Below are 100,591 nucleotides of genomic sequence, written 5' to 3'. Positions count from 1 at the left end.
TGCGCGAGACCGGTGCGCCGCTCGCGGGCGAGATGAGCGGCCACGTGTTCTTCAAGGATCGCTGGTACGGCTTCGACGACGGGCTGTACACGGGTGCGCGGCTGCTTGAGATTCTGGCGAAGACGGCCGATCCGAGCGCGGTGCTCAATGCGCTGCCGGACGCGATGAGCACGCCGGAACTGCAACTCAAGCTGGAAGAAGGCGAGAACTTCCGTCTGATCGAGAAGCTGCAGAGCGAGGCGAAGTTCGACGGCGCGGACGAGGTCGTGACGATCGACGGGCTGCGCGTCGAGTATCCGGACGGCTTCGGCCTCGCGCGCTCGTCGAACACGACGCCGGTGGTCGTGCTGCGCTTCGAGGCGGAGACGCAGGAAGGGCTCGAGCGCATTCAGGCGGATTTCCGCCGCGTGCTGACGGCTGCGAAGCCGGACGTCGGCCTGCCGTTCTGACGAGCACGAGCGTGCTCGCCGGCGGCGCTTCGGACAGGCGCGAACGGCGCCGCGCCGCGAGCGGCACGATCGTTCATCGAGCACACGACGAACCGCTCGCGGCGCGCGCGGTTCGGATTTTCATCGCATCGGAACACTTTGGAGAAAAAGGATGTCGGGTTACCTGGAACTGAAGGCGCAAGCCGATGAACTGATGCTGCGTGCCGAGGAGGCGCGGCAGGCCGAGCTCGAGACCGTTCTGCAGGAGGTGCGCGCCCGTGTCGCCGAATACGGGCTGACGGCCCGGCAGATCTTCGGGCGCACGGGCCGTGTCGCCAGGGCATCGACGCGCACGCCGACCGGCGCGCCGAAGTATCGTGACCCGAGCACCGGGCGCACGTGGACGGGGCGCGGGCGCGAACCCGCGTGGATCAAGGGCAAGCGCCGCGAGCGTTTCCTGATCGAGCGGCAGGAAGGCTGATTGTTGCGGGCCGCGGGCCGCTGGACGGTCGCGGCCGCACGTTCCGTCCGGCAAGCCGGCTCGGGCGCGCATCGCGGCGCGAGGGACGCCGGCGAATGGTTGCCAACGCCGGCCAACGCGGACCAGCTCGTTTGCCCGGCTAATGCGGCCAACGCGGACCGACTCGTCGTCTACCCGGCTAATGCGACCGACGCGGCTAGCGTGGCCGACGCGGCTAACTAGGCTCACCGGCCAGTTCCGCCCACCGACCGACGGTGCCAATGCCGGCCAACGCGGACCGACTCGGCTACCCGGCCAATGCGACCAGCGCGGCCGACGCGGCCAACTCGCCCAACTCGGCTCACCGGCCAACCAAGCTCACCGGCCAACTCCGCCCACCGACCGCCGCGGCCAACGCCAGCCAACGCCGCCCCACCAACGATCGCGGCCCGATCCCCGCGCCGTTCCCCGGCGCATCGAGCCCCGCACATGCCGCCCCCATCCGACCAAGGCACCCGCCCACCCGATGGAAAACTGTATGAATGTACAGTATAGTATCCGCCGGACGCGCGCCGCCCAGGCATGACCCCTGCGACGCGTGCGCCGTGCCTGCGGAGATCCGCCGCAGCGCCGCGGCACCGTGATTCCGGCTAACTCCTTCAGACGGGCAGGCAAATTGTCATCCAGCAATCTGATCCGCATTCGCGGAGCACGTCAGCACAACCTCAAGAATCTCGACCTCGACCTGCGCACCGGCGAAATGACGGTCGTCACCGGCCCGTCGGGCTCAGGCAAGTCGAGCCTCGTGTTCGACACGCTGTACGCGGAAGGCCAGCGGCGCTACGTCGAGACGTTCAGCGCGTATGCCCGGCAGTTCCTCGACCGGATGGACCGCCCGCAGGTCGAGCGCGTCGACGGCGTGCCGCCCGCCATCGCGATCGACCAGACCAACCCGGTGCGCAGCTCGCGCTCGACGGTCGGCACGATGACCGAGCTGAACGACCACCTGAAGCTGCTGTACGCGCGCGCGGCCGAGCTGTTCGACCGCAAGACCGCGCGCCAGGTGCGCCACGATACGCCGGAGACGATCTACGCGCAGCTGCTCGAGCGCACGCGCGCCGACGATCCGCGCGTCGTCGTCACGTTCCCGGTCGAGCTGCCGGACAGCGCGTCAGACGAAGAGGTCACGCAGTGGCTGTCGGCGAGCGGCTACACGCGCGTGCAGGCGCAGCGTGAAGTCGCGTCGCCGACCGGCCCGCGCAAACTGCTCGACGTGGTGGCCGACCGCTTCCGCGTGCAGCAGGCCGACAAGGTGCGCGTGGTCGAGGCGATCGAGGCGTCGCTCAAGCGCGGCGGCGGCCGCGTGAACGTCTACGTGCTGCCGGCGGATGCGCAGGACGCCTCGGCCGAGCCGCAGCTGTGGCGCTTCTCCACCGGGCTGCACGACCCCGACAGCGATCTGCGCTACGCGGAGCCGCAGGCCGCGCTGTTCTCGTTCAACTCCGCATACGGCGCATGCGAAACCTGCCGCGGCTTCGGCCGCGTGATCGGCGTCGATCTCGGCCTCGTGATTCCCGACGCGCGCAAGACGCTGCGCGGCGGCGCGATCAAGCCGATGCAGACGCCCGCATGGAAGGAATGCCAGGACGACCTGATGCGCTACGCGGCGAAAGCGGACATCCGCCGCGACACGCCGTGGTCGGATCTGACGGAGGCCGAGCGCGACTGGGTGATCAACGGCTCGCCCGACTGGAACGGCAAGTGGCAGAGCCAGTGGTACGGCGTGAAACGCTTCTTCGGCTATCTGGAATCGAAGGCGTACAAGATGCACATCCGCGTGCTGCTGTCGAAGTACCGCAGCTACACGCCCTGCGAAGTCTGCGGCGGCGCGCGCCTGAAAACCGAATCGCTGCTGTGGCGGCTCGGCTCGAAGCCGAATGCCGACGCGGTGCTCGCGCCGGCCGATCGTTTCATGCCGCGCGGCGTCGAATGGACGCGCGCGCAACTCGACGCGCTGCCCGGTCTGACGGTGCACGACCTGATGCTGCTGCCGATCGAGCGGATTCGCCGCTTCTTCGACGACATCGAGCTGCCGAGCGCGCTGCTCGACGATGCGCTGAAGCTGCTGCTCGCGGAAGTGCGTACGCGCGTCAAGTATCTGTGCGACGTGGGGCTCGGCTACCTGACGCTCGACCGGCAGAGCCGGACGCTGTCGGGCGGCGAAGTGCAGCGAATCAACCTCACCACGGCGCTCGGCACGTCGCTGACCAAAACGCTGTTCGTGCTCGACGAGCCGAGCATCGGGCTGCATCCGCGCGACCTCACGCGCATCGTCGACGCGATGCAGCGGCTGCGCGACGCCGGCAATACGCTGGTCGTCGTCGAGCACGATCCGTCGGTGATGCTTGCGGCCGACCGGCTGATCGACATGGGCCCCGGCCCCGGCGAGCGCGGCGGCACGATCGTGTTCGACGGCACGCCGGGCGACATCCGCTCGGCGCACACGCTGACGGGCGAGTATCTCGGTGGCCGCAAGCACGTCGCGCATGCGTCGGACTGGGCGCGCCGCCCGGTCGACGCCGACACGCCGCGCATCGTGCTCGAAGGCGCGACCGAACACAATCTGCGCGACGTGACGGTCGAGATCCCGCTGCAACGGCTCGTCTGCGTGACGGGCGTGTCGGGCTCCGGCAAGTCGACGCTGCTGCAGGACGTGCTGTATCCGGCGCTGGCGCGCCATCACGGCAAGGCGACGGAGTCGCCCGGCGCGTTCCGCAGTCTGGCGGGCGCCGATCAGGTCGGCGACGTCGTGTTCGTCGATCAGTCGCCGATCGGCAAGACCACGCGCTCGAACCCGGCGAGCTACGTCGGCGCGTTCGACGAGATCCGCAAGCTGTTCGCGAAAGCGCCGCTCGCGCTGCAACGCGGCTACGGCGCCGGCACGTTCAGCTTCAACTCCGGCGACGGCCGCTGCCCGACCTGCGGCGGCTCCGGGTTCGAACACATCGAGATGCAGTTCCTGAGCGACGTGTATCTGCGTTGCCCCGATTGCGACGGCAGCCGCTACCGCGCGGAAATCCTCGAAGTGCGGATCGAGCGCGACGGTCGCGCGCTGAACATCGCCGACGTGCTCGACCTGACGGTCAGCGAAGCGGTCGGCTTCTTCGCGACGGACGCCGAGGTGCTGCGCGTGCTGCAGCCGATCGTCGACGTCGGGCTCGAATACGTGAAGCTCGGCCAGCCGGTGCCGACGTTGTCCGGCGGCGAAGCGCAGCGGCTGAAGCTGGCCGGCTTCCTCGCCGAGTCGGCGGCGGCGGCCGGCGGGCGCCGCGTCGCGAGCGAGGAGGCGCGCATCGCGCGCGCGAAGCTGTTCATGTTCGACGAGCCGACCACCGGCCTGCACTTCGACGACATCGCGAAGCTGATGCGCGCGTTCGGCAAGCTGCTCGCGGCCGGCCATTCGCTGATCGTGATCGAGCACAACCTCGACGTGATCCGCGCGGCCGACTGGCTGATCGATCTCGGCCCGGAAGGCGGCGACGGCGGCGGCCTGGTGCTGTGCGCGGGCACGCCCGACGACGTGAAGGCGTGCGCGCAATCGCATACGGGCGTCGCGCTGCTGCAGTACGAGCAGGCGATGGACGGCAACGCCGCAAGCGCCGACGAAGGCGTGCCGCTGCAGGTCGCGCTGAACGCGGCGCGCGCGCGGCGCGCGATCGAAGGCGAGGACGTCGTGCGGATCGTCAATGCGCGCGAACACAACCTGAAGGCGCTCGACGTCGACATTCCGCACGGCAGGTTCAACGTGATCACCGGCGTGTCGGGTTCCGGCAAGTCGACGCTCGCGTTCGACATCCTGTTCCACGAGGGCCAGCGCCGCTACCTCGAATCGCTGAACGCCTATGCGCGCTCGATCGTGCAGCCGGCCGGGCGGCCCGAGGTCGACGCGGTGTACGGCATTCCGCCGACCGTCGCGATCGAGCAGCGGCTGTCGCGCGGCGGCCGCAAGAGCACGGTCGCGACCACCTCCGAGGTCTGGCATTTCCTGCGTCTGCTGTACGTGAAGCTCGGCCTCCAGCATTGCATCCACGACGGCACGCCGGTCACGTCGCAAACCGTCGAGTCGATCGCCGCGCAGCTGCTGCGCGACCATCGCGGCGAGCACGTCGGGCTGCTCGCGCCGCTCGTCGTCAACCGCAAGGGCGTGTACACCGATCTCGCGAAGTGGGCGAAGGCGCGCGGCAGTACGCATCTGCGCGTCGACGGCGAATTCGTGCCGGTCGATCCGTGGCCGAAGCTCGACCGTTTCCGCGAGCACACGATCGAGCTGCCGGTGGCCGATCTCGTCGTGTCGCCCGACGACGAAGCCGCGTTGCGGCGCGCGCTCGACGACACGCTCGAGCTCGGCAAGGGCGTGATGCATCTGCTCGCGCCGCTCGACGGGCTGCAGCAGGCGCTGCAGAACGATCGCTCGACCGCGGGCGTCGGGGCGGTCAAGGTGCTGTCGGTGAAGCGCGCGTGCCCGGTGTGCGGCACCAGCTACCCCGAGCTCGATCCGCGCATGTTCTCGTACAACAGCAAGCACGGCTGGTGCACGACGTGCGTCGGCACCGGCGTCACGCTCACGCGCGAGCAGCGCGCCGCTTACGACGACACGGTGTTCGCCGGCGACGAACGCGGCCGCGAGCAGACCTTGCCGTCGGACGAGCAGGAGCCGGAAGGCGTCGGCAACGAGCCGTGCCCCGATTGCGGCGGCACGCGCCTGAATCCGTCCGCGCGCGCGGTGACGTTCGATGCGCACTCGATCGTCGACGTCGCGCAATGGACGGTGTCCGACACGCGCCGCTGGATCGATGCGCTCGAATTGACCGGCCGCGACGCGCAGATCGCGCGCGACATCGTCAGCGAGATCGGCAGCCGTCTCGCGTTCCTCGAGGAAGTCGGGCTCGGCTATCTGAGCCTCGATCGCGCCGCGCCGAGCCTGTCGGGCGGCGAAGCGCAGCGCATCCGGCTCGCCGCGCAGCTCGGCAGCAATCTGCAGGGCGTGTGCTACGTGCTCGACGAGCCGACCATCGGCCTGCATCCGCGCGACAACCGGATCCTGCTGGACGCGCTGCGCAAGCTCGGCGACAAGGGCAATACGCTGGTCGTCGTCGAGCATGACGAGGACACGATCCGCCGCGCCGATCACATCATCGATATCGGGCCGGGCGCCGGCAAGCGCGGCGGTACGCTGGTCGCCGAAGGCGCGGTCGCCGATCTCGCCGCGCAACCCGATTCGGTGACGGGCCGCCTGCTCGCGCATCCGATGACGCATCCGTTGCAGCCGCGCCGCCCGGTGAACCCGCGCGGCCAGCACGGCGCCGACGCGGTGCCCGACGGCTGGCTCACCGTGCATCGCGCGACGCTGCACAACCTGCGCGACGTTACCGTCGACATTCCGCTGGCGCGGCTCGTCGCGGTGACCGGCGTGAGCGGCTCCGGCAAGTCGACGCTCGCGCGCGACGTGCTGATGACGAACCTGCTCGACGCGGTCGGCCGCTCGGTGCTGTCGTCGCCGGCCACGCGCCGCGCGCGCAAGGCCGCGCAGCTGGACGCGCCGGCGACGAAGCGCCGCTCCAGCGTGCTCGCGCGCAGCGCGCCGCGGCCGGCGCTGAGCGTGACGCACGCGTGGCAGGGCTGCGCGTCGCTGAGCGGCTGGGAGAGCATCGACCGCGTGCTCGAAGTCGACCAGACGCCGATCGGCAAGACGCCGCGTTCGTGCCCGGCCACCTACATCGGCGTGTGGGACACGATCCGCAAGCTGTTCGCCGACACGCTCGAAGCGCGCGCGCGCGGCTACACGGCGTCGCGCTTCTCGTTCAACACCGGCGACGGGCGCTGCCCGGCGTGCGAAGGGCAGGGCGTGCGCACCATCGGCATGAGCTTTTTGCCGGACGTGAAGGTGCCGTGCGACGTGTGCCACGGGCAGCGCTTCAACCCCGAAACACTCGCGGTCACGTGGCGCGGCCGGAACATCGGCGACGTGCTGACGATGGAGATCGACGAAGCGGTCGCGTTCTTCGCGCCGATCTCGAACATCGCGCATCCGCTGCAGCTGATGAAGGACGTCGGCCTCGGCTATCTGACGCTCGGCCAGCCGTCGCCGACGCTGTCCGGCGGCGAGGCGCAGCGGATCAAGCTCGTCACCGAGCTGACCAAGGTGCGCGACGACATCACGCGGCGCGGGCAGAAGGCGCCGCACACGCTGTACGTGCTCGACGAGCCGACGGTCGGCCTGCACATGGCCGACGTCGCGAAGCTGATCCGCGTGCTGCACCGGCTGGTCGACGGCGGGCACAGCGTCGTCGTGATCGAACACGACCTCGACGTGATCGCGGAAGCCGACTGGATCATCGATCTCGGCCCCGAAGGCGGCGTGGGCGGCGGCACGATCGTCGCGGCGGCGCCCCCGGAAAGGCTCGCGAAGGTGAACGCGAGCCATACCGGACACGCGTTGAAGCCGGTGCTCGCGCGCACGGCCTCGGACGGCGGCGACGCGGTGCGTGACGGCGTGGCCCAGGCCGGTTGATCAGCGGTGTTGCCGCTGACTGGCGCTTTCGTCCCGCGCCAACGCGGGCACTGCGTGTCGGGGCGAAACGCAGCGTTGCCGAGGCCGCCGCCGGCGTTCGGATCGGACGTCGGCGCCGGTTTTCGATTCGGGCAGTGCGATCGATCGCGCGTCGGACAAGCGGGCGGGCGCACTATGCACGCGTTCCGCCCTTATCCGCCCACGCGGTCAACGAACCGTCGCCTCGACGTGCGCGCTCGCGCCGGCTTCGCGGCGCGCGGCCGCCGCCGCATCCTCTACGCGCACGTGCGCCGTCCTGAACACGACGATCCTGCGCACCAGATACAGCGTGACGAAGCTGACGGCCACCGCGATCCATTTCGCGGCGACCGTGCCGACCCGCGCCGACGCGACGTGCACGATGCCGCCGGTCAGCAGCGAGCCGAGCGCGCAGCTCGCCGCGAACAGCAGCGCTTCGCCGAGCTGCCGGCGGCCGGTCGCGTCGGAGCGGAACACCACGCGGCGCGACAGCAGATAGTTGACGACACCGCCGCCCAGGTACGCGAGCCACGCCGAGATCCCCGCGTCGATCGGCATCGTCGCCGTCAGGACGACGAACAGCGCCCAGTCGACGCCGAGCGACACCACGCTGACGACGCAATAGCGCGACAGCATCATGTCCGCCTCCACTGAACGGTGCGGGCCGGCACGGCGCGCAGGCCCGCTGCGCCGGTTTGCGGTTCGGCGCCGCTCTCGTGATATTCGGCGTCCTCGTTGACGGCCCATACGTCGCGAAGCCGATGCCCGGCGACGATGTTCTCGACGGTCAGCATCGCCGTCATCATCGCGTGGTCCTGGTTGTTGTACTTGTGCATGCCGTTGCGGCCGACGAGATGCAGATTCGGAAAGTGTTCGGCCAGATCGGCCCGGATCTGGTCGACGATCGCGCGGTAATCGTCGTCGTACACCGGGTACGCCTTCGGCTGGCGCACGACGCGCGCGCCGCGGATCTGGTCGCGCGTCGCCAAGCCGATCTGTTCGAGCTCGCGGATCGCGAGCGCGGTGATGTCGGCGTCGCTGCTCTCCCACATCGCATCGCCGTCGAAGCAGAAGTACTCGAGCCCGAGGCAACCGCCCGTCGCGGCGTCGGGCACCATCTCGGGCGACCACGATGCGAAGTTCTGGATGCGCCCGACCTTGACCGACGGGTCGTGGATGTAGATCCAGTTGTCCGTGAACGTGGCCGGCCGGTCGAGTATCAGCGCGACCGTGATGAAGTCGCGGTACTGGAGCCGCGCGGCGGCATCGGCGGACGACGGCCGCGGCGAAATCGCGTTGATGGTTTCCCGCAGCGGCGCGGTGCACACGACGTCGCGCGCGCTGATGCGATGCGTCTGTCCGTCGGGGCCGATGGTTTCGACGAGCCAGCGCCGCGCGTGGCCGTCGTACTGCAGTGCGCCCGCTGCGTGGCCCATCATCAACCGTCCGCCTTGCTGCTCGAACTTGCGCGCGGCGGCTTCCCACAGCATGCCGGGGCCGCGTCGCGGGTAGTGGAACGATTCGATCAGCGACTTGACGTCGGTCCGGCGCGACCGGATCCCAAGCGACCGCTTCACCGCACCGGCGATCGCGGTGGACAGGCTGAGCCCCTTGATGCGCTGTGCGGCCCAGTCGGCCGAAATTTCGTCGCAGGACATGCCCCACACCTTTTCGGTGTAGGTCTTGAAGAAGATCGAGAACAGCCGTTCGCCGAACTGATTGGCGACCCATTGATGAAACGACGTCGGGTTGCGGCACGGCCGCACGCGCGCGGCGAGGTACGACAGCACGCAGCGCGCGCTTTCGACGATGCCCAGGTTCATCAACGCTTCGAGCCCGTCGAGCGGATAGCGGTAGAACTTGTTCCGGTAGAAGATGCGCGAGCTGCGCGGCCGCTCGATGAAGTCGTCCGGCAGCAGCTCGTGCCACAGCGCGACGACCTCGGCGGACTTGGAGAAGAAGCGGTGCCCGCCGATGTCGAAGCAATGGCCGTCGAACCGTTCGGTGCGACTGATGCCGCCGACATAGTGGGGATCCTTCTCGACGAGCGCGACCGACAGCGCGGTCTGTTTGGTCAGCAGGTAGGCGGCGGTGAGGCCGCCCGGCCCGGCGCCGATGATCAGTACGTCAACCGATTGATCCATGATGTCACCCCGAGTGTCGAGTCGCTGGTTTGTCGTGTGTCGTCTCTGCCGTTCCAGCCGGACGGCGAGCCGTGATGTCGAAGCGGTTGCGGGCGTCCGGCTCAAGCGCCGTCCACGCGCGCGTCGTCACGCGCGGGCGGGCCGGCCTGCGCTGCAGCGGGCATTCGCTCGTGAATTGCGTCGGTGTCGGTGCGCGGTTGCGCATGTACGGTCAGCGCGTGCGCGGCCGCGCCTGCCGTCCTGATGCGGCCGCAGTCGTACAGCCAGAAGGTGCTTGCGGCGTCGGGCGACCACGCGTCGCGCGTCGCCAATGCCGGGTAGTGCCGACGCGACACGATGAAATCGAGCACGGGATCGGCGCACACGCGCCGGATGCCGGCCGCGGTCAGCGCGACGTAGTCGTAGGTGGACACGAAGACGTTCGAGTGCTTGTCCGCAGCGGCGGCGGTGGCGCCGCCGCGCGGCGGCCGCGCGGCATACGGGTCTCGCCGGATCAGCTCGACGCGCCGCACGGCCTCGAAGGTGGTGCGGCGGTTGAAGATCAACCCGGCCGCCTGCGCCGACGAGTAATAGCTCGACGTCTTCATCAGGAACCACGGGTAGACGACTTCGTCGCCCGGGCCGTCCCAATACACGATGTCGCCGCGAGCGACCGTGCGGGCGAACGGCGCGAGCGCCGGGCGGTCGGCGCGCGCTTCGACGAGCGTCGCCGCCGCGGAGCGCTGGTCGAGATTGACGAATCCATACGCGGCGAGCGCGGCCAATGTGACGGGAAGCGCGGCGGCCGCGAGTCGCGTGCGCGACAGGTGGAGCGCGACCAGCAACGCGACCGGCACGATCGCCAGATGCGTGTGAATCAACGCTTCGAGCCACCCGATGTCGAGCGCGACCTTGCCGGTCGGATAGGCGGCGCGCGCGACCTGATACGCGCACTGGAATACGAACCAGACGATCGCGGCGATCAGCGTGGTTCCGATCCATGCGGCGCGGTGCACCGTACCGAGGTCGCGCAGCTGCGTGACCGGCACCGAAGCGGCGGGCCGGCGCGCGCCCACGTGCAGCGCGGCGGCGACGGCCAGCGCGATGACCCCGCCGCCGACGTCGAGCAGCAGCCAGCAGATCGCCAGCAGCCAGAGCAGCGTCGGCCGCACGCGTGCTTCGCGCCGCACGAGCAGGATGGCCGCCGGCCATTGCATCACCGAGAGCAGCCACAGCGTGCGCCACGGCTGCAGCTGGATCCACAGCGCGTCCTGGCCGGTCAGGTCCGCGATCGTGGTCGCCGCGACGCCCGCCACGCCGATCAACGCGAGGTTCGACCACAGCGCGCGTTGCGGCTGCGCCGGGTCCGCCGATAGCGCCGCGGGAAGCGCGATCGCCCAGCACAGCTTGCTCCATGCGGTGAGCGACCACAGGGTCGGGAACAGGAACGGCACGTTGTAGCGCGCGATCGCTCGCCATTCCGGATCGAACGGATCGAGGTGGAGCGCGTGGAAGGCCGGCATCTCGACGACGGCGAACGCGATCAGCGCGATCGGCAATAGCCGCCACCACGCGACGCGCGGCAGCCGCACGAGCGCGACGAACGCCAGCGCAGCGCCGCCGATCAGCGGATGAACGGCGGCGGCGACGACGGTCAGCGCGAGCGCCACGCGATACCGGCGTTCGAGCAGCGACGCGATCGCCCACAGGCCGAGCGCTTCGGCCGGCAGCCGCGCGGTGACGAAGCCTTCGTCGTACGAGAAGATCAGGCCGGCGCCGTAATCGGCCGGCATGCACGCGACGAACAGCAGCGCGACCCAGTGCCACGGTGCGGGCAGCAGCTGGCGGGCGAGCCGCCAGATGCCGGTCCACCACAGTGCCTGAGCGGCGATCAGGCACGCGAGATTGCTCGCGCGCAGGCCGAACGCGGACACGAGCAGCGCGAACATCCGCCCGTAGATCGTCCAGCGATCCTGCGAGCCGTACTGGAAGAACAGGTCGTGCGCAAAGCTGTCGGGATCGAGGTTGTGCAGCGCCTGCGCGGTGTACAGAATCGCGTCGTGCCGGATGCCCGTGTAGGGATGCGCGACCACGAACAGGACGGCCAGCGAAACCACCAGTGCGATGTCCGAACGGCCGGGTTTCTCACTCGGATTCATGATGGAATGGCAGGCTCTCGTCGACGGGATTGCGTGCGCTTGCCGGCTGCCGGCGGTGCAACGAGCTGTCGGGCCACCGGGCCATCGGGCCATCGGGCGCCGGCCGCCGCTGTCGGCGGCGCGCGCGGACGGCCGCGGTGCGTCCGAATGCAGCGCCGGCTGGCGCTCAGCGTGCGGGTTGCGGTGCGCGGCCGGCGGTGGGCCGGCCGAACCTGCGGACGCCGGCGCTGCGCGCGGCCGCACGCGGCGCGCGCGTGCGCACGGGCGTCGCCGGGTTCGCGTCGAGCGGGTCGGCGCGATGAAATGCGCGAGATACGGCGGCCAGCGGCCGCGAAGGGAGCGTTGCTGTGCTGCTGTCGGCGCGCGCAGCCGCGCCGATCGAGACGGTCGTGTTCGTTTTCATCGTGTCCCCCGATGCGCCGTGCACCGGAGAACTCATCGACGGGTGCGCCGGACGCGGACTTATTCGAAATATTGTGTGCGCGCCGATACGGTGGGTCCGGCGTCTCTGGCGTGAACGCATGGAGCGTGCCACGGCCGTCGATGCGCGCGGGCAGGCGGCCGGCGGCGCGCCCATGCGGGTCGGGATGCTCGCCGTCGCCGGAAATGTGTCGATCCTGAAACGGTCGCGCGCCGCGAATCGGCTCGGCCGTCGTTCGTTGCGTTGGCGAATGCCGGCCGCCATCTCGGCGCGGTCGCGCTCAACGCGAAGGCGACGGCGCCGCGCTGCGATCGCGCAACCGCGCCGCGCCGCGCACGCGCGGATATCGGGCAAGCCGCGAGGCAGCGTCGGGAGCGTATGCCGCAGTACGGACCGCGCCGACGCGCGCCTACCTGCGTCTGACGAAACCGGGCGACCGCACCGCGGTTCAGGTTGCAGATCTGAAACGTCGCAACGGGTCGTTGGCGGCGAGGACGGCCGCTCGCGCGATGCCGCGTGCGCTCAATCGAAGTACGGCTGCAGCACGCGTTCGATCCAGTCCATGAACGCGCGCACGCGCGGCGACAGATTGCGCCGATGCGCCACCACCAGCGACGCGGCGAGCGGTTCGGGCCGCAGGTCGGGCAGCACCTCCACCAGCGCGCCGCTCGCGATGTGCGGCGCGACGCCCGAATAGCCGGCCTGGATCAGGCCGATGCCGGCCAGCCCGGCCGCATGATAGGTCTGCACGTTGTTCACCTGCATCGCGCTCGGCAAGGCGAGCGTCGCGTAGCCGTCGCCCTTCGGGTATTCCCATCCGGCGTGCCGCGCGCCGAGCGTCAGCGAGTAGTGGACCATCCGGTGCCCTTGGCCGAGCAGATCGTCGAGCGTATGCGGTACGCCGTGCCGCGCCAGATAGTCGGGGCTCGCCGCATTGATCATCCGCAGGCGGCCGAGCGGCCGCGCGATCAGCGTGTCGTCGATGATCGGGCCGAGCCGCACGACGCAGTCGAACCCTTCCTGCACGAGATCGACGCGCCGGTCGGTGCTCGACAGTTCCAGCTCGAGTTCGGGATGCGCGGCCATCAGCTGCGGCAGCGCCGGCACCACGACGCTGCGCGCCAACTCGGTCGGCATGTCGACGCGCAGCCGCCCGCGCAGGCGCGTGCCGCTGCCCGAAAACATCGACTGCAATTCCTGCACTTCGGCCAGCAGATCGCGGGCGCGCGCGTAAAACGCGCGGCCGTCCTCGGTCAGCTGCACGCTGCGCGTCGTCCGGTGCAGCAGCGCCACGCCGACGTCGCGCTCCAGCTGGCGGACGACCATCGATGCGCGGCCCTTCTGGATCCCCAGGCTCTCGGCGGCGCGCGTGAAGCTCGTCATCTCGGCCACCCGGGCGAAGATCAAAAGCGCATCGAGGTTTTGCATTGTTCTCTCCGGGGGTAACAGAACGTTCAAAGGTCGCCCATTTATAACGCATTTGCGACTCAGTAAAGTGCGTTCCCATGTCGTCGCCCGACGGCAACCCGAACCAAAGGACGCTCAACCATGACGCAATCGACTTCCTCCGCGGCCGGCACGGTCGTCGTCTACCACTCCGGCTACGGCCATACCGAACGGATGGCAAAGGCCGTCGCCGATGGCGCGGGCGCCGTGCTGGTCGCGATCGACGCCGACGGAAACGTCGCCGACGATGCGTGGCGCACGCTTGCCGCGGCCGACGCGATCCTGTTCGGCTCGCCGACCTACATGGGCGGCCCCAGCTGGCAGTTCAAGAAATTCGCCGACGCCACGTCGAAGGCGTGGTTCGAAGGCGCGTGGCGCAACAAGCTGTTCGGCGGCTTCACCAACAGCGCGAGCGTCAACGGCGACAAGCTGAACACGCTCGAGTACTTCGTGTTGCTGGCGGGCCAGCACGGCGGCCTCTGGGTCAGCATGGACCTCAAGCCGGCGAACCTGAAGGCGTCGCAGCGCGACGACCTGAATCGCATGGGCTCGTATCTTGCGCCGATGGCGCAGACGCCGGCCGATGCGTCGCCCGACGAAATGTCGCCGGGCGATCTCGAGACCGCCCGCCGCTACGGCGAGCGCGTCGCGACCGTCGCCGCGCAGTGGCGCGCGGGGCGCGCGCAGATCGGCTGAATTCGCATCCGGCGCGCGACGCGTGAGCGCGCGCCGCCGCATGCGGTGTTGGCGAACCGGAAAGGAACCAGGATGAAATACAAGCAATTGGGCCGCACGGGCCTGTACGTCTCCGAGCTGTGTCTCGGCACGATGACGCTCGGCGGCAATGCGGACGCCGGCATGTGGGCGGCGATCGGCGCCGTCGGCCAGCACGACGCGAACCGGCTGATCGAACGCGCGCTGGCGGGCGGCATCAACTTCATCGATACCGCGGACGTCTACTCGTTCGGCCAGTCCGAGCGCATCGTCGGCCAGGCGCTGAAGCACGTCGGCGTGCCGCGCGCCGACGTCGTGCTGGCGACCAAGACGGCCGGCGCGATGGGTCCGAAGCCGAACGATCAGGGCGCGTCGCGCGCGCACATCATGGATTCGGCGCAGCGCAGCCTGGAACGGCTGCAGGTCGACCATATCGACCTCTACCAGATCCATGCGAACGATCCGGTCACGCCGATCGACGAGACGCTGCGGGCGCTGGACGACCTGACGCGTCAGGGGCTGGTGCGTTATGTGGGCGTCTCGAACTGGCGAGCCGGCAAGATCGGCAAGGCGCTCGGGCTCAGCGAAGCGCTCCGCGCGACGCGCTTCGAGACGCTGCAGGCCTATTACTCGATCGCCGGACGCGACGTCGAGCGCGAGCTGGTGCCGCTCGCGCGCGACGAGCAACTGTCGCTGCTGGTCTGGTCGCCCCTCGCCGGCGGCCTGCTGTCGGGGAAGTTCGGGCCGGGTGCGCCTACCGATGCCGGTGCGCGCCGTGCGCATTTCGATTTCCCGCCGGTCGATCTCGAGCGCGCGTGGCCGTGCGTGGCGGCGATGCGCACGCTCGCCGACGCGCGCGGCGTGTCGGTGGCGCGGATCGCGCTCGCGTGGCTCCTCGCGAAGCCGCATGTGACGAGCGTCATCGTCGGCGCCAAACGGATCGAGCAGCTCGAAGACAATCTCGGCGCGCTCGACGTCGTGCTGAGCGCGGACGAGCTGGCGCATCTCGACACGGTGAGTGCGCTGCCGTCCGGCTATCCGGACTGGATGATCGAGCGTCAGGCGGCGGGGCGGTATCCGCAGCCGTTCGTGCCGGCCGCCGTGGAGTAATGTCGGCGCCTCGGTCTGCACCGAGGCCGACATCGCCTTGCAGCGCGGCCGGTCAGCGGCCGGTCAGCGTTACGGCGCGACCGACGCGCCGCTGATCCCGTGCCGCCGCAGCGCATCGGCGACGAAGCCCGACGCCTTCATTTCCTCGACGAATGCGCCGAGCAGCGCGGCGGCCGCTTCGCCGCGACTCTTCGGCACGCCCATCGCCTGCCGGATCACCATGAAGCGCTCGCCGAGCAGCCGCAGGCCGGGCGTCTTCGCCGCATCGGCCTCGAGCTGCTGCTTCACGCCCGCTGCGACTTCGAGCCGCTCGTCGACGAAGGTCGGCACGACGTCCGCCGAAGTCGGCGCACGCACGATCTGCGCGGCCTTCAGCTCGCGCGTGAGAAACAGGTCGTACGCGCTGCCCTTGCCGACCGTCACGCGGTTGTGCGGCTGATCGACGTCGGCATTGCTGCGGATCGGCGAATCGTCGCGCACCAGGTAGTAGCCCTCGATCAGCACGTACGGCTCGGTGAACGCGACCGTCTCGCCGCGCAGCGGATCGATCGCGAAGAAGCCGAAGTCGGCGCGCTCGTCGGCGAGCGCCTGCACCGATTTGCCGGCCGCGTCGAACACGACCAGTTCGAGTTCGGCCGACAGGCGCTCGGCGAATGCGCGCGCGAGGTCGATCGACACGCCGAACGGCTCGCCGGTGGCCGGGTCGCGGTTCGCGAGAATCGGGTTGCCGAGATTGATCGATGCGCGCAGCTTGCCGGTCGGCGTGAAGGCGGCGAGGACGGAAGGGTCGATGGTCATTGCGAAGGCTCGTAGAGGATCGGTTGCGCGAGGTGCGCGGGATGCGGCGTTGCGCTCACGCGCGAACGGCGCGCGCGAGTGCGAGTGCGAGTGCGCGTGCGGGCGCGGGCGCGGGCGCGACGCCGCCGATGCGGGGCGGCGCGCCGCTCGCGTGTCGCGGCGCTCACTTCACCGCGACTTCCGTATGCATGACCTGCGGCGGGCTCTTGAAGAACGGGCCAGCCAGCTGCCGCCACGCCTGGAAGTCGTCCGACTGGCGGAAATGCACCATGTGGTCGTCGACGGTCTCCCATTCGACGACGAGCAGATAGCCGCCGCTGCGCTCGATCACGCGATGCAGCTGCGCGCCGCCGCAGCCGCGCGCCCGCGCGAACAGCGGCAGTGCGGCGCGAACCGCCGCTTCGAATTGGGCGGCTTGCGCCGGATCGATTTCGAGCGATGCCATTTCCAGGATCATGCGTGCTCCATAGGTTGAATGAGTGTGCAGCCGGCGCGCGCCGCGCTCGGCGCGCCCCGCCACGATACCGGAAGCCGGCGCGCGTCGCAGCCAGCTGCGCCGCCAGTCGGCTGCGCTGCATCAGCGTTTTCCCCGATACGGAATGCGCGCCGCCGGCCGTTCTCACAGAGGAGAGGTGGTGAAGACAATTGATCCGAGGCCGATTATGACGATTTCCGCGACGAACGGAACAGACGCAACCGATGGCGCGACCGGCATGACTGCCGCGCTGCCTGAAACGATCGGCGCAACGGCGGACGGCGAGCCGCGCCGCACCGCGTCGATCCTGCTGGTCGACGACGAGCCGAACGTGCTGTCCGCGCTGCGGCGCGTGCTGCGGCCCGCGAATTACGAAGTGTTGACGGCCGACAGCGGGGAGGCGGCGCTGGAAATCCTCGCGACGACCGAAGTCGACCTGATCGTGTCCGACATGCGGATGCCGACCATGAGCGGCGCGGCGTTTCTCCGCCGTGCCCGCGCGCTGTACCCGGAGACGATGCGGGTGCTGCTGACCGGCTATTCCGACATCGCGTCGATCGTCGAGGCCGTCAACGAGGGCGGCGTGTATCGCTACCTGAACAAGCCCTGGGACGATCAGGACCTGCTGATGACGCTCGAGCAGGCGCTCGAGCAGCGGCGCCTGCGCGCCGAGGCCGCGCGGCTCGCCGCGTTGACCGAAGCGCAGAACGAAACGCTGCGCCGGTTCAACGCGGAGCTGGAGACCCAGGTGCGCGCGCGCACCGAGGAGCTCGCGCAGACGGTGCTGTTCCTCGAAGCCGCGCAGCAGGACCTGAAAAGCAGTTTCACCGCGATGGTCCAGGTCTGCGCCAGCATGATCGAGCTGCGCTGCGGATCGGCGAGCGGTCATGCGATGCGCGTCGGCGAGATCGCGCGCCGGCTCGCGCTGTCGGCCGGGATGAGCAGCCTGCACGCGCAGGACGTGTATTACGCGGGGTTGCTGCACGGGATCGGCAAGCTGTCGCTGCCCGACGAGCTGCTGCACAAGCCGATCGTCAAGATGACGACCGACGAACACAGCCTGTTCCAGCAGCATCCGCTGCGGGCGCAGATGGTGCTGACGCCGATCGCGCAGCTGCACAAGGTCGCGTCGATCGTGCTGCACCAATACGAGCGCTTCAACGGACGCGGGACGCCCGACGGCCTCGTCGGCGACGCGATTCCGCAAGGCTCGCGGATCGTCGCGATCGCGCGCGACTTCGAAGGGTTGCGCAACGGCGAAATCGGCGCGCCGCATTCGGTCGAGCAGGCGATCGACGTGCTGCGCTCGCAGGCCGGCGTGCGCTACGACCCGCTGCTCGTCGCGCGCTTCATCGACCTGATGCGCGATCCCCAGAACCTCGGCATCGCGGCGTCGGTGGCGGAGATCCAGTCCGCGCAGCTGCGCGAGGGCATGCAGCTCGCCGACGATCTGCGCACCCATCGCGGCGTGCTGCTGATGACGAAGGGCAGCGTGATGACGGCGCACCAGATCGAACTCGTGCGCCGCTTCGAGGCGCGCGAAGGCACGTCGTTCGACATCCTCGTGGTGGCCGGCGCGACCGGTGCGACGGGCGCGGGCGCGGGCGCGGGCGCGGCTGCGGCGAGCCACGCGCCGTCCGCCTGAGCCGGCGCGCGGCTGCACGGCCCTCGCGCGCGAGGGCCACGCGTTCAATCCGACCGAGGCGCAATCATGCATGGCACCTACAATCTGCCGCTCGTCCTGCTGTCGCTCGTGATCGCGACGCTCGCCTCGTACACGGCGCTCGACCTCGCCGCGTTCATCTCGCTGCTCGAGAAGCGGACGCTCAGGCGCGCCTGGCTGGCAGGCGGCGCGGTCGCGATGGGCACGGGGATCTGGTCGATGCACTTCGTCGGCATGCTCGCGCTGTCGCTGCCGATTCCGCTCGGCTATGCGCTGACCGATACGGGCGCATCGCTGGCGATCGCCGTGCTCGTGTCGTACTTCGCGCTGACCGTCGTCACGCGTGCGCGCCTGGGCGGCGCGCGGCTGCTGGCCGGCGGCATGCTGATGGGCGCGGGCATCGTCGGGATGCACTACACCGGGATGGCGGCGATGCGCATGACGCCCGGCATTCGCTACGACCCCGCGCTGTTCGCGGCGTCGATCGGCGTGGCGGTGATCGCGTCGACGGCCGCGCTGTGGATGGCGCAGGCGTTGCGCGCGCAGCACGCGCGCCATGCGAGCGCGCTGCGGATCGGCGCGGCGCTCGTCATGGGCATCGCGATCACCGGCATGCACTACACGGCGATGGCGGCCGCGCATTTTGCGCCGGACGCGCGCTGCGGCGCCGCGAACGGGATCGACGCGCCGTGGCTCGCGACGACCATCGCGATGTTCACCACCGCGACCTTGACCGTCACGCTGCTGGTGTGCCGGTTCGACGCCCGCACGACGTTCCTGCGCGGCATGACCGACACGCTCGAACGGTTGGTGCGCGTGCGCACCGCGGAGCTCGAGACCGCGTTGCGCCGCTACGAGCAGACCACCGCGATGCTGCAGCGCACGCGCGAGAACATGGCGACCGAGATCGACGAGCGCCGTGCCGCGCAGGCGCGGCTCGAGCAGGAGAAGGACGAACAGCGGCGCCTGTTGCGCGCGCTCGAGGACACCCACGTGCAGCTGCTGCAATCGGAAAAGCTCGCGTCGATCGGCCAGCTCGCGGCCGGCGTCGCGCACGAGATCAACAATCCGATCGGCTTCATCAGCGCGAACCTCAACACGCTGCGCACGTGGGTGCGCAGCCTGCTCGACGTGCTCGCCGCGCACGACGCGCTGCTGCCGCAACTCGAGCCGGCCGCGCGCGACGCGCTGGCGGCGCAGCGCCGCGCGGCCGACCTCGACTACGTGCGCGACGAGATCGGCACGCTGATCGACGAGTCGATCGACGGCGCGGTGCGCGTGCGGCGAATCGTGCAGGACCTGCGCGATTTCTCGCGGCCGGGCAGCGGCGAGTGGAGCGTGGTCGATCTGCACGCGGGCCTCGACAGCACGCTGAACGTGGTCCACAACGAACTGAAGTACAAGGCCGACATCGTGCGCGAGTACGGTGACGTGCCGCCGGTCGAATGCCTGCCGTCGCAGTTGAATCAGGTGTTCATGAACCTGCTGGTCAACGCGGCGCACGCGATTCCGACGCGCGGCGTGATCACGATCCGCACGTCGAGCGACGGCGAATGCGTGTCGATCGCGATCAGCGACACCGGAACCGGCATGGCGCCGGACGTCGCGCGGCGGATCTTCGATCCGTTCTTCACGACGAAGCCGGTCGGACAGGGTACGGGGCTCGGGTTGTCGGTGTCGCACGGGATCGTCGAGCGCCATCGCGGCACGATCGACGTGACGAGCGTGCCGGGGCAGGGCACGACGTTCTGCGTGCGGCTGCCGATCCGGCGGTCGCACGCGGACGCGAGCGACGCGACAGCGATCGCGCAGCGCGCGTGAGTCGTGCATGCGCGCCGCCGCGCAAGCGCTAGCGCTTGCGCCGTCGCCTGCGGAAGAAATTCCAGAACATCGCGGTCGCATCCGGCCCGGTCGCGGAATGGAACGCCTCGCGCGGATCGCCGCCGCTCCACGCATGGGCGAGGCCGTGCACGATGCAGACGCGCACGATCACCCGGCCGCCGTGCAGATAGTCGGTGTAGCGCACGCCGTCGTGCGTGTACGTGCGCTGCTCGCCGACGCGCGGCTCGCCTGCCTCGTCGATCAGCCGATTGAGGCGCGCGAACGCGACGCCGAGCTGCACCGCGTTCTGCTCGGCGACGACCGTGTCGAGCCCGCCGTGCACGATCAGCGCGGGCATGCCGGGGTAATGATGCGTGTCGACGCAGGTGTCGACGGTGCGGATCGGATCGTCGCGCAGCCCGCGCCGCATCACGCTCATCGCGGCCATCGTCGACAACGGCGGCGCGATGGCCGGGCCGGAGTGCAGCCCGACGGCAGCGAACCGGTCGGGATAGTCGAGCGCGAGCCGCGCGGCCAGCCCGGCGCCAGCCGACATGCCGGCCAGATAGACGCGGTCGCGATCGAAGCCGCGTTCGCGCACGATCGCATCGACCAGCGACGCGATCGCCGGCGCTTCCGACAGCGATGCATCGCCATGCCAGTTCCAGCAGCGGTGCGAGTGCGCCGTCTTCGCCTGCTCGGGCAACAGCACCGCAAACCCGGCGCGCGCCGCGACGCGGCAGATGCGCGTGCCGGCCGCGAACGATTCGGCGGTCTGCTTGCAGCCGTGCAGCATCACGACGAGCGGCATGTCGCGCGTCGTCGCCGCCGCGGCGGGCAGGTACAGCGCATAGGCGAGATGGTTGACGAGGCGGCCGGCGGCCGGGCGCGCCGAATGGAACGAACGCAGCCACGCGCCCTGCGTCTCGCGCGGCGACGTGCGGGCCGCGGGCGCGGCGGGGCGGGCGGCGCGCGCCGTCTTGGCGCCGGCGCTGCGCTTGACCGACGCGGCGGGCTTCGCGGTTTTACGTTTCGGCCGCGTGCCGGTGGCGGCGGCAAGCAGGTCGAAGGGCCGGAGCCAGAGGCTGGATTTTTTCCTGGGCATGGACGAGTCACGAGTCTCGTGCCGACGGCGCGTAGCGCCGAAGCCGGCGTCGAATGGGATGCGGGTGCGCACCGAGCACGATTCGTGCCGCGCAGCGTGCGAGCGTCGCCGCCGTCCCGCGGCGGACATGCCATCCTAGCAGGCGCCGCGCCGATCGGCTGCGACGGTTCGATGACCGTTCGATGAACGTCGCGACACGGCCGCGCGTGCGGCGCATGCGATCGGTAGACCGAAGCAGCGGTATCGGCGGAAGCGGTGCAAGCCGCCGCATCGCCGTCTCATGCAACGATTGGATGCAGGCCACCGGGCCTCGCACGACGCCGACGCATCAGCGATACGTCCACGCGCGGTGCATCACGAACATCGTCGGCGGGATCAGCAGCGCGATCGCGACGATGGCCGCGCCGCGCGACACGTCGAGCAGTTCGGCGGCGCGCGCGAGCAGCATCGTTTCGATGAAGCCGGCCGTTGCGACGGTGAGGTAACGCAGCAGGTTGCGCGAATGCAGCGTCGACGAGAAGCTCCACAGCGTGTTCGCCAGATACGAGAACGCGGTCGCGCAGACGAACGCGGTGGCGTTCGCGGCGACCTGCGTCGCATCGAACCAGGCATACAGCGCGGACGCGACCAGCACGTGCAGCGCGGTCGAGCCGAGCCCGGTCACGCCGAAGCGTGCCAGCCGCGCACGTTCGGCATACAGCAGCGCGAACATCGGCGCGCCCCGCGGCTCAGCGCGCGCCGACCCGCACGCGCGCCGGCTGCACGCGCCGGCGTGCGCCGGCCCGCCGCGCATCGCGCGCGACCGGCAGCTCGATCACCTTCGCGTGCGCCTGATAGCGGCGGCGCACCAGATAGACGGGCCGTTGCTTCGTCTCGTCGTAGATGCGCCCGACGTACTCGCCGACGACGCCGATGCCGATCAGCTCGATCCCGCCGATGAACAGCATGATCGACAGCAGCGACGGATAGCCGAGCACCGGATTGCCGAACAGCAGCGTGCGGGCGATGATGAACGAGCCATACAGGAAAGCGAGCGCGGCGATGCACACGCCGATGTAGGTCCAGCTGCGCAGCGGCACGGTGCTGAAGCTCGTGATGCCTTCGAGCGCGAGGTTCCACAGCTTCCATCCGGAGAACTTCGAGTGCCCGGCGCTGCGCGCGTCGCGCTGATACTCGACGATCACGGTGCGGTAGCCGACCCACGCGAACAGCCCCTTCATGAAGCGATGCCGTTCGGGCAGGCTGCGCAGCGCGTTGACGACCTTGCGGTCCATCAGCCGGAAATCGCCGACGTTCTCCGGCAGCTTCACGTCCGACAGCAGGTTGTGCACGCGGTAGTAGATCGCGGCGGTGGTGCGCTTCGCGAACGAATCGCAGGCGCGGCTGCTGCGCTGCGCGGCGACCACTTCCGCGCCGTCGCGCCAGTGTTCGATCATGACGGGGATCAGGCTAGGCGGATCCTGCAGGTCCGCGTCGAGCGGGATCACCGCGTCGCCGGCCGCTTCGTCGAGGCCGGCCGTGAGCGCCGCTTCCTTGCCGAAGTTGCGGGTGAGGTCGATGATCCGCACGCGCCGATCGCTCATGCTGGCGCGGATCAGGCGGTCGAGCGTGTCGTCTCGGCTGCCGTCGTTCACGCAGACGATCTCGAAGCGGATCGCCTCGATGCCCGCCATCAGCGGAATCACGACGTCGAAGAAGCGTTCGACGGCTTCGCCTTCGTTGTAGAACGGCACGACGAGCGACACGAGCGGTGTGTAGAGCGATTCGCGCATGACGGGTTCCCCTGTAATGACATATCAGCGATCGGCGCCGAACAGCGGGCGGCCGATGCGGCGCAATCCGTGCCTCGAGCGGTGATGCGACCGGGCCGGATGCGTGAAGCCGGTGTCGGTCGAGTGATCGTGCGCGTCGGGCATCGACGGCACGTCGCGTCGTTCCTGTGCGATCCGGGCGGCGAGCATCGCGAGCGACGCGAGCGTGACGAGCGGCATGAACTGGAACGACAGATGCGGCACCAGCACGAGGCCGGCGAGCGGCATGACCCACATCAGCAGCAGCCACTCGCGATCGAAGCGCCGCCAGCCGTGCGTCCACGCATAGCGTGCGTACCACGCGATCACGAGGCCGTACCACGTGAGGTCGTAGTCGAACAGATACGGGCTGACCAGCAGGCAGGCACAGGCGAGCGTCGCCGCGCGCAGCGCATACGAACACGCGCCGCGCCACGCGTACCCCACGACGAGCGCGGCGGCCGCGCCGGACAGCAGCTGCAGCGTGCGCGCCAGCGCGGCCGGCCAGCCGGCGTACGCGACCAGCGCGAACACCGTCGGCATGCGCGCGAGCTGCGCATGGCCCGCGTCGACGTTGCGGTATGCGTCGGCGATCCCGTGTCCGAACGCGATCCACGTCTCGAAGCCGAACGCGAGCGTCGACAGCACGACGCCCGCGGCGAGCGTCGCGGCCCATGCCGCCAGCGCGCGCCATTGCGCGGCGCACAGCAACGCGAGCGGGAACAGCACGGCGATCTGCGGCTTGACCGTCAGCAACGCGAAGCAGATGCCCGCCGCGACCGGGCGCCGGTTCAGCGCCAGCAGGCCGAGGCCCGCCAGCGCCGCGCTCGCGAGGCTCGTCTGTCCGGCGAGCAGCGCGACGAACGCGCCGGGAAACGCCAGCGCACACAGCAGCGCGGCGTCGCGCTGCACGGTCGCGCGGATCGTCGCTGCGAACAGCATCCACGTGAGCCCGAGCCAGATCGCGAGCGCGCCCGGATACGGCAGCCAGCCGAGCGGCGCGACCAGCAGCAGCATCGTCGGCGGGTAGAGCCACGGTGCGGAGCCGCCGGCGAGATTCAGCGTCGGAATCGCCAGCCGCTCGATCGCGAACAGCGACGGAAAATGCCACGCATCGAGCGCATGCCCGTGCACCGCGAGCCGCGCGGCGCTCCACAGCGGCGCGAAATCCTGCGCGAGCGGCTCGGGCACCGACGTATGCGAGCCGTGCACGCGCGCGAGATAGACGCAGACGAACAGCAGCTCGGTCAGCAGGGCCGCCGCCGCATACGTGCGCACGCGATCGCGATTGAGCCAGTGCGGATGGCGGCGCGGGCCGGCGATCGGCAGCTCCGGATGAGCATCGATCGCCGAGCCGCCATGCAGCAGGAAGCGCGGCGCCTTCATTGCCGTTCCCGCGGCGGCAGCGCGGCGCGCCGCACGGTGATCAGCAGCACGGCGAGCAGCACGACCGGGCCGATCTGCGGCCACTTCGTGATCCGGTTGAACACTTCGAACACCGGCAGCAGCCACGCGAGAACGATCACGATCTGGTCGCCGGGCAGCCAGCCTTCGTCGAGGCCGTGCGCGATCAGGCACAACACCGCGATGCCGAGCCAGGTCAGCTCGTATTGCCACAGGTACGGCGTCGCGAGCAGCGTCGCGACGGCCAGCACCGCGCCGCGCAGGCGCATGTCGGTCGTGCGGCGCCACACGGAGATGGCCGCGGCCATCGCGAGCAGCGCGACGGCGCCCTGCACCGCGAGCGACACCGCGATGGACGCGCCGGCGAGCCGCAGCGCGGCGAACGGCGTCGGCGACACGAACCAGTACGCGGGAAGCGTGAAGTGCATGCCGCGCACGATCGACAACGCGTGAGCGAGGCCCTCCAGCGAGCCTGGGCCGGTCAGTGCGAAACCGGCCGCGGTGAACAGCGTCGTCGTGACCGCCGCCGCGCCGAACGCGCGCCATGCGCGCGTCGCGATCAGCACGAACGGGAACACCGTCGCCATCTGCGGCTTGATGGCGAGCAGTCCGATCAGCACGCCGGCTACGATCGGGCGCGGGCCGAGCAGGTGCAGCGCGAGCGCCGCGATGCCGGCGGTGAGCAGCCCGTTCTGCCCGTACAGCACGCACGCGCAGACGGCCGAGTAGCCGAGCACGACGAGCACGGCGGCGCGCGGCACGGGCAGGTGCGCACGCAGGCCCGACAGTCGCAGGACGGCGTACGCATAGCATAAAAGACTGCCCGCAAAAAAGAGGATGTACGCGGGCAGGAAAGGCACGAGGGCGACCGGCGCGATGAACAGCAGCATCGTCGGCGGATAGAGCCAGGGCAGCGACTGGTGACCCATGTAGGCACCGAATTTCGCGACCTCGGCCCGTGAGAAGAACACGGGATCGTAGACGGCTGCGGCATGACCGTGCAGCACCAGATGCGATGCACTCCAGAACACGGAGAAGTCGACGCCGGGGCGGGCGGTGGTTTGCGCCGTGAACGCGTCGGTGGTGACGGCCCATGTGATCACGAAGCCCACGCACAACAGCAGCATCACGCAGCTGTACGGAACGATTCGGTCGGCCGTCAGCCATTGAGCACAGCGTGTCGCGCGATAGCGCATTCCATCATTGGCCGTGTACATGATGCCCCGTGTTTGGTGAATGCCGCGCGGTGTGCGCGCGGCTTTTCGTGTTGTCGTGTATCCGGATCGAATCGCATTCGATGGCGCTGTCCGGTGAATGCATTGTTGGAGAAAAAATCGCACGACGCAAACCGCGGCCGGAAACGCGCGATGTCGATGCGGCAGTTCTTCGGCCGAAAACGGCGTTTTTACGTCAGAGAAATCGGTCGCCGCGCAATTCATGTTTCTCGCTTGAAACATTCCGCGTTTGTCGCTGCTTCGGGACTGCATCGAATACGCGTCGGATGAATGGCGTCGCGGGTTCGGGAAAGTCCCGAGAAAATTTTTCGAACCGCCCTGGCAGCGCGCCTGCGCCCGGCCGACGCGCGCCGATGCCCGCCGCGCATATATCAAATCTGAAACATTTCGGGTGTCGCACTGCCGCCGGCCCGGCGCATGGATCGTCGGAATCCTTGCTGCGCCTCGATTGTCGGTCGGCTGGCCTGCTCTTTGCGTCTAGGGCCGCACGGCAGGCGACGATGCGAGCCGCGACCGGTTGACGCAGCAGAACATACCGGAGCGCCTTACCCGTGCAGGACGATGGACCGCAAGCGCGTCGGGGAATACGGCGCAGTGGTCCACGCAGCGGCGGGCAGCATCGTCGACCGATCGATCGAGCGAGCGTCAGCATCGTTCGCGCAATAAGAATCAGATGACAGCATTGGGGAATAAAAATGACAGACCACAGCACCACGCGGCTCGCATGCCGCGACGGGAACCTTCAGCAGTATCGACGCGCTTGCGTCGGTCATTCAATCCGCGGCCTTGTGCAGGACGGCAGCCGTGCCGTCCGGTTCGATCGTGATGTATCGCCGATCGGTCCACGCATGTGCAGCGCACACACCAGCTCACCGACGTCTCCAGGTCCGGATCGGCTCGCAGCCGGCCGCACCCGTCGCTGAGCCTCGGCTCCGAGTTTCTTTGTAGTACCGGTGGTACCCGCTCCCCGCGTCTATTCCAGACCACGGGGTTTTCGTAGCAGTGCAAAAGGAGAGTAGCCATGTCCACGTTCATCCAGAAGGTCCGCGGTTTCGTTCAAGACGAGCAAGGCGTGACGGCCATCGAATACGGCCTGATTGCCGCGCTGATCGCAGTCGGCCTCGTTGCCGCGCTGACGCTGGTCGGTAACGACCTGAAGACTGTGTTCAACACGATCGCAGACGACCTCAACGCGGCGATCTGAATGACGGGGCGACGAACGGCTGGTCCGGCCCGTTCGTCGCCATGTCGTCCGTCGAGCAGGGCCGGACATACCAAGCAACGAATGTCTGATGGACCGAATGGCGGATGGCTCGGCCGGTGCGCTCCGCGAGCCGTCTCCCGCTCGGTCGATCAACCGGATCGGAGGCCGTCATGCGCGCCAGGGTACTTGCAGTAGCGGTATCGCGATGGATCGACGACGAGCGAGGGGTGACGTCGATCGAATACGCGCTGCTCGCAGCGGTGTTCGCGACCGTCGTGCTCGGCGCCGTGGTCGCGCTGAAGGGCTCGGTTCAAGGCGCGTACGACGCGATCGCGTCGATCGTGACCGCGGCGGTGAATACCGCGCTCGGGCAGTAATCCAGATCGTTTCATTTGACCGAGGTTCGCCATGTTGCCAGTTGCGCCGCCTTATCCGGTTCCGTTGTGCGTGACGCTGCTCGTGATCGTGGCGGCCAGCACGGACCTCGCGAGCCGCCGCATCCCGAACCGGCTCGTCGTCGCAGGGCTCGCCGGTGCGCTGGTCGCGCAATGTGCGCTGCACGGCGTGCCGGCCGGCGTGCTCGCGTGGCTTGCCGGCGCGGCGACCGGCCTCGGGCTGCTGCTGCCGTTCTATCTGCTGCGCGGCATGGCCGCCGGCGACGTGAAGCTGATGCTCGCGATTGGCGCATGGGTTGGCGCGCAGATGACCTTCTACATCGTGCTGGCCACCTTCGTCGCGGGCGGCGTCGGCGCACTCGGCTTCGCGCTGCTGCGCGGCCGCATGCGCCGGATGTGGACCAACGTGTGGATGCTGGTCGCGCATCGCGCCGCCGCGCCGCTTGCAGGGGCAACCGACGGCCCCGTCGAATCCGCGTCGGTCGGCGCGTTGCCGTATGGCGTCGCAATCGCCGTCGGCACGCTGGGCATGCTGTTCGCATCGTGCGCATAGCGCGGCGTATCCGCAACGAGGATGGAACGAACATGAACACGAATCCCACCGAACCGAAACGCGACGCGCAGGTAGCGCATCTGCCGCAGCCGTCGCCGCAGCGGGAAGCGCATGCGAAGCCCGACGCGCAGCTGCCGCCGGCGCCGCGCTCGATCGCGGAAACCGGGCTGAGCCAGACCTTCGTGGCCGGGCTCGTGCTGAAGGCGACGCTGGTGCTCGGCCGCCCGTCGTACGGCGATCTGATCGAGCGCCACTGTCTGCCGCTCGCGGTGCTCGACGACGTGTTCGCGTTCCTGGTGCGCGAGCACCTGGTCGAGCTGACCCATCGCGGCACGACGGACCTCGACGTGACGTTCCGCCTGACCGACGCCGGCCGCGTCGCGGCGCTCGAAGAGCGCGCGCGCAGCAGCTACAGCGGGCCGGCGCCGGTGCCGCTCGATGCGTATCTCGCCTGCATCGACGCGCATTCGGTGCGCAAGCTGCGCGTCGCGCAGAACGACGTGTGGGCCGTGTTCGACGGCGTGATCATGGACACGTCGATCCTCGACGCGGCCGCCGCCGCGCTGAATGCCGGGCGGCCGCTGCTGATCCACGGGCCGGCCGGCAGCGGCAAGACCTACCTCGCCGAGCGGCTCGGCGCGCTGATGGCCGGTCATGTGCCGGTGCCGTACGCGATCTGCGCGGCCGGCGAAGTGATCCAGATCCACGATCCGCTCGTGCACATCGACGCGCCTTCGCAAGGCGAAGGACAGTCGGTCGATCGCCGCTGGCGACTCTGCGAGCGGCCGGTCGTGATGTCCGGCGGCGAGCTGACGCTCGACGAGCTCGACCTGCGCCGCGACGACGCGGCCGGCTTCTACCAGGCGCCGCCGCACATGAAGGCAAACATGGGCATGTACATCGTCGACGATCTCGGCCGCCAGCGCGTCGAGCCGCGCGATCTGCTCAACCGCTGGCTGCGCCCGCTCGATCGCGGCGTCGATTTCCTGACGCTCGATTCCGGCACCCGCTTCGTACTGCCGTTCGACGTGTGGCCGGTGTTCTCGAGCAACCTCGCGCCGGAGCAGTTCGCCGACGAAGCGTTCCTGCGCCGGCTCGGCTCCAAGCTGCACGTCGGCGCGATGTCGATCGAACACTACCGCGCGGTGTTCGACGCCGCGTGCGAGTCGCTCGGGCTGGTGTCGTCGCAGGACGCCTTCGACTACCTGCTGCACCGGCTGCACCTGCCGACCGGCAAGGCGTATCTCGCGTGCTACCCGACCGACCTGCTGCGCCTCGTCGCCGCCGGCGCGCGGTATCGCGGCGATCCGCCCGAAGTGACGCACGACGCGCTGCATGATGCCTGGGCCAGCTATTTCGGCGCGGCGCCGGAGCGCGACGGCGGGTATCTGCCGCCGGGCGAGCGCGGCGGTCGCACGCACGTCGCCGGTTGAGTTGTTTCTTTCACGATTCGTCGAGGAGCATTGCCATGAAAAACAGTCGAGCAATCTTGATGCTGGTGGTCGCGATGGTCGCGGGGCTTGCCGCGGTCGTGTTCGCGTCGCGCTGGCTGATGAACACGTCCAACGGTTCGGTCACGTCCGTCGCGGTCGCGACCACCGACCTGAATCTGGGCGAGCCGCTCGGGCCGAACCAGATCCACATGGTGAGCTGGCCGGCGGGCAGCGTGCCGACCGGCGCGTTCACCGACACGAAGGAACTCGAAGGGCGCGTCGTGCGCACCAGCCTCGCCCGCGGCGAGCCGGTGATCGAGTCGAAGCTCGCGCCGGTCGGCACCAAGGGCGGGCTGTCCGCGGTGATCGCCGACGGCAGCCGCGCGATCACGGTGCGCGTGAACGACGTGGTCGGCGTCGCGGGCTTCGCGCTGCCGGGCAACTACGTCGACGTGATCGTCAACACGCAGGAGCAGCAGGGCAAGACCGACGGGCAGAGCATTTCGAAGATCGTGCTCGAGCACATCCTGGTGCTGGCGGTCGCGCAGCAGGTGAGCCGCGACGACACCGCGCCGAAAGTCGTCAACGCGGTGACGCTCGAAGTCACGCCCGACCAGGCCGAACGCCTCGACCTCGCCCGCAGCGTCGGCACGCTGTCGCTGGTGCTGCGCAACCAGGTCGATCACAAGACGCTCACCACCGACGGCGCAACCAAGATGACGCTGCTCGGCAAGGCACCGGTGCCCGATGCACCGCCCGCGCCGGCACCGGCCCGCGTGCGGACCGTGCGCGTGCACGTCGCGTCGCACGCGTCGTCGGAGGCACGCCGCGATTGCATCGGCGTACTGACCGGCGTGCACGGCAGCGTCGAGTGTTTCTGAAGCCGCACGACAGGCCCACACAACAGATTAACCAGATCGGCCGCCGTCAGGGCACGGCGGCCTTGGAAGTCGACAACCGGCGCTGCGCCGGTCACTCGGGGGATCAGACGAAATGAAGATCAATCCGCAACACTCAGGTACCGGCCCGGTGCGCACACGTATCGCACGAGGCGCGATGATGGCCGCGATCCTCTGTACCGGAACGCTGACGGTATACAGCGCACTGGCGCAGGAAGCCGCCGAATCGGCGGCCTTGACGAAGGGCGGCGCGAGCGCGCCGGCCGCCGTCGCGAAGGGGCCGATGCAGATGACGATCAGCATGGCGCCGGCGATCGCCGCCGCGCCGGCCGCGGCTGCCGGGCCGCTGCGCGGGCCGAACTGCGTGGGCGCGGTGCGCGATTCGACCAGCGTCAGCGTGCCGCTCGGCAAGTCGTTGCTGGTGCCGATGCCGGAGGCGGTCCGCAATCGCACCATCGGCAATCCGGCCGTTGCGCAGGCAACCATGGTGTCGCCGCAGACGCTCTACATCCTCGGTCTGTCGGTCGGCACGACCAACATGATCGTGCAGGGCAAGAGCGGCGCGTGCCGCGTGATCGACGTGGCGGTCGGCGCCGATGCGGGCGGCCTGCAGGCGTCGCTGCTGCAACTGATGCCGGCCGAGCGCGACATTCACGTGTCGACCGCGGCCGGCACGATCGTGCTCGCCGGCACCGTGTCGAACTCGCAGGCCGCGCAGCAGGCCGTGCAGATCGCGCGCGCCTACAGCGACAGCGCCGGCGGCGGCGAAGGCGGGACGGCCAAGGGCGGCGGCGTGCTCAACATGCTGTCCGTCACGTCGCCGCAGCAGGTGATGCTCGAGGTCAAGGTGGCCGAGGTGTCGAAGACGCTGATCAACCAGATGGGCAGCGCGTTGAACATCCAGGGCGGCTTCGGCTCGTGGAGCGGCGCGCTGGTCAGCAACCTGCTCGCCGGCGTCGCGAGCGCCGCGGTGTTCAACAAGGCGAACAACAAGCCGTTCAGCATCGCGGCCGACGCGCAGAACACCGACAACCTCGTGAAGATCCTCGCCGAGCCGAACCTCGTGACGATCAGCGGCCAGGAGGCGACGTTCCTCGCCGGCGGCAAGATCTTCATCCCGGTGCCGCAAAGCAGCGGTACCGGCGTGTCGACGATCACGCTGCAGCAGGAGGAATTCGGTGTCGCGCTGAAGTTCACGCCGACGGTGCTCGCGAACGGCCGCATCAGCCTGAAGGTCGCGCCGGAAGTGTCGGAGCTGTCGCAAACCGGCGTCACGCTGAGCGCGACCAACATCGGCGGCACGTCGATCCTGCCGCTCATCACGACGCGGCGTGCCTCGACGACGGTCCAGATGAGCGACGGCGAGTCGTTCGCGATCGGCGGGCTCATCAAGGACAACGCCACCGGCGCCCTCAAGGCGATCCCAGGCGTCGGCGAAGTGCCGGTGCTCGGCGCGCTGTTCCGCAGCACGTCGTTCCAGCAGGACCGCACCGAGCTGATCTTCCTGATCACGCCGCACCTGGTGAAGCCGCTGCAGAGCGCCGACCAGCCGATGCCGACCGACAGCTTCTCGAAGCCGAACGAAGCCGACGTGTACGCAACCGGCAACATGGAAGGCCGCCACGGCGTGCGCCGGCCGGCCGCGCAACCGGCGAACGGCGCCGCGGATGCGCCGCAGGCACCGGCGCCCACGCCGGCGCAGCAATCGGCTGCGCCGGCGGCGGCCGCGCCCGCACCGCGTGCCCCGGCGCCCGCCGACGCACCGGCGCCTGCCGCGGTCCAGCCGGAGAACGCGGCGGCAGCCGCACCGGCTGCGGCCGGTGCGGTGAGCGCGGCGCCGGCCGTCGCGCAGCCGCCGGCCGATGCGGCCAACGCAGCCAACGCAGCCCGTGTCGCACGCATCGAAGCCGCCGCGGCGCGTCTCGCGGCGGCCGCGGGCAGCACGCCGCCCCAGAAGCCCCGGCTGCCAGCCGCCGCTCACGCGCAGGTCGCGCGGGCGAACGCAGGCCCCCAGTCCACCGATCGTTGAAGCCATCCAAGGGGAAGCTCATGAAATCCTCCTACCTCGTATTCGTGCGCCGCGCGGCGCTCGCCGCACCGCTCGCGTTCGCGCTGGCCGGCTGCATGTCGTCGACGCCGGTGTGGGACACGCGCTTCGGCGACTCCGTGCGCGCCGTCACGCAAGCGCAGATCATCGATCCGCACGCGGCCGAACACGCGTCGCAGCCGGTGGTCGCGGGCAGCGCCGCCGCGTCCGCGCTCGACAACTACGACAAGTCGTTCAAGCAGCCGGAGCCGAAGGGCAATGCCTTCGTGATCGGCATCGGCAAGTCGGCGCAATAACAACAGGCAAGCTCAGGGAGAACGCCATGTCCAGCGCAGCTCGTCATCCGAAACTCACGCGCCGCAGTTTGCATCGACAGCGCGGTGCCGTCGCGATCGTCGTCGGTCTCGCACTGGCGGTGATGATCGGATTCGTCGGTCTCGCGCTGGACCTCGGCAAGCTGTACGTCACGCGCAGCGAACTGCAGAACAGCGCCGATGCATGCGCGCTGTCCGCCGCGCGTGACCTGACTTCGGCGATCAGCCTGTCCGTCGCGGAGGCGGACGGCATCGCCGCCGGTCACGTCAACTTCGCGTTCTTTCAGAAGAGCGCGGTGCAGATGCTGACCGATTCGAACGTCACGTTCAGCGATTCGCTGACGAATCCGTTCCTGACGAAGACGGCGGTTTCGACGCCGGCCAACGTCAAGTACGTGAAATGCACGGCCACGTTGAGCGGCATCGCGAACTGGTTCGTCGGCGTGTTGAACACGATGCCCGGCGTACAGGTCGCGAACGCGACGCAGGTGTCGGCGAGCGCGATCGCGACCGTCGCCGCCGGGCAGACGACCTGTGCGATTCCGGTGTTCGTGTGCCGCGCCTCGTCGGCCGCGCCGTACAAGGTCGGCGACTGGATCTCGTCGCCGTCCGGGTCGTCGTCGACCTACGGGCCGGGCAACTTCGGCTGGGCCGCGCTCGATGGCTCGACCAACGAGACGACCATCGCGAGCGAGCTGTCGGGCAACACCTGCAACATCACGTCGCCGCCCGATCTCGGCTCGACCGGCTTGAAGTCCGCGTCGCTGCGCGCCTGGAACACGCGCTTCGGCATCTATACGAACGGCGCGAACGGCTCGAGCGGCCAGCCCGACTTCACCGGCTATGCGTACGTCGGGCCGAAATACGGGCCGCCCGGCACGCCGGGCATCGTCGGCGATGCGTACACACAGTTCGTGCTCGATCGCGCCAGCTTCAAGTCCTACCAGGGCGACGGCGCGCCGCCGGCCGGCAGCGGCATCGCGACCAACGGGACGGCCACCGCGAGCAACTATCAGACGTACGGCGGCGACCGCCGGCTCGCGCTGGCGCCGGAGGGCGACTGCTCGACGCTGTCGGGCAGCAGCAGCAAGCTGCACGTCACGCAGTGGGACTGCGTGCTGATGCTCGATCCGTTGCCGTTCAGCCCGGGCGCGGGCGGCGTGGTCGCGCACCTCGAATATCTCGGCTCGACCGCATCGGGCTCGACGCCTTGCGCGACGCACGGGCTGCCGGGCATCGGCAGCTCGGCGGGCGTCAAGGTGCCGATGCTCGTTCAATAGAGGAGACGCGATCATGAAAAGGCTTCCGATGCACCGTTCGCGCATGCGCGGCGTGGCCGCCGTGGAATTCGCGCTGGTGCTGATCCCGCTGATCGTGCTCGCGACCGGCGTGGCCGAGTTCGGCCGCGCGATCTACCAGTACGAGACGCTCACCAAGGCGACGCGCAACGCCGCGCGCTACCTGTCCGTCTATCTGCCGACCGACGCCGCCTATCCGCTTGCCGCGGCGCAGTGCCTCGTCGTCTACGGAAACACGACGTGCGGCGCGGCCGGCACCGAGCTGGTGCCGGGGCTCACCACGTCGATGGTGATCGTCTGCGACGCCGCGCACACGCCCGACTGCGCCGATGCGTCGGATCCGCCGCAGTTCGCGAACCTGCCGACCTACGACTCGAGCAACAACGCGCCGAGCGGCACCGCGACCGGCAGCATCAACGTCGTCGAAGTGAAGGTGAAGGGCTACACGTACCAGCCGATCCCAGCCTACCCGGGGCTGTCGTCGATCACGTTCGGCAACATCGTCACCGTGATGAGGCAAGTGTCATGAACGCACGCCATGTCCCGCTGTCGCGCCGCCGCGGCCAACGCGGCGCGACCATCGTCGAGTTCGCGTTGATCTCGTCGATTCTCGTCATGCTGCTGTTGGGCATCTTCGAATTCGGCCGGGTGCTGTTCTACTGGAACACGGCCACCGAGGCGATGCGGCTCGGTGCGCGCACGGCGATCGTGTGCGACGTGAACGCCGCCGGCATCGTCAAGCGCGTGAAGTCGATGCTGCCGATCCTGGCCGATGCGAACGTCGCGGTGACCTATACGCCGTCGGGCTGCGACGTGAGCAGTTGCTCGTTCGTGACGCTGAGCATCACGAACCTCACCGTCAAAACGATGGTCCCGTTCGTCAACGTCGCGCTCACGATGCCGCCTTTCACGACGACGCTCACGCGCGAAAGCCTGAATTCCTCGACCGGCGGATCAGCCTGTCAATAATTGCACGACGAGGCACAGTCATGATCAATATCCTCGTAGCTTCCGACGACACGGCCCGGCTCATGCGGATCGCGCGTCTCGTCAGCGACGCCGGCCGTTACCGCGTGACGCGCGCGGCCGGCCGTCCGTCGCAAATCGAGCATCGCACCGACGGGCTCGACTCGTTCGACATCCTGCTGATCGACAGCGGGCAGATCGATGCGGCTGAGTTGGCGGCGCTCGAACGCATCTGCCGGCAACATCCGGGCCTGACCGGCATCCTGGTGAGCGCCGACGCATCGCCGCAGATGCTGCTGGACGCCATGCGCGCTGGCGCGCGCGACGTGCTGCAGTGGCCGATCGACACGGCCGCGCTCGCCCGTGCGCTCGAACGCGCGGCCGCGCAGAGCACGCGGCGCGACGGCGACGATACGCGGATCATCTCTTTCACGTCGTGCAAGGGCGGCGCGGGCACGAGCTTCGTCGCGAGCAACGTCGCCTACGAGATCAGCGAGCAGTTCAAGCGGCGCGTGTTGCTGATCGACCTGAACCAGCAGTATGCCGATGCCGCGTTCCTCGTCAGCGACGAGACGCCGCCGTCGACGCTGCCGCAGCTGTGCGCGCAGATCGAACGGATCGACGGCGCCTTCCTCGATGCGAGCCTCGCGCACGTGACGCCGACCTTCCACGTGCTCGCGGGCGCGGGCGACCCGGTCAAGGCCGCGGAGATGCGCGAGGACGCGCTCGAGTGGATTCTCGGCGTGGCGGCGCCGCGCTACGACTTCGTGATCTTCGACATCGGCGTGAGCATCAGCGCGCTGTCGATGGTCGCGCTGGACCGCAGCGACCAGATCCAGCTCGTGCTGCAGCCCGCGATGCCGCATGTGCGCGCGGGGCGCCGGATGCTGGAAATCCTCGTGTCGCTCGGCTACTCGAGCGACCAGCTGCGGCTCGTGGTGAACCGGATGACGCGCGCGGGCGAGCGCACCCGCACCGCGCTCGAGGAAGTGCTCGGGCTGCACGCGAGCACCACGATTCCGGATGACGCCGACACCGTGCGCGAAGCGATCGACCAGGGCTATCCGGTGTCGCGCCTGGCGCGCACCGCCGGCGTCGCGCGCGCGGTGCATGCGTGCGCGAAGCAGATCGTCGAAGGCGACGTGCGCACCCAGCCCGACGCGGCCAGCAGCGAACCGTTGATGTCCCGGCTGTTCGGCCGCAAGGCCACGCCGAAGCTCAAGTCCATGTGAATCTTTCGGGGAAACCATCATGTCATTGCGCGAACAGATGTCGTTGTATCGGACCCAGGCGCCGGCAACGGGCGCGGAGTCGGCCGGATCGGGCCATCCGTCGGTACGCGACGCGTATCAGAAGCTGCGCCGCGAGATTCATCTGGCGGTGCTCGAGCGCGTCGAGCTGGAGCGGCTGTCGCGGCTGCCGCAGGACCAGGTCCGCCACGAGATCTCGGCGCTGATCTCGCGCATCCTCGACGAGGGGCGCATGCCGGCGAACGACATCGAGCGCCGCCAGCTCGCGATCGACGTGTACGACGAGATGTTCGGCTTCGGCCCGCTCGAGGCGCTGCTGCGCGACCCCGGCGTGTCCGACATCCTCGTGAACACGTACCGGCAGGTCTACGTCGAGCGCGGCGGCCGACTGGAGCTGACCGACGTGACGTTCTACGACGACGCGCACCTGATGAAGGTGATCGAGAAGATCGTGTCGCGGGTCGGGCGCCGCATCGACGAATCGAGCCCGATGGTCGACGCGCGGCTGCCGGACGGCTCGCGCGTGAACGCGATCATTCCGCCGTCGGCGATCGACGGGCCGCTGCTGTCGATCCGGCGCTTCGCGGTCGATCCGTTGAAGATCGACGACCTCCTGCGCTTCCAGAGCCTCACGGAGCCGATGGCCGAGCTGCTCGAGGCGCTCGCGAAGGCGAAGGTGAACGTGCTCGTGTCGGGCGGCACCGGCAGCGGCAAGACGACGCTGCTCAACATCCTGTCGGGTTTCATTCCGCGCACGGAACGGATCGTGACGATCGAGGACGCGGCCGAGCTGCAGCTGCAGCAGCCGCACGTGCTGCGGCTCGAGACGCGGCCGCCGAACATCGAGGGCAAGGGCGAGATCACGCAGCGCACGCTGGTGCGCAACGCGCTGCGGATGCGGCCGGACCGCATCATCCTCGGCGAAGTGCGCGGCGCGGAAGCGCTCGACATGCTCAACGCGATGAACACCGGCCACGAAGGCTCGCTCGCGACGATCCACGCGAACACGCCGCGCGACGCGCTCACGCGGCTCGAGAACATGATCAGCGTCGCCGGGCTGTCGCTGCCGCCGAAGACGATGCGCCAGCAGATCGCATCGGCGATCACGGTGGTCGTGCAGGCGTCGCGGCTCACCGACGGCAAGCGCAAGATCGTCAGCATCCAGGAGCTGACCGGGATGGAGGGCGACATCATCAACATGCAGGAAATCTTCACGTTCAAGCGGACCGGCATGAACGGCGACGGGTCGGTGCGCGGCTACTTCTGCGCGACCGGCGTGCGGCCCAAGTTCGCGGAGCGGCTGCAGTCGTTCGGCATCAACCTGCCGGACGCGCTGTACGACCCGACGCGCCACTACGAGACGAACTGACGACGGCCGGAGGCCTCATGGACTCGATCTTTTACGGTTTTGTGATTCTCACCTTCGTCGCGGTCGTGCTCGCGATCGAGGGCGTCTATCAATGGTGGAACGCGCGGCACGGCAATGCCGCACGCCGGATCGAATCGCGCTTGCGCGCGATGTCGGCCGGCGGCAGCGTGCAGCAGGAGCGGATGTCGATCCTGAAGAAGCGCATGCTCGACGAGTCGAAGCCGTTCGACCGGCTGCTGCTGCGCGTGCCGCGCGTACAGTCGCTCGATCTGGTGCTGCAGCAGTCCGGCCTCGACTGGACGGTCGCCAAGCTGGTCGTGCTGAGCGGCGCGTTGTGCGCGGCCACCGCGCTGGTGCTGAGCGTCACGCCGCTGCCGCTCGTCGCGGTGCTGCCGGTCGCGCTGTTCGCCGGCTGCATCCCGACGCTGTACGTGACGCGGCATCGCCGCCGCCGCATGCTCAAGCTCGAGCGGCAACTACCGGACGTGTGCGACATGATCGCGCGCGCGCTGCGCTCGGGCCACTCGTTCACGAGCGCGCTCGGGATGGTCGGCGAGGAGTTTCCGGAGCCGATGAGCGGCGAGTTTCGCATCACCTTCGACGAGATCAACTACGGCGTGTCGCTGCACGATGCGCTGGTGAATCTCGCGACGCGCGTGCCGGCGAACGACCTGCGCTACTTCGTGATCGCGGTGCTGATCCAGCGCGAGACCGGCGGCAATCTCGCCGAGCTGCTCGACAGCATCGCGGCGCTGGTGCGCGAGCGCTTCAAGCTGTTCGACAAGGTCCGCGTGCTGTCGGCGGAAGGCCGGCTGTCGGCGTGGATTCTCGGCCTGCTGCCGTTCGGCACCGCCGGGATGATGGCCGTGCTGAACCGCGAGTTTCTGTCGGTGCTCTGGCAGGACCCGGCGGGCGTCAAGATGGTCGGCGCAATGCTGACGTCGATGGCGTTCGGCCTGCTGTGGATCCGCCGGATCATCCGGATTCGCGTCTGACGCGTGTCTCAGGCTTCACGAACCGATTCGAGGCTGTCATGCAAAACCTGAGCGTAGTACATACCGTGATGCTCGCCGGCTTGTTCCTGTTCGTCGCGGGCGGCGTGCTGGCCGCGATGCTGCTGTTCGCGCCGCGCAACCTGCAGCGCCGGCTTCAGCAGGCCAGCGGCGCGAGCGTGGCGGTCGGCGCGGCCGGCGCCGGAGCGGACGACGCCGGCGCGCCCGGCCCGCGCTGGATCGCGCGGCTCGTCGAGCTGTCGCAACCGATCTCCAAGCTGTCGGTGCCGCAGGACGGCTGGGAGAACTCGCCGCTGCGGGTGCGGTTGATGAATGCCGGATGGCGCGACCCGAGCGCGGCCGGGCTCTACTTCACCGCGAAGACGGTGCTGGCGCTGGCGTTGCCGGGCGCCGCGCTGCTCGCGCTCGCCACGACGCGGCTCGCCGATCAGCGCATGCTGCTGTCGTTCATCCTCGTCGCGCTGGCCGGCATCGGCTACTACCTGCCGAACTTCGTCCTGTCGCGCCGCATCACCAAGCGTCAGCGGACGATCTTCGAGGACTTCCCCGACGCGCTCGACCTGCTGACGGTTTGCGTCGAGGCCGGGCTCGGGCTCGATGCGGCGTTGATGCGGGTCAGCGAGGAGCTGCGCTTTCGCAGCGAAGTGGTCTCGGGCGAACTCGACCTGCTGCTGCTCGAGATGCGCTCGGGCTTCACCAAGGACACGGCATTGCGCAACCTCGCGCTGCGCACCGGCGTGGAAGACATCGAGTCGTTCTGCGCGATGCTGATCCAGGCCGACCGGTTCGGCACGAGCGTCGCCGAATCGCTGCGCGTGCTGTCGGACATGCTGCGCACGCGGCGCCGCATGCGCGCCGAGGAGCGCGCCGCGCGCATCGCGCTGAAGCTGCTGTTCCCGCTGATCTTCTGCATCTTCCCCGCGCTGATGGGCGTGCTGCTCGGGCCGGCGATGATTCATGTGTACCGCGTGCTGCTGCCGAGCTTCGCGACCATCGGCCAGTAAGCGGCGCGGCGCGGCCGGCCGCGCCGTGGATCGGCGCGCCGGCTGCGCGGCATCGCGAGCCGGCACGGCAACCGTCTTCATGGGAGGCTCGTCGTCCCCCGGGCGGCGTCGCGAGACAGGCCGATCATAGCGGCGTCAATGCAACCCGGACCCATGGTCGACCCTGGACGTGGCCGTAGTCCACCGCCCGCGCGGGTGGCCCCCTACGGCCATTGGAACGCACGGCGCGCGCGCGAGCCGCGATCGCGTTGCACGGCCCGATGCCGTCCGTCACCCGTCACCCGTCACCCGTCACTGAAAGTGATGCACGTACCGCAGCACCATCCGCGTGCCCTGCGGGCGGTTGCGCGCATAGGTCTCGAAGTAGGCGTTGAACATGACGTGGTCCTGCGGCGAGAAGCTGTACATCGCGCCCGGCCCGATCGCGAACACCGCTTCCCGCGTGCCCGACACGTCCTGCCCGTTCGCCTTCATGTCGGTGGTCTGACGCAGCCAGTAGCCGTTCAGCCCGAGCCGCAATCCGGGGCGCACCTCGTACTCGGTCGCGAAGTTCGCATGCACGGCCTGACCGGCCTGCGTCGACGTCACGTCCGGCCCGAGCGAGGCGGCCGGCGCGTGATTGGTTGCATTCCACAAGTAATGCAGCCGCCACGACACGGTCCACTTCGGCGTGATCCAGAAGGTGGCGGCCCAGTACGGATCGAACGACCAGAAATGACTGCCCGGATTGATCGCGCGCGTGCGGTCGTACGCGCCGGTCGGCGCGATGAACTGGAATTCCACCCGCTGCGCGAAGCGCGGTCCGTGCGCGCCCATCACCGGGTCGAACTGCACGAACGGGCCGATCAACAGATCGCCGAAGCCCGCACGCGCGTTCAGCGCGACGTTGCCGATGCCGTCGTCGGTATGGACCGAGCCGACCCACGGCAGGATCACGTCGAGCCCCGGATGCATGCCGCCGAACGTCAGCGGCGCCTGGTAGACGAGCTGGCTCAGCCCCGCGAACAGGTCGATGTCCTGCTTCGGCAGCCCGACCTTGTTGCCCGCGTTGTCGTTGACGCGGCCGGCCGTGTAGTACTCGAGGTACTGCGTGCCGTACCAGCCGGAGCCGGCCGGCGGCAGCCCGTCGACGAAGCTCGTCATCCCCAGGTTGACCGACGGCAGGTCGGCCGCCTGGGCCGGCGCGTGGACGGCCAGGCCGGCGACCACGATGCCCGCGATCGCGAGCAGGCGAGAGCCGCAATTCTTCATCACCACCTCCTGTTGCGTTATGAGTAGAGCCGGTCAAACGGCGCGTGCGAGATCCGGGTGCGCGCAGAGCGCGCGATATTCGCCGGCATGGAAGACCAGCGGCGCCTTGCCGAACGCGTCGAACGCTTCGATCCGGCCGATGAACAACAGGTGGTCGCCGCCTTCGTAATGGCCGACGTTGCGGCACACGAAGCGCGCGCTCGATCCGTGCAGGCACGGCACGCCGCCGGCTTCGGCGTCGTCGTGCGGCACGCCGTCGAACTTGTCGGCGCGCGGCGTCGCGAAGCGGCGCGACAGCTCGAGCTGGTCGTGCGCGAGGATATTGATCGCGAAGTGCGTGGCCGCAACGAAATCCGGCCGGCTCGGCGCGACCTTGCGCAGGCTCCACAGCACCAGCGGCGGATCGAGCGACAGCGACGAGAACGAATTGGCGGTAAGCCCGACCTTGCGGCCGTCGGCGGCGCGCGTGGTGATCACGGTGACGCCGGTCGGAAAATGCCCGAACGCGGCGCGCAGTTGCAGCGGATCGACGGCGGCGAGAGGGGAGGAAGCGCTGGCGTTCATCGCGCTTGCTCCGAACGTGCCGCGTGTTCGCGGATCATCGCGGCGCATGCGGCCGGCTCGAACCACCATGGCGCGAAGCGGCGCGGGTCGTCGAAGCCGTCGACGAGCGTCGCGGCCAGCGTCGGATACTGGCCGGCCGCGCCGAGCAGTTCGAGCACGTGCGGCGGCGGCGGCGTGAGCAGCGAGTTGGTCCAGCGCACGACGTGCTGCGCGTAGGCCCAGTAGCGTTCGAACGTGTCGTGCATCCAGCCTTCGTCGAACGGCGCGGCCTCGCGCGTGAGGATCGCGTCGCCGTAAACCTTCGCGCATTTCGCCGCGTTGTTCGAGCCCTGCCCGGTGATCGGGTCGTTCACGACCACCGCGTCGGCCATGCCGAACACGGTGCGGCCCGACGGCAGCCGCAACAACGGCTTGCGCACGGTCGGCGTGAAGCGCCCGGCGAGCGTGCCGTTCGGATCGGTCAGCTCGACGTCGCGGCAGCGCTCGAATTCCCACGGCACGTAGCGTTGCAGGAACGACAGGCTGCGGTCGAGGTGCTGTTCGGGCGTTTTCACGTCGGCCCAGCAGTCGAGCGGGCCGCCCGGAATGCCCTCGAACACCATGATCTCGCACGGGCCGGTCGTGGTCAGCGCCGGAAACACGAAGTATTCGCCGATGTCGGGCAGCAGGTTGAAGCGCACGCGCGCATACGGCTGGCTCGACGTCATGCCCTTCACGTAGGTCAGCGCGAGCGCGCGTTGCGGGCGCTCGAACGCGCTGCGCGCGTCGTCGCGGCCCAGCAGGTTGACGATTTCGCCCTTGCCGGCCGCGAGCAGCACGAGATCGTGGCTGCTCGCGAGCGCTTCGAGCTCCGCTATGCCGACGTCGCAGATGCGCACGTCGGCGCCGCGGTCGCGGACTGCGTCGAGCCAGTCGGCCATCTTCACGCGCTGGTCGACCGACTGCGCGTAGCGGGTCAGGCGCGACGACCAGTCGATCGCCTTGCGGCCGCCGCCGTCGGGATGCGGCACCGCGACGCCGATCCCCTCGATGGACGGGCACGCTTCTTCCCAGTGGTTCAGGCCGGCATCGCGCTCCAGCTGCAGCGCGGTGTGGAACATGCATTGGCTCGACATCACCTTGCCGGAGCGGATCTGCTGCGCGTCGCGGTTGGTCGCGAGCGTGACGTGATAGCCGTGGTCGAGCAGCGTGAAAGCGAGTTGAAGGCCGGACTGGCCGGCACCGACGATGGCGATGCGCTTCATGATGAAATCCTTGGTATGACGAATCAATCGGGTCGTGATGCGGCGCGGCGCAACGGCTTGCCGCTATTGCGCGAGCTGCGGGATCGCAGGCACGGCCTGCTCGGGGCCCATCGCGGAATAGCCGCCGTCCACCGCGTAGTCGGCGCCGGTGACGAAGCTCGCCGCGTCGCTGCACAGGAACGTGACGACCTGCGCGACTTCCGACGGGTCGCCGACGCGCCCGAGCAGATGAAACGGCGCGGCCACGCGGTCCGTCTTCGCACGGTCGCCGTGCGTCATCTCGTCCATCACGCGCGACCAGGTCCAGCCCGGCGACACCGAGTTCACGCGGATCCGGTCCGCCGCGAGATCCATCGCCATGCTGCGGGTGAGCTGGCGCATCGCGGCCTTCGAGGTCGGGTAGAGCCAGCGGCCCGTCTGCGCGCATTGCGCCGAGATCGAGCTGAAGTTGACGATCGCGCCGCCGCCGCGCCGCACCAGGTGCGGATGCACGGCCTTGACCAGCATCGCCGCCGATACGACGTTGACGTCCATCGCCGCGAGCCAGTCGCGGCGCGTCGCGCGGATGCCGTCGTCGACGTAGCTGCATGCGAGGTTGATCAGCAGGTCGATCGCGCCGAAGCGCTCGACGACGGCCGCCACCGCGCGCTCGATCGCACGATCGTCGGCGATGTCGGTGGCGATGAAGATCGCGTGCTCGCCGAGCGTGTCGGCGACGCGCGCGCCGTTCTGCACGTCGAGGTCGACGATCGCGACGCACGCGCCGGCGCGCACCAGATCCTGCGCGACCGCCGCGCCGATCAGCGTGGCGCCGCCGGTGACGATCGCGACTTTGCCTGCCAGAGCTGTCATGGGGTGTCTCCTGGAATGATTGAGTGAAGGCGATGCGCTCGCGCTGCGGGCCGTCGCTCGGGCGCTTACGCGCTGTCGCGCCAGCGCTGCATCAGCTGGTTCGACGGCACCGTTTCGTCGAGCAGCTTGCGCGCCGTCTCGACGCCGGCGACCGGCAGCCCGGCCGCGTCCAGCAAGCCGATCTGCACGAGCACGCTGGCCTGGTCCCAGTAGATGTGCTCGTGATACAGCTTGTCGCCGCGGAACTTGACGATCGCGACGAGCGGAATCTCGACGCGTTTGCCGGTCGGCGCGACGCCGGGCAGCATCCAGTCGATCTCGGTGGTGTGGGTGAAGCAGAACAGCAGTTCGTCGACGATCTGGTTCGCGCCGATCGTGCGCGAGATCGGCGTGATCGTCGTGTCGGGCGGGTTCGCATGCACGAAGTGATGCGTGTAGAAGCGCTTGAGCTCGTCGTGACCGACGCCGCCGGTCAGCGTCGGGATATGGTTCACGTACGGTTGCGCGACCATCGTGGCCATCGTCGCGTCGACGTTGCGCGTGTCGAATTCGTGGCGCAGGTGTTCTTCCCACAGTGCGGACAGATCGTAGTGCGGGCCGAGCGCCGCACGGAACGCGGCGATCGCGCGCTGATGCGCCATCACGGCGGCCGCCTTGTCGAAGTGATCGCCGCCGCTGCGCGCGAACGCATGGTCGACGCCGGGATACACGTACACCTCGACGCCATCGCGGCCGCTCAGCGCTGCGGCGATGCGCGCCTGCGCGTCCGGCGGGCAGAAGCGGTCCTGGGCGGCGATCTGCAGCACGAGCCGGCCGCGCACGCCGGCCGCCTCGTCGAGCGCGTGCTCGATCCCGACGCCGTAATAGCTGACCGCGGCCGCCACGTCCGGCAGCCGGCACGCGGCCAGATAGGCGAGCTTGCCGCCCAGGCAGAAGCCGAGCACGCCGGCCTTGCCCGTGCACTCCGGCCGGCCGGTCAGCGCGGCCAGCGCGGCGGCGACGTCGTCGACGCCGTCGTTTTCGTCGTAGTCGCGGTACAGCGCCATCGCGCGCTCGAAGTCCGGCGCGGTGTAACCGAGCTCGATGCCCGGCGCCTGACGCCAGAACAAATCGGGCACGAGCACCGTATAGCCTTCTTCGGCGTAATAGTCGGCCACGTCGCGCATCGTCGCGTTCGCGCCGAAGATTTCGTGGCACAACACGATACCGGGCCCCTTGCCGGCCGCCGGCGTGCTCAGATACGCGCGAAACGCGCCGCCGTGCGGCGACGGAACCTCGATGTGTCGTCCTTTCATGCGTCCCTCCCTTCGGTGCGTTGCTTGGATGGACCCAGTATTGGCGGACGAAATTGGCACTTCTATCCGCTTTCTTCGGCCGGTATCCGCGGATTCCGGAAACCTGCGGCGCGCCATGCGGCGCTGCGGCCGGCGCGCGGCGCACTGCGGGTATGTGCGGATGCGGAAGACCCGCGCAGTTTTCTACGATGCGCGAACGGTCCGCTTCTTGCGTGATGGGCGTGGGGCTTGCGCGCGCGACGGCGCGGACTGTCCGGATAGTCCGGGTGCTATCCGGATCGTGCGACGCGCTTCCCAGGAATCGGGAACACGTGCACTGCGCAAGTGCGATCGGGCACGACGGGAGAACTTCGATGGGGCAATTTACGGGAACGGGCTGGCTGGGCGAGGCCGCCTGTTTCAATCGCGACACGCTGTTGCTGCAGTCGAACGACGTCGACGAGGTGCGCGCGCGCGTGGCCGACGTGTTCAAGCCGCATCGGCTCACGCCGACCGGCGCCGCGCACGCGCTGCACGGCTGCATGCATCACGCGCGCTGGGGCAACCTGTCGCTGAACCTGCTCGACTACGGCGGGCAGGTGGCGATCGAGCCGGGGCCGCTCGAACACTTCTATCTGCTGCAGATACCGTTGCGCGGGGATGCCGAGATCGAGTGCGGCGCGGCGCGCTTCGTGTCGTCGCCCGACACCGCGTCGCTGCTGTCGCCGACGCTGCCGGTCCGGATGCAGTGGGGCGACGCGTGCCCGCAGGTGATCCTGCGCGTCGAGCGCGAGGTGATGGAGCGGCATGCGCGGCGCCATTTCGGCGACGAGCGCCGCGCGCCGGTGGAGTTCGAGCCGGAGTTCAGCCTCGCGTCGCCGCAGGGCGCGTGCCTCGCCCAGATGCTGCCGATGCTGGCCGACGCGATCGCAACCGACGGGCATCCGTTGCGCCATCCGCTCGCGTTCGAGCAGTTGGAGTCGACGCTGCTGAACCTGCTGCTGTACGGCCATCCGAACAGCATACGCAACGGCGCACGTCCGGCGCCGGCGCCGCTCGCGCCGTTCTACGTGCGGCGCGTCGAGGAATACATCCGCGCGCATCTCGACGAGCCGCTGACGATCGAGCGCCTGGCCGAATTGGCGGGCGTGAGCCCGAGCACGCTGTTCGCCGGGTTTCGCAACCGCCACGGCAGCACGCCGATGGCGTATCTGCGCCAGTTGCGGCTGCAGCGCGTGCGCGACGAATTGCTCGACGACGCGACGCCGGGGCTCGCGTCGGTGACGGACATCGCGCTCAAATGGGGCTTCGCGCACCTCGGGCGGTTCGCGATCGAATACAAGCGGGCGTTCGGGGAATCGCCGTCGGCCACGCTGCGGATGCGACGCGCGCGATGCTGACGGGGCGATGACAACACACGCGCGGTTGCGAAAGTCTCGCACATGCGTGAAGTGCGAGCTTGACGCAGGTCACGAACGCGGACGATGCCACCGCGCTCCGTAGGGGCACCCGTCGTCGCGTGCGTCGGAGGTCTAGGATGAATGACGTCATCCTCGATCGACGGAGCGCACATGAAAATCAGCGAGCCCATGCAGGCGCCATCCGCGCCCGCCACGCCGCCGCTGCTGCAACTCGGGCTGCGGCCTTTCTATCTGACCGGCGCAGGGTTCGCGAGCATCGCCGTCGCGGTGTGGCTCGCGGCTTGGCACGGTGTGCCGGCCGCGGGGCGCGCGGGCGCGATGACCGGCCTCATGTGGCATGTGCACGAGATGATCTTCGGCTTCGTCGCCGCGATCGTCGTGGGCTTTCTGCTGACCGCCACGCGCGCGTGGACGTCGCGCGAGACGCTGCGCGGCCCCGCGCTCGGAGCCCTGTGGCTGCTCTGGCTCGCCGGACGCGTGCTCGTCTGGTCGGGGCCGGCCGTGCCCGCGGCGATCGTCGATGCGCTGTTCCTGCCCGTGACCGCCGCCGTGCTGCTGCGCGTGCTGCTGGCCGCGAAGAACCGGCACAACGTGTTCCTGCCGGTCGCGCTGCTGCTGTTCGGTGCGCTCAACGTGCTGTTCCATGTGGCCGTGACGACCGGCCGCGCGGATCTCGCGCTGCGCGCCGCCTACGCGGCGACGGGGCTCGTCGTGTTCTTCGTCGCGGTGATCACGGGCCGCATCGTGCCGATGTTCACGATGAACGCGATCCCCGGCTTCACGATGCGCCGCTTCCGGCTCGTCGATACGCTCGCGGGGCCGGCGGTCGCGCTCACGCTGTTCGCTGATGCGCTCGGCGCACCCGGCGCATTGCTGATCGCCGCCGCGCTCGCGACTGCGGTGCTGCATGCGTGGCGCATCGTCGGGTGGCGCTCGTGGCGCGTCGGCAAGCGGCCGATCGTGTGGATTCTGCACGTGTCGTGTCTGTGGATTCCGATCGGCTTCGTGCTGCTCGCGTTGTCGGTCGCCGGCGTGGTCGCGCACTCGCTCGCCGTGCATGCGTTGACGGTCGGGGCGATCGGCGGCGCGATCGTCGCGATGATCACGCGCACCGCGCTCGGCCACACGGGGCGCATGCTCGTCGCCGGCCCGTGGGAGCAGCTGTGTTACTGGCTGGTGATCGTCGCGGCGGTGCTCCGCGTGTTCGGGCCGCTCGTGCCTGGGGTGGGCTACGTCGTGTGGCTCGATGCGTCCGCTGCTTGCTGGATCGTGGCATTCGCCGCGTATGCCGTGCATTACGCGCCGATCCTGATGTCGTCGCGCGCGGATGGTCGCAGGGATTGACGGGCGTGCGACCGGACCGCGCGTATGTGTGAAGCGCCGCCGCATTCCCGGCGCAGCAGGCCGCGGCCGGCGCGATCGTGACGCACCCGCAGAATGCACGACGCCGGCCAAACCTCGCGGTTTGCCGGCGTCGTCATGCGGCGCGACCGGCTGCGTGGCCGGCCGGGCGGATGGGGATCAGAAATGCACGACGGTGCGGATCGACTTGCCTTCGTGCATCAGGTCGAACGCTTCATTGATTTCGGTGAGCGGCTTCGTGTGCGTGACGAACGGTGCGAGCTGGATCTTGCCGGCCATTGCGTCCTCGACCATGCCCGGCAGTTCGGAGCGGCCCTTGACGCCGCCGAACGCGGTGCCGAGCCAGCGGCGGCCGGTGACGAGCTGGAACGGACGCGTCGAGATTTCCTGGCCGGCGCCCGCGACGCCGATGATGACGGACTGGCCCCAGCCGCGGTGCGCGCATTCGAGCGCCGCGCGCATCACGTTGACGTTGCCGATGCACTCGAAGCTGTGGTCGACGCCCCAGCCGGTCATTTCGACGATCACCTGCTGAATGGGCTTGTCGTAATCGCTCGGGTTCACGCAGTCGGTCGCGCCGAACACGCGCGCGAGGTCGAACTTGCCGGGGTTCGTGTCGACCGCGATGATGCGGCCGGCCTTCGCGAGCTTGGCGCCCTGGATCACCGCGAGGCCGATGCCGCCGAGGCCGAACACGGCGACGGTGTCGCCTTCCTGCACCTTGGCGGTGTTCTTCACCGCGCCGAGGCCGGTCGTGACGCCGCAGCCGAGCAGGCAGACCTGCTCAGGGTTGGCGTCGGGGCTGATCTTGGCGAGCGACACTTCGGCGACGACCGTGTATTCGCTGAAGGTCGAGCAGCCCATGTAGTGATAGACCGGCTGACCGTTGTAGCTGAAGCGGGTGGTGCCGTCCGGCATCACGCCCTTGCCCTGCGTCGCGCGCACCGACACGCACAGGTTGGTCTTGCCGCTCTTGCAGAACAGGCACTCGCCGCATTCGGCGGTGTACAGCGGAATGACGTGGTCGCCCGGCTTGACGCTCGTCACGCCTTCGCCGACTTCGACCACGATGCCGGCGCCCTCATGGCCCAGCACGGCGGGGAACAGGCCTTCCGGATCGTCGCCGGACAACGTGAACGCATCGGTGTGGCATACGCCGGTGTGCGTGATCTTGACGAGCACCTCGCCCTTGCGGGGCGGCTCGACGTCGAGCTCGACGATCTGCAGCGGCTTGCCCGCCTCGAATGCAACTGCGGCACGTGATTTCATGGGAATCCTTTAAGTAATCATCGAATGAATCGGCACGTCGACGATCCCGTATCGGTCAGCGCAAATACGACCGGACGAGCGTCACGATATCGTCGATCGACCCGGAAGCGGGGCGCGTCGCGTCCGCGAGCTGGGTGAATTCCTCGCGCAAATGGCTTTCGAGCACGCCGGCCATCACGCCGTTGATCGCGCCGCGAATCGCAGCCAGTTGCTGGAGTATCGGGCCACAGTCCGCGCCGTCTTCCAGCGCTTGCTCGAGCGCGTTCAGTTGCCCGCGCACGCGGCGCACGCGGGTCAGGACGCGCTTCTTTTCTTCGGGGGAATGCGGCATGGGATCGTGGGCTCCGGATACTGGGGGGCAGTATAGAGGAATGTCGGGGGGAGGTATACGGGGGGGTTGCCGGGGGGCGGGGGGATGACTGGGCGGCAGGGAAGGGAGGTCCGTCGCGATCGGGATGGGAGCGGCAATGGCAGCGTTACCGGCGGCTCCTGCTCGGGGGTGTGCGACCGCAGGACATTCGGCAGTTCCGGGCCGCCGGTGTCGCGGCCGGCCGCGCGGCCACGTAGCGTTCGCCATTTTGGGAAACGCGGCCGAATTGATTCGGTTCCGGAGTTCGGATATGGTGACCGGCGCGATTCACGGGTCGGGAACACTATATTGAATAACCGAGCGATCAAAGGGGCCGTAGATGAGTCAATGGCGAGAATCGCTGCTGGCGAGCATGGAGCAGGCGGAAACCGCATCCGACGCATTCGATGGTCTCGCGCCGGCCGTTCGCGCGCTGGGGTTCGAATACCACGCATATGTGCTGCGGGTCACGATACCGATTACGCGGCCCGCCAGCATGGAATGGAACAATTTTCCGCAAGCATGGCGCGCCCATTACGCGCAAAAGCGGTATCAGCATGCCGATCCGGTTCTCCATTACGGACAAGCCTGCACCCGGCCAATGCCCTGGCCGGGGCCGCTGGCCGGCCATGACGCGTTCTGGCGCGACGCAGCGGACTTCGGCCTGCGCCACGGCTGGTCGCAGACGCTCCGCGATCATCGCGGCGCGATGGGCACCTTCAGCCTCGTGCGCGGCGGGCCGCCCATCTCGCCGGAAGAGTTGCGGCGCACGGAGCCGGAGATGATCTGGCTTTGCCAGTTCGTGCACGCGACGATGAGCAACCTGATCGTTTCGGACGTGATGCCGAGCGGCGCAATGCGGTTGTCGCTCCGCGAGAAGGAAGTGCTGCACTGGACGGCGGAGGGCAAGACGGCCGCCGAAGTCGCGGCGATTCTTCTATTGACCGAACGCAACGTCGGTTTCCATATCCAGAATGCGATGGACAAGCTCGACGCCACCAACAAGACTCACGCAACGGTCAAGGCGGCGATGCTCGGGCTGATTCCGGTTCGCGATTAGTCCCGGCTTGGCACCGGCAGCAAACGCCGATTCCTGCGCGACGGCAGCCGTCGGTGGACTGCCGGCGCGTCAGCGTCGGGCGGTGCGAGCATAGCAACGTGCGTGCGACGCCGTCTTGAGGCTGCTCGATGGCGGAGGTCGTATCGCACGCGGCGCTGGCGGCGGCGATCGGCGGGAGGCCCGCGCCCTGATTGGCTTGGTCCGGCACCGGTCGGTTGCCATGCCGTCGCGATGCGCCGGCAGCGACACGCGCACCGGCGTGGTTCGGCGCATGACGCGCTCACTAGCAGTTTTCCTGGAAATTTTCACGCGCCGGCGACTGTGAATTTTCACACTTGATCGGGCCGCGGCCGTCGATAAGATGAGACCTCGATCGGCATCGCAGCGTGAGAAGACCACTACGCGGAAAACGAAAACGGCAACGCCGTCGTGAGGCCGCACGGCGATGTGTGCAATGCGGTCACGCAAGAGCTCCATCGCGACCGCGACGACGAATCCATCTTGTCGTAGGAATCGCTCGGCCGTCGTCTATCCGTCGAAGACGCGCCCCGAATGCCGCACGGCCCGTCCAGCAACGGCGCATCAGGCCGGCTCGCCCCGAACACCGGGTCGATCGTCGTTCCACCAACCCAACGAACAGGTGAAAACCCATGAGTCACGATACGAAAACCCTCGCCGAGCAAGTCGTCCGCGCGTTCGAGGCGCGCGATATCGAGTCGATGTCGGCGCTGCTCGCCGACGACGTGCGCCTCGAGGACGTACCGCTCGGCGCGCATGTCGGCAGGCATGCCGTCGTCGAGAAGATCACCGACTTCTTCGGCAAGGCAAGCACCTATCGCTGGGAGCAGCAGCGCTTGATCGCACAGGGCAGCACCGCGATCGTCGAGCGCACGAGCCATATCGTGCTGGGCGGCAAGGAGATTCGGTTGCCGATGGTGGTGATTCTGGAGTTCGACGCAAACGGCAAGTTGACGCTCTTCAAGGACTATTTCGATCTGCAGACGCTGGAGCGGCAACTCGCATGACGGCGTGGCCGGCGGCCGTGCCGAGCGGCGTCGCTCGGCACGTCCCTGGTTCATCGCGACGACAGATGCACATGTTCCAGTGAGCGATCAGCGCAGCCATAACGAGGCAATTCAATGAAGAAATGGATCGTTCTATTTTCGATCGGCATCTGCCTGCTGCTCGCCAATCTCGACATGACGATCGTGAATCTGGCCTTGCCGGCGTTCTCGACCGAGTTCGGTGCGTCGATGCAGCAGATTCAGCTCATCATCGTCAGCTATCTGACCGCGGCTGCGGCGTTCTTCTGCCTGTTCGGCAAGATGGCCGACAGCGTGGGCCGAAAGCGCGTGTTCATGTTCGGCGCGGTGCTTTTCATGGTGTCGTCGCTGTATCTCGGCGCGTGGTCGAGCACGGTCACGGAGATCATCGTCGCGCGGTTCGTCCAGGGCGCGGGTTTCGCCGCCACGCTGGGTCTTGCGCTCGTGCTCATCGCGAATGCGTTTCCGCCGGACCAGAAGGGCTTCGCGACTGGCGTCGCGGTCACCATCACCGGGGTCGGCATGGCGCTCGGACCGCCGACCGGTGGCTTCATCCTGCAATATCTCGGGTGGCGCTGGATCTTCCTGCTGAACGTCCCGCTCGGCTTGCTTTCGATCGTACTGACCTGGATTTTCGTGTCCGACGACGCAGCCGGAGCGCGTCGCCCGCTGGCGCTCGACGTCGCGGGCGTGCCGTTCTACCTGTTCGCCCTCGGTTGCCTGATCTATGTGTCGAACATGCTGAGCACGGCCGCGACCGCCACACTCGCCGCGATCGCCGTGGCCGGGCTGCTGTCGGCGGCGATATTCGTGCGACGCAGCCTGCGCAAGCCGGCTCCGCTGATCAACGTGACGTTGTTGACGAGCCGCGGCTATCTCACGGTCATCCTGATCCGGATGATCTTCAATTACACGATGGCCAGCTTTCTGTTCGTGCTGCCGCTGTTCATGCAGAACGTACTCGACTACTCGAAGCTGAAATCCGGCATGTGGCTGCTGTGCATGACGATCGCGGTCGCGTTCATCGCGCCGCTGGCCGGCAAAGTAATCGATCGCGTTGGCTTCCGCATTCCTACGCTCGTATCGATGTCGCTGCTGTTCGTCAGTTGCGCGGCGTTCTGCGTGCTCGGGCCCGCTACGTCGAGTGCGATCTTCGTCGTCGGGTTGTTCTGCTTCGGTGTGTCCAACGGCATGCTGACGACCGCGACCATCAACGGCGTCACCACCCAGGTGCCTGCGAAAGATGCCGGTACGGCGATCGGCTTGTTCTTTACGCTCGTGATGGTGGGCTCGATGTTCGGCGTGAGCGTCGCGGGGCTCGTGCTGGATCGCGTGAGCCACGCGGAGGTGGTCGCCCGTCTCGCGCATGCGGCACTGCCGCTCGCCGAACCGGCACGCGCTGCACTGTTCATGGCCGCGAACGGCAGCCGCAATATTGCCGAATCGGGATTGCAGAACGATGCGCCGACGTTCGCGGCGGCGACGCAGATTGCGCATGCTGCCTACTACTCGGCGCTCGGCAAGCTGATGACCGGGAATGCGCTGCTGACCCTGGTCGGTGTCGGGCTCAGCATCATGCTGTTGAAAAAGCAACCATCCAGATCAATGTCCGGAGCGACGCATGCGATCGAGATTCCCGAGCGCTGAGTGGAGCCGTCGCAGCGCTGACAGCGGCGGGGGATACGTGTGTCAGCTCAGCTATATCCCAACGGCTCGCCACCTGCGCCCCACATCACGCATCGCGGCCGCGCAGACGATCCGCGCACGAACCGAAGCCGAATTCGACCGCAACTCACCCCGAGCACCGCGGCACGACGCGATCACGCGCGCCGCCGGCGAACCGCGGCATGCATGCGCCCACTACCCCCGCACCCCCACCCGATACCGCGTCGTCTGCCGATAAACCTGCCCCGGCCGCAGAATCGTCTCTTCGCGCAACCCATCCATATTGACCTGATCCGGAAAGTACCCGGCCTCGACGCACAGCGCCGCATGCGGCGCGCACACCACACCGCCGCTCACGCGCAAGCCCTGCAGATAGTTGCCCGTATAAAGCTGCAGCCCGCGTTGGTCGGTCGACACGGCGAGCTCGCGCCCGCTCTCCGGATCGTAGATCGAGGCAACCGTGCGCACGCCGCCCCCCGGTTCGCGCAACACGTAGCAGTGATCGAACCCGCGCCCGCGCGCGAGCTGCGCATGCGGCCAGTCGAGGCGCGCGCCGATCGGTGCGCTCAGGCGGAAATCGAACGCGCTGCCCGTCACGTCGGCCGTGCCGGTCGGGATCAGCGCGTCGTCCACTTCGACGAACGCGTCGGCGTCGATCTGCAGCAGATGTCCGCGCACGTCGCCGCCCGCGCGTCCGCTCAGGTTGAAGTAGCTGTGATTCGTCAGGTTCAGCGGCGTCGGCGCATCGGTCACGCCCGTGTAGTCGATCGTCAGCGTGCCGTCGTCGTCGAGCGTGTAACGGACCTGCACGCGCACGTTGCCGGGGAACCCCGCATCGCCTTCCGGCGACTCGAGCCGCAGCGTCAGCCCGCCGCGGTCGTCGATCACGTCCCAGCGCGCACGATGAAAGCCGCTCGCGCCGCCATGCAGCAGGTTGCCGTTCTCGTTGCGGTCGAGCGGATAGTCGATGCCGTCGAGCGTGAAGCGCCCGGCGGCGATCCGGTTGGCCCAGCGGCCGACCGTCGCCCCGAGGTACGCGCCTGCGTCGAGATACTCGGCCGGCGTGTCGTGCGCGAGCACGATGTCGGCGAAGCGCCCGGTGCGATCCGGCGCGAGCCACGACACGACGGTCGCGCCGAGATCGCTCACGACGACGCGCACGCCGTGCGCATTGCGCAGCGTATAGCGCCGCACCGGGTCGCCGCCGGGCAGCGTGCCCCACGGCTCGGACGGAATGCGGCCGACGTCGGTCGCCGGGTGAGAAGTGTCGGTATCGATACGCATGAGTGGTTCGCTGGTGGCGGTGAATTCAGTGGGCGGCCGCCGCGCGCTCCTGGTATTCGCGCGGCGTGCAGCCGAGTTCGCGGCGGAACACCGCATACATGTATTGCAACGACGTGAAGCCGCAGCGGATCGCGACTTCCGCGCTCGGCGCATCGCGCGCCGCGAGCAGCGCCTGCGCGGCCTCGAGCTTGTGACGCAGGATCTCCTGATGCACGGTGCGCTGCAGCTCGCGCCGGAAATGATCTTCGAGTAGCGAGCGCGACACGCCGACATAGTCGGCGACCTGCTCGGTCTTGATCCCCTGGCACGCGTACTGGCGGATGAAGTGCCGCGCGCGCATCACGTGCGGGCTCGCGAGCGGCTGATGGCGCGTCGATTCGAGCACGTTGATGCCGACCGGCGGCACGAGGATGCGCTGCCCGGGAAACCGCGCGCCGCGCAGCATCCGGTGCAGCAGGTGCGCCGCGGTGCGGCCCATTTCCTCGGTGCCCTGGATCACCGACGACAGCGGAATGCGCGTCAGCGTGCGCGTGAGCGGATCGTTGTCGATGCCGATGATCGCGACCTGCTCGGGCACCGCGATGCCGGCGATCAGGCACGCCTGCAGCAGATGCCGCGCGCGCGCATCGGTCACCGCGATGATGCCGACCGGCTTCGGCAGCTCGCGCAGCCAGCCGATCAGCTGCTCGATCGCGTGATCCCAGCCCGATGCGCTCGTCGACACGCCGCGGTAGATCGGCGCATCGAGGCCGTCTGCGCGCGCGAGGCGGTCGAACGCGAGTTCGCGCTGCTGCGCCCAGCGGTTCTCCTGCGCGGCCGGCAGGCTGTACATCGCGAAGTGCGCGAGCCCCGCGCCGATCAGGTGCGTATAGGCGAGCGACACGAGCTTCGGATTGTCGGTCGCAATATATGGGACATCCTGCGGGTATTGCGCCGGGTCCTCGTACGACGAACCGAGCGCGACGACCGGCAGCGGCGAGCCGGCGAGCGCATCGGCCACGGCCGGATCGTCGAAATCCGCGATGATCCCGTCGCCGTCGAAGCGCTCGATGCCGGCCAGCCGGCAGCGAAAGTCGTCTTCGAGGAACAGGTCCCACACGACGCGCGTCGTGTGCAGATACTGGCCGATGCCGCTGATGATCTCGCGGTCGTAGACCTTGTTCGCGTTGAACAGCAGCGCGATGCGGTGCGGTGTCTGGGCGGAAGGGGCGCGGGTCATGTCGGTGTCGGGGCGGGCGCCGCCGGGGCGCCGCGCCGTTGTCTCCGGGGCGCGCCGCGGGCGGCGCGCGTTCGTCTGGTGTCCGGCGATTGTAGGACGGAACGCGCGCCGCGCGTGCGCGGCTGGCAAGAAACGTTAAGCGTGCTGCGCAATTTCGCAATTGCCGGCCGGCAGGCGCGCGGGCACGATCCAGCCAGATCGAATTCGGCTGCGCGCGCCACCCCGGCGCGCTGCGCTGCAACACGACCCCGGATGGAGACGCCATGTCGTATTTCGAACACATTCCCGCGATTCGCTACGAAGGTCCGCAGTCGGACAACCCGCTCGCCTATCACCACTACGACCCCGACAAGCACGTGCTCGGCAAGACGCTCGCCGAGCATCTGCGCATCGCGGTGTGCTACTGGCACACGTTCGTCTGGCCGGGCCACGACATGTTCGGGCAGGGCACCTTCGTGCGGCCCTGGCAGCAGCCGGGCGACCCGCTCGAGCGCGCGCGGATGAAGGCCGACGCCGCGTTCGAATTCTTCTCGAAGCTCGGCACGCCGTTCTACACGTTCCACGACACCGACGTCGCGCCGGAAGGCGACAACCTGCGCGAGTACGCAGCGAATTTCGCGCGGATGGTCGACTATCTCGGCGAGCGCCAGCAGGCGAGCGGCGTGCGGCTGCTGTGGGGCACGGCGAACCTGTTCTCGCATCCGCGCTTCGCGGCCGGCGCGGCGACCAACCCGAACCCCGACGTGTTCGCATGGGCCGCGACGCAGGTGCGCCACGCGCTCGACGCGACGCACCGGCTCGGCGGCGAGAACTACGTGCTGTGGGGCGGCCGCGAAGGCTACGAGACGCTGCTCAATACCGATCTGAAGCGCGAGCGCGACCAGTTCGCGCGGTTCCTGTCGATGGTGGTCGAGCACAAGCACCGGATCGGCTTCGACGGCGCGCTGCTCATCGAGCCGAAGCCGCAGGAGCCGACCAAGCACCAGTACGACTACGACGTCGCCACGGTGCACGGCTTCCTCGTGCAGTACGGCCTGCAGGACGAGATCCGCGTGAACATCGAGGCGAACCATGCGACGCTCGCCGGCCATTCGTTCCATCACGAGATCGCGAATGCGTTCGCGCTCGGCGTGTTCGGCAGCGTCGACGCGAACCGCGGCGATCCGCAGAACGGTTGGGACACCGACCAGTTCCCGAACAGCGTCGAGGAGCTGACGCTCGCGTTCTACGAGATCCTGCGGCACGGCGGCTTCACGACCGGCGGGATGAACTTCGACGCGAAGGTGCGGCGCCAGAGCGTCGCGGCGGAAGACCTGTTCTACGGCCACGTCGGCGCGATCGACGTGCTCGCGCTCGCGCTCGAACGCGCGGCGGTGCTGGTCGAGAACGACCGGCTCGACGCGCTGCGCCGGCAGCGCTACGCGCAGTGGGACGACGCGTTCGGCCGCAAGATCCTGTCGGGCGGCTACACGCTGCAGTCGCTCGCCGACGATGCGCTCGCGCGCGGCGTGAACCCGCAGCACGTGAGCGGCGCGCAGGAGCGGCTGGAGAACATCGTGAACCAGGCGATCTACGCGCTGCGCTGACGCCATGTACATCGGACTCGATCTCGGCACGTCGGGCGTGAAGGCGGTGCTGCTCGACCGCGACGGCGCGGTGCGCGCATCCGCCAGCCACGCGCTGACGGTGAGCCGGCCGCATCCGCGCTGGTCCGAACAGGCGCCGGGCGACTGGTGGGACGCCGCATGCGGCGCGCTCGCGGCGCTCGTCGCCCACGCGCGCGCGGCCGGCATCGACGCGCGCGACATCGTCGCGCTCGGGCTGACCGGCCAGATGCACGGCGCGACGCTGCTCGACGCGCACGGCGACGTGCTGCGCCCCGCGATCCTCTGGAACGACGGCCGCGCCGACGCGGAATGCGCGGAGCTCGAACGCGCCGCACCGACGCTGCGCGCGGTGGCCGGCAACATCGCGATGCCGGGCTTCACCGCGCCCAAGCTGCTGTGGGTGCGCCGTCACGAGCCGGACGTGTTCGCGCGCATCGCCCACGTGCTGCTGCCGAAGGATTATCTGCGCTACCGGCTGACGGGCGCGTTCGCGACCGATGCGTCGGATGCGGCCGGCACGCTGTGGCTCGACGTCGCGAAGCGCGACTACGACGACACGCTGCTCGCCGCGTGCGGACTGTCGCGCGCCCAGATGCCGACGGTGTTCGAAGGCAATCGCGTGACCGGCACGCTGCTGCCGGCGGTGGCCCGCACGCTCGGCCTGCGCGAGATCCCGGTGGTGGCGGGCGGCGGCGACAACGCGGCCGGCGCGGTCGGCGTCGGCATCGTGCGGCCCGGCGATGCGCTGCTGTCGCTCGGCACGTCGGGCGTGTACTTCGCGGTGTCGGACGGCTTTCGCGCGAACCCGGAGTCGGCCGTGCACAGCTTCTGTCACGCGTTGCCCGACACGTGGCATCTGATGTCGGTGATGCTGAACGCGGCCGGCTGCATCGACTTCACCGCGCAACTGACCGGCTACGAAGGCGTGGCGGCGCTGCTCGCCGACGCGGAAGCGAACGCGCGCGACGCGCGCCCGTGGTTCCTGCCGTATCTGAGCGGCGAACGCACGCCGCACAACGACGTGAACGCGAAGGGCGTGTTCTATGGGCTCACGCCCGACACGCGGCGCGCCGATCTGGCCAATGCGACGCTCGAAGGCGTCGGCTTCGCGCTGCTCGACGGCATCGACGCGCTGCATGCGGCAGGTCTCGCGCCCGAGCACATCACGGTGATCGGCGGCGGCTCGCGCAGCGCGTACTGGACCCAGATGCTCGCCGACCTGAGCGGCCGCGCGCTGACGCTGCGCGAGGGCGGCGAAGTCGGCCCGGCGCTGGGCGCCGCACGCCTCGCGCAGCTTGCGTGCGAGCCCGCCGCGTCGCTCGACGACGTGTGCCCGCAGCCGCCGGTGGTCGCGGTGCGCGAGCCGGATCGCGAGCGGCACGCGTGGTATCGCGACGTGCGGCGGCCGACGTTTCGCGCGCTGTACCGCGCGCTCGAACCGGTGTTCGCGACGGGCGCATGACGCGCCCGGCGACGACTCGATGCGGGCGGCCCGTTCCGACGGCCGCCCGGCGTTCGTAAGGTGGTTCCATAACAAGGAGTGGAGACATGCAATCCGTGACGCGTCGTACCGTATTGAGTTCGCTTGCCGGCGCCGCTGCGCTGGCGATCCTCGCACTGGGCGCACCGCTCGCGCATGCGAGCAAGGACAAGCCCGAGATCGGCTTCTGCATCGACGATCTGCGCGTCGAGCGCTGGTCGCGCGACCGCGACTATTTCGTTGCGGCGGCAACCAAGCTCGGCGCGAAGGTGTCGGTGCAGTCGGCCGATGCGAGCGAGGAGCGGCAGATTTCGCAGATCGAGAACCTGATTTCGCGCGGCGTCGACGTGATCGTGATCGTGCCGTTCAACTCGAAGACGCTCGGCAACGTCGTCGCCGAAGCGAGGAAGGCCGGCATCAAGGTCGTGTCGTACGACCGGCTGATCCTCGATGCGGACGTCGACGCCTACATCTCGTTCGACAACGAGAAGGTCGGCGAACTGCAGGCGCAGGGCGTGTTCGACGCGAAGCCGAAGGGCAACTACTTCCTGCTCGGCGGCGCGCCGACCGACAACAACGCGAAGATGCTGCGCGAAGGGCAGCTCAAGGTGCTGAAGCCGGCGATCGATCGCGGCGACATCAAGGTGGTCGGCCAGCAATGGGTGCCCGAGTGGAGCGCCTCGACCGCGCTGCGCATCGTCGAGGACGCGCTGACCGCCAACAACAACAAGATCGATGCGATCGTCGCGTCCAACGACGGCACCGCCGGCGGCGCGATCCAGGCGCTCGCCGCCCAGCATCTGGCCGGCAAGGTGCCGGTGTCCGGGCAGGACGCGGATCTCGCCGCGGTCAAGCGCGTGATCGGCGGCACGCAGACGATGACCGTCTACAAGCCGCTGAAGCTGATCGCGAGCGAAGCCGCGAAGCTCGCGGTCGATCTCGCGAAGGGCACGAAGCCCGCGTTCAACGCGCAGTACGACAACGGCAGGAAGAAGGTCGATACGGTGCTGCTGCAGCCGACGCTGCTCACCAAGCGCAACGTCGACATCGTCGTGAAGGACGGCTTCTACACCCAGGCGCAGCTGGCGAGCCAGTAACGGCGCGCGCGGCGCGCTGCACGCGGCCGGCCCTGTGCGCGGCCGCGTGCCGATTGCGAGGCAATGAACGTATGACCGAACCCTTGCTGACGATGCGCGGCATCGTCAAGGCATTCGACGGCGTGAAGGCGCTCGACGGCATCGACCTGACCGTGCGCCCCGGCGAATGCGTCGGCCTGTGCGGCGAGAACGGCGCCGGCAAGTCGACGTTGATGAAGGTGCTGTCGGGCGTGTATCCGCACGGCACGTGGGACGGCGAGATCCGCTGGGAAGGCGCGCCGCTCGTCGCGTCCGGCGTGCGCGACACGGAACGCGCGGGCATCGTGATCATTCACCAGGAGCTGATGCTCGTGCCCGAGCTGTCGGTCGCGGAGAACATCTTCCTCGGCAACGAGATCACGCTGCCGGGCGGCCGCATGCACTACGCGGAGATGGTGCGCCGCTCGGAGGCGCTGCTGCGCGAGCTGCGCATCGACGCGATCAACGTCGCGCAGCCGGTGATGAACTACGGCGGCGGCCACCAGCAGCTGATCGAGATCGCGAAGGCGCTCAACAAGCGCGCGAAGCTGCTGATCCTCGACGAGCCGTCGTCGTCGCTGAGCGCCGCGGAAACGCGCATCCTGCTCGACATCGTGCGCGACCTGAAGCGCCGCGGCGTCGCGTGCGTGTACATCTCGCACAAGCTCGACGAGATCGACGCGGTGTGCGACACCGTGACCGTGATCCGCGACGGCCGCCACGTCGCGACCGAGCCGATGCGCGCGCTGAGCACCGACCGGATCATCTCGATGATGGTCGGGCGCGACATCGGCAACCTGTATCCGCGCGAGCCGCACGAGATCGGCGAGGTCGTGCTCGAAGCGCGCAACGTGACCTGTCACGACGTCGCCAACCCGCGCCGCAAGCGCGTCGACGACGTGTCGTTCAGCGTGCGGCGCGGCGAGATCCTCGGCGTGGCCGGGCTGGTCGGCGCGGGCCGCACGGAGCTGATGCAGGCGATCTTCGGCGCGTATCCGGGGGCGAGCACGGCGACCGTGCGGATGAACGGCCGGCCGCTCGCGATCCGCTCGCCGGCCGATGCGATCCGCGCGGGCATCGCGATGGTGCCCGAGGATCGCAAGCGTCACGGGATCGTGCCGCAGCTCGGCGTCGGCCACAACATCACGCTGTCGGTGCTGCGCCGGTTCGCCACGCGCGGCCGGATCGACGCGGCCGCCGAGCTCGACGCGATCCGCACCGAGATGCAGCGGCTGTCGGTGCGCGCCGCGCATCCGTTCCTGCCGATCGCGAGCCTGTCGGGCGGCAACCAGCAGAAGGCGGTGCTCGCGCGGATGCTGCTCGCCGACCCGCAGGTGCTGATCCTCGACGAGCCGACCCGCGGCGTCGACGTGGGCGCGAAGGCCGAGATCTACCGGCTGATCTTCGCGCTCGCGCGGCGCGGCGTCGCGCTGATCGTCGTGTCGTCGGAGCTGCCGGAAGTGCTCGGGCTCGCCGATCGCGTGCTGGTGATCGGCGAAGGCGAGCTGCGCGGCGATTTCGCGAACGACGGTCTCACGCAGGAACAGATTCTCGGCGCCGCGCTGAAGCCCGCGCGGCGTCCGGCCGAACCCATTGCAGCGAGTGCGACATGAATACCGAACTTTCCTCCTCTTCCGCCGTGCCGCCGGACGCCGACGCGCGCCGCCTGCGCGGCCATCCGCTGCGGCAGATCTTCGTGCGCTACAAGGTGCTCGCGCTGCTGTTCGCGGTCGTCGCGATCTGGGCGTTCTTCTCGGTGCTGACCGACGGCGCGTTCGTCACGCCGCGCAACGTGTCGAACCTGCTGCGGCAGATGTCGATCACCGGCATGCTCGCGTGCGGGATGGTGTTCGTCATCATCGCCGGCGAGATCGACCTGTCGGTCGGCTCGCTGCTCGGGCTGCTCGGCGGCGTCGCGGCGATCCTCGACGTCAACCGCCACTGGCCGGTGGCCGCGACGGTGCCGGCGGTGCTCGCGCTCGGCGTGCTGGTCGGGCTGTTCAACGGCTGGTGGTCGACCTATCGGCGCGTGCCGTCGTTCATCGTCGGGCTCGGCGGGATGCTCGCGTTCCGCGGGATCCTGCTCGGCGTGACCGGCGGCTCGACGATCGCGCCGGTGTCCGACGGCTTCGTGTTCCTCGGCCAGGGCTATCTGCCGCGCGCGGTGGGCGACGGCCTCGCGGTGCTGTTGTTCGCGCTCGTCGCGCTGCTGGTCGTGCGGCAGCGCGGCACGCGGCGCCGCTACCGGCTCGCGGTCGTGCCGCCGTGGCAGGACGTCGCGAAGGTCGTCGGCGCCGGCGCCGTGCTGTTCGCGTTCGTCGCGACGCTCGATCGCTACGGCGGCATTCCGGTGCCGGTGCTGCTGCTGCTCGCGCTGCTCGGCGCGTTCTCGTGGATCGCGACGCAGACGGTGTTCGGCCGGCGCATCTATGCGGTCGGCTCGAACCTGGAGGCCACGCGCCTGTCCGGCGTCGACACCGATCGCGTGAAGCTCGCGATCTTCGCGCTGATGGGGCTGATGTGCGCGTTTGCCGGCATCGTCAACACCGCGCGGCTCGCGGCCGGCTCGCCGTCGGCCGGCACGATGGGCGAGCTCGACGCGATCGCCGCGTGCTTCATCGGCGGCACGTCGATGCGCGGCGGGTCGGGCACCGTGTACGGCGCGCTGATCGGCGCGCTCGTGATGGCGAGCCTCGACAACGGGATGTCGATGCTCGACGTCGACGCGTACTGGCAGATGATCGTGAAGGGCGCGGTGCTGGTGCTGGCCGTGTGGATCGACGTGGTGTCGCGCTCGAACCGGCGCTGACGGCGCGGGCGCGTCGGCGGGGGCCCGACGCGCCAGCCCGGCCCGGCCCGCGCCTGGGTGGTCGGCAGGCTTTACGCTATCCTGTCGCGATCGCCTTTTCGCCGGAACCCCGCCGGACCCCATGAAGCGCCCGTCGTTTTCCAACCAGCTCGTGATGTTGTGGGCACTCGTTGCCGTGCTGTGCGCGACGCTCGTCGCGCTCGTGTGGATCGTCACGCGTTCCGCCGCGAGCGAGCAGGTCGCCGATGCGCGCACCCAGGCCGCGGCGGCGTGTACAGCGGTCGCGTCGCGCTACGCGGGCGCGGGCTCGCCGCCCGGCGCGCAACCGGACGCCGAGCGGATGCACGCCGTCCTCGACATCGTGCTCGCCCGCACGCCGGACGTCGAAGGCGGCTTCTGGACGCGCAGCGGCGCCGACGCCGACGGCCGCTTCGTCGCGTATGCGTTTCCGACCTATCAGGGCAGCGGCATCAAGCGCGACGTCCCGGAGGCCGAAACGCCGCTGATCGTGCGGACGCTGCGCGCGAGCGCGGCGATCGGCATCGCGTCGACCAGCGTGGTCGAAGGCGCGCAGGACGCGGTCGTCGCGGCCGCCTGCCCGGTGCCCGGCATGCCGGGGCTGTTCGCGTGGATGCTGACCCGCGCGCATCCGCCGCTCGGCCGGCATGGCGAGTTGCTCGCGACGGCGCTGGCGGCGGTGCTCGCGGTCCTGCTCGTGATCGCGGCGGCGCTCGCGTTCGCGCTGCGCGGCTGGAACCGCAAGCTCGGCCGCATCGAGGCGGCGCTGTCGACCGAGGGCCGCGACGCGCAGCTGCCGCGCGTGGGCGAGCCCGATCTCGACCGCATCATCGACGCGTTCAACGCGCGCACGCGACGGGCCGAACGCCTGCAGCAGCAGGCCGGCGAACTCGGCGCGCGGCTCGTGCAGGCCGAGCGCTTCGCGATGCTCGGCAAGCTGGCTGCACAGCTCGCGCACGAAATCCGCAATCCGATGGGCGCGATGCGGCTGAAGGCGGAGAATGCGCTCGCCGGCGACGTGAGCCGGCAGCAGGAGGCGCTGCGCATCATCCTCGCGCAGATCGCCCGCATCGACGCACAACTGTCGGGCCTGCTCGCGCTGACCCAGCCGGTGAGCCCGCACGCGACGCGCGTCGATATCGACACGTGGCTGCCGCAGGTGGTCGATGCGCATCGCGAGCTCGCGCAGCGGCAATCCATCGCCGTGACGTGCACGCCCGACGGGCGGGGCGAGCGCTTCGCGGCGCCCGCCGACGGCCCGGCGTTCGACGCGGAGCAGATGCGCCGTGCGCTCGACAACCTGCTGCTCAACGCGCTGCGCCACGCGGGCGACGGCGGTGCGGTCGCGGTCGCGGCCGCGCGCTCGACGGCCGACGGGCGCGCGATGCTCCGCTTCACGGTGTCCGATACGGGGCCAGGCGTTCCCGACGCGCAGCGCGAGCGGATCTTCGAGCCGTTCGTGACGGGCCGGGCGGACGGCACCGGCCTCGGCCTCGCGGTCGTGCGCGAAGTGGCCGCGGCGCACGGCGGCCGCGCGTGGGTCGACACGACGCCGCGCGGCGCTTCCTTCGTGATCGAGATCCCATGGCAAGCATCCTGATCGTCGACGACGACGCCGCATTCCGCGACGGCCTCGCGGAAACCCTCGGCGATCTCGGTCATCGGGTCGTCGAGGCCGCATCCGCGCGCGCGGCGCTCGCGACGCTGCGCGACGGCGCGCGCGTCGATTGCGTGTTCCTCGACTTCCGGCTGCCGGACCTCGACGGCCTCGCGGTGCTCGCGCAATTGCGCGACGACCCGGCGCTCGCCGCGATTCCGGTCGTGATGCTGACCGCCCATGCGACCAGCGACAACACGATCGACGCGATGCGGCTCGGCGCGTTCGATCATCTGACGAAGCCGGTCGGGCGGGACGACATCGCGCGCCTGCTCGAGCGCATCGTGTCCGCGCATGCGCCGCTGCCGGCCGGCGACGCCGAACCGGCCCGGTTCGCGGGCGAGAGCGCGTCGGACCGGCCGCGATTGCTCGGCGCGAGCGCCGCGATGCGCGATGTGCAGAAGCAGCTCGGCCGCGCCGCGACCAGCGACGCGACGGTGCTGATCACCGGCGAAACCGGCACCGGCAAGGAAGTGGCCGCGCGCGTGCTGCACGCGGCGTCGGCGCGGCATGCCGGGCCGTTCGTCGCGGTGAACTGCGCGGCCGTGCCGGCCGAGCTGCTCGAGAGCGAACTGTTCGGCCATCGCCGCGGCGCGTTCACCGGCGCGCATGCGGATCGCGCGGGGCGGCTCGTCGAGGCCGACGGCGGCACGTTGTTCCTCGACGAAATCGGCGACATGCCGGCCGCGATGCAGGCGAAGCTGCTGCGCGCGCTGCAGGAGCGTCAGGTGACGCCGCTCGGCGCGGACCGTCCGACGACGATCGACCTCCGCGTGGTGGCCGCGACGCACCGCGACCTCGCGGCCGCGGTAGCGAACGGCACGTTCCGCGAAGACCTGTTCTACCGGCTGAACGTGATCCCGCTGCATCTGCCGCCGCTCGCCGAGCGGGTCGCCGACATCCTGCCGCTCGCCGCGCATTTTCTCGAGCGCGCGGCCGGCGCGCGTGCGCTGCATCTGACCAACGATGCGCAGCGCGCGCTGCTCGCGCACCGCTGGCCCGGCAACGTGCGCGAACTGCGCAACGTGATGGAGCGCGCGGCTGCGCTCGCGCCCGGGCCCGCGATCGGCGCGGCCGATCTCGCGCTCGGCGTGGCATCAGCGCCGGCGTCGGCGGCGCCCGACGACGCGCTGCCCGCGTACCTGTTCGATCTGCCGCTGCCCGATGCGCTCGCGACGGTCGAGCGTGCCGCGATCCTGCGCGCATTGGCGCTCGCAAACGGCAATCGCGCGCAGGCGGCGCGGCAGCTCGGCATCGGCCGTCAGTCGCTGTACGCGCGGATGGCGAGCCTCGGCATCGAGCGCGACGACTGAACGGCGCAGCGGGTGTCGGGTTTCCCGACACCGACCGGCTGCTGCTGTCCGTCTTTCCGACACCTGGGGCGTGACCGCCGCGATCGCCGCACGGCCGCGCGGGCCCGTGCGCACTGGCACGGCGTTTGCAAAGAGAGGCGGACCGCAACCCGTCGTCGCGGTCCGTCACGCCTCCGTCGCCGCGCGTTCGACGCTGCGCGCCGCCCGGCCGCCGCAGCGTGTGCCGCGGCCCTCGGTGCGACGCCTGCGGCGACACCCCGATGAGGACCCCACGATGCACTGGATCGATCCGGCGTGCCTGCCCGAAACGCGCGGCCGCGTCACGCAGTTCCTGCTCAACCCGCATGGCGAAGTCGACGGGCTGATCCTCGACGGCCAACTGCAGGTTCATGTGCCGCCGCATCTCGGCCGCGCGCTGGTACGGCACGTCGCGTGCGGTGATCGCATCCGCGTGCGCGGCGTCAAGCCGCGCGGCGCCGACATGGTGTCGGCCGTGCAGCTGACCGCTCGCGACGGCGCCGAGCTGGTCGATACCGGGCCCGGCCCCGAACCGCACGCGCGGCCGCATCCCGCACGCGAGCCGATCGACGTGTGCGGCCAGATCGCGTTCGCGCTGCATGGCCCGCGCGGCGAGTGCAACGGCGCGCTGCTGACGAGCGGCGCGGCGCTGCGCATGCCGCCGCACGCGGCCGCCGAACTCGCCGACTACCTGCGTCCCGGCACGCACGTACAGGTGTGGGGCGACGCGGTCGTCACGCCGCACGGCACGACGATCGACGTCGTCGAGATCGCCGAGCTCGTCGATGCGCCGGCCGACTGAACGCGTGGCGACCATGCGACCGGCGCGCCCGCTCGAGGCGCTCAACTTCTTCATCGCCGACGTGCAGGCCGGGATCGGCCCGTTCGCCGGCGTGATCCTGCTGTCGCGCGGGTGGAGTGCCGACGCGATCGGCTCCGTGATGACGCTCGCCGGGCTCGCGGCGATGGCCGCGACGCCGGCCGCCGGCGCGCTCGTCGACGCGCTGCGCGCGAAGCGGCTGCTGATCGTCTGTGCGACGGCCGCGACCGCGCTCGCGTCGATGACGCTGCGTTTCGCCGACGGCTACGCGGCCGTCGCCGCATCGCAGGTCGTGGCCGCCGTGTGCGGCGCGGCGCTCGCGCCGGCCATCGCCGGCATGACGCTCGGCATCGCGCGCAGACAGGGCTTCGACCGCCAGTTCGGCCGCAACCAGATGGCGAATCACGCCGGCAACGTGGTCGGCGCCGCACTCGCCGGCTGGCTCGGCTGGCACGCGGGATTCGATGCCGTGTTCGCGCTCGTCGCCGCGTTCGCGGTGCTCGCGATCGCGAGCGCGTGCGCGATTCCGGCGCGGGCGATCGACCATGCGTGCGCGCGCGGCCTCGCGATGCCGGACGACGCAGCCGGCCGCGCGCGCGGCGAGCCGGCGTCGGATCGTGGCCGCTCGGGCGGCGGCGCGGCGCCGCCTGCGCGCGCGTGGCGCTCGGTGGCCGCGAACCGGCCGCTGGTGCTGCTCAGCGCGTCGCTCGCGCTGTTCCATCTCGGCAACGCGGCAATGCTGCCGCTGTACGGGATGGGCGTCGTCGCCGCGCACCGCAGCGATCCGAGTGTGTTTACCGCGCAGACCATCGTGATCGCGCAATGCGTGATGATCGCGGCGGCGTGGTGCGCGCCGCGGCTGATTCGTGCGCACGGATACTGGTGCGTGCTGCTGCTGTCGTATCTGGCGCTGCCGCTGCGCGGCGTGCTCGCGGCCGCGCTGATGAGCGAGGCCGGCGTGTGGCCGGTGCAGATCCTCGACGGGATCGGCGCCGGCCTGCAAAGCGTCGTCGTGCCGGCGCTCGTCGTGCGCCTGCTCGACGGCACGGGCCACGTGAACGCCGGGCAGGGCGCGGTCGCGACCGTGCAGGGCATCGGCGCGGCGCTCAGCCCGGCGCTCGGCGGCGTACTCGCGCAGCATTACGGTTATCCGGTCGCGTTCGTCGTGCTGGGCGCGGTGTCGACCGGTTCGCTCGCGCTGTGGCTCGGGTACGCGCGCTCGCTGCGCGCGGCGTGCGGCAAGCCGCCGGGCGGCGCGGACGGCGGTGAGCCGGCCGACTTGCCGATCGCATCGCGATGAGCCGCGCGTCGATGCATTGCTGCCGCCCGATATGCCGATGAATTCCGCTCCGTTCGCGTGGTCGATCGCCGCGCTCGCGACCGCCGGCGTGATCGTGCGGCCGTTCGGCTGGCCCGAGGCGATCTGGGCCGTGGCCGGCGCGGTGCTGCTGGTCGCTCTCGGCCTGTTGCCCGCCGACGCGGCGCTCGCGGCCGTGGCGAAAGGCGGCGACGTGTACCTGTTCCTGACCGGGATGATGCTGCTGTCCGAAGTCGCGCGGCGCGAGGGGTTGTTCGACTGGGTCGCGGCCCACGTCGTGAACGGCGCGCGCGGTTCGCCGCGGCGGCTGTTCGCGCTCGTCTATCTGGTCGGGACCGTCACGACCGTGTTCCTGTCGAACGACGCGACCGCCGTCGTGCTGACGCCGGCCGTGTTCGCGGCCGCGCGCCGCGCGAAGACGGACCCGCTGCCGCTGCTGTACGTCTGCGCGTTCGTCGCGAACGCGGCGAGCTTCGTGCTGCCGATCTCGAACCCCGCGAATCTCGTGCTGTACGGTGCGCACATGCCCGCGCTCGGCACCTGGCTCGCACGCTTCGCGCTGCCGTCCGTCGCGTCGATCGCGTGCACCTACGCGATGCTGCGCGCGACGCAGCGTCACGCGTTGCGCGGCCATTGCGCGCGCGATCTGCCGGTGCCCTCGCTGAGCGCGGGCGCGCGCATCGCGCTGGCCGGCATCGCGGCGACGGCCGCCGCCTTGATGATCGTGTCGCTGCTCGACCGGCCGCTCGGGTTGCCGACCGCGCTGGCCGGCGCGCTGACCGCGGCCTGTGTGCTGGCGCGCGATCGCGCGGCCTGCGGGCCGACGCTGCGCGCGATTTCGTGGAGCGTGCTGCCGCTCGTGGCCGGACTGTTCGTGCTGGTCGAGGCGCTCGAGCGGACCGGCGCGGTGGATGCGCTGGCGGCGCTGCTGCGCGCGCTGACGGCCGGCGGTACGGCGCATGCGGCGGCTGCGTCGGGCGTCGCCATCGCGCTGGCGTCGAACCTCGTCAACAACCTGCCGGTGGGGCTCGTCGCCGGCGCGATCGTGGGCGTCGCGCACAGCCCGCAGCCGGTGGTCGATGCGCTGCTGATCGGCGTCGATCTCGGGCCGAACCTGTCCGTCACCGGCTCGCTCGCGACGATCCTGTGGCTCGCGGCGATCCGGCGCGACGGGCTGCAAGTGAGCGCGGGGAAGTTTCTGGCGATCGGCGCGTGTGTGATGCTGCCGGCGCTCGTGGCGGCGCTGGCGGTGCGGCTTGTGTAGAGGTGGGGGGCTTGTGGGGCGGAAGGCGGGCGCGGGCGGGGACACCCGCGCCGCGTCATGCGCTACGCTGCGTCGGCCTTGATGAAGTCGACGAAGGCGCGCAGCGGCGCGGGCACGAAGCGCCGGCCCGGATAGTACAGATACGGGCCGGAGAACGGCCGCCACCACGCGTCCAGCACCGGCTCGAGCGCGCCGCTCGCGAGCTGCGGCGCGAGCCAGTCTTCGTACAGGTGGACGATGCCGACGCCCGCGCATGCGGCGTCGACGACGAGATCGACGGCGCCGCCGATCTGCACGACGAGCGGCCCCGACGGCTCGACGCGCACCACTTCGCCGTCGCGCTCGAACTCCCAAGCCGGCATCGCGCCGCTCGCGAAGCGGCCGCGCAGGCACGCGTGGTCGAGCAGCTCGCGCGGATGGGCCGGCCGGCCGCGCCGCGCGAGATAGGCGGGCGCCGCGGCGGTCGCGAAGCGCTGGGAGCGCGGACCGATCGGCACGGCGATCATGTCCTGTTCGAGGCGGTCGTCGTAGCGTATGCCGGCGTCGCAGCCGGCTGCCAGGATATCGACAAAGCTCTCGTCCGCGACGATGTCGAGCCGGATCTCCGGATACGCGTCGAGAAAGCGCGGGATGATCGACGGCAGCACGAGCCGCGCCGCGCTGGTCGGCACATTGAGCTTGAGCGTGCCGACCGGCCGCTCGCGGAACGTGTTCACCACGTCGAGCGCGGCCTGCACCTCGCTCAGCGCGGGCGTGAGCCGCGCCAGCAGACGCTCGCCGGCTTCGGTCGGCGACACGCTGCGCGTCGTCCGGTGCAGCAGCCGGACCCCCAATTGCGCCTCCAGCCGGCGCACCGCCTCGCTGAGCCCCGACGCGCTCGCATCGGCCAGCCGCGCGGCCTCGCGGAAGCCCTTCGCGCGCGCCACCGCCACGAACGCGTTCAGATCGCCGAGATCGACTTGCATTGTTCGTCCTTTCGTACAGGTCGTGCAGATTATGACGGGTTATCGCGCAGTGCGAGGCGGCGTAACCTGCGTTCTGTCATTCGAAAACAGGAGCACGATCATGTCCCCCATCGTTCAATCGGGCACGTTCGCCATCGCCGGCCGGCGCGTTCACCGTCTCGGTTACGGCGCGATGCAGCTGGCCGGGCCCGGCGTGTTCGGGCCGCCGAAGGATCGCGACGCGGCGCTCGCGGTGCTGCGCGAAGCCGTGGCGGCGGGTATCGACCACATCGACACCAGCGACTTCTACGGCCCGCATGTGACGAACCAGCTGATTCGCGACGCGCTGCACCCGTATCGCGACGATCTGCTGATCGTGACCAAGGTCGGCGCGATGCGCGGCGACGACGGGTCGTGGCTGCCGGCCTTCTCCGCCGACGCGCTCGCCGCGGCCGTGCACGACAACCTGCGCAACCTGGGCCTCGACGTGCTCGACGTCGTCAACCTGCGCATCATGTTCGACGTGCACGGGCCGGCCGAAGGCTCGATCGAGGCGCCGCTGAGCGCGCTCGCCGAACTGCAGCGGCAGGGCCTCGTGCGGCACATCGGGCTGAGCAACGTGACGGCAGCGCAGATCGCCGAAGGGCGGCGGATCTGCGACATCGCGTGCGTGCAGAACCACTACAACCTCGCGCATCGCGACGACGATGGCCTGATCGACGCGCTCGCACGCGACGGCATCGCGTACGTCCCGTACTTTCCGCTCGGCGGCTTCAACCCGTTGCAGTCGTCGACGCTCGACGCGGTCGCCGCGCGGCTCGGCGCGACGCCGATGCAGACCGCGCTCGCGTGGCTGCTGCGCCGCGCGCCGAACATCCTGCTGATTCCGGGCACGTCGTCGGTCGCTCATCTGCGCGAGAATCTGGCCGCCGGCGCGCTGACGCTGCCGGACGATGCGATGCGCGAACTCGACGGCATCGCGGCGGTGCGCGGCTGAGGCGGGCGGGGCGGTTGGCGGGGCTTGCTGCGGGAGGTGCTGCGCGAGGTACTGCGTGCGGCAGCGTGCGGCAGCGTGCGCCCGAAGCGCCGGCCGCCCGAGCCGCGACCAGCTCGCGGTGCCGCGTGCGCGTACCCGCGTGCTGGATACATATGATGTCCGCGGTAACGGGACGCGCGTTCGCTGCGGGCGCGCGCTATCGAACCGCGTGCACCGCCCGTCGCGCGCTGGCTTGCGCTGCCCGCGACGCGCGCGAATTCAGCGCGGCTGCGGCTGACCGAGCTGCTCGTCGAGGGTGCGCGTCAACGGCGACTGCACGTCGCCGGTGTGCTTCGTCTGCACGGGCTCGATCAGCACGATCCAGCATTCTTCTTCGGCGATCGGGTTGTGCAGCGTGCCGCGCGGCACCACGTGCATCGAGCCGGCGGGCAGATCGACGACGCGGCCGCCTTCATACTCGATCTTCAGGTGCCCGCGCACGACGAAGAACAGCTCGTCTTCGCCGACATGGTCGTGCCACACGAGCCGGCCGCGCACCTTCGCGACTTTGACGTACTGATCGTTGACCTGCGCGACCACCTTGGGCGACCAGTATTCGGATACGTCGTCGAATGCGGCTTCGAGATCGAACGATTCGGCGAACGGAACGGCGGGGAGGGTCATCTCGTCTCCAGAGGCGAAGGGTGTTGCTCGGAATGGGAAGTGCTGCGTCATCGCGCGCGAACGCGGCGAAAGGTCCGATTATAGGGAGGCCGTCACGCGGCTGCTTGGGTCGCGAATGCGGCGATGTGGGGTGGTCGATGCGCGGGGCGTTTTGCCGTGATGGCGGCGATCGCGCCCATCGCGGTGGTGGATCGGTCGCGGCGATCGCCGCGAACCGGCTGCCGATGACGACCGGCTCGACAGCGTTCAGCCGCATCAGACCACCCGCACCGCGTCGCAGCACGGCGCATCGCCTTACCGCGCATCGCATGCCAGCGCGTCCCGGCGTATCGCCGCATCGGCGCAGGCGCTAGCGCGCCAGCACCGCCCCCAACGCTCCCCACTCACCCAGCCAGCGCCGCCGCGATCGCGTCGGGCGGCGAGCGGCCGCGCGGCCGGCTGCGCATCAGCGCGCCGATGCTGTTCTCGCAGTTGGCGATGGGCAAGCTCGTCGCGACGTTCGCGTTGAAGTATCCGGAGGTGCGACTGGAAGTGACGACCGACGACCAGCCGGTCGACATGATCGAAGAAGGCTACGACCTCGTGATCCGCGTGAACCCCGACCCGGACGCAACGCTGATCGGGCGCGTGTTCCTGCGCGACCGGCTGGCGGTCGTCGCGACGCCGGCGCTCGCGCGGCCCGGCGACGGCGCGGCCGCGCCGGCCGTCGTGCGCACCGCGGACGACCTGCGCACCGCGTGGGACGTGATCGGGCCGGCCGGGCCCGCCCGCATCGCGTTCGAACCGGTGGCGCGGCTGTCGTCGCTGGTGATGGTGCGCGATACGGTGCGCCTCGGGCTCGGCGCGGCGTGCTTGCCGGTGTCGCTCGTGAGCGGTGACCTCGCGGCCGGCACGCTCGTCAGCTGGGGCGACGTGCCGGGGCCGGACATCGCGTTATGGGCGCTGTATCCGTCGCGGCGGCTGTTGAGCGCGCGCGTGTCCGCGTTTCTCGCGCATCTGTCCGATGGGTTTCCGTCCGCGAGCCCCGACGCGCTTGCCGCCTATCTCGACGCCGCGTGACGCGCGCGCCTAGGTGCGATCGCGGCTGCGCGCGCGGGTGGCGCCCGTGATCACCGCGATGCCGAACAGGATCACGGCGACGATCTCGACGACATGCTGCGACACGTGCAGCGCGATCAAGCCCCACGCGACGCCGCCGATGAAAATGATCCATCCGACCAGATAGATGAGCAGGGTCATCGTTCTTCTCCTTGCGGTTGCGATTCAGCCTGCGGCGCGCTGTCTTCTGCGGCGGCCGCGTCGTGCGCCCGCACGCCGAGGCGCGCCATCAGGCGCCGCGCATCGAACGGCGCGCGCGTCTTCGTATCGTTGTCGAAGTAGCAGTAGACGGCGCGCGCATGCGCGCGCGGCGGCGCGAGGTCCGGTGCGGCGAGGCGCGCGTCGGCCGGCTGCGCGCCGCGGCTCCACGTTTCGATGCGCTGCGCCCAGCGGTCGAGCGACTCGTCCGAGTACTCGCCCGAATATTTGGTCTCGGTGCCGTGCAGCCGCATGTAGACGAAGTCGGCGCTCAGGTCCTCGAACTGCGGCCACGGTTCCGTCGAATCCGACACGACCAGCGCGACCGCGTGCCGGCGCAGCAGCTCCACGAACGCCGGGTCGACGAAGCTCGCGTGACGCACTTCGATCGCGTGACGCAATGCGCGCTTGCGGTCGATCTCGAGATAGGGCGTCCTGACCCGCCCGTCGTGCCGTTGCGCGAGCGCCAGCGCCGCTTCGGTATCGTGCGGCAGCAGGCCCAGGAAGTGTTCCATGTGGTCGGGGTCGAATCGCAGCGACGGCGGAAATTGCCAGAGGAGCGGGCCGAGCTTGTCGTTGAGCGCAAGCAGCCCCTGCGCGAAAAAGTTCGCGCACGCGACCGTCGCGGTATCGTCGCGAAACCGCAGCATGTGGGTCAGATAGCGTGCGCCTTTCACCGCGAACGTAAAACCGGGCGGCGTTTCGTCGTACCAGCGCCGCCAGCTAGCGAGCGATTGCAGGCTGTAATGCGTGCCGTTGATCTCGATCGTCTGCAGCCGGCTCGCTGCGTAGCGCAACTCGTCGGCCTGCTTCAGCCCTTGCGGGTAGAAGGTGCCGCGCCAGCCGGCGTAGCGCCAGCCGGAAATGCCGATATGGATGCGCGCTGATGGGCTCGTCACGTCGATACCTCGGAGATGCCGTGGATCGTGTCGCGACGAGCAAGGCGCGTGCCGGCCGGTATGAAATGGGGACCCGCACACAGCGTGCTCGCGACGGCCGCGCGGCACGCTGAGGCTGGACCGCCGATCAGGACGCCGACAACATCACCGACACGCCCGTAGCCGTATAAACCGGCGTTGCCTTGAAGCCGTCGACCGTCACCGTCGCGAACTTCGCGGCGAGCGCCCCGCCGTCGATCAGCGCGATCGTGTCGCCGGCCTTCGGCGCATAGCCGTTCACGAACTTCACGTGAAGCGTGCCGCCGGCGACGGTGAGCGGGCCGCCGACGCGCAGGCGGCCGCCGCCGTGGCCGTCGACGTCGAGTTCGAGCGTCGTGTTCGCGAGCTGCGTGTAACGCGTCGCGATCGTGACCGGCGCGGCCGCCGCGATCCGGACGCCGCCGCCCGCGCCGACGTACACGTCGCCGTTGCCGAACGCGCTCGCGGACGCCGCGGCGAGCGTGCCGCCGTTCACCTGCGTGCCGCCCGTGTAGCTGTTGTTGCCGGCGAGCGTCAGCGTGCCGGTGCCTTGCAGCGTCAGCTTGCCGGCGCCGCCGATGTCGTTGCGCCACTGGTCGGCCGCGTAGAAGCCGCCGCGCGACGCGTCCATCGACACGACCACGTTGCCGTTGAACGTGCCGTAGCCGTCGGCCGCGGTGAACAGGTTCAGGCGGCCCCAGCCTTCCGCATCGTCCATCACCGGGTAGCCCGACGGCAGCTCGGTGGTCTTCAGCACGACCCGCCGCTGGTCCGCGCTCAGGTACGGGAAGCGCGTCTGCAGCAGCACCTCGGCGCCCTTGGGCACGACGGGCGGCGCGTCGGTCGATTCGATCGCGCCGAAGCCGAACGTCAGGCGGCGCAGGAACGCGGCCCGGTTCGCGGTGTAATCGGCGAACCGGTCGGTCGCCGTGGTGCCCGAATGCGCGAACGCGGCGAACGTCGCGTCGGTCGTTCCCGTGAGCTGCTGCAGCGCCTGGTGCGCCTGGCCGTACGCGGCCTGCGCGTCGCTCGCGTAGGCGGTCAGGTTCGCCGCGCTGATGGCCAGCGCGAGCATGCGGCCGCCGATCACGTCGAGCGGCGAATGCATGCCGGCGAGGATCCGGTTCTCGCCGAGTTCGAGGCCGCGGCTCACCATCTCCTGGAAGCGCTCCGGCACGAGCCACGCCATCGTCGTCGCGTCGCGCATCGCTTCGGCCTCGTGGCCGCTGATGAAGCCGCCGTCGGTGGCGGGCGTCGCGCTTTCGGCGGGCACGAGCGTCGGCGCGACGGCGACCGCGGCGCTCCAGCGGTACGGACGCGCATATTTATAGAAGCGCTTCGACGGTTCGGTCGACGCGTTGGTGCCCATTTCGTTGAGCAGATCGACGACCTTGCCGAAGTTCGCGTTGGTGCTGCTGCCGACGCCGGTGTTGTTGCCGGCGTCGTTGTACAGCACCGTGGTCGCATCGGCCGGCACGCTGGTGATGCTGGTCGTCTGCTGCGCGGCCGTGCGCCATGCGTCGGTGAGCGGGCCCATTCCGTCGGTCACGCTGTAGCCTTTGCCGCGCCGGTCGTCGAAGTAGGCCGCATCGGCCTGCTGCTGCGTGCGTGCGGTCGTTGCGTCGACCACGTATTGAACGTTGGCGGCGAGCACCGTGCCGTTCAGAATCGTGCCGCACGGCGTGCCGCTGCTGGGCAGGCCCGAGCACGTCGACGCCACCACGGCCGGAAACGCGCCGTTGGCCGGCGCGTTCACGCCCGCGTCGACGATCATCGTCGACGGCTGCCACAGATCGAGGAAGCGGCTCACGACCCGCACCGCGGCGTTGGTCGACAACGTCGCATAGCGCGCGTCGCCGCGCTGGTTGGTCGCGATGTTGTCGACGAACGCCGGTACGCTCGGCACCGGTGCGCTGTCGACGAAGCCGGGGTCGGCCGGCGGTGCCGGCATCGCGGCGCTGGTCGCCGGGGTCGATGCGACGTCGTCGCCGCCGCCGCAGGCGGCCAGTGCGAGCGCGCTCGCGAGTGCTGCGACGTGCAGCGGAAAACGGCGGGGTGACACGATCATGCGGACTCCATCCTGAAGGTCGAAGATGGCGGATTGTCGAGCGCGATCGTGACGCGGCCGTTAAGGAATTGTTGCGCGTCGCGGTCGACGCGGCCGAATGCTCACTATTTGGTGAATTCGTGCTGCAAAACGTTTGCGGCCAGTATGAACCGGCCGCGTGCGGCTACGCGTGGGCTGCGCTCTCATCGAGTCGAAACAGCGCGACTGCGTTGGCCAGCTGGCTGCCCTGTTCTTCGAGCGATCGGGATGCGGCGGCCGCTTCCTCGACGAGCGCGGCGTTTTGCTGCGTGACTTCATCCATCTGTGTGATCGCCAGCGTGACCTGCTCGATGCCGCGGCTTTGCTCGCTGGACGCCGCCGCGATCTCGCCCATGATGTCCGTGACCCGCGCGACGGCCTGCGTCACCTGGCTCATCGTGTCGCCCGCGTGGTTCGCGAGGCGCGATCCGTCTTCGATCTTCTCCACCGAATGCGAGATCAGCTCGCGAATTTCCTTCGCGGCGCTCGACGAGCGCTGGGCGAGGCTTCTGACCTCGCTCGCGACCACTGCGAAGCCGCGCCCTTGCTCGCCGGCGCGGGCCGCCTCGACGGCCGCGTTCAGCGCGAGGATGTTGGTCTGGAACGCGATGCTTTCGATGATCCCGGTGATATCGGCGATCTTGGCCGAGCCGGCGCTGATGTCGGTCATCGTCTCGACCATCGATCCGACCGCGACGTTGCCGCGCTGTGCGACTTGCGACGCGTTGTCGGCCAGCGCTCTGGCCTGCTGGGCGTTGTCGGCGTTCAGCCGCACGGTCGACGTCAATTGCTCCATGCTCGACGCGGTTTCCTGCAGCGATGCGGCCTGCTGTTCGGTGCGGGACGACAGGTCGACGTTGCCGGACGCGATCTGGCTCGCTCCCGCCGCGACGTTGCTCGACGCGGCGCGGACCTGCGCGATCAGCCGCACGAGGTTCGCCTGCATTTCGTGCATCGACGCCAGCACGCTGCCGCGCGGTGCGGCGGCGCTCGCGGCGTTGCCGGCGAGGTCGCCGGCCGCGATGCGCTGCGCGATGCCGTTGAGCATCACTGGTTCGGTGCCGAGCGAGCGGACCAGGTCGCGCGCGATCGCCCAGCCGGCCACCATCGCGCCGACCGCCGCGGCGAGGCAGATGGCGATCTGCAGCAGCCGTTGCGACGTATAGCGGTTGCCCGAGTCGGTCACGAGCTGCGCGGCCCGCTCGCGCGAATAGGTCGCAAAGGCGTCGGTCGCGGCGACGAGCCGGACCAGCAGCGGGCGGCACTGTTCGTCGATCATCGTGATCGCCTGATCGCGCCGGTTGTTCACGGCGGCATCGACGATCGCGCGCGCGACGGGCCCGTAGCTGGCCTCGACCGTGTCGATCTGTCTGACGAGTTCGCGCGCCTTGTCGGTCGCGTCGGTGCCCGGGCCGACGGCGAGCCGCAACTGGCGAAGCAGGGTGCCGACGTCGCGGTCCGCCTGCAGCGCCGCCTCCTTTTCGTGTTCGACGTCGGCCGCGGAGCCTGCGAGCACGATGTTGCGCGCGGCGATTGCGCGCCGGTCAACCGCGACGTGCACGCGGTCGGCGAGCGTCGCGCGCGCGTTGATGCCGTTCACGTAGTCCGAGAACCTCCCATGCGCGCGGCTGAGGGAGACGATGCCGAGCACCGACACCAGCAGCACGACGCAGGTCAGAACCCCGAACGCGAGCATCAACTTCGCGCGAATGGTCAACGGCTTGTTACTCATCTTGCACATCCTGTCATGTAATTCGATAGCGTTCCGGATGGCGCGCACGGTACATGAAGGATATGGGGGTGTGAATCGCCCAATCGTTTGCGGGTCGCGTATGCTCAAACGAACGATCGAAGCGGTACGGTCAAGCCGGTTGCGCAAACGATTTCGCGTCCGCGCGGCACACGCAATTGCGGCCCTGGCGCTTCGCCGTGTAGAGCGCGAGGTCCGCGTGATGCGACAGCGCCTGCACGGACTTCGGGTGGCCGCGATGCGCGGTCGCGCAGCCGATGCTGACCGTGAACGCGGGCATCGTCGCGTCGAATCCGTCGAGGCAGTTGCGCTCCACCGCGCCGCGAATCGCTTCCGCGACGGTCGCCGCGCCGCTTTCGTCAGTATCGGGCAGCACGGCGACGAATTCCTCGCCGCCGTAGCGCGCGGCCAGATCGCCGCGCCGTCGCGTATGGGCGCGGATGCATTCGGCGAGAAAACGCAGCGCGGTATCGCCTTGCGCATGGCCGTAGCGGTCGTTGTACTGCTTGAAGTGATCGGCGTCGATGAACAGCATCGACAGGCTGCCGTCGTTGCCGCGCTGCAGGCGCTGCCATTCGTCGGCGAGCGCTGCGTCGAGCGCGCGGCGATTGTGCAGGCCGGTCAGCGGATCGGTGCGGGTGAGGTCGGTGAGCAGCGTCTGCTTGCGCAGGTTGTCGCGCAGCGCGAACGCGAGCAGCCACATGACCGCGCAGAACAGCGCACCGATCACGGACGCCGACACGCCGACCTTCCATGACAGCCGCGTGATGTCGGCCAGCACGTCCTGTTCGGCCGGCGCGACCACCGCGATCAGCGGCGTGCCCGGCACCTGCTGGTACGTATACAGTCGCAAGGTCCCATCGATGCTCGAGCGCGCCGCGTAGAAGCCCGATTCGTGCTGCACCATCCGTTCGAACGCCTTCGAGCGACGCAGGCGCACCATCTGGCCATCGCTCAGCGGCGGGTTGCGCGCGAGTATCGTGCCGTCGGCGCGCAGGATCGCGCTGATGCCGTGGGGCCCGACGTTCAGGCGCGACAGCAGCCGGTCGAAATACGCGAGGTCGATGGCGACCACCGCGATGCCCTCGAACGTATGGTCCGGCCGCTCGATGCGGCGCGACAGCGCGATCGATTCGGTGCCGCCGCGCGAGCGCGCACGGTACGCCTGGGATACGTAGAGGCCGACGCTGTCCGAATCGCGATGGACCTTGAAGTAGTCGCGATCGCTGAAATCCCAGCGGTGCGACGGGCCGCAGCAGCCGTCGATCAGTCGTCCGTAGCGGTCGGTCACGCCCATGCCGGTCACGTATTGCGCGGCCGTGCGCTCGAACAGCAGATCATGGCGCAAGCCGGCATTCATGCGGGCCATCGCCGGGTTGCGAATATTGGTCGCGAGCGACGCGAGCGCGCTGTTCGACGTCTCGACGGTGCGTGCGACCTCGCTCGCGAGCACGGCGGCGACGTTGCGCGAGTTTTCCCGCGCGTGCTCCACGACCTCGCTGCGCGCGGCCCATAGCGTCGCCGCGCTGATGCCGAGCGCCGCGACCGACATCAGCGTGCCGAGCACGCCGACGGCGAGATGGTGGCGGCCGGCCCAGTCGGCAATTTTCTCGATCGAAAGAGTTGCAGGCATTGGTCGCGCTCGTTCCGGAAGCCGGCCGCGACTGACGCGGCCGGGTCAAATCCGTGTTAACGGCAGGACTGCCCAGAAATCGAGGCCGGCATGCGGGGCGATGATGGCGGCGGCGCAACCGGCTATGGGCCGGCTGCGGCCGTTTATGCGATGCGATCGTGACAATCGCGGCAATCGTCGCGCTGGTTGCGCTTGGCGAATCGGCGCCGCCCAACCGATCAGTCGAGCCCGCCCTGGCACAGATACTTGATCGACAGGTAGTCGTCGAGGCCGTACTTCGAGCCTTCGCGGCCGTAGCCCGACTCCTTCACGCCGCCGAACGGCGCGGCCTCGCTCGCCAGCGCGCCTTCGTTGATGCCGACGATGCCGGTTTCGAGCCGCGCCGACACGCGTGCGATGCGCCGCACGTCCTGCGTGTAGAAATACGCGGCGAGCCCGAACGGCGTGTCGTTGGCGGCGTCGACGGCCTGTTCCTCGGTATCGAACCGGAACAGCGCGGCGACCGGCCCGAAGGTTTCCTCGCAGCTCAGCTGCATGTCGGCGGTCGCGTCGGCCAGCACCGTCGGCGCGTAGTAGTTCGGGCCGAGCTGCGACAGCCGCCTGCCGCCGGTCAGCACGCGCGCGCCGCGTTCGAGCGCGTCGCCGACGTGGCGCGCGATCTTGTCGACCGCGCGCGCGTTGATCATCGGGCCGATCTGCGCGGCCGGATCGGTCGCCGGCGCGACCTTCAGCGCGGCGACGCGCGCGGCCAGCTTCGCGGCGAACGCATCGTAGACGCCGGCCTGCACGTACACGCGGTTCGGCGACACGCAGGTCTGGCCGCCGTTGCGGAACTTGGCGGCCATCAGCCCGTCGACCGCGGCGTCGAGCTGCGCATCGTCGAACACGATGAACGGCGCATTGCCGCCCAGCTCCAGCGACAGCTTCTTCAGCGTCGCCGCCGATTCGCGCGCGAGCAGCTTGCCGACCGCCGTGGAGCCGGTGAACGTGATCTTGCGCACGCGGGCATCGGCGAGCCAGTCGGCCACCGCGTCGATGCCGCGCTCGCGCGACGCGGCGATCAGGTTCAGCACGCCGGGCGGCACGCCGGCTTCCATCGCGAGGAAGCCGAGCGCGAGCGCGGTCAGCGGCGTGTCCTCGGCCGGCTTCGCGACGACCGTGCAGCCGGCCGCGAGCGCCGGCGCGATCTTGCGCGCGATCATCGCGAGCGGGAAATTCCACGGCGTGATCGCCGCGACGACGCCGATCGGCTCCTTCACCGCGCTGAGCTGCTTGCCGCGCTGCTGCTGCGGAATCAGATCGCCGTAGGTGCGCGTCGCTTCCTCGGCGAACCACAGCACGTACGACGCGCCGTATGCGACTTCGCCGCGCGCTTCGGCGAGCGGCTTGCCCTGTTCCAGCGACATCAGCTTCGCGAGATCGTCGGTGTGCGCGACGATCGCCGCATGCCACGCGCGCAGGATCGCCGCGCGCTCGCGCGCCGGGGTGGCGCGCCACGCGGGTAGCGCGCGGGCGGCCGCATCGGTCGCGGCGCGTGCGTCGGCCGCGCCGCTGTCGGGTGCGTAAGCGATCGTGTCGAGCGTCGCCGGGTTGGTGACATCGAAGCAACGGCCATCGAGCGCGGCGCGCCAGCTGCCGTCGACGAGATTGGCGGTGCGAACGAGTTCGGTGCGTGACAGCGTAAGCGGCATGACAGGTCCTTGCAATGAGGCGAAACGGTTCGGCGCCGGCGGCGCGCGCGCAACGACCCGGCGCGGCCGGCGTGCTGCCGCGTTGGGGGCTGCTGCGCGCCCGCCGTCAGTGGCGTTCGCCGAACAGCGATTCGAGCGGGTAGTGCCGTTTGACGAACGGCGATTTGATGATCACGTAACTGAAATACTTCTCGATGCCGATGTTCTGCTCGAGCAGCCCTTCGACGATCGTCTGGTAATGGCTCACGCTGCGCGTGATGAACTTCAGCAGATAGTCGTAGCCGCCGCTCGCGAGGTGGCACTCGACGATTTCATCGACGTTGCGGATCGCCGCGACGAACCGGTCGAAGTCTTCGCGCCGGTGGTCGGCCAGCGTGACTTCGGTAAATACCACCTGCACGTCGCCGAGCTTCTCGAGCTGGATGTGTGCGCCGTAGCCGCCGATGTAGCCGGCCTTCTCGAGCCGCTTCACGCGGATCAGGCACGGACTGGGCGACAGCCCGACCGCATCGGCGAGCTCGACGTTGGTCATGCGACCGCGCTTTTGCAACTGGGTGAGGATGCGCAGGTCGATGCGATCCAGCTTGCTGTCCGTCATGTTCACGTGAGAGGGCAAAAATGGAATGTCCGGTTACTTTAGAGTCGAACGATGGCCGCCACAAGCCCGGCTTTCCCTCGTCCGGCTCAGGCCGGCTGCGCGTGGGCGGCGTCGAGCGCGCGTTGCACGCCCGGGTCGGCCAGCACGTCGTCGAGCGTCTTGCGCACGCGTTCGAACATCAGGTCGAATTCTCCCGCGGTGAAGCTCAGCGCCGGCGCGAAGCCGAGCACGCCGTCGCCGAACGCGCGAAACACCACGCCGTTCGCGTACGCGGCCGCGGCGATCTTGTCCGGCACGTTCAGCGCCGGGTCGAAGCGCGTCTTGCGCGCCTTGTCGGCCACCAGCTCGAGCGCACCGAGCAGACCGGCCGAGCGCGCGTCGCCGACGAGCGGATGCGCGCGCAGCGCGTCGAGCCCCGCGGCAAAGCGCGGCGCCTGCGCGCGGCCGTTCGCGAGCAGCCCGCCCTCGTGATAGAGCTTCAGCACCTCGAGGCCGATCGCCGCGCTGACCGGGTGCGCGGAATACGTATGACCATGGCCGACCACGGCCGATTCGGTACGGCTACCGGCGAGCCCCTCGTAGATTTCGTCGGACATCAGCACCGCGCCCATCGGCGCGTAGCCGGCGGTGAGCCCCTTCGCGACGGTCATCAGGTCCGGCTCGACGGATTCGGTTTCGCACGCGAACAGCGGGCCGGTGCGGCCGAAGCCCGTGATCACCTCGTCGGCGACGAACAGGATGCCGAGGCGCCGGCATGCGTCGCGCATCGCCTTCAGCCAGCCCGCCGGCGGCACGATCACGCCGCCCGAGCCCTGGATCGGCTCGCAGAAGAACGCGGCGACGTTGTCGGCGCCGAGCGCCGCGACCTTCGCCTCGAGCGCGGCGACCGAGGCGGCGATCAGCGCCTGCGGGTCGTCGCCGAGCGGATGGCGGTACGGGTAGGGCGACGGGATATGGTGCTGATCGGCGCGCGGCAGATCGAAATGACGGTGGAACGCGGGCAGCGCGGTCAGGCCGGCGCCGATCGACGACGAGCCGTGATAGCCGCGCTCGAGCGCGATCATCTGCTTCTTCGACGGGCGGCCGGTCGCGTTGAAGTAATGCGTGATGAAGCGCACCGCGGAGTCGACCGCGTCCGAGCCGCCGAGCGTGAAGTACACGCGGTTCAGCGACGGCGGCGCGAGCGCGGCGAGCCGCTCGGCGAGTTCGATCGCCGGCTGCGAGCCGAAATGGAAATAGCCGGTCGCGTAGGGCAGCTTCGCCATCTGCTCGGCGGCGGCCTTCACGATGCTCTCGCGGCCGTAGCCGACGTTCACGCACCACAGGCCCGAGAACGCGTCGAGCAGCGTATGGCCGTCGCCATCGCGCAGGAACACGCCGTCGGCGGATTCGAGCACGGTGACGCCGCGCGCTTCGTGCGCACGATAGTTGACGACGGGATGGATCAGATGTTGACGATCGGCTTCGATCAGCGCGGCTTGGTTCATGGCGGGGCGGGGTTCTCGTCGGGTGTCAGCGATGAGTTCATGCTACCGGGCGAGAATTCCACATGCGTCTTCAATTTGCGGGCGGAAACGTATGGAGACGGCGTTTGCGCGGGGCGCTTCGGCATTTTCTGCTGCGCGCCCCGCGGGGCAGGGGCGCGTCAGTAGCCGCGCGCGCGATCGACGACGCCGATCATCGGTTGTCCCGCGCGATGGCGCGCGAGGTTGGCGAGCACGGCGTCGACCGCGCCGTCGGGCCGCGTCGCGCTGGCGATGTGCGGCGTGATCCGGATGCGCGGGTGCGTCCAGAACGGATGGCCGGCCGGCAACGGTTCGGGGTCCGTCACGTCGAGGATCGCGCTGTCGAGGCGGCCGCCGTCGAGCGCGTCGAGCAGCGCGCTCGCGTCGAGCTGCTCGCCGCGGCCGACCTGCACGAGCGACGCGCCGGCCGGCAGCGCGTCGAACACGCGCGCGCCCAGCAGCCCGCGCGTGGCGTCGGTGAGCGGCAGCAGGCAGATCAGAATGTCGGTGCTGGCCAGGAACACATCGAGCGCCGCGTCGCCCGCGTAGCAGTCGACGCCGTCGAGCGCGCGCGGCGTGCGGCTCCAGCCCGCGCAGGGGAAGCCGAAGCGCCGCAGCGTGTCGAGCACGGCCTGGCCGAGCGTGCCGAGGCCCAGCACGCCGACGCGCCGCGATGCGGCCGCGCGCACGGGCTTCTCGCGCCACACTTGCGCGCGCTGTTGGGCCGCGTAGTCGAACAGGTCGCGATGGATCGTCAGCACGGCCTGCGTCACGTATTCGACCATCCCTTCGACGATCCCCGGCTCGATCATCCGCACGACCGGAATGTGCGCGGGCACGCGCGACAGGTCGAACTGGTCGATGCCGGCGCCCACCGAGAAGATGACCTCGAGATTCGGCAGCAGCGCGGCCGGGTCGTCCGGCGGCTGCCAGGCGGCGAGATAGCGGACGGCCGCGGCGTCGCCGAGGTCCGGCCAGATCCGGAACGCGAGGTCCGGCGCCCGTTGTGCGAAGCGCTGCGCCCATTGCGCGCCGCGCACCGGGTCGGCTTTGTACAGGAAGCTCATCGCGCGGCTCAGCCGAGTGCCTGATTGACGATCGCGAACGCGCGCAGCGCCGGGTCGCGCTCGGGCGCCGCGCCGCGCGCCATCGCGACGACGGTATCGACGCGCGGCAGGCCGAGCCCCTGCAGCCAGTCCGACAGCCCGCTATCGCCCGGTACGTCGAGGCGCACGAACATGCCTTCGTGCAGCGCGAGCCAGTGGCTGATCAGCGCCTGCGCACGCAGCGCATCGGGCGCGATCACGGGGCCGATCACGTGGCCGCGGCCGAAGCGGCGGAACAGCGCGAACCCGAGCAGTTCGCCGTCGCGGTCGAGCGCGATGCCGTTCGCGACGTCGAGCAGCGCGTCGATCACCGTGCCGCGCGCATGGCCGGCGGCGCGCGACGCGAGCGCCGCGAGGCGCGGCCCGTCGTTGACGCCGAGCGGGCGCAGGCGTTCGCCGGGCGGCAGCGAGATCAGCGGCGGCTGGAACGCGGCGCCCTGATGCTGGTCGATGGTGCCGATCGCTGCGAAGCCGAATTTCACGTAGAGCGGTTCGCCGGACGGCGTCGCATGGAGGAAGATGGTGCGCGCGCCGAGGCTGTCGATCACGCGTGCGAGCAGCTCGCGGCCGATGCCGCGGCCCTGCTGCTCGGGCGACACGATCACCATGCCGAGCGACGCGCAGGCGTCGTCGAAGCGCCAGCCGAGCGCGGTGCCGACGACGCCCGATTCGTCCTCGGCGACGAAGCCGCTGCCGAGCTGGAATGCGAAGCGCCAGTCCTCGACGCGATGCGGCCACTTGACCGCCTCCGACAGCCGGTGCGCGGCGCTCAGGTCGGTTTCGGCGAAGGGGCGATAGGTAAGCGTGCTGGAAGGGTTGAGGTCGGACACGCCGGACTCCGGATGGATGGGAATGACCCGCTCACTCTGCCAGCGCGGTTGCCGCGCGGATAGGACGATTCGCCTGTTTTGCGGCGGCTGCCGCCGCGCCCGCGAGATCGACGCAAACCCGCTCGATCCGTGCTAACGAACGCGTGGAGCGTGCCGGCAAGGGCCGCCAATCCGACAGCTCCTGCTGTGGGAATGCCACTACGATGACGGCAGGGTGGCGCTGCCGCTTGGAGAACGGCTCGCCGAACGGCTCGCCGAACGGCTTGCCGTGCGGCGCCTGCCTGCCGCGCCGCAGATCGTGCTGCACGCGCCCGGCAACACGCGGCGATTCTGCCTTTTGAGCGGCGCCGAACGATGCGCGAACGACTTTTTGCCTTGATTCAATTTCGTTGAACCCAGCCCGTCCCCGGCCCTGCCGGGGCTTCACACCGACAGGACGTCACCATGATCCAGTTTGAACCCAAGTTCATCACCTTCGATTGCTACGGCACGCTGACCCGTTTCCGGATGGCCGACATGGCGCGCGAGGTCTACGGGGACCGGCTTTCACCGGTCGCGCTCGAGGACTTCGTGCGCGCGTTCGCCGCGTATCGGCTCGACGAGGTGCTGGGCGCATGGAAGCCGTATCGCGACGTCGTCGTCAACGCGATCCGCCGCACCTGTGCGCGGATCGGCGTGAAGTTCGACGAAGCCGAGGCCGAAAGTTTCTATCTGGCCGTGCCGACGTGGGGCCCGCATCCGGACGTGCCGGCCGGGCTGTCGCGGCTGGCGAGCAAATACAAGCTCGTCATCCTGTCGAATGCGTCGGACGACCAGATCATGAGCAACGTCGACAAGCTCGGCGCGCCGTTCCATGCGGTGTTCACCGCGCAGCAGGCGCAGTCGTACAAGCCTCGGATGCAGGGCTTCGAATACATGTTCGACAAGCTCGGCTGCAAGCCCGAGGACGTGTTGCACGTGTCGTCGAGCCTGCGCTACGACCTGATGACGGCCGAGGATCTCGGCATCAAGCACAAGGCGTTCGTGAACCGCGGCCACGAGCCGGGCACGCCGTTCTACAACTACTACGAAGTCTCGGACATCGGCCATCTCGCGACGCAGCTCGGCCTGTGAGCGACGCGCGCGCCTGCGCCGGCAGGCGGCGCGCCATGCAGGCGGCCGCTTGCCGTTGCGCGTGCGCTCAGCGCACGGATCGAGGGTAAATACCGATAAGGACTCATTCAAGATGGGGCCGGTCGAGCCGATATATGTACCAGACGGTTAATATATCGAGGCCCCCGCATGAAGTTGTCCACGAAACTGCTGCTGCTGGTCGCCGCGGCGCTGCTCGGCGTCGTGTTGCTCGCCGCGATGTCGCTGTACACGCTGCGCGACGCGCTGATCGACAGCCGCCGCGACGAGATCGTGATTCTTCTGACGAAGGCCGAGCATCTGGTCGATTCGTACCGCGCGATGCAGGCGAACGGCACGCTGACCGCGGAGCAGGCGCAGCAGCAGGCCAAGGCCGCGCTGTCGGCGCTGAATGCGAATTCGAAGAGCTACTTCTGGGTCACGACGTCGGACGGCGTCAATCTCGTGCATCCGAACGCGAAGTTCATCGGCACCCGCGCCAAGGGCAATCGCACGACGGGCGGCCTGTCGGACAGCGACGCCTACCGCGAGGGGATGGCGCGCGATCACTTCGCGCTCGTCGACGTGCTGATCAAGCGCAGCCCCGACGCCGACCTTGAGCCAAAACTTCAGGGCGTGGTGGCCATTCCGGACTGGAACTGGTGGATCGGCACGGGCTTTTTCTACGACGACATCAACACCGTGTTCAGCCGGCTCGCGTGGGTGCTGGGCGGGATCACGCTGGTGATCGCCGCCGCGCTCGCGGCGATCGCGTGGGGCGTGCTACGCAGCGTCAGGCGCACGCTGGGCGGCGAGCCGGCCCATGCGACGCAGATCGCCGCGCGCATCGCCGCCGGCGAGCTGGACGTGCAGTTCGACACCGCCGACGCGGCGCCGGGCAGCCTGCTCGTCGCGCTCGGCGACATGAAGGCGCGGCTGACCGAGACCATCGCCGACATCCAGGCGACGACCCATTCGATCGCCGTTGGCACCGGCGAGATCGCGCAAGGCAATCTGGACCTGTCGCAGCGCACCGAGGAGCAGGCGGCGTCGTTGCAGCAAACGGCCGCGAGCATGGAACAGCTCACGTCGACGGTCAAACAGAACGCCGACAACGCGCGGCAGGCCGATGCGCTGGTGACCCGCGCGAAGGAGGCGACCGAGCTGGGCGGCGCGGCCGTGCAGGAAGTCGTCGAAACGATGCGGCAGATTGCCGATGGGTCGGTGCGGATCGCCGACATCACCGTCGTGATCGAAAGCATCGCGTTCCAGACCAACATTCTTGCGCTCAATGCCGCGGTGGAAGCGGCGCGGGCCGGCGAGGAAGGGCGCGGGTTCGCGGTCGTGGCGGCGGAGGTCCGCTCGCTGGCGCAGCGCAGCGCGGCGGCCGCGAAGGACATCAAGGGATTGATCGACGCGTCGGTCGAGCAGGCCGGTAGCGGCAGCCGGCTCGTCGAGGCGGCGGGCACGCGCATGACGGAGATCGTGCGGTCGATCGACCGGGTGGCCGCCATCATGGGCGAGATATCCGCGGCATCTGCGGAGCAGAGCACCGGCATCGAACAGGTCGGCCTGGCCGTCGCGCAAATGGACGAAGTCACCCAGCAGAATGCGGCGCTGGTCGAGCAGGCAGCTGCGGCCGCGTCGTCGCTCGACGAACAGGCGGCGCGGCTCAGGGCGGCGGTGGCGGTGTTTAGGGTGGCTTGATGGTGGTGGGGGCGGGTGCTGCGTGCGGCGAGCACGTGCATCCGGCGATAGCCATATCGGCGCTTCTGCGCGGCGATGGCCATCATCCGGCCAGTCAGCGCTTCGTCGTCAACTCGGCGACGTGATTCGTAGCGGCACGGCTCCGCCCGCTTCAGGCCAGCCTCGGCTTCCTTCAAGATGCCGATGATTTTGCTCTCGGTGAATCGCCTTTTCATTGCCGTTCCTCTCTGGAACGGACCCTACACCGTCACGGTACTAAACGCGGGGAGCAGGTCGCTCGGAAGAACAGAAGAACGGGGCGCTCGAGCACTACGTCGATCACGGGCGCTGCTTCACTTTCACTGCTTCGGTCTTCGACATGGGGTTCCCTCGACCTTTCATATCATGCTCCACGGGGGCATGAATCGGGACCTCCGTCGCATCTATGCCGACTACGAGCCATTGCACCCGGAACATCTCTGTAAGGGTTTTCCCGCCCCTCAAGAAAATTCAAGGCCTTGTCGAAAATACGTCTGCCGGGTGGGCTGTTGATGCTGTTTCCGGGGCCGTCAAACCAATCCTCTGAAGAATCGGAATGAAAGTATCGAATTCGATCGGTTTCAAGATCAACCTTGCGTTCGGTACTGCGCTGGTTCTCAGCGTCGCCGTGCTGGCGACCGTCGGCGCGCTGAATGTGCGCCACCAGGCCGTCAGCGAGTTCGAGCAATCGAGCCAAGCGCGCATCACACAGGCTGACGGCTCGCTCGACGGAACCTTCAGCGAAGTCGAGCAAAACCTCACGTATCTCGCACAGACCCCCGAGTTGACGTCGGCCGACGCCACCATCACGAACTATCTGACCCACACCGGCAAGATGACGCCTGACAGCAACGGTGGCGTTGAGCAGCGCATCTTCACGGTACTCAAGCAGTTCGGCGACGCGCACCCCAACATGCGCTACCTCGATATCGGCACGCACTGGGGCGGTTACGTGCAGTGGCCGTTGGAAACCATGAACGGCGACCACTACGATCCCCGTCAGCGGCCGTGGTATACCGCCGCCATGGCAACCCCCGACCGCGTGGCGCGGCCCGCGCCGTACCTGAGCGCGGCGGGCTCCGGCGGCGCAATCATTCCGTTCGCGCGGGTGGTCAAAAACGCCGGCGGCGAAGTACTGGGCGTGCTCGAGGGTGACCTCTCCCTCGAAGGCTTCGCCAAGCTCACCAGCGGCATCCGCTTCGGCCAGAGTGGTTATCTGATCGTGACCGACAACAACGGCAAGGTGCTGATCGATCCGCGCGACAAGAGCCACGAATTCAAGGAATTCAAGTCGCTCGGCGGTGGCTACGACCAACTCGCGTCCGCCGCCGACGGCCGCGCTGTCGTGACGATCAACTCGACCCGCTACCAGGCCTATGCCTACACGTCGCGCAAAAACGGGTGGCGTTACTACGCGCTCGAGCCGGAGGCGGAGATGATGGCTGCCGCGAACCGGCTAACCTTCCAGCTGGTCGGCACGGGCGCGCTGGTGATCGTGATCGCGCTGTTCGCGATGGTCGTGCTGAGCCGGCAAATCGTGGTACCGCTGCGCACGCTCGCGGATTCGATGCACGAGATCGCGGTCGGCGACGGCGACCTGACGCGGCGTCTGCCGGTCGTCAACAGCGACGAGGTCGGGCTGCTCGCGGGCCGCTTCAATGCATTCGTCGAGAAGCTGCACGGCGTGCTCGTCAAGGTGTCGTCGAGCATCAATCATCTCGAAACCGCCTCGCGCGAAGTCTCTTCTGGCAACAACGACCTATCTGCCCGAACCGAGCAGCAGGCCGCCTCGATCCAGCAGACCGCGGCCAGCATGGAGCAACTGGCCAGCACGGTGCGGGAGGCCGCCGATCGCGCCAAGCACGCCAACGCGATCGCGTCCGGCGCCGTCGCCACCGCGTGCCGCGGCGACGAGGCGGTGGCCGATGCCGCGAAAACCATGCTGGCGGCCGTGAACGAATCAGAGCGCGTCATCGGCATCGTCGGGATCATCGAGGGTATCGCGTTCCAGACCAACATCCTGGCGCTCAACGCAGCAGTGGAATCCGCGCGGGCCGGCGAGAGCGGCCGCGGCTTCGCGGTAGTCGCCTCCGAAGTGCGCAACCTCGCGCAGCGCTCGACCAGCGCGGCGAAGGAGATCAAGGCGCTGCTCGAAACCTCGGTCAGCAACGTGCGCGAAGGCGCCAGCCAGATCGGGCTGGCCGGCAAGACCATCGCGGAACTTAACGCGGCGGTGGGCAACGTCGCCCAGATCACCACCGAAATTTCGGCTGCGGCCGAGGAGCAGAGCCGCGCCATCGACGAGGTCAACCAGGCGGTCGCGTCGATGGACCAGAACACACAGCAGAACGCGGCGCTCGTCGAGGAAATCGCGGCGGCGTCCGAATCGCTGAGCGTGCAGGGACGCGACCTGCACGCGACGGTCGGCTTCTTCCGGCTACAAACATGACCCTGCCGCTCGAGACAGATCTGGATGCGGCGGTGACCGGTGACGACTTTAATTCGCGACGTGCAACTCGTGAATCGACGACCGCCCTCCGCAACACCGGTCAGCCAGCATCAGATCGTCCCGAACAGCGCTCTCGGACGGTCTTTGAGCGTCGCAGTCAACAACCTTGACGCACTCACCAGTTGATCACGGCTCGTCGCGCACGCGAGGTTGATGCGCACGCCGTGCTCGATCTCCGAACGGTCCACGGCAAACGCCGACGACGGCATCACCACCACGCCGCGCGCCTTCGCGTTGGCGGCGAAATCGTCAGCACGCCACGGCGGCGGCAACTCAAGCCATACGAACATGCACGCCGGATCCTGGCGCGCGCGAATTCAGCAAGCTGTGCGTCCATGATGTGACGCGCGGTGCCGTCCTCGATCCAGATTGACGCGATCAGGCACGTCACGCTCGCATCGCGTGCGTATCCCGCACGCATTCAGCCCGTACCCGAGACCAAGCCCGTATCCAGGCCCGGCACCACCTCGCCCCCGCCCTCGGCCAAACCCGCCTCGCCCGAAGCCCCATTTTCGTCTGCTGAATCTCCCCCCGCCGCCGCACCGCCGCCCGCACACACATTCCACTCAAACATGCCGTTTGCGCGCGCCAAACGCGTTTCGGACGCCGAATCCCCAATTTTGTCGGTGCAATCTGCCGCGCGTGCCGCTTTACGATTCCCTTCATCGGCATGCGCGGCGCGAGCGCGACGCCCGGGCGCCCATCACCCGGCGACGCGCGCAGGCATGCAGCAATTCATGCTGCGCGGGCGGTCCAAAACGGTCGATTCGTATCGTGCGGCCGGCCCGAATCGCGACAAACCGCATTTTGGCGGTGCTTAAATGAATTGCAACTGCACGACGTCGTACCCGCCACCAGCATGCGGGCGCGGCGGGATTCGACAACCACGCTGGACCCCAGGACCCACTTTCCACAGTCAGGAGCAGTTCGGATGAACGACGATATCGACAACGGCAGCGGCAAGGGCGGCTTCACGCGCCGCGACATGATGCGGGTCATGGCGGCGAGCGGCATGATGGCCGTCGGCGGCGGCGGACTGCTGCTCGACGCGCAGTCGGCGTTCGCCGCGCCGGCGCCCAAGCGCGGCGGCAAGATCCGGGTTGCGAACGAATCCAGCTCGACGGCCGATACGCTCGACCCGGCCAAGGGCTCCACAGGCGCCGACTACATTCGCTTCTTCATGTTCTACAGCGGCCTCACGCAGCTCGACGCGAGCCTCACGCCGCAGATGAACCTCGCCGAGTCGCTCCAGACGACCGACGCGAAGACCTGGATCATCAAGCTGCGCAAGGGCGTCACGTTCCACGACGGCAAACCGGTCGGCCCGGCCGACGTGGTGTTCTCGCTGCTGCGCCACAAGAACGCCGCGACCGCATCGAAGGTCAAGCCGCTCGCCGACCAGTTCGCCGACGTGAAGGCGAGCGGCCCCGACGAAGTCACGTTGACGCTCGCCAGCGCGAACGCCGACCTGCCGGTGATCCTCGCGACGCCGCAGCTCGTGATCGTCAAGGACGGCACCACCGACTTCAGCGCCGGTATCGGCTGCGGCCCCTACAAGCTGAAGTCGTTCAAGCCCGGCGTATCGACCATCGGCGTGCGCAACGACAGCTACTTCAAGCCGGGCATGCCGTACCTCGACGAGATCGAGATGATCGGCATCAGCGACAGCGCCGCGCGCCTGAACGCGCTGCTGTCGGGCGACGTGCACCTGATCAACGCGATCGATCCGCGCTCGACGCAGCGCGTCGCGTCGACGCCCGGCTATGCGCTGAAGGAAACCAAGTCGGGCCTGTACACCGACCTGATCATGCGCAGCGAGAACCCGATCACCGCGAATCCCGATTTCGTCGAAGGGATGAAGTACCTGTTCGATCGCGAGCAGATCCGCTCGGCGGTGTTCCGCGGCTACGCGGTGATCGGCAACGATCAGCCGATCCCGCCGGGGCATCGCTACTTCAACGCGTCGCTGCCGCAGCGCCCGCACGATCCGGACAAGGCGAAGTTCCTGTTCCAGAAGGCCGGCGCGCTCGGCGCCACGCTGCCGCCGATCTACGCGACCTCCGACGCGAACGGCTCGATCGAGATGGCCGTGCTGCTCCAGCAGGCCGGCGCGAAGATCGGGCTGAACCTGCAGGTGAACCGCGTGTCGCCGGACGGCTACTGGTCGAACCACTGGATGAAGCATCCGCTCGGCTTCGGCAACATCAACCCGCGCTCGAGCGCCGACGTGCTGTTCACGCAGTTCTTCAAGTCGGACGCGCCGTGGAACGAGTCGGGCTGGAAGAACGCGAAGTTCGACCAGTTGCTGCTCGCCGCGCGCTCGGAAACCGACGACGCGAAACGCAAGCAGATGTACGGCGAGATGCAGGTGCTCGTCGCGCAGCAGGGCCGGGTCGGGATTCCGTCGTTCATCAGCTTCCTCGACGGTTACGACAAGCGGCTCTCGGGCCTCGGCTCGATCCCGACCGGTCCGATGATGGGCGGCATGTTCGCCGAGCACGTCTGGTGGAACGCCTGACGCCATTGCCTGCCGCCGCCGTGCGGCCGGCGCCGCTGAGCGCGCCGGCCGCACGCGGCCTTTCCGGGAACGCAAGCCCATGAACCGAATCCTGCTCGGGCTGATCGGCCGGCGCATCGCGGTCACCGCGCTGACGCTGCTGATCGTGTCCGCGATCATCTTCACGATCACGAACCTGCTGCCGGGCGACGCCGCACAGGCCGCGCTCGGCCAGTCCGCCACGCCCGAGACGGTCGCGGCGCTGCGCCAGCAGTTCGGCCTCGACATGCCGGCGCACGTGCGCTATCTGCATTGGCTCGGCGGCCTGCTGCACGGCGATTTCGGCCGCTCGCTGTCGGGCGACCTGCCGGTGTCGGAGATGATCGGCGGACGCCTGCCGAAGTCGCTCGCGCTCGCCGCGATCACGACGGCCGTGTCGGTGCCGATCGCGCTGCTGCTCGGCATCGTCGCGGCGGTGAAGCGCGAGTCGGTGGTCGATCGCGTGATCAGCCTCGGCACGCTGGCGCTGGTCGCGACGCCCGAATTCCTGATCGCGACGGTCGCCGTGCTCGTGCTGGCCGTGAAGCTGCACTGGCTGTCCGCGCTGTCGTACGGCGGCCCGATCGACGGCATGCACGACTTCCTGCGCGCGTACGCGATGCCGGTGCTGACGCTGTGCGCGGTCGTGATCGCCCAGATGGCGCGCATGACGCGCGCCGCGGTGATCGAGCAGCTGAGCGCGTCGTACGTCGAGATGGCCGTGCTGAAGGGCGCGAGCCCCGCGCGCGTCGTGCTGCGCCATGCGCTGCCCAACGCGATCGGCCCGATCGCGAATGCGATCGCGCTGAGCCTGTCGTATCTGCTCGGCGGCGTGATCGTCGTCGAGACGATCTTCAACTATCCGGGCCTCGCGAGCCTGATGGTCGATGCCGTCGGCAACCGCGACTTCCCGCTCGTGCAGGCGTGCACGCTGATCTTCTGCGTCGCCTATCTGCTGCTCGTGCTGTTGGCCGATCTGTGCTCGATCGTGTCGAACCCGCGCCTGCGCACCTGAGTGTTTCGCTTTCTTCCGAGATGCCGATCATGCAACCGACCGACTCCGTTCAACGCAGCAGCACGCTGCCGCCGTCCGGCGACCCGCGCCCGTCGCGAGGCGGCCCGCCGCCTGCCGCGCCGACGCCCGGCGCGCCGCGCAAGCGTCGCGCGCCGCGCCTCGCCCTGACCGGCGGCGGCCGCGCCGGCCTCGCGATGGTCGCGCTGATGCTGTTCATCGCGGTGTTCGCGCCGCTGCTCGCGCCGCACGACGTCGGCACGATCGTCACGCCCGACGTGTTCGCGGCGTTCAGCGCGAAGCTGCCGTTCGGCTCCGACTTCCTCGGCCGCGACATGCTGAGCCGCATCCTGTACGGCACCCGGCTGACCGTGCTGCTCGCGCTCGCGGCGGTGCTGCTCGCCGCGCTGACGGGCACGACGCTCGGGCTGCTCGCGACCGTGTCGGGCCGCGCGGTGGACGAGACGATGAGCCGCCTGCTCGATGCGCTCACGTCGATTCCGTCGAAGATGTTCGCGCTGATGCTGGTGGCCGCGTTCGGCTCGTCGCTGCCGCTGCTGGTGCTGACCGCCGCGGTCAGCTACATGCCGGGCTCGTACCGGATCGCGCGCGCGCTGGCCGTCAACATCAGCACGCTCGAGTTCGTGCAGGTGGCGAAGGCGCGCGGCGAAAGCGCGCTGTACATCGCGTGCGTCGAGATGCTGCCGAACATGATCCATCCGATGCTGGCGGACACCGGGCTGCGCTTCACGTTCGTCGTGCTGCTGCTGAGCGGCCTGAGCTTTCTCGGGCTCGGCGTGCAGCCGCCGTACGCGGACCTCGGCTCGCTGGTGCGCGAGAACATCGCGAGCCTCGGCGACGGCTCGGCCGTCGCCATCATGCCCGCGGTCGCGATCGCGATCCTGACGGTGGGCGTCAACCTGTTGATCGACGGCCTGCCGCACCGCGGCCGCCGCAAGGGCGCGGCCGCGGCCGCGGGAGAACACTGATGCGAGATGAATCGACTCCGCTCGTCGAGGTGCGCGGGCTGCGCGTGGTCGGCGGACGTCCGGGCGGCGCGGAAACGACGATCGTGCACGGCGTCGACTTCGACATCCGGCGCGGCGAGGTGCTCGCGCTGATCGGCGAGTCGGGCTCGGGCAAGACGACGATCGCGTTGTCGCTGATGGGCCATGCGCGCGCGGGCTGCCGGATCGCCGGCGGCTCGGTGAAGTTCGACGGCGCCGACGTCTGCACGCTGTCCGCGCCGGCGCTCGCGGCGCTGCGCGGCCGCAAGGTCGCGTACATCGCGCAGAGCGCGGCGGCCGCGTTCAACCCGTCGCGCACGATCCTCGATCAGGTGATCGAGAGCGCGCTGATCCACCGCACGATGACGAAGCGCGCTGCGCAGGCGAAGGCGGTCGAGCTGTTCCGCGCGCTCGCGCTGCCGGAGCCCGAGACGATCGGCAGACGCTATCCGCACCAGGTGTCGGGCGGTCAGTTGCAGCGGCTGATGGCGGCGATGGCGCTGATCACCGATCCGGAGCTGGTGATCCTCGACGAGCCGACGACCGCGCTCGACGTGACCACCCAGATCGACGTGCTGCAGGCGTTCAAGCGCGTGATCCGGCATTGCGGGATGAGCGCGGTGTACGTGTCGCACGATCTGGCGGTGGTCGCGCAGATGGCCGACCGGATCGTCGTGCTGAGCGACGGCGTGATCCGCGAGGCGGGCGCGACCGAACAGATCCTGCATGCGCCGGCCCATCCGTATACGCAAAGCCTGATCGCGGCCGTCACGCCCGACGGTGCCGCACGCGAGCCGCAGGCGCCGGTCGCCGCGCCGGCGCCGCTGCTCGACGTGCGCGGCGCGATCGCCGGCTACGGCGCCCGTAACGCGCGAGGCTGGCCCGCGAAGGTGATCCTGCATGAGGTCGACCTGCGCATCGGGCGCGGCCAGACGGTCGGCGTGATCGGCGAATCGGGCTCCGGCAAGACCACGCTCGCGAAGGTGATCGCGGGGCTCGTGCCGGCGACGGCCGGCCAGATCCTGCTCGACGGCCAGCCGCTCGCGCTCGATATCGGCAAGCGCTCGAGGGAGCAGCACCGGCGCGTGCAGATCGTGTTCCAGAACGCCGATACCGCGCTCAATCCGGTGCATACCGTCGAGCGGACGCTCGCGCGGCCGCTTGCGTTCTATCACGGCATCAAGGGCGCGCGTGCGCGGCAGCGCGTCGCCGAGCTGCTCGAACTCGTGCGGCTGCCGCCGGCGGTCGCCGCGCGCCGCACCGGCGAGCTGTCCGGCGGACAGAAGCAGCGCGTGAACCTCGCGCGCGCGCTGGCGGCCGAGCCCGACCTGATCCTGTGCGACGAGGTCACGTCGGCGCTGGATACGGTGGTCGGCGCCGCGATCATCGACTTGCTGCGCGATCTGCAGGCGAAGCTCGGCGTGTCGTACGTGTTCATCACGCACGACATCGCGAAGGTGCGCGCGATCAGCGACGACATCGTCGTGCTGTACGCGGGCCGGCGCGTGGAGACGGGCAGCCGCGACGCGCTGTGCGCGCCGCCGTATCACCCGTATTCGCACCTGCTGGTGTCGTCGGCGCCGGAACTGCGCGCGGGCTGGCTCGACGTCGCTGCCGAGCGCTGCCATCGGCCGCTCGTGCCGATCGGCGCGAGCGCCGACGATGCCGGCCTGTGTCCGTTCCTGTCCCGCTGCGCGATGCGGGTGGACGGCGTGTGCAACCTCGCCGCGCCGCCGCTGCGCACGCTCGGCAACGGCGCGCAGGTGCTGTGCCATCGCAGCGAGGAAGATCTCGCGCGATTCCAGGCCGAGCCGCAGCCCGAAGGCGCCGTGCTGGGGCAGCCGGTGCGGCTGTAGCGATGTGTATGTCGCGCCGGCGGCTCGTGACTCACGGCTCATGGCCGATGCAGATGGACGCTGCGCACAGTGTGCTGCGGCGGTCGTGCAAAACGATGCAACCGGCGCGTGCCGCGCACGAATACGCGGCAAATGCGCTTTTTGACGGTGATTAAATGGTTTCCGGTGAGCGATCGCCGATCGCGTCCGCCGCAATGTTCGAGAAGGATCGGATGAAATTCGAATCGTACTGGCTGGATACTCGTCCGCCGTTTCATGCCGGCTGCGAAGGCCCCGTCGACGGGCGCGCCGACGTGGTCGTGATCGGCGGCGGCTTCACCGGTCTGTCGGCGGCACTTGCACTGGCGCAGCGCGGCGTCTCGGTCGTCGTGCTGGAAGCCGCGCAGATCGCCGGCGAAGCGTCGGGACGCAACGGCGGACAGTGCAACACCGGCGTCGCGCAGGACTACGCGTCGCTGGCCGCGCGCATCGGCGCGGAGCCGGCGCGGCAGTTCTATCGGGCATACGAGAGCGCCGTGAAAAGCGTCGAGGCGCTCGTCGCCGAACACGCGATCGATTGCGATTTCCGGCGCGCCGGCAAGCTCAAGCTCGCCGCGAAGCCGCAGCATTTCGCGGCGCTGGCGAAGACGTACGACGCGCTGCGCCGCGACGTCGATGCCGACATCGAGCTGATCGAGCCGTCGCGGGTGCGCGACGAGATCGGCTCCGACGGTTTCCACGGCGGGCTGTTGCAGCACAACGGCGTGCAGATGCACATGGGCAAGTTCGGCGTCGGCCTCGCGCAGGCGGCGGCACGGGCGGGCGCCCGCATCTACGAGCACGCGGCGGTCACGCAGATCGAGCGGCTCGGCGGCGAGCGTCACACGATCGTCAGCACGCGCGGCACGATCGTCGCCGATCGCGTGCTGGTCGCGACCGGCGCATCGCAGCACGGGCCGTTCGCGTGGTTCCGGCGGCGCATCGCGCCGGTCGGCAGTTTCATCGTCGTCACCGAGCCGCTGCCCGACGCGCAGCTGAACCGGCTGTTCGTGCATCGCCGCGCGTACGTGACGTCGCGCCAGATCGGCAACTACTTCCGCGTCACGCCCGACAACCGGCTGCTGTTCGGCGGTCGCGCCCGCTTCGCGATGTCGAGCCCGCGCTCCGACGCGAAAAGCGGAGAAATCCTGCGCGCGGGCCTCGCCGGCTATTTCCCCGAGCTGGCGGCCGTGCGGCTCGATTACTGCTGGGGCGGGCTGGTCGACATCACGGCCGACCGGCTGCCGAGGGCGGGCCAGCACGAAGGGCTCTACTACTCGATGGGCTACAGCGGTCACGGTGTGCAGATGGCCGTACACATGGGCCGCGTGATGGCCGACGTGCTGTACGGCGCGGCCGCGTCGAATCCGTGGCGCGAGCTCGACTGGCCGGCGATGCCGGGCCATTTCGGCCACGCGTGGTTCCTGCCGTTGGTCGGCGCCTATTACCGGATGCAGGACTTCCTGCACTGAAGCGAATGCCGCAAGGACTGGATATGACCGCACGATTCGTTTGTCCGCCCGCCGCGTGCGCGGGCGCATGAGGACCGCGAGCATGGCGACCCTGTTTCCCGCTGTGCCCGAACGCGAGGCAGCGCGCGCCCGGCGCGCGCCGTATTCCGCGCCGTGTTCCGTATCGCCCGCGATCGGCGACGTGCTGCGCACCATCGACGCGTCGTTCGCGCAGCCGCTGAACCTCGACACGCTCGCGGCCGTCGCCGGCCTGAGCGTGTCGCGCTTCACCGCGCGCTTTCGCGGCGAAGTCGGCCTGTCGCCGCATCGCTATCTGTGCCTGGTGCGCGTGCGGCGCGCGCAGGAGCTGCTGCGCGCGGGGCTGGCACCTTCGGTCGTCGCGACCGACGTCGGCTTCTTCGATCAGAGCCATCTGTGCCGGCATTTTCGCCGCGTGCTCGGCGTCACGCCGCGCGACTACGTGGGCGCGCGGCAGGACGGCGCGGCGCCGCGCGCAGCGCCGCGGCACGCGCGCGCCGAGCGCCGCGACACGCCGTGTCACGTTGCATAGGCGCGTGTCGCGACGGGAGGTGCGGGCACGTCTGCCGCATTAACTGGTGCTTAACGATGGTTTTGTGAGGCGTTAATCCGGTAGGCGAACCGACGCGACACAATGGTTCGCAAGTGGCGCAACCGCGATCGAGTGCGCCGAGGCGTGCGCGGACCCGACGTCCGCAAACGCATATTTTGCAACACGCGCGACCGCTGGGCTGCCACGTCGTCGCGCATCGGCTGGAGCAGAAATGACCGCAGCTTACGTATTGCACCGCGCCGACGGCACGGCTGACACAACCGCGTTTCGCCAGCAGGCGTTCGGCGAGCACGACCCGTTCGCGCGTGAGCGCGAGATCGCGTGGGAAGGCCCCGACGCGATGGCGGCCGGCCGGATCGGCTTCGTCGGCGAGCTCGACGTCGCGCGTTATCCGCACGTCGAAAGCATCGTCGTCGTCGAAGGCGAGCTGACGCTCGACGCAGCGGGCGGCGCCCGCTTGGTGCTGGGGCCGGGACAGGGCGCGGTCATCGGCGCCGGCACCGCGCTGCGCATCGGCGCGGCGTCGCCGGTGCGGCTCGTGTTCTGCGCCGCCGCGTGCCCGCAACCGACCAAGCGCGGCCTGGTCGCGCTGCGCGCCGACGCCGACTTCAAGCCGTCGGCGTCGCTGCCGCCCGACGTGCTGCTCGGCCCCGCGCCGGCCTGCCGCAGCGACAACGTGTTCGTCGAAGACGGCATCGGCCACTGCGCGGGCACCTGGGATTCGACGCCGTATCACCGGATCGTCCGGCCGCATCGCGTCAACGAATTCATGTTCCTGCTGGCCGGCAGCGTGCGCTTCGCCGCGCCCGACGGCAGCGTGCTGACGCTCGGCGCCGGCGACGCGCTGTTCGTGCCGCGCGGCGCGCCGATCGGGTGGGAAAGCCGCGAGCACGTGGCCAAGTTTTACGTCGTGCAGAACGTCAACGCATCAACCGAACGGAACTGAACATGTCGCCTCCGCTGCGCCAAATAGAAACGTCGCCGACGCTGCCGGCCGAAGCAGATGTCGTCGTGATCGGCGGCGGCATCATCGGCGTCTTCACCGCGTACTACCTCGCCCGGCGCGGGGTGTCGGTCGCGCTGGTCGAGAAGGGCCGTATCGGCGCCGAGCAATCGAGCCGCAACTGGGGCTGGTGCCGGCAGCAGAACCGCGACGAGCGCGAGCTGCCGATGGCGAGCAAGAGCATCGACCTGTGGGAGCGTTTCGCCGCCGAATCGGGCGAGGACACCGGTTTTCACCGCTGCGGGCTGCTGTACCTGAGCAACGACGAGGCCGAGCTGTCGCGCTGGGCGAGCTGGGGCGAATTCGCGAAGACGGCGGGCGTGACGACCTACATGCTCGACAGCAAGCAGGCCGGCGAGCGCGGGCGCGCGACCGGGCGTGCGTGGAAAGGCGGCGTGTTCTCGCCGAGCGACGGCACCGCCGACCCGGAGAAGGCCGCGCCGGCCGTCGCGGCCGCGCTGATGAAGCTCGGCGGCAGCGTCCACCAGCACTGCGCCGCGCGCGGCATCGAACTGGCGGCCGGGCGCGTCGCGGGCGTCATCACGGAGGCCGGCGTCATCAAGACCCGCAAGGTCGTGCTCGCCGGCGGCGCGTGGGCGTCGTCGTTCTGCCGGCAGCTGGGCGTCCGGTTCCCGCAGGCGTCGATCCGCCAGTCGATCCTGAGCGTGTCGCCGGTCGAGCAGGCGCTGCCGGGCGCGCTGTATACGTCCGGTGTGTCGGTGACGCGCCGCAGCGACGGCCGCTACGCGCTGGCCATCAGCGGCCGCGCGCGCGTCGACCCGACCGCGCAGTTCCTGCGCTTCGCGCCGCAGTTCGTGCCGATGTTCGCGAAGCGCTGGCGCAATCTTCTGCCGGGCGGCCTCGAAGGCGTGCGCGGCGGCCACGAAACGCTGAAGCGCTGGCGTCTCGATGCGCCGACGCCGATGGAGGCCGTGCGCATCCTCGACCCGAAGCCCGATCTGCCGACGGTCAACGAAACGTATCGCCGCGCGGT

81 protein-coding genes and 3 pseudogenes (1 of these 84 running past the window's edge) are annotated in these 100,591 nt (G+C 69.3%); 49 read left to right on the top strand and 35 right to left on the bottom strand.

The genetic code is table 11. The features are described from left to right. The 3 genes and pseudogenes from EX20_RS12000 to uvrA form a co-directional block, all read left to right on the top strand. Window positions 1–449: pseudogene (locus EX20_RS12000) on the top strand (phosphomannomutase/phosphoglucomutase); the annotation flags it as partial. A gap of 151 nt (window positions 450–600) precedes the next feature. After that, window positions 601–909, top strand: a complete 309-nt coding sequence (locus EX20_RS11995) for an H-NS histone family protein (protein WP_034193664.1) — start codon at window positions 601–603, stop codon at window positions 907–909. 655 nt (window positions 910–1,564) lie between these two features. Beyond that, on the top strand, window positions 1,565–7,459 hold the full coding sequence (uvrA, locus tag EX20_RS11990; protein WP_034193663.1) for an excinuclease ABC subunit UvrA: 5,895 nt from the start codon (window positions 1,565–1,567) through the stop codon (window positions 7,457–7,459). A 207-nt stretch (window positions 7,460–7,666) separates the two neighbouring features. Here uvrA and EX20_RS11985 read toward each other — a convergent pair whose 3' ends face one another. The 5 genes from EX20_RS11985 to EX20_RS11960 form a co-directional block, all read right to left on the bottom strand. Further along, window positions 7,667–8,116, bottom strand: a complete 450-nt coding sequence (locus EX20_RS11985) for a GtrA family protein (RefSeq protein ID WP_034193662.1) — start codon at window positions 8,114–8,116, stop codon at window positions 7,667–7,669. After that, window positions 8,113–9,621 (bottom strand): NAD(P)/FAD-dependent oxidoreductase, encoded by a 1,509-nt coding sequence (locus EX20_RS11980; RefSeq protein ID WP_034193661.1) that lies wholly within the window; start codon window positions 9,619–9,621, stop codon window positions 8,113–8,115. The genes EX20_RS11985 and EX20_RS11980 overlap by 4 nt, the downstream gene beginning before the upstream one ends. Window positions 9,622–9,722: 101 nt before the next feature. After that, on the bottom strand, window positions 9,723–11,759 hold the full coding sequence (locus EX20_RS11975) for a hypothetical protein (protein ID WP_081350647.1): 2,037 nt from the start codon (window positions 11,757–11,759) through the stop codon (window positions 9,723–9,725). A 166-nt stretch (window positions 11,760–11,925) separates the two neighbouring features. Continuing rightward, the gene (locus EX20_RS31880) at window positions 11,926–12,534 is read right to left on the bottom strand and encodes a hypothetical protein (protein WP_156126946.1); all 609 of its coding nucleotides are present in this window, start codon (window positions 12,532–12,534) and stop codon (window positions 11,926–11,928) included. A gap of 168 nt (window positions 12,535–12,702) precedes the next feature. Continuing rightward, window positions 12,703–13,608, bottom strand: a complete 906-nt coding sequence (locus tag EX20_RS11960) for a LysR family transcriptional regulator (protein WP_011880547.1) — start codon at window positions 13,606–13,608, stop codon at window positions 12,703–12,705. Between the two features lie 120 nt (window positions 13,609–13,728). Here EX20_RS11960 and EX20_RS11955 point away from each other — a divergent pair, with 120 nt between their 5' ends. Further along, a complete protein-coding gene (locus EX20_RS11955; protein WP_034193658.1) occupies window positions 13,729–14,322 on the top strand; it encodes a flavodoxin family protein in 594 nt (197 codons plus the stop codon). A gap of 72 nt (window positions 14,323–14,394) precedes the next feature. After that, the gene (locus tag EX20_RS11950; protein WP_034193657.1) at window positions 14,395–15,450 is read left to right on the top strand and encodes an aldo/keto reductase; all 1,056 of its coding nucleotides are present in this window, start codon (window positions 14,395–14,397) and stop codon (window positions 15,448–15,450) included. Window positions 15,451–15,519: 69 nt separating this feature from the next. On the opposite strand, the gene EX20_RS11945 is transcribed toward EX20_RS11950, so the two are convergent. Then, window positions 15,520–16,248, bottom strand: coding sequence for an ABC transporter substrate-binding protein (locus EX20_RS11945; RefSeq protein ID WP_014726188.1), 729 nt, complete (start codon window positions 16,246–16,248; stop codon window positions 15,520–15,522). 163 nt (window positions 16,249–16,411) lie between these two features. Beyond that, on the bottom strand, window positions 16,412–16,705 hold the full coding sequence (locus tag EX20_RS11940; protein ID WP_014726186.1) for an antibiotic biosynthesis monooxygenase family protein: 294 nt from the start codon (window positions 16,703–16,705) through the stop codon (window positions 16,412–16,414). 205 nt (window positions 16,706–16,910) lie between these two features. On the opposite strand from EX20_RS11940, the gene EX20_RS11935 reads away from it, so the two are divergent. Next, on the top strand, window positions 16,911–18,368 hold the full coding sequence (locus tag EX20_RS11935; RefSeq protein WP_034193656.1) for a response regulator c-di-GMP phosphodiesterase, NosR family: 1,458 nt from the start codon (window positions 16,911–16,913) through the stop codon (window positions 18,366–18,368). Between the two features lie 66 nt (window positions 18,369–18,434). Then, window positions 18,435–20,207, top strand: coding sequence for a histidine kinase (locus EX20_RS11930; protein WP_034193655.1), 1,773 nt, complete (start codon window positions 18,435–18,437; stop codon window positions 20,205–20,207). A 28-nt stretch (window positions 20,208–20,235) separates the two neighbouring features. Here the strand turns inward: EX20_RS11930 and EX20_RS11925 are convergent, their stop codons facing one another. The 5 genes from EX20_RS11925 to EX20_RS11905 form a co-directional block, all read right to left on the bottom strand. Next, window positions 20,236–21,312 (bottom strand): extracellular catalytic domain type 1 short-chain-length polyhydroxyalkanoate depolymerase, encoded by a 1,077-nt coding sequence (locus EX20_RS11925; protein WP_034193654.1) that lies wholly within the window; start codon window positions 21,310–21,312, stop codon window positions 20,236–20,238. A 328-nt stretch (window positions 21,313–21,640) separates the two neighbouring features. Further along, on the bottom strand, window positions 21,641–22,024 hold the full coding sequence (locus EX20_RS11920) for a GtrA family protein (protein WP_034193680.1): 384 nt from the start codon (window positions 22,022–22,024) through the stop codon (window positions 21,641–21,643). Between the two features lie 16 nt (window positions 22,025–22,040). After that, window positions 22,041–23,084 (bottom strand): glycosyltransferase family 2 protein, encoded by a 1,044-nt coding sequence (locus EX20_RS11915; protein WP_034193653.1) that lies wholly within the window; start codon window positions 23,082–23,084, stop codon window positions 22,041–22,043. 24 nt (window positions 23,085–23,108) lie between these two features. Beyond that, on the bottom strand, window positions 23,109–24,488 hold the full coding sequence (locus EX20_RS11910; RefSeq protein WP_034193652.1) for a glycosyltransferase family 87 protein: 1,380 nt from the start codon (window positions 24,486–24,488) through the stop codon (window positions 23,109–23,111). After that, window positions 24,485–25,723 (bottom strand): glycosyltransferase family 87 protein, encoded by a 1,239-nt coding sequence (locus EX20_RS11905; RefSeq protein WP_034193651.1) that lies wholly within the window; start codon window positions 25,721–25,723, stop codon window positions 24,485–24,487. Before EX20_RS11905 ends, EX20_RS11910 begins: the two co-directional genes overlap by 4 nt. A 1,039-nt stretch (window positions 25,724–26,762) precedes the next feature. On the opposite strand from EX20_RS11905, the gene EX20_RS11900 reads away from it, so the two are divergent. The 14 genes from EX20_RS11900 to EX20_RS11835 all read left to right on the top strand — a co-directional run bounded on the left by EX20_RS11900 (window position 26,763) and on the right by EX20_RS11835 (window position 39,486). Then, window positions 26,763–26,945, top strand: coding sequence for a Flp family type IVb pilin (locus EX20_RS11900; protein WP_011880534.1), 183 nt, complete (start codon window positions 26,763–26,765; stop codon window positions 26,943–26,945). Window positions 26,946–27,115: 170 nt separating this feature from the next. After that, entirely contained in the window at window positions 27,116–27,322 is a 207-nt protein-coding gene (locus EX20_RS11895) for a Flp family type IVb pilin (RefSeq protein WP_011880533.1), read from the top strand. A 31-nt stretch (window positions 27,323–27,353) separates the two neighbouring features. After that, complete coding sequence (locus EX20_RS11890; protein WP_014726178.1) at window positions 27,354–27,893, top strand: A24 family peptidase; 540 nt, start codon at window positions 27,354–27,356, stop codon at window positions 27,891–27,893. A 32-nt stretch (window positions 27,894–27,925) separates the two neighbouring features. Beyond that, complete coding sequence (locus EX20_RS11885) at window positions 27,926–29,326, top strand: P-loop NTPase family protein (RefSeq protein WP_011880531.1); 1,401 nt, start codon at window positions 27,926–27,928, stop codon at window positions 29,324–29,326. 35 nt (window positions 29,327–29,361) lie between these two features. Then, window positions 29,362–30,207: a Flp pilus assembly protein CpaB gene (gene cpaB, locus EX20_RS11880; protein ID WP_011880530.1), complete on the top strand. Its 846-nt coding sequence runs from the start codon at window positions 29,362–29,364 to the stop codon at window positions 30,205–30,207. A gap of 112 nt (window positions 30,208–30,319) precedes the next feature. Next, window positions 30,320–32,254: a type II and III secretion system protein family protein gene (locus tag EX20_RS11875; protein WP_034193650.1), complete on the top strand. Its 1,935-nt coding sequence runs from the start codon at window positions 30,320–30,322 to the stop codon at window positions 32,252–32,254. A gap of 20 nt (window positions 32,255–32,274) precedes the next feature. Beyond that, the gene (locus tag EX20_RS11870) at window positions 32,275–32,568 is read left to right on the top strand and encodes a hypothetical protein (RefSeq protein WP_034193649.1); all 294 of its coding nucleotides are present in this window, start codon (window positions 32,275–32,277) and stop codon (window positions 32,566–32,568) included. Between the two features lie 26 nt (window positions 32,569–32,594). Further along, entirely contained in the window at window positions 32,595–33,866 is a 1,272-nt protein-coding gene (locus EX20_RS11865; RefSeq protein ID WP_034193648.1) for a TadE/TadG family type IV pilus assembly protein, read from the top strand. Window positions 33,867–33,909: 43 nt separating this feature from the next. After that, window positions 33,910–34,413, top strand: a complete 504-nt coding sequence (locus EX20_RS11860; protein ID WP_175464263.1) for a TadE/TadG family type IV pilus assembly protein — start codon at window positions 33,910–33,912, stop codon at window positions 34,411–34,413. Continuing rightward, entirely contained in the window at window positions 34,410–34,853 is a 444-nt protein-coding gene (locus EX20_RS11855; RefSeq protein WP_011880525.1) for a TadE/TadG family type IV pilus assembly protein, read from the top strand. The genes EX20_RS11860 and EX20_RS11855 overlap by 4 nt, the downstream gene beginning before the upstream one ends. Window positions 34,854–34,873: 20 nt before the next feature. Continuing rightward, a complete protein-coding gene (locus tag EX20_RS11850) occupies window positions 34,874–36,082 on the top strand; it encodes an AAA family ATPase (RefSeq protein ID WP_034193646.1) in 1,209 nt (402 codons plus the stop codon). Between the two features lie 19 nt (window positions 36,083–36,101). After that, window positions 36,102–37,469, top strand: a complete 1,368-nt coding sequence (locus EX20_RS11845) for a CpaF family protein (RefSeq protein ID WP_034193645.1) — start codon at window positions 36,102–36,104, stop codon at window positions 37,467–37,469. A gap of 17 nt (window positions 37,470–37,486) precedes the next feature. Further along, window positions 37,487–38,464, top strand: a complete 978-nt coding sequence (locus EX20_RS11840; RefSeq protein ID WP_011880522.1) for a type II secretion system F family protein — start codon at window positions 37,487–37,489, stop codon at window positions 38,462–38,464. 38 nt (window positions 38,465–38,502) lie between these two features. Beyond that, entirely contained in the window at window positions 38,503–39,486 is a 984-nt protein-coding gene (locus EX20_RS11835) for a type II secretion system F family protein (RefSeq protein ID WP_011880521.1), read from the top strand. Between the two features lie 291 nt (window positions 39,487–39,777). Here EX20_RS11835 and EX20_RS11830 read toward each other — a convergent pair whose 3' ends face one another. The 5 genes from EX20_RS11830 to EX20_RS11810 form a co-directional block, all read right to left on the bottom strand. Next, window positions 39,778–40,737 carry a SphA family protein gene (locus EX20_RS11830; protein WP_034193679.1) on the bottom strand — a complete coding sequence of 320 codons (960 nt, stop codon included), beginning with the start codon at window positions 40,735–40,737 and terminating at the stop codon, window positions 39,778–39,780. 33 nt (window positions 40,738–40,770) lie between these two features. Continuing rightward, complete coding sequence (locus tag EX20_RS11825; RefSeq protein ID WP_034193644.1) at window positions 40,771–41,301, bottom strand: flavin reductase family protein; 531 nt, start codon at window positions 41,299–41,301, stop codon at window positions 40,771–40,773. Continuing rightward, window positions 41,298–42,545 carry a styrene monooxygenase/indole monooxygenase family protein gene (locus tag EX20_RS11820; protein ID WP_034193643.1) on the bottom strand — a complete coding sequence of 416 codons (1,248 nt, stop codon included), beginning with the start codon at window positions 42,543–42,545 and terminating at the stop codon, window positions 41,298–41,300. The genes EX20_RS11825 and EX20_RS11820 overlap by 4 nt, the downstream gene beginning before the upstream one ends. A gap of 63 nt (window positions 42,546–42,608) precedes the next feature. Next, window positions 42,609–43,397, bottom strand: a complete 789-nt coding sequence (locus tag EX20_RS11815) for an SDR family oxidoreductase (RefSeq protein ID WP_014726169.1) — start codon at window positions 43,395–43,397, stop codon at window positions 42,609–42,611. Window positions 43,398–43,462: 65 nt separating this feature from the next. Continuing rightward, entirely contained in the window at window positions 43,463–44,692 is a 1,230-nt protein-coding gene (locus EX20_RS11810; protein ID WP_034193642.1) for a dienelactone hydrolase family protein, read from the bottom strand. A gap of 353 nt (window positions 44,693–45,045) precedes the next feature. On the opposite strand from EX20_RS11810, the gene EX20_RS11805 reads away from it, so the two are divergent. Beyond that, window positions 45,046–46,071, top strand: a complete 1,026-nt coding sequence (locus tag EX20_RS11805; RefSeq protein ID WP_014726166.1) for an AraC family transcriptional regulator — start codon at window positions 45,046–45,048, stop codon at window positions 46,069–46,071. A 171-nt stretch (window positions 46,072–46,242) separates the two neighbouring features. Continuing rightward, complete coding sequence (locus EX20_RS11800) at window positions 46,243–47,436, top strand: NnrS family protein (protein ID WP_034193641.1); 1,194 nt, start codon at window positions 46,243–46,245, stop codon at window positions 47,434–47,436. Window positions 47,437–47,613: 177 nt separating this feature from the next. Here EX20_RS11800 and EX20_RS11795 read toward each other — a convergent pair whose 3' ends face one another. Together EX20_RS11795 and frmR are read right to left on the bottom strand one after the other, a co-directional pair. After that, entirely contained in the window at window positions 47,614–48,723 is a 1,110-nt protein-coding gene (locus EX20_RS11795; protein WP_034193640.1) for an S-(hydroxymethyl)glutathione dehydrogenase/class III alcohol dehydrogenase, read from the bottom strand. A gap of 55 nt (window positions 48,724–48,778) precedes the next feature. Next, window positions 48,779–49,054 (bottom strand): formaldehyde-responsive transcriptional repressor FrmR, encoded by a 276-nt coding sequence (gene frmR, locus EX20_RS11790; protein ID WP_011880512.1) that lies wholly within the window; start codon window positions 49,052–49,054, stop codon window positions 48,779–48,781. Window positions 49,055–49,412: 358 nt separating this feature from the next. Between frmR and EX20_RS11785 the strand changes: the two genes are divergently transcribed. From EX20_RS11785 to EX20_RS11775, 3 genes are all read left to right on the top strand, one after another. Next, on the top strand, window positions 49,413–50,132 hold the full coding sequence (locus EX20_RS11785; RefSeq protein ID WP_050991260.1) for an autoinducer binding domain-containing protein: 720 nt from the start codon (window positions 49,413–49,415) through the stop codon (window positions 50,130–50,132). A gap of 650 nt (window positions 50,133–50,782) precedes the next feature. After that, entirely contained in the window at window positions 50,783–51,157 is a 375-nt protein-coding gene (locus tag EX20_RS11780) for a nuclear transport factor 2 family protein (RefSeq protein WP_011880510.1), read from the top strand. A 114-nt stretch (window positions 51,158–51,271) separates the two neighbouring features. Beyond that, window positions 51,272–52,822, top strand: a complete 1,551-nt coding sequence (locus EX20_RS11775) for an MFS transporter (protein ID WP_011880509.1) — start codon at window positions 51,272–51,274, stop codon at window positions 52,820–52,822. Between the two features lie 213 nt (window positions 52,823–53,035). On the opposite strand, the gene EX20_RS11770 is transcribed toward EX20_RS11775, so the two are convergent. Further along, window positions 53,036–54,124, bottom strand: a complete 1,089-nt coding sequence (locus tag EX20_RS11770) for an aldose epimerase family protein (protein WP_034193639.1) — start codon at window positions 54,122–54,124, stop codon at window positions 53,036–53,038. A gap of 25 nt (window positions 54,125–54,149) precedes the next feature. Beyond that, entirely contained in the window at window positions 54,150–55,343 is a 1,194-nt protein-coding gene (locus tag EX20_RS11765; RefSeq protein ID WP_034193638.1) for a XylR family transcriptional regulator, read from the bottom strand. A gap of 263 nt (window positions 55,344–55,606) precedes the next feature. Here EX20_RS11765 and xylA point away from each other — a divergent pair, with 263 nt between their 5' ends. From xylA to EX20_RS11715, 10 genes are all read left to right on the top strand, one after another. Further along, the gene (gene xylA, locus EX20_RS11760) at window positions 55,607–56,929 is read left to right on the top strand and encodes a xylose isomerase (RefSeq protein WP_014726160.1); all 1,323 of its coding nucleotides are present in this window, start codon (window positions 55,607–55,609) and stop codon (window positions 56,927–56,929) included. Between the two features lie 4 nt (window positions 56,930–56,933). Continuing rightward, the gene (xylB, locus tag EX20_RS11755; protein ID WP_011880505.1) at window positions 56,934–58,412 is read left to right on the top strand and encodes a xylulokinase; all 1,479 of its coding nucleotides are present in this window, start codon (window positions 56,934–56,936) and stop codon (window positions 58,410–58,412) included. Window positions 58,413–58,498: 86 nt separating this feature from the next. After that, complete coding sequence (gene xylF / locus EX20_RS11750) at window positions 58,499–59,527, top strand: D-xylose ABC transporter substrate-binding protein (protein ID WP_014726158.1); 1,029 nt, start codon at window positions 58,499–58,501, stop codon at window positions 59,525–59,527. A gap of 71 nt (window positions 59,528–59,598) precedes the next feature. Beyond that, the gene (gene xylG / locus EX20_RS11745; RefSeq protein WP_011880503.1) at window positions 59,599–61,158 is read left to right on the top strand and encodes a D-xylose ABC transporter ATP-binding protein; all 1,560 of its coding nucleotides are present in this window, start codon (window positions 59,599–59,601) and stop codon (window positions 61,156–61,158) included. Then, a complete protein-coding gene (locus tag EX20_RS11740) occupies window positions 61,155–62,354 on the top strand; it encodes a sugar ABC transporter permease (RefSeq protein WP_034193637.1) in 1,200 nt (399 codons plus the stop codon). Before xylG ends, EX20_RS11740 begins: the two co-directional genes overlap by 4 nt. A 121-nt stretch (window positions 62,355–62,475) precedes the next feature. Next, window positions 62,476–63,972 (top strand): sensor histidine kinase, encoded by a 1,497-nt coding sequence (locus tag EX20_RS11735; RefSeq protein ID WP_034193636.1) that lies wholly within the window; start codon window positions 62,476–62,478, stop codon window positions 63,970–63,972. After that, complete coding sequence (locus EX20_RS11730) at window positions 63,957–65,342, top strand: sigma-54-dependent transcriptional regulator (protein ID WP_034193635.1); 1,386 nt, start codon at window positions 63,957–63,959, stop codon at window positions 65,340–65,342. The genes EX20_RS11735 and EX20_RS11730 overlap by 16 nt, the downstream gene beginning before the upstream one ends. Before the next feature lie 274 nt (window positions 65,343–65,616). Further along, window positions 65,617–66,162 carry a hypothetical protein gene (locus EX20_RS11725; RefSeq protein ID WP_014726155.1) on the top strand — a complete coding sequence of 182 codons (546 nt, stop codon included), beginning with the start codon at window positions 65,617–65,619 and terminating at the stop codon, window positions 66,160–66,162. Between the two features lie 13 nt (window positions 66,163–66,175). Further along, window positions 66,176–67,480 (top strand): MFS transporter, encoded by a 1,305-nt coding sequence (locus EX20_RS11720; protein WP_034193677.1) that lies wholly within the window; start codon window positions 66,176–66,178, stop codon window positions 67,478–67,480. 37 nt (window positions 67,481–67,517) lie between these two features. Next, window positions 67,518–68,762 (top strand): arsenic transporter, encoded by a 1,245-nt coding sequence (locus EX20_RS11715; protein WP_034193676.1) that lies wholly within the window; start codon window positions 67,518–67,520, stop codon window positions 68,760–68,762. 62 nt (window positions 68,763–68,824) lie between these two features. On the opposite strand, the gene EX20_RS11710 is transcribed toward EX20_RS11715, so the two are convergent. Beyond that, window positions 68,825–69,727, bottom strand: a complete 903-nt coding sequence (locus EX20_RS11710; protein WP_014726152.1) for a LysR family transcriptional regulator — start codon at window positions 69,725–69,727, stop codon at window positions 68,825–68,827. Between the two features lie 100 nt (window positions 69,728–69,827). On the opposite strand from EX20_RS11710, the gene EX20_RS11705 reads away from it, so the two are divergent. Next, a complete protein-coding gene (locus EX20_RS11705) occupies window positions 69,828–70,703 on the top strand; it encodes an aldo/keto reductase family oxidoreductase (protein WP_034193634.1) in 876 nt (291 codons plus the stop codon). A 258-nt stretch (window positions 70,704–70,961) separates the two neighbouring features. Here the strand turns inward: EX20_RS11705 and EX20_RS11700 are convergent, their stop codons facing one another. Then, complete coding sequence (locus EX20_RS11700) at window positions 70,962–71,366, bottom strand: cupin domain-containing protein (protein ID WP_011880494.1); 405 nt, start codon at window positions 71,364–71,366, stop codon at window positions 70,962–70,964. 393 nt (window positions 71,367–71,759) lie between these two features. Here EX20_RS11700 and EX20_RS11695 point away from each other — a divergent pair. After that, window positions 71,760–72,425 (top strand): annotated as a pseudogene (locus EX20_RS11695) (substrate binding domain-containing protein); the annotation flags it as partial. 9 nt (window positions 72,426–72,434) lie between these two features. Here EX20_RS11695 and EX20_RS32500 read toward each other — a convergent pair. The 11 genes from EX20_RS32500 to EX20_RS31875 form a co-directional block, all read right to left on the bottom strand. Beyond that, window positions 72,435–72,605, bottom strand: a complete 171-nt coding sequence (locus tag EX20_RS32500) for a hypothetical protein (RefSeq protein ID WP_014726148.1) — start codon at window positions 72,603–72,605, stop codon at window positions 72,435–72,437. After that, window positions 72,602–73,561 (bottom strand): DUF72 domain-containing protein, encoded by a 960-nt coding sequence (locus EX20_RS11690; protein ID WP_034193633.1) that lies wholly within the window; start codon window positions 73,559–73,561, stop codon window positions 72,602–72,604. Before EX20_RS11690 ends, EX20_RS32500 begins: the two co-directional genes overlap by 4 nt. A 127-nt stretch (window positions 73,562–73,688) precedes the next feature. Then, complete coding sequence (locus EX20_RS11685; protein WP_034193632.1) at window positions 73,689–75,647, bottom strand: phosphatase PAP2 family protein; 1,959 nt, start codon at window positions 75,645–75,647, stop codon at window positions 73,689–73,691. Between the two features lie 163 nt (window positions 75,648–75,810). Then, window positions 75,811–77,397, bottom strand: coding sequence for a methyl-accepting chemotaxis protein (locus EX20_RS11680; RefSeq protein WP_034193674.1), 1,587 nt, complete (start codon window positions 77,395–77,397; stop codon window positions 75,811–75,813). 130 nt (window positions 77,398–77,527) lie between these two features. Beyond that, the gene (locus EX20_RS11675) at window positions 77,528–79,048 is read right to left on the bottom strand and encodes a GGDEF domain-containing protein (RefSeq protein ID WP_034193631.1); all 1,521 of its coding nucleotides are present in this window, start codon (window positions 79,046–79,048) and stop codon (window positions 77,528–77,530) included. A gap of 218 nt (window positions 79,049–79,266) precedes the next feature. Then, window positions 79,267–80,739, bottom strand: coding sequence for an NAD-dependent succinate-semialdehyde dehydrogenase (locus EX20_RS11670; protein ID WP_034193630.1), 1,473 nt, complete (start codon window positions 80,737–80,739; stop codon window positions 79,267–79,269). A gap of 106 nt (window positions 80,740–80,845) precedes the next feature. Further along, window positions 80,846–81,337, bottom strand: coding sequence for an Lrp/AsnC family transcriptional regulator (locus EX20_RS11665; protein WP_011880485.1), 492 nt, complete (start codon window positions 81,335–81,337; stop codon window positions 80,846–80,848). Between the two features lie 86 nt (window positions 81,338–81,423). Then, window positions 81,424–82,824, bottom strand: coding sequence for an aspartate aminotransferase family protein (locus tag EX20_RS11660; protein WP_011880484.1), 1,401 nt, complete (start codon window positions 82,822–82,824; stop codon window positions 81,424–81,426). A 158-nt stretch (window positions 82,825–82,982) separates the two neighbouring features. Beyond that, complete coding sequence (locus EX20_RS11655; RefSeq protein ID WP_011880483.1) at window positions 82,983–83,909, bottom strand: 2-hydroxyacid dehydrogenase; 927 nt, start codon at window positions 83,907–83,909, stop codon at window positions 82,983–82,985. A gap of 8 nt (window positions 83,910–83,917) precedes the next feature. Further along, window positions 83,918–84,778 (bottom strand): GNAT family N-acetyltransferase, encoded by an 861-nt coding sequence (locus tag EX20_RS11650; RefSeq protein ID WP_011880482.1) that lies wholly within the window; start codon window positions 84,776–84,778, stop codon window positions 83,918–83,920. A gap of 31 nt (window positions 84,779–84,809) precedes the next feature. After that, window positions 84,810–85,205 (bottom strand): hypothetical protein, encoded by a 396-nt coding sequence (locus EX20_RS31875; RefSeq protein WP_139164691.1) that lies wholly within the window; start codon window positions 85,203–85,205, stop codon window positions 84,810–84,812. 17 nt (window positions 85,206–85,222) lie between these two features. Here EX20_RS31875 and EX20_RS11645 point away from each other — a divergent pair, with 17 nt between their 5' ends. The 3 genes from EX20_RS11645 (at window position 85,223) to EX20_RS11635 (ending at window position 90,062) form a co-directional block, all read left to right on the top strand. Continuing rightward, window positions 85,223–85,891, top strand: coding sequence for a haloacid dehalogenase type II (locus EX20_RS11645; RefSeq protein WP_011880480.1), 669 nt, complete (start codon window positions 85,223–85,225; stop codon window positions 85,889–85,891). Between the two features lie 168 nt (window positions 85,892–86,059). Then, the gene (locus EX20_RS11640) at window positions 86,060–87,595 is read left to right on the top strand and encodes a methyl-accepting chemotaxis protein (RefSeq protein WP_034193629.1); all 1,536 of its coding nucleotides are present in this window, start codon (window positions 86,060–86,062) and stop codon (window positions 87,593–87,595) included. Between the two features lie 574 nt (window positions 87,596–88,169). After that, the gene (locus EX20_RS11635; protein ID WP_011880478.1) at window positions 88,170–90,062 is read left to right on the top strand and encodes a methyl-accepting chemotaxis protein; all 1,893 of its coding nucleotides are present in this window, start codon (window positions 88,170–88,172) and stop codon (window positions 90,060–90,062) included. A 110-nt stretch (window positions 90,063–90,172) separates the two neighbouring features. On the opposite strand, the pseudogene EX20_RS11630 reads toward EX20_RS11635, so the two are convergent. Next, window positions 90,173–90,519, bottom strand: a pseudogene (locus tag EX20_RS11630) (PLP-dependent aminotransferase family protein); the annotation flags it as partial. Between the two features lie 534 nt (window positions 90,520–91,053). On the opposite strand from EX20_RS11630, the gene EX20_RS11625 reads away from it, so the two are divergent. From EX20_RS11625 to EX20_RS11590, 8 genes are all read left to right on the top strand, one after another. Beyond that, complete coding sequence (locus EX20_RS11625; RefSeq protein ID WP_014726136.1) at window positions 91,054–92,640, top strand: ABC transporter substrate-binding protein; 1,587 nt, start codon at window positions 91,054–91,056, stop codon at window positions 92,638–92,640. A 79-nt stretch (window positions 92,641–92,719) separates the two neighbouring features. Beyond that, window positions 92,720–93,673, top strand: coding sequence for an ABC transporter permease (locus EX20_RS11620; protein WP_011880472.1), 954 nt, complete (start codon window positions 92,720–92,722; stop codon window positions 93,671–93,673). A 29-nt stretch (window positions 93,674–93,702) separates the two neighbouring features. Continuing rightward, window positions 93,703–94,659, top strand: a complete 957-nt coding sequence (locus EX20_RS11615) for an ABC transporter permease (protein WP_014726135.1) — start codon at window positions 93,703–93,705, stop codon at window positions 94,657–94,659. Further along, the gene (locus tag EX20_RS11610; protein WP_034193627.1) at window positions 94,659–96,533 is read left to right on the top strand and encodes an ABC transporter ATP-binding protein; all 1,875 of its coding nucleotides are present in this window, start codon (window positions 94,659–94,661) and stop codon (window positions 96,531–96,533) included. Before EX20_RS11615 ends, EX20_RS11610 begins: the two co-directional genes overlap by 1 nt. 155 nt (window positions 96,534–96,688) lie before the next feature. Beyond that, window positions 96,689–98,023, top strand: a complete 1,335-nt coding sequence (locus EX20_RS11605) for an NAD(P)/FAD-dependent oxidoreductase (RefSeq protein ID WP_172820473.1) — start codon at window positions 96,689–96,691, stop codon at window positions 98,021–98,023. A gap of 82 nt (window positions 98,024–98,105) precedes the next feature. Continuing rightward, window positions 98,106–98,573 carry a helix-turn-helix domain-containing protein gene (locus EX20_RS11600; RefSeq protein WP_226150934.1) on the top strand — a complete coding sequence of 156 codons (468 nt, stop codon included), beginning with the start codon at window positions 98,106–98,108 and terminating at the stop codon, window positions 98,571–98,573. A 232-nt stretch (window positions 98,574–98,805) separates the two neighbouring features. Beyond that, on the top strand, window positions 98,806–99,540 hold the full coding sequence (locus EX20_RS11595) for a cupin domain-containing protein (RefSeq protein ID WP_011880467.1): 735 nt from the start codon (window positions 98,806–98,808) through the stop codon (window positions 99,538–99,540). A 2-nt stretch (window positions 99,541–99,542) separates the two neighbouring features. Further along, on the top strand, window positions 99,543–100,591 hold the 5' portion of the coding sequence (locus tag EX20_RS11590) for an NAD(P)/FAD-dependent oxidoreductase (RefSeq protein WP_011880466.1). The gene runs 277 nt beyond the window's last position; only the first 1,049 of its 1,326 coding nucleotides appear in the window; its start codon is at window positions 99,543–99,545; its stop codon lies off the right edge, out of view.

This window comes from Burkholderia sp. WP42, from assembly GCF_000745665.1.
Classification (GTDB): domain Bacteria; phylum Pseudomonadota; class Gammaproteobacteria; order Burkholderiales; family Burkholderiaceae; genus Burkholderia; species Burkholderia vietnamiensis.
This window is presented reverse-complemented; position numbering and strand designations above follow the sequence as displayed.

What these genes read in the sequence shown, in the direction of transcription:
- EX20_RS11995 (WP_034193664.1), top strand. Translation starts at nt 601, where the DNA reads ATGTCGGGTTACCTGGAACTGAAGGCGCAAGCCGATGAACTGATGCTG.
- EX20_RS11985 (WP_034193662.1), bottom strand. Translation starts at nt 8,116, where the DNA reads ATGATGCTGTCGCGCTATTGCGTCGTCAGCGTGGTGTCGCTCGGCGTC.
- EX20_RS11980 (WP_034193661.1), bottom strand. Translation starts at nt 9,621, where the DNA reads ATGGATCAATCGGTTGACGTACTGATCATCGGCGCCGGGCCGGGCGGC.
- EX20_RS11975 (WP_081350647.1), bottom strand. Translation starts at nt 11,759, where the DNA reads ATGAATCCGAGTGAGAAACCCGGCCGTTCGGACATCGCACTGGTGGTT.
- EX20_RS11960 (WP_011880547.1), bottom strand. Translation starts at nt 13,608, where the DNA reads ATGCAAAACCTCGATGCGCTTTTGATCTTCGCCCGGGTGGCCGAGATG.
- EX20_RS11955 (WP_034193658.1), top strand. Translation starts at nt 13,729, where the DNA reads ATGACGCAATCGACTTCCTCCGCGGCCGGCACGGTCGTCGTCTACCAC.
- EX20_RS11950 (WP_034193657.1), top strand. Translation starts at nt 14,395, where the DNA reads ATGAAATACAAGCAATTGGGCCGCACGGGCCTGTACGTCTCCGAGCTG.
- EX20_RS11945 (WP_014726188.1), bottom strand. Translation starts at nt 16,248, where the DNA reads ATGACCATCGACCCTTCCGTCCTCGCCGCCTTCACGCCGACCGGCAAG.
- EX20_RS11940 (WP_014726186.1), bottom strand. Translation starts at nt 16,705, where the DNA reads ATGATCCTGGAAATGGCATCGCTCGAAATCGATCCGGCGCAAGCCGCC.
- EX20_RS11935 (WP_034193656.1), top strand. Translation starts at nt 16,911, where the DNA reads ATGACGATTTCCGCGACGAACGGAACAGACGCAACCGATGGCGCGACC.
- EX20_RS11930 (WP_034193655.1), top strand. Translation starts at nt 18,435, where the DNA reads ATGCATGGCACCTACAATCTGCCGCTCGTCCTGCTGTCGCTCGTGATC.
- EX20_RS11925 (WP_034193654.1), bottom strand. Translation starts at nt 21,312, where the DNA reads ATGCCCAGGAAAAAATCCAGCCTCTGGCTCCGGCCCTTCGACCTGCTT.
- EX20_RS11920 (WP_034193680.1), bottom strand. Translation starts at nt 22,024, where the DNA reads ATGTTCGCGCTGCTGTATGCCGAACGTGCGCGGCTGGCACGCTTCGGC.
- EX20_RS11915 (WP_034193653.1), bottom strand. Translation starts at nt 23,084, where the DNA reads ATGCGCGAATCGCTCTACACACCGCTCGTGTCGCTCGTCGTGCCGTTC.
- EX20_RS11910 (WP_034193652.1), bottom strand. Translation starts at nt 24,488, where the DNA reads ATGAAGGCGCCGCGCTTCCTGCTGCATGGCGGCTCGGCGATCGATGCT.
- EX20_RS11905 (WP_034193651.1), bottom strand. Translation starts at nt 25,723, where the DNA reads ATGTACACGGCCAATGATGGAATGCGCTATCGCGCGACACGCTGTGCT.
- EX20_RS11900 (WP_011880534.1), top strand. Translation starts at nt 26,763, where the DNA reads ATGTCCACGTTCATCCAGAAGGTCCGCGGTTTCGTTCAAGACGAGCAA.
- EX20_RS11895 (WP_011880533.1), top strand. Translation starts at nt 27,116, where the DNA reads ATGCGCGCCAGGGTACTTGCAGTAGCGGTATCGCGATGGATCGACGAC.
- EX20_RS11890 (WP_014726178.1), top strand. Translation starts at nt 27,354, where the DNA reads ATGTTGCCAGTTGCGCCGCCTTATCCGGTTCCGTTGTGCGTGACGCTG.
- EX20_RS11885 (WP_011880531.1), top strand. Translation starts at nt 27,926, where the DNA reads ATGAACACGAATCCCACCGAACCGAAACGCGACGCGCAGGTAGCGCAT.
- cpaB (WP_011880530.1), top strand. Translation starts at nt 29,362, where the DNA reads ATGAAAAACAGTCGAGCAATCTTGATGCTGGTGGTCGCGATGGTCGCG.
- EX20_RS11875 (WP_034193650.1), top strand. Translation starts at nt 30,320, where the DNA reads ATGAAGATCAATCCGCAACACTCAGGTACCGGCCCGGTGCGCACACGT.
- EX20_RS11870 (WP_034193649.1), top strand. Translation starts at nt 32,275, where the DNA reads ATGAAATCCTCCTACCTCGTATTCGTGCGCCGCGCGGCGCTCGCCGCA.
- EX20_RS11865 (WP_034193648.1), top strand. Translation starts at nt 32,595, where the DNA reads ATGTCCAGCGCAGCTCGTCATCCGAAACTCACGCGCCGCAGTTTGCAT.
- EX20_RS11860 (WP_175464263.1), top strand. Translation starts at nt 33,910, where the DNA reads ATGCGCGGCGTGGCCGCCGTGGAATTCGCGCTGGTGCTGATCCCGCTG.
- EX20_RS11855 (WP_011880525.1), top strand. Translation starts at nt 34,410, where the DNA reads ATGAACGCACGCCATGTCCCGCTGTCGCGCCGCCGCGGCCAACGCGGC.
- EX20_RS11850 (WP_034193646.1), top strand. Translation starts at nt 34,874, where the DNA reads ATGATCAATATCCTCGTAGCTTCCGACGACACGGCCCGGCTCATGCGG.
- EX20_RS11845 (WP_034193645.1), top strand. Translation starts at nt 36,102, where the DNA reads ATGTCATTGCGCGAACAGATGTCGTTGTATCGGACCCAGGCGCCGGCA.
- EX20_RS11840 (WP_011880522.1), top strand. Translation starts at nt 37,487, where the DNA reads ATGGACTCGATCTTTTACGGTTTTGTGATTCTCACCTTCGTCGCGGTC.
- EX20_RS11835 (WP_011880521.1), top strand. Translation starts at nt 38,503, where the DNA reads ATGCAAAACCTGAGCGTAGTACATACCGTGATGCTCGCCGGCTTGTTC.
- EX20_RS11830 (WP_034193679.1), bottom strand. Translation starts at nt 40,737, where the DNA reads ATGAAGAATTGCGGCTCTCGCCTGCTCGCGATCGCGGGCATCGTGGTC.
- EX20_RS11825 (WP_034193644.1), bottom strand. Translation starts at nt 41,301, where the DNA reads ATGAACGCCAGCGCTTCCTCCCCTCTCGCCGCCGTCGATCCGCTGCAA.
- EX20_RS11820 (WP_034193643.1), bottom strand. Translation starts at nt 42,545, where the DNA reads ATGAAGCGCATCGCCATCGTCGGTGCCGGCCAGTCCGGCCTTCAACTC.
- EX20_RS11815 (WP_014726169.1), bottom strand. Translation starts at nt 43,397, where the DNA reads ATGACAGCTCTGGCAGGCAAAGTCGCGATCGTCACCGGCGGCGCCACG.
- EX20_RS11810 (WP_034193642.1), bottom strand. Translation starts at nt 44,692, where the DNA reads ATGAAAGGACGACACATCGAGGTTCCGTCGCCGCACGGCGGCGCGTTT.
- EX20_RS11805 (WP_014726166.1), top strand. Translation starts at nt 45,046, where the DNA reads ATGGGGCAATTTACGGGAACGGGCTGGCTGGGCGAGGCCGCCTGTTTC.
- EX20_RS11800 (WP_034193641.1), top strand. Translation starts at nt 46,243, where the DNA reads ATGAAAATCAGCGAGCCCATGCAGGCGCCATCCGCGCCCGCCACGCCG.
- EX20_RS11795 (WP_034193640.1), bottom strand. Translation starts at nt 48,723, where the DNA reads ATGAAATCACGTGCCGCAGTTGCATTCGAGGCGGGCAAGCCGCTGCAG.
- frmR (WP_011880512.1), bottom strand. Translation starts at nt 49,054, where the DNA reads ATGCCGCATTCCCCCGAAGAAAAGAAGCGCGTCCTGACCCGCGTGCGC.
- EX20_RS11785 (WP_050991260.1), top strand. Translation starts at nt 49,413, where the DNA reads ATGAGTCAATGGCGAGAATCGCTGCTGGCGAGCATGGAGCAGGCGGAA.
- EX20_RS11780 (WP_011880510.1), top strand. Translation starts at nt 50,783, where the DNA reads ATGAGTCACGATACGAAAACCCTCGCCGAGCAAGTCGTCCGCGCGTTC.
- EX20_RS11775 (WP_011880509.1), top strand. Translation starts at nt 51,272, where the DNA reads ATGAAGAAATGGATCGTTCTATTTTCGATCGGCATCTGCCTGCTGCTC.
- EX20_RS11770 (WP_034193639.1), bottom strand. Translation starts at nt 54,124, where the DNA reads ATGCGTATCGATACCGACACTTCTCACCCGGCGACCGACGTCGGCCGC.
- EX20_RS11765 (WP_034193638.1), bottom strand. Translation starts at nt 55,343, where the DNA reads ATGACCCGCGCCCCTTCCGCCCAGACACCGCACCGCATCGCGCTGCTG.
- xylA (WP_014726160.1), top strand. Translation starts at nt 55,607, where the DNA reads ATGTCGTATTTCGAACACATTCCCGCGATTCGCTACGAAGGTCCGCAG.
- xylB (WP_011880505.1), top strand. Translation starts at nt 56,934, where the DNA reads ATGTACATCGGACTCGATCTCGGCACGTCGGGCGTGAAGGCGGTGCTG.
- xylF (WP_014726158.1), top strand. Translation starts at nt 58,499, where the DNA reads ATGCAATCCGTGACGCGTCGTACCGTATTGAGTTCGCTTGCCGGCGCC.
- xylG (WP_011880503.1), top strand. Translation starts at nt 59,599, where the DNA reads ATGACCGAACCCTTGCTGACGATGCGCGGCATCGTCAAGGCATTCGAC.
- EX20_RS11740 (WP_034193637.1), top strand. Translation starts at nt 61,155, where the DNA reads ATGAATACCGAACTTTCCTCCTCTTCCGCCGTGCCGCCGGACGCCGAC.
- EX20_RS11735 (WP_034193636.1), top strand. Translation starts at nt 62,476, where the DNA reads ATGAAGCGCCCGTCGTTTTCCAACCAGCTCGTGATGTTGTGGGCACTC.
- EX20_RS11730 (WP_034193635.1), top strand. Translation starts at nt 63,957, where the DNA reads ATGGCAAGCATCCTGATCGTCGACGACGACGCCGCATTCCGCGACGGC.
- EX20_RS11725 (WP_014726155.1), top strand. Translation starts at nt 65,617, where the DNA reads ATGCACTGGATCGATCCGGCGTGCCTGCCCGAAACGCGCGGCCGCGTC.
- EX20_RS11720 (WP_034193677.1), top strand. Translation starts at nt 66,176, where the DNA reads ATGCGACCGGCGCGCCCGCTCGAGGCGCTCAACTTCTTCATCGCCGAC.
- EX20_RS11715 (WP_034193676.1), top strand. Translation starts at nt 67,518, where the DNA reads ATGAATTCCGCTCCGTTCGCGTGGTCGATCGCCGCGCTCGCGACCGCC.
- EX20_RS11710 (WP_014726152.1), bottom strand. Translation starts at nt 69,727, where the DNA reads ATGCAAGTCGATCTCGGCGATCTGAACGCGTTCGTGGCGGTGGCGCGC.
- EX20_RS11705 (WP_034193634.1), top strand. Translation starts at nt 69,828, where the DNA reads ATGTCCCCCATCGTTCAATCGGGCACGTTCGCCATCGCCGGCCGGCGC.
- EX20_RS11700 (WP_011880494.1), bottom strand. Translation starts at nt 71,366, where the DNA reads ATGACCCTCCCCGCCGTTCCGTTCGCCGAATCGTTCGATCTCGAAGCC.
- EX20_RS32500 (WP_014726148.1), bottom strand. Translation starts at nt 72,605, where the DNA reads ATGACCCTGCTCATCTATCTGGTCGGATGGATCATTTTCATCGGCGGC.
- EX20_RS11685 (WP_034193632.1), bottom strand. Translation starts at nt 75,647, where the DNA reads ATGATCGTGTCACCCCGCCGTTTTCCGCTGCACGTCGCAGCACTCGCG.
- EX20_RS11680 (WP_034193674.1), bottom strand. Translation starts at nt 77,397, where the DNA reads ATGAGTAACAAGCCGTTGACCATTCGCGCGAAGTTGATGCTCGCGTTC.
- EX20_RS11675 (WP_034193631.1), bottom strand. Translation starts at nt 79,048, where the DNA reads ATGCCTGCAACTCTTTCGATCGAGAAAATTGCCGACTGGGCCGGCCGC.
- EX20_RS11670 (WP_034193630.1), bottom strand. Translation starts at nt 80,739, where the DNA reads ATGCCGCTTACGCTGTCACGCACCGAACTCGTTCGCACCGCCAATCTC.
- EX20_RS11665 (WP_011880485.1), bottom strand. Translation starts at nt 81,337, where the DNA reads ATGACGGACAGCAAGCTGGATCGCATCGACCTGCGCATCCTCACCCAG.
- EX20_RS11660 (WP_011880484.1), bottom strand. Translation starts at nt 82,824, where the DNA reads ATGAACCAAGCCGCGCTGATCGAAGCCGATCGTCAACATCTGATCCAT.
- EX20_RS11655 (WP_011880483.1), bottom strand. Translation starts at nt 83,909, where the DNA reads ATGAGCTTCCTGTACAAAGCCGACCCGGTGCGCGGCGCGCAATGGGCG.
- EX20_RS11645 (WP_011880480.1), top strand. Translation starts at nt 85,223, where the DNA reads ATGATCCAGTTTGAACCCAAGTTCATCACCTTCGATTGCTACGGCACG.
- EX20_RS11640 (WP_034193629.1), top strand. Translation starts at nt 86,060, where the DNA reads ATGAAGTTGTCCACGAAACTGCTGCTGCTGGTCGCCGCGGCGCTGCTC.
- EX20_RS11635 (WP_011880478.1), top strand. Translation starts at nt 88,170, where the DNA reads ATGAAAGTATCGAATTCGATCGGTTTCAAGATCAACCTTGCGTTCGGT.
- EX20_RS11625 (WP_014726136.1), top strand. Translation starts at nt 91,054, where the DNA reads ATGAACGACGATATCGACAACGGCAGCGGCAAGGGCGGCTTCACGCGC.
- EX20_RS11620 (WP_011880472.1), top strand. Translation starts at nt 92,720, where the DNA reads ATGAACCGAATCCTGCTCGGGCTGATCGGCCGGCGCATCGCGGTCACC.
- EX20_RS11615 (WP_014726135.1), top strand. Translation starts at nt 93,703, where the DNA reads ATGCAACCGACCGACTCCGTTCAACGCAGCAGCACGCTGCCGCCGTCC.
- EX20_RS11610 (WP_034193627.1), top strand. Translation starts at nt 94,659, where the DNA reads ATGCGAGATGAATCGACTCCGCTCGTCGAGGTGCGCGGGCTGCGCGTG.
- EX20_RS11605 (WP_172820473.1), top strand. Translation starts at nt 96,689, where the DNA reads ATGGTTTCCGGTGAGCGATCGCCGATCGCGTCCGCCGCAATGTTCGAG.
- EX20_RS11600 (WP_226150934.1), top strand. Translation starts at nt 98,106, where the DNA reads ATGGCGACCCTGTTTCCCGCTGTGCCCGAACGCGAGGCAGCGCGCGCC.
- EX20_RS11595 (WP_011880467.1), top strand. Translation starts at nt 98,806, where the DNA reads ATGACCGCAGCTTACGTATTGCACCGCGCCGACGGCACGGCTGACACA.